Raw genomic sequence first — 115,343 nt, forward strand, 5'->3', positions numbered from 1 at the left:
TTTTTCCGCCTTCCGTACCTTCTAGATATCGTTTTACTGCTTTTATTTTATCTTTTGAAGAAAATTTAGCCATAAAAAATGCACCTCCAATTGTTAGTTATGTGTCTAACAATTGGGGTGCACTTCAGTAATGGTGGTCTTTTTTATATTGGTGAGATTGTACTAGTATAATAAAATAGGATTAACTGTTTATTGTGAGTTTGATTGGTTATCCCTTCTTTCCATTTGGAAGGAAAGGGGGTAATATACCTATGGAGTTTTTGTTTGAGCTTCTAAAAGAATTTGTGAAAGCCATTGTACGTGAAGTGTCTGCGTATGTTTTTAGGAAACAAATTTTAGAAAAAGATAACAAAAAACCCACCCTTTTGCTTCCTCGTCGCCGTCGGAAGCAAAAGGGTGGGTTTCGTAAAAAATAAATGATCACGTTATATCCCTAATTGATTGTAAATTGATTTGAATACGTGAATTCACCACGATATTTAATTGCAGCGACATAAGTACCGCTTGTATAGCTATCTGTGATAGGGGTTTGCCAAATTTCTGTTCCAGGAATAAATTCTGGTTCTATTGTTTGGAATCGTTCTAGGGTACCATTTGTGTGGATTTTAAAAATTTTCATTTGCGCACCAAAATGTTCTCTACCAAAGTGCTGTGTTAAGTAAAATGTATCACCAGTTATTAAATTCCCAATCTTCCAATCTGGTTGATATGTACTTTCCTCTGAATTTTGTAAATCCACAATGGTTTTAAATCCCCAATCATCATTAAGTGGATCTGAGTAAGCTGCAGCTGCTTGTGAGGTAGGTTTACTCATTTCTATTGCAGTAAAACCGCTAAAAGTTAATGCCCCAATTAATGCTAATTTTCCTAACTTCATTATTGTTTCCCCCCTATTAATTTTTGTAATTTTTAAAACCAGAAATCATACACACATAATAATATAATCTACTGTATTATATTTCAAATATTTTCTAATAAACTCCATAAATAAAAAGGCACCCCAAAGGTTCCTTCCTCCGATTTGAATCACTTTAATTCTAAGAATATGTATTGGACTCCCATTCAAGTATTATTTTTCCCAATGAACAATTGGAATATTTTAGGTTTTTCACTATTTTTATGTTAAGATATTTTGGTTGATATTCATCTTATTTTAGGAGGTTGGAAGATCTGTTACATGCTTTTCATATGGATTTTAGCTTCTATACAGAAAATATAAAAGTTTTAGGGTTATTAGGGAATTCTACTCGCTTATCAATTGTTTGTAAATTGATTACATATAGATCGTTGTCAGTTTTTGATTTAAGTAAGCAAACAAGAATTACAGAGGATTTGATTGTACAACATTTGCGTAAATTAGCCTTTGGAAATATTGTAATTAGTGAACGTATAGGGAAAAGACTTCATTTTAAAATAAAAGATAATAAAACAATGGAGATTATTAGGGTTACAAAGTTAATTTTAATTACTTTCGATATAAATGCTTTTGCTATAACTTAATTGTGTAAAATCACAAGTAGTTCACCTACGGAAATAGGTGGGCTTGAAATTCATAAAAAAAGACACCTAAAGGTGCCTTCTGCCGACTTGAACTATCTTAATTTTAATAATATGTATTGGATTCTGTCCCAAATATTATTGTGCCATGTTAAGTTATTGTATTTTATTTTTGCACCAGAACTGTTTTCTTTTCATAGGGTAATTTGTCCAATTAAAAACTACTTCCACTACAAAGATCAACTCTTTAATAGAGTTGATCTTTTTTAATTTTGAATATTTTAATTTTTAATAACAATACAATCCTATATTATGTTAACATATAAGTATATCCCAATATTACCAATAATTATTAAATTTTCCACAGTAATATTTGTTACTAGAAACTTCTATTTCACTGCTTTTTTCGCTGTTGTTCTCTCATAAAATAATAATAAAACCTCTTAACTTATTTGAAAGGCGTTATTATTTCAACTAACATTTAAATCTTAAAATACCCTTTCTTGATCCCGCAAAAATAATAAAGATGAATATATGAACAATGAATTAAAAACAATTATTATAAACTGAAAATTTACTTTTTATTTACAAAAAAATGAGGATATGGTAAATTTAAATTGTAAGATTTTCCATTAGTGTAAAATCTTAACAAAATATAAACTGATAGAAATGGGGAATTAGTATGAAAAAAGCTATTATCGGTGCAATTGCTGCAGGTGTTTTAGTAGTTCCAGCTTCAATGAATGTATTTGCCGCAGAAAAAACAGTTGGAAAGTCCGAAATTGTGACAGCGGATAGCACAATAACTGAAGGATTTGTAGCAGATGAAAACAATTCTGGCAATAAACCTCAGTTATACGCAGGTGTAACGTCTGGTAAAGCAGACGGTGGGTATTGGATTAGAGGAAAAAGAGATGGAAACGTCATTTCCGAATATAAACATTATACAAAACAAGGTAGAGCAACAGTTACAAATGGAAAAGGCGTCTACAATGATGGAAAATGGCAGAAGAAAGATGTATTTAGCAAAGCAAAAGCTACATGGACATCTAGTGGTACAAATAAAGCGAATTACGATAATAAATAATATTCAAAAACAAGAGAAGTTTAAAAACTTCTCTTGTTTTTGAATATAGATAATTAGTGATATTAGATTTTTCTAAGAGGTGTTTGCATGAAAAAAATCATTTTTATTTTAATGGCAGCAACGCTGGCATTAACTGCATTTTTATCTTTAAATATTTTTAAAGAATATAAAACACAACAGTTATTCTATAAAAATACAACTAGTATTACTTTAAATTTTGAAGAAGAGAAAAGTTACACTAAGAATTACATTGAATTTTTACAAAGTTTAGCAAAGAAATATAATGTGAATATTTCAAAATACATATACCCGGGAGAAAATGATTTACATATTTTTACAACTGATACTGGTTTAAATAACCATATCAAGTTAAAATCAGGGAAGTTTCCAGAAGTAAATTCAAACAAATTTATAAGTACTTCTGAAATTGAGAGCACAGATCAAATTGGTATTATAAAAAGAATAGATTCGAAAACTAAAATAACTATCCAACCTTTAAGTGCAGATGAAAATTTTGATGGAAGTGGTATGTACTATATCTCGACTCAAGATAAAGAAAAAATAAATGCCATGTTAAAAGAACTAAATGAAAATGTAGCTAAAACAGAAATTTTTGGCGAAAATAAAGCCAATTTTATATATTTACTTGAGAGCAATGGGTTTCAAATATTTTGTATATTTTTGATTGTATTATGCATCTTTGTTGCGATTATTCACTATATCATTCGTAGATTGAAAGATATAGCTATCATGCAAACATTGGGCTATACAAGAAAAAAAATAGTTAGCTTCTTTATCTTTAATTTAGGGAAAATCATGATACTATCAAGTCTTATGATTTATGTATTATTTATTATGTATTGTATATTTACAGATAGTACAGATTTTTATTTTGAATTATCATGTATTTTTTGGATTATAGCAATTACATTGAGTTTTATTTTAATTATACCTATCACAATAATTACGATAGTAGCCTTTACTAGAAATATAAATGTTTCAAAAATAAAAGGTAACAAGCCATATATATTAGTTAGCACATTAAATTTCACTTTAAAATTTCTATTTATAGTCGTAATGTTATTGTCCACGTATCATTGGAAAATCCTATCGAATGAACTCAATCAAAAGATAGATAATTTATCTAATTGGTCAAAAACTAAACATATTTATAAAACTCAAGTTACTTTCGCTAAGGGCGACGATTTAGGTGCGGAAGAAAAAATTAGCAAAAAAATGAAAGACCTTTACTTGGATATGGAAAAACAACATGGTGGCTTTCTAATTAGTACGTCAAATTATGACAAAATAGATGGAAAGTATATCTATGATTTAAATAATGAAAATGGGGATCCGAAGTTAGAACCTTCCGGAAATAGTGTTACTATAAATTCAAACTATTTATCTTATAATCCTATTAAATCAGTTAAAAAAACAATCAAAGAGCAAATTATTCATGATTCGAATACTATGAATATATTAGTGCCTGAAAAATTAAAGGAATATGAGAAGGAAATATATAAGAATTATAGAAAACATTTTTATTTCCAAAAAGTTGAAGTTGATAACATTTATAATGAGGAACTAGGAAGAGAGAAAAATAATACTAAAGAACAAGAGTTAAATATAAATATTATATATGTAAAAAATAATCAAGATTATTTTACTTATGATTCAACTATAAAAGCGGAAGATAAAAATCTCATTAGAGATCCTATTGCAATTATTGATACAGGTATCTTCAATCAATCCTTTTATTTGTCATATGTTGCATCTGAATTTTATTTTAAAACTAATAGTGAGCAACCATACGATAGTATAAGGGCTACTATTACTAAAAATGAGGCTCAATCAACTATACAAAATATCACCTCAGTATATGATCGTTTAGCGTTTGAAATTCAAAACCTAAAAACAGAAAAAGAAAATTTATTGATCGCAATGATCATATTAATCGTCTCGAATTTTCTAATAACTTATAACACTATTTCTAGTTACTATGAAAAAAACAAGTTCAATTTGTATATTAAACAATTATTTGGATTTAGCGCTATAAAGCGCAATAAAATTATGATTACTTTATTGTTATTAGTAAATATTATACCTATTATATCTGTATCTATATATGTTATTGATACTTATGTGATTTCTATAGGTATTTTGATCCTAATCTTAGAAATTTTAATAAGCTATTTCTTTGATAAGAAATTAAGCAATCAAACATTCAATGCTATCATAAAAGGAGAACATTAGTAATGATTGAATTAGTGAATATAAATAAGAAATTTGGTAATAAAGTTGTATTAAAAGACTTCTCATTGAAGATTGAAGATACAGACTTCATCGCAATCGTTGGGGAAAGTGGAAAAGGAAAAACGACGTTATTAAATATTATTGGTTTATTAGAACAAAGCGACTCTGGAGATATAATTATAGAAGAACAAATGAATCCAAACAAAAAGCAAACCTTACTATTGCAACGTGAAAAATTAGCTTATCTATTTCAAAATTACGCTTTAATGGAAAACGAAACGGTAGAGAAAAATTTATTAATAGCCCTAGAATATCAAAAAAATATCGATAAAAGAAAAATAATAAAAGAAGCTTTACAAAAAGTGAATTTGCCTAATTATGAGAAGAAAAAAATTTTTGAGCTTAGTGGTGGAGAACAACAAAGAATCGCTTTAGCAAGAATACTTATTAAAAAATGCGACTACATTTTAGCTGATGAGCCAACTGGTAATTTAGATAACAATAATCGAGATTTAGTGTTTAATATATTAAAAGACCTTAATGAAGATGGAAAAACGATAATATTTGTTACACATGATATGGAATTGGCCTCTAGAGCAAAAAAAATTATAACAATTTAGCGTAGGTTAAAAAGAAACTATTTTTACCCCTACCATTAAAATAGTATGAGACTGATATTAATGCATCATTTGCAAAACGAAAGGACGATTTTTATGTATTTATAGAATCGTCTCTTCGTTACTATACGTATCCTTATTAAAGTCATTAAAATGGGGCCTGTTGCAAAAAATCGAGAAGCTGATATTGTTGTATGAAATATTGTATAAAAGAAGCTTATAAGGATTTAATAGTGATGAATTATTAAATCAGTTGAAATCTGTTCGTAAAAAAGTAAGGTATGTAGAAAACAGCGCTAGTAATTGGGCTAGGATTAATCCCACTCTGTTCTTAATTTAAGGAATTCCAAAACGTTCTAACTTCAATGGAAGACCGCCTGCACCACAAGCTTAATTGTTCTGCAAAGAAAGTCATACTACTTGTATGGCTTTTTCTTTATTTTAGTTACTTAAGCCCTACATTTTTATCTGATTTGCTTCTGCTGGTGTAGAAGAGGGAAAAGATATAGAAACATAAAGTGAAACTTTAATCAGCCCTCACCAATTGGGCTTTTACGGGCAGCCCGCCCCCCCACCTAATTTCTTTGCTTCCGCTGAATTTTGAAATGGGGATCTTACCGCCCGTTAATGCGGGATAAAAGAAAACCGCCTGAAATGATATGTACTTGAATAGTAGTACATAAAAAAATACAAATAACAATAAATTAAATATCATTAAAACAAAAAGGAGATGTCCCAGGCATGGTACTAGGACATCTCCTTTACTTATCTAAATTTCTAAACTCTATACAGCACTATCATTTAAACAATTATTAAATATATCTTCTAACTAAAACATCGTATTATCATTAGCTGCTTCACTTGGAATCTCTTGAATTACATCCCAGTGTTCGACAATCTTTCCATCCTTGATACGAAATATATCCACTATAGCAACTCCCTTATCTTGAGAATTAGTACGAGAATGTACATGAAGAGCAACTGTATCCCCTTCAGCTACTACACGTTTAATCTCTGCAGAGGAATTAGGATTTTTAACAAAATCCTCCTTAAAGAAATCCATGAAGGCTTTTCGTCCATCAGCAACAAAAGGATTATGTTGCTTATAATCTTCACTAACATATTTAGGGATAGTATCGATATTATGTTTGTTAAAAACTTCATTATAGAAATCAACTACCATCTTTTTATTCTTTTCATTTTCTTTTACTTCTTTTGATACAGAAGCGACATTTTCGCTCTTTATTGAGTTCCCTTTGTTATTACCGGTGGAAGCTTGAAATATCAAAGTCGATACAATTCCTAAAATAAACACAGAAATAATTATTACTATTAAACTTTTCTCTAATTTCATATATACCTACCTCTTCTACTTAAATAAGTTTTCTTCTATAAAAAGCTTGAAGAAGGAGAAACCTTCCCCAAAATGTAATGTCAGGGGTAATGTTAGGAATTTCATTTATCCTAACCTCCCCCTATACAAGGCATATTAGAAACGATTAACTCTAACTTAATACCTCATTAACAGTTGCACTGTCCACAATTTGAATAAACTTCTTAACATTATCGTTCTCATCAAACTTATAAAGATGACAAAAATCTGCTACAAATGACTTCCCTGTAGCTTTATATGTTCCACTATATTTTCCATACACGATAACAGTATCGTTATTAAAAGTATAAATTTCATCTTTAGCACTATAGTCATCCCATTCCGTGCCAAGACGTTCATGTACGTTTTTCACTACTTCATCTGGACCTATATAAGTACCTGCATATGGAAACCCAGCAGCTTCTGTCCAAGATACATTTTCACTTAAATACGTTTTGAACGCATCCAATTTCCCTTCGCCAGTTAACACATACGTTTCATGTAATAGTTTTTGATATTTATTCATATCATTAACCCCAAGGCATTTCTTTTGTTACAACTTTTGCACTTAATTCTAATACACCTTTATTTGCATAGCCTGGATATGCTGCTTCAAGTTTTGCCACAAAATCTTTTGAAGTTCCACTTTCCTCAGAAGCTTGAACCGCCGTTCTTAGATAATCCATTGTCGCAGTAAGTGCTTGATTATTTAGGGATTTTTCGATTGATCCATGGCTAGGCACAATTATGTCAGCATGTAATGCTTGTAATACTTTCAAGTTCTCAATCCATGCCTCCATAGCCGCTTTTGAGTTAGTATCCGCTAAGAATACATGTATTTCGTTAAATACATCAATACCACCAATTAATACTTTTAGTTCTTTATTAAATAGGCTAGTTCTGTAATGATCTAAGCCTACTAGTTCAAATGTTAACCCCTGAAAATCAATCGCTTTTTCTTTAAATACTTGAGGTAATACCACGTTACTTGGTGCATTTTCTCCAAGGGCGTCTTTCCAAACTTTTAATTTCCCTAAGACAGAATGAACGATATGTTCAACAGTAGACTCCGTAGCATACGCTATAGCTTCTGGGTAAACGGCTTTAATGCTCTCTAATCCAAAGTAGTAGTCTGGATCCCCATGAATAATAAAGATTTTATCTAGAGATAAGTTGTTTTTTTTCAAATACTCTACAATTTCTTTCGAATCAAACTGCGTAAATTTTGAGTTTATTAAAAATGCATGTCCTGCTTTCTCAACTAATGTTGCTGTGACCATAAAGCTTTTTTCGTCCGAACTAAACACCGTTAATTTCACATCTTTTTGATTTGTATCGATTGTTTTAAACATAGTATGTTATTCTCCTTTTGTTAAAGTTATTAACTAATTATCATATTTTTATCATGTTCCGATAAAGTGAAACTTTAATCAGTGGGGGTTTTGTTCATCCCCCACTGATTATTAGTTGAACCAATCGGACTTTTACGGACAGTTGATCCCCCACCTAACTTCTTTGCTTCCACTGAATTTTGAGGTGGGGGTCTTACTGCCCGTTAAAGCGGGATAAAATCTCCCACTCCCATTTATCTCAAAGTGTAATAGTACTGGCGAATATTCCGGAGATGAATGTCAGGTGGCCTAAGATAACATGTTTGCTACCATATCCTAAATTTTCTTAATATAAATTTTTAAAACGCGCTTCAATTTTATCCGGCGTCATTACACCACCACCAATAGGAATAATTTGATTATCCTTTTGTAAAAGTAATGAAGGATAGCTATTAACACCAAGCTGTCGAACTTTATTGAAATCATTTTGGACATCTATTATTGTTTCTTGAGCGTTTAAACGTTCTAATACTTGTTCAGGGTCTAAACCATGCTCGATTGCAATCTTGCGATATGTTTCAGGATCACTCAGACTTTGGCCCTCATAATAAAACGCTTTTTGCATAGCCGAAGTGAATTCTAATAAACGGTCTGGCGCTAATGAGCGTAAAGCTGAAAAGCCAATTGCAGCATCTTTCGAATTCATTTTAAAAGTCCCTTCCTCCACTAATTTTTGATATGAAGGACCAAATTCAGCACCTGTAAGTTGATTAATTCTTTTATTTCCTTCTTCTATATATGAGAAGTTTTTCATTGGTAAATTATCTAAAAATAACCCTCCACATAAAACCGTTAATGGCACTTCAGTGTGGTTTTTGTAAAACCCTTTAATACTTTCTGAAAAACCATAGCACCATCCACAATATGCATCCCATACGTAAATAAGATTATCTTGTTTCGTCTCCATTTAAATCTCCTACCTTTTTTTATTATCCAGCTCAACTAAATTTTTGGTTTATATAGGTACATCTTTTTATACCTTATTCTTTTTTAGATACCTTACTATATTTCCCCAAAACTAATATTTCCAAAGAAAGACCCACCAAGATTTTTAACAAAAGATAACATTGCACTTTATTGCCCCGTAACAGAAAATACTAAAGCTTGGAATATGCATTGATTTGAATGTGTTAGTAACTTTCTACACCGGGTGGCAACGTATGGACCACCATCCTTAATTAAATATATAAATCATATTTTTAGCAGATATTAGTTGTAACTAAATTAATTACATCATTATGTAACCATTTTAGTTACAACTAATATAGAAGTCAATTCTTTTTTTCGAAAACATTAAATTTCTACATTATAACGAAATTCTGTGTTAACTTGTAACAAAAAAAGAGGAGCCATCTCCTCTTAATAAATAAACACTATTTAATTTGTTCCTTGTACTCACGGTTAACAACTACATACCATTTTCCTGTATCAAATTTTTCTTTATTAATCACATAAACTTTACTTTCTCTCATTACCTCCCCTGGTTTTAATCCCTTAGTAATAGTAGATGTCTCGCCTTTTTCAACCGCATAACTACTAGCTGCCAACACATCACTTTGGTAAGCATTATCATTTTCATCTACTAAATCCACTGATGGTAAAACGGCTAATTTCATCGGTTCGTTTGTGATATTTTTCCCTTCTGCTTCTACAACAATAAAGACATGTCCATCTTCAGGTTTTTGGAATCCTATACTCTCTTTACCAACCTTATCTCTTTCTACAACTCTTTTTACAGTTACATCAAATTTAGGTGTATGAAAATCCTTGTTTACAGCATACTCTTTTTCTTTTATTTTTGATTTCTCTTTTGCTTGTTCTGTATTTTTCTGCTTTGTATTCTCTTTCGTTTTCGTCTCATCAGTCGTTTGCACTTTCTTTTCTTCTTGTTTAGAATTGGTTTCTTTAGATTCTGAAGAAGTTTTGTCGGATGTATTGCCGCAACCAGATAAATTGAATACTAAAGCGCCACCTAAAATACATGTAGTAAATTTTTTCAACATCTCTTTTTATCCCCCAATAACACGATATGTAAATTTCTTACTTATCATAGCAAAAAACACCACATTAAATTGTTGCATCTTGTCGAATGATTAAGAATAATCAAGTTACTCCACGTCCTCTTTTATTATAAAGGTAAATATAACGTCTATAAAACCTGCTATAATAGGTTTTTACACCGTTAGCATACAATTTTTTACTTTCGGTAATGTGCCCCCCATTTGAAGGATAATTGAAATATTAAGACCAACTGATAGAGGTGTTTATGTGGAATTATTTGAGTATTATAAAAAGAAAGGGAAGTTTAAATTTTTTATTGGAATTGGTGTTTTTATTTTGGCACTATGTGCTGTATATGAAAAGTGGGGACATATTAATTGGGGACAGGTTATTTTTATTGTTATAGTTTCGTTTGTTTTTTTAGGAATTGGTTTTTTGCAATTAAGAAAAGGGAAGTTATTAGAAAAAAATATTGTTAAAAATAGTATAACACTTTGGGATACTAATACTTTTGTATTATTAGAATTACCAGAAGGTAATAAACATTTTGGATTATATACTCCTGATGGAGCTTATGTAGCAGGAACAAAGCTAATTTCAACTGATATGATGACAGTATCTTCTTTAAAAAATAATCACGTTGTTGGATTGGAAGCAAGTGATGGAGAAATTCTTGCATATTTTCAAAGTGAAGTTGAAAATTATGATTGGGCTATTTATGATTCGAATTATAATTGTGTAGGTATGTTTAAAGAAAATATGATACAAGGATTTGGAATGGTACGTGGTTCTTTGATGAATGAAAAAGAGATAAAAATTTCTGAGATAGAAGTGGAATTTGATTTTTTCGAAACGTCTTTTCGTACAATGGATGATCGTATATTAATAAACTGCAAGAGGGGATATATGCCTTTAGAATGGAGTGAAAGATTTGGCTTAAATGTACCGATTATTAAATTAGGTAATAATATTTCTAATGCTGAAAAAATATTTGGTTTAGGTATTCTTCTTTATATTTTAGAAACAATTAAAGTAAGAAAAAGTAGGATTTTTAATGATTAGAATTAATTATTTATATTATGAAATTTATTGAATCTTTTATTAGAGATTACATCGCCGAAAGTGAAATATTGTATATTTTAGAATTACTTTACGTTTACTTTTTAAAATTGATGAGCATTTGTTATGCCAGAACCAACTGGAAATGGAAACGGCAAGCGAGTATACTCCGCTTGCCGTTTTTTCATAGCTTCGTATGTATTTGAATCCCTTTCGCTTTCTCTTCTTCACCCTTCACGCGTACAATTAAATCATATGACCCAGGTTTTGGCGCTTCAAAAGAAAGCAAACCTTCTTTTTGAGAAGTGACTTCTTCTTCATAAATGACCTTATCATCTTTTGTGACTTGCAATAAAATCGTACCTTCTTCAACTGCTGCCTCATAAGGAATTTCCACATTTCCTTTTTCAGCTTTAAGCGTTTGTAAATCGTAATACCCCTGCAAAGAAAAAAGCACCAGGTCCCCCCTAGTGCTCTCCCTCTAAAACAAATGACAAGCCACCTCATGCCCCTTCGCAATCTCCACCATCTTCGGTACTTCCTGTGCGCATTTTTCAGTGGCGAATTTGCAGCGCGTTCTGAATTTGCAGCCGGACGGTGAGTTGAGTGGGCTTGGTACTTCTCCTTGCAAAATGATCCGTTCTTTGCCTATGTTTGTTGGATCTGGTTCTGGCATGGATGAGAGTAGTGCTTGTGTGTATGGATGTGCCGGTTTTGTGTATAGGTCTTCGCTGTCGGCAATTTCTACTATGTTTCCTAAGTACATGACTCCGATTCGATCTGATATGTGTCTTACCATGGATAGGTCATGTGCGATGAATAAGTATGTGACGCCTGTTTCTTCTTGGATGTCTTGCAGCATGTTTACGACTTGTGCTTGGACGGAAACATCTAGTGCTGAGATTGGTTCGTCACATAGGATGAAATCTGGTTTTACAGATAGTGCGCGCGCAATGCTGATGCGCTGTCTTTGGCCTCCGCTAAATTCGTGCGGGTAGCGATATAAGTGTTCTTCTTTTAATCCTACCTTTTTCAGAAGGTCTAAAATGATTTCTTTTTGTTCTTCTTTTTCGTAAGAGCCGTGAATGTTCATTGGCTCGCTAATAATTTGGAATACATTCATTGCCGGGTTTAATGATGCGTATGGATCTTGGAAAATGATTTGCATTCGTTTTCGATATTCTTTTAGTTCACTTTCCTTTAAACTTGCGATGTCTTTTCCGTCGAATAAAACGTTACCTGAAGTGACATCGTGTAAGCGAATGATACTTCTTCCTGTCGTTGATTTTCCGCAGCCCGATTCTCCTACTAATCCGAATGTTTCACCCTTTTTAATGGTGAAGCTTAGGTCGTCGACTGCTTTTAATTGCTCTGTTTTTCTGCCGAATAGTCCTTTTTTAATAGGAAAATACTTTTTTAAGTTCCGAACTTCAATTAAGTTTTCTTCATGCATGAAAATCACCTACCGCCCTATCGTTTAGCCAGCACATGGAACGTCTTTCGTTTCCGATTTCAAAATATGGTGGACGTTCTTTTTCACAAATGTCCATCGCATGCGGGCAACGCTCTGCGAACGGGCAACCTTGTGGCGGGTTTAATAAGTTTGGCGTTACACCTTGAATGGGAGCAAGTCTTTCTTTTACGCCGTTTGCGATTTTTGGCAGAGAGTTTAATAACCCTTTCGTATATGGATGATTCGGCGATTGGAAAATATCAAGTACAGGTCCTTCTTCCATAATAAGTCCGCCATACATAACGATGACACGCGTACAGTTTTGCGCGACAATTCCTAAGTCGTGCGTAATAAGAAGTAACGCCATGTTCGTTTCGTTTTTTAAGTTTTTCATTAAATCTAGTATTTGTGCTTGTATCGTTACATCAAGTGCTGTCGTCGGTTCGTCCGCAATGAGAAGGTCAGGGTTACAAGACATCGCCATTGCGATCATAACTCGCTGCTTCATACCTCCGCTTAGTTCATGCGGATATTGTTTCACCCTTTCTTCTGGTGAAGAAAGACCGACTTGTTTTAACAAGTTGACCGCGATTTGCTCTGCTTCTTTCTTTTTCACTTTTTGATGACGTATAATTACTTCCATCATTTGTTTCCCAATTTTCACGACCGGATTTAGCGCTGACATTGGGTCTTGAGAGATAAGTGAAATTTGATTTCCTCTAATAGAACGTAATTCTTTCTCAGATTTAGAAAGGATATTTTCATTATGAAAAAGAATTTCCCCTTCTTTCACTTTCCCTGGTGACGTAACGAGAGACATAACAGACTTCGCCATCACACTCTTTCCGCTTCCAGACTCCCCAACGATACCAACTACTTCTCCTTTATTTAAACGAAATGTAACGCCGCGAACTGCTTCAACTTCGCCACTTTCTATGAAAAAAGAAGTCTTTAAATTTTTCACTTCTAATAGTTTTTCAGACACGCTTCTCACTCCTTTCACGTAACACTTTAGTTTTCATTTCCAGCTCCTTTTGGCGCGAAAGCTTTCTTCAATGCTTCACCAATTACGTTAAAACTAAGTACCGTTAAAAGGATAAGGAATCCTGGGAAGAGTGTTAAATACCAAGCTTCGCCAATATATCCTTGCGCATTGTTTAGCATGCTACCCCAAGAAGAATCTGGCTCTCTAATACCTAAACCTAAAAAGCTAAGTGATGATTCCATTAAAATCGATGTCGCAATTGTTAATGTCGCAGCGATAATAATGGTTGATAAAATGTTAGGAATGATATGTCTTACAATAATTGTGAGTGATTTCTGTCCTGATACTTTTGCGTATAAAACGTACTCACGCTCTTTTACAGATAGCGTTTCTGCCCTTACAATACGAGCGGTGTCCATCCATGTTAGTAATCCAATAATAAGAACTAACGTCGTAATCCCTGGTTTTAAATAAGCATTTAATAACAGCATTAAGAAGAATGATGGGATTGACATAAGTACTTCCACAATTCGCATTAAGAAGTTGTCTAACTTTCCGCCAAAATATCCGCTAATTGTTCCGACTGCGGTTCCGATTGTAATAGAAACAACCATCGCAAGGAAACCGACCGCAAGTGAAACTCTTCCGCCATATAATGCCCTCGTTAAGTAATCCCTTCCGTAATCATCCGTGCCGAAAGGATGACTCATACTCGGTTCTTGTAAACGATCTGGAATCGACATTTTACTAGGATCGTACGGTGATACGAATGCAAATATCGATGCAATTGTTAAAACCGCAAGTATAATAACTCCTATTAGTACAAACTTATTTTTCGTAAAACTACTTTTTAACGTTTGAAATCTCCTATTATTCATTCCAAATCACCCCCTCATTCGAATGCGCGGATCTACTACGCCATATAAAATATCAGCAATTAAATTACCGAGAATTAACATGAACGATGATAATAATGTAATTGCCATGATAATCGGATAATCAAATCTAAAAATAGCATTTACCCCAAGTGAACCAAGACCCGGCCATGAAAATACTGTTTCCGTAATAAATGCTCCGCCTACTAAACTTGGAATCGATAATCCGAAAATTGTAATGATCGGTATTAATACATTTCGAAGTACGTGATTAAATAACACCGTTTTCTTTGAAGCGCCGTACGCATATTGAATTTGTACATATTCTTCTTCTAATTGCTGAATCGTACTTGAACGAATATATCTCATATAAACAGATACGTTTTGGAACGCTAGCACCATGCAAGGTAAAATGCCGTGTTGCACAATATCCCAAACAGAATCTTTACCTACGGTGCGCATACCCATACTCGGAAGTAGGTCCAATTTTAAAGAGAATAAGTAGACTAATAGTAGTGCAAACCAGAAAACCGGCATAGAAATACCAACGTATGAAATAAAGTTTACAATGCGGTCAAAGAATGAATTCTTTTTCACACCTGTAAATAGTCCAAGTGGTATTGCGATTACGAATGAGACGAGTAAAGATGATCCCATTAACCCAATTGTTGCGGGTAATCTTTCTGCGATAAGATCTAAAACAGGACGATGATTTTGAAGTGAGTAACCAAAGTTCCCTGTTAAAATGTTTTTTAACCATAAAAAATACTGCACGTAAATTGGTTGATCTAGTCCTAAACTTTTGCGAATACGCTCCACATCAATTGGACTCATATTTGGCGTTACAAAGTTTCGAACAGGATCCCCCGGCGCTAGCTTTATTAATAGAAAAGAAATAATAGAAATAACAAATAAAAGCGGAATTGCATTTAAAAGCCTCTTCGCAATTACTTTATACACAAACTTCCCCCCTCAAGCTAAAGAAGCTGATTTCCACCAGCTTCTTTATTGTTTCTTATTTCACTTCATAAATCTTAGATAGATCTTCAAACATTGTGACAGGAATTGCTTTTGCTTCTTTTAATCCATCAAACTTTTTATCTACTGCAATAACTGCTTTCGGATACGCAATTGGTAGATAAGGTACATCTTCTCTAGCTGTTTCTTGAATTTTATGGTATAGCTCTGCACGTTTTGTTTTATCTGTTTCAACTGCAGCTTCTTCCCATAACTTATCGAAATCAGCGTTTTTATAACGTGCATAGTTGTATTCAGCATTGCTTAAGAATAAGCTCTTATATGAATCTGGCTCAGGTCCCATTATGTAACCACCAAATGTAATGTCATATTCTTTATTCTCTTTATCTAAGCCTTTTTCACTTGCCGCACTAGCATCTAATGCATTTAGTTCAACTTCTAAGCCAACTTCTTTTAATTTTTGTTGTGTATAAAGCGCTAAGCTTTCCATGATTTTATTATTCGTTACATACATCACACGTACTTTTTCTTTATCTTTCACGCCAGCTTTTGCTAATAAATCTTTCGCTTCTTTTTTATCATACTTATAGTCTTTAATATCTTTCGCATAATACATAGCGTCTGGCGTTAAGATTGAATTTGCTGGTTCTGCAAATTCACCTGAAACGAATGCTGAGTTAATCATTTCTTTCTTATCTAACGCATGCGCAATTGCTTGGCGCACTTCTTTTTTCTTCATAAGATCAGTATTCATGTTATAAGATAAATAGAATAGTCTACCTTCAGGGAATGTCATCATTGAGAAGTTCCCAGTGCTATCTAGCTTCTTAAAGTCTTGCGGCTCAATCATCTTCATGTTGATTTGACCATTTTGCAGTGAAACATTGGCTGTATTACGGTCTTTTACAACGCGATATACGATAGAGTCTAATTTCGCTTTACCGCCGACATAATCATCGAATCGATCTAATGCAACGTACTCATCTGATTTATATTCTTTAAACTTAAACGGACCTGACCCTACAGGCTGTAAGTTTTTCTTACTCTTCGCTAAATCTGCTTCCCCTTCAAATACATGTTTCGGAATTGGGAAGAAATCATTCATCACACCTTCGAAAGATGCGCTTACTTGCGGTAAAACGAATTGAGTTGTTAACTCATCTACCTTTTTCACCTCAAGCGGCTTTCCTTTAAAAATAAAGTTTTCACGACTTGAGCTATTTTGCTTCTCATCCAAAATAGATTGGAATGTAAATGCTATATCGTCGGATGTAATTTTCTTACCATCATGCCATTTCAAATTATCTTTTAACTTCAGTGTCCACGTTAATTGATCTTCTGAAGGCGTAAAGCTCTCAGCAAGAACAAACTTTTTCTTACCGTCTTCCATATGATATAGCGGCGCATATAAAGCTTGCTGCACAGTTAATGACACACGATCATTCGCATAAAGCGGATTCATCGTATCTGGATTATCGCTAACGCCAATCGTTAACGCTCCTCCATCTTTCGGAGTCCCTGATTTGCTAGTGCCCGCTTGCTTCGAATCTTTTTCCCCTGAACAAGCAGCTAATGCAATAAATAATAGTAGGACAAATGGTAATACAAACAACTTCTTCTTCATATTTCGACCCCTCTCGACTATTTACACCTATAAGAAAACTCGGAATTAATACCGAGTTTTCTTATAGGTTTTAAATTACCACTACCCTTATATAAAGTCAAACTTTTTCGCAAAGGTAGAAAGTTTAAAATCTATTAATGCGTTCTTGCGATAAAATATATTTATGCGGAAGATAAAATAAGAAGACCACGAATAAGTAACCTCGTAAAATGAGTAAAAAAACTAGCAGCTTACAGAAAATCCCTCTAAAATGATTGTTATATATACTCGGAACTGTAGAATGGGATTAAAGACAAAAAACACATTTAGGAGGTTATCATGACATTTGATGAATTGAAAAAAAACAAACCAACAACCCAATGGATTGAGAATGATGAAGATGGGGAATTTTTCACTGAAGAAAATATAAGTGCAACAAATAAAGTTCTTGATACTTACATAAATAATTTAGAGCAATTGGGAAAAAATCCAACTGAAGTTGAAATAATGCATGTTGTTAAAGAGGTTGTTCTTAACATAAATGAATTAAATGACGAACATGACTATTTTATCGAAACAATGGAAAGAGAAGATCTCTATGAATTTATCGATACAGCAGCACGAATAGCTGGTCTAGAATCTGAAGAAGACATAACAGAAGAATGGCGTGAATGGTAAAAAGTTGCATCTCTAATAATTAGAGGTGCAACTTTTTTCATACACCAATTGAATGAATGATGTGATGTCTGCGCAGAATTCATATATTTCAACATAATATTAAAAGGCTTCAATTATAAATACTAGCACACCCATCCTGACAAAAAGACCACCAAAAGTCAGTCTCAAAACTCAATCTTATTCCCTACTCCTTGCTCCACCGCTCTCTCATACAAATACTTCGCAACAATAATATCTACTACTGCCAAACCAACCGATTTAAAAACAGTAATCTCTTCATCATTTTCGCGTCCAGCTTTTTCTTTGCTTATAATTTGACCAAGTTCAGCGTGAATGGCGTTTGCTTTGAATAGCCCTTCTTTTATTGGAACTTGAAGGTCTCCTGTTTCGTCTAGTGCTGCTTCTTTTGATTCGACTACTACTTTGTTTGCTTTAGCTATGGCATGTGAGGGTAGTTCTTGCATGCCCGGTTTGAATGAGCCGACGGCGTTTACGTGGACGCCTTTTTGTAGTTTTTCTGAGAAGACTGGTGTGGATGCGTTCGTAGTTGTGACGATGATGTCTGCTTCGCTTATTGCTTCATTTGCATTTGTGTGAACATATGCAGGTTTGTTGAATCTCTCTTGTATATACTCCGCAAATACATACGCCTTTTCTTCTGTTCGATTGTATAAAATGACTTTTTCGATAGCTCTTACCGCAAATACAGCTTCAGCAATTCCTTTCGCTTGTTCACCCGTGCCGATAATGCATAAAGTTTTTGCGTTATGACGAGCTAAATATTTTGTCGCTACTCCTGATAAGGCGCCTGTTCGAATCATCGTTAAGTAGGATCCTTCTAAAAGTGCGAGCGGTTCTCCCGTTTGAAAGTCTGATAGCATCACAATCCCGTTTATCGTTTTCTTTCCTACCTTTTTGTTCTCGGGGACTACTGTTACTACTTTTAAGCCAAGTGCCTCAAGCCCTTCAGCTACTGAAGGCATAATTAATGCCGTATTTTTCTCGTTCGCAAATGGTAATGAACCTCGAATTGGCGTGATTGTTCTTTCTGCGGAAAATTCTTTTAAAGCAAGCGCCGCGTATGCAATAACTTCGTTCATATTTACTAAGTTTCGTTGTTCGTTCGCGCTTATGACTAACATATCTTTCCACCTCCTTCTTCTATCCTAACAAAAATCCCCAGTTCAAATCATCTCTCGGGTCTACAACGAACTGATGAAATCCTGTAATAAATGCATGCCCCGTTACTTTCGGAACGACAGCTTCATATGTATGTACCGTGGTTACCGACAATACTTCCCCCTCGAATTTCCCGTCAGTAATGCATTCGTGGACGAAATTTTCTCCCTTCTGTAAGGCACCTTTCTCAAAAAGAGTTGCGATTCTTGCGGAAGTTCCTGTACCGCAAGGAGAACGGTCTACTTGCCCATCAGCAAAGATTGTTACATTTCGTAAAGTTGCGTCTTCCCCTTTCGGTTCATCTGAGAAAATAACGCCGTATATTCCTTTTAAATCTTCTTCAAGTGGATGCTTCACTTCCATCTGGCTCTCAATGTAGTGCTTAATTTTACCGCCCCACTTTTGAATAGCAGATAAGTCTTTGAAATCGACTTTCAAGCCAAATTCTTTACAGTCTACTACTGCATAAAAAGCTCCGCCAAACGCGATATCTACTTGAAATTCATAGTCATCTATTTTAATAGGAACGTCTTTCTTATATACAAAAGAAGGAACATTTTCAAATGATACGGACTCTACTTCGCTCCCGTTATATGTTGCATACGCAATGACTTCCCCAGCCGGGCTATCAATAATAAACTTTTGTTTTTCCCCCTTTACTTCAAACATACCCGTTTCAATTCCAACTGTAATAACAGCGATAATACCGTGCCCACACATCGTACTCCAGCCTTCATTGTGCATAAATAATACGCCAAAATCAGCGTGAGCACTTGCAGGCGGGGTAATAATACAACCATACATCCCGTGATGCCCCCTCGGTTCATACATAAGAATTTCGCGAAGATGATCCAAATGTTCCATGCAGTATGCGCGTCTTTCTAGCTGCGTGTCTCCTTTTATTTCTGGCACGCCGCCTGTAATAATTCGAAGCGGTTCCCCAGCTACGTGAGCATCAATTGTCGTGTACACTTTACTAACCTTCATTTCTATCTCTCCCCTATATGTTGATACTCTTTTTATTGCAAATATCATGCCAACGCATAGGATATAAATTTGTATACATTGTGTAAAAAAGCATACAGTACTGTCTATTTTTTTATACAATGTCCGTAAATTATTTTATGGAACACCTTGATACAGCCAGGCTTATTATTTTCAATGGAAAGTTACTTCCACCCCCAACATATACTGTTCAAAAGCAAAAAGGAAGTGATCCAATGTACTACGGAACAAAAGGCTGGTACGTAGCTGAATTAAAAAAATTAGGTGTGCGCTATCATGAAGGACGAAAACTAGAAAGTTACCGCGGACACATCTTGCGCAATTTACTACTTGCACAACAAGAGAAATTAAAAGAACAGTAACATTCTAATGTAACAATATCGGCGATTCGACATGCAATATCGACTTACCGACAAATTTCGCTAATTCATCTACCTAAACCACCAACCAATTACACATCAATACAAACAAAAAAGGTCATCCAAACGGGTGACCTTTCTTTCTTATTCACAAACAAGAATCTGTCTAGTAAATGACCCTTTTCTTGTAATACAGCGATCTGTAATTTCAAATCCTGCTTCATGGATCATGTCGTCCATTGTTTCCATCGTGACAACGACTACTTTTTTCGCGATGCGGCGTGCACTTGAGAGAATTGATAGTTGATCTTCTGGTGTGGCGTGCGTAAATAGGTCGTACGGCATATCGATAATGGCAACGTCGTAGTTCTCAGTAATTTCCTCGATCGGCCCTTTTGTTACTGTTCCTTCAAATCCGAAATGTGCGATGTTTTTTCTCGTTCCAAGAACTACAAGTGGATTTATATCTCTACCAACGATGTTAATCCCCATAGAAAGTGCTTCTACTACTACTGTTCCAATACCGCAGCACGGGTCAATTGCTCGTACTCCCTCTGGATTTGGCACAGCGATATTTGCAACTGATCTCGCAACACGTGTGCTAAGAGATGTCGAATAACTATGCGGTTTTTTTATGTGATGATACCAAACGGGTTCGCTTTCTACATAGTGCCCGAAGTACCAGCGTCCTCCAAGAGGAACAATCCCGAATACACGCTCTGGATTACGAACATCCGCTTCTCCTTCAATATGCATGCCGAGGTCTCGTTCAATAAGACGTCTTTCTCCATATTCAATTTTATTCTCTCCAACGAGGTCATTGATTTTAACGAAGATAACTTTAAATGTCGCTCCCGCCAAATCAATTTGTTCCACTTGTTTTAAGATACTTTCTAAGTCGTCCCCTTCATACATAACCTCAACGCGCTCTTTTATAAACGCACTTCTACTCGGGTCAATTTTGACATCACTTTTTAAAATATTAACGTGGGACTCCATTCCAAAGAACGAGCGCATTTCCAAGTAACATAAAGCACGCTCCTCCTCACGAAATGCATACGTATATATACAGGCAGGTGTTTTACTATGATTATTCAATCTATTATCATCCTCTATCGTTTAAAATTGTTCTGATTACAATTACTCAAATACTTTTCTTTTGTATATAAAATTAAATGATATCATATGCCGGAAATAAAGAGAAACGTTAATAAATAAAAGAGACTGCCAATGGCAATCTCTTATTATTTATTAACGGAAAGAAGACACGTTGTTACCCATTTCTTCATAGTAATCTAAAATACCTTGATAAATCGCTTCCGCTGCACTTTGTCTCTGCGCTGGTGTAGCTATTTTATCTGCATCACTTTTATTATCTACAAATGCTAATTCTGCTAATACAGCTGGCATTGTATTTTCTCTAATTACGTATAAATCGCCTTTTTTCACACCACGATCTTTTGTTCCCAGTGCATCTACAAGACGCTCTTGAATTTTTTCTGCTAGTAAACGACTTTCTGATACGTTAGGATTTGTTCCTCTTGCTGTCGCTGATTCATAGTAAAACGTTTCTGTACCTTGCCCATTTTTACTTTCCGTACCATTACCATGGATACTTACAAAAATATCCCCATTATTTTTTTGAGCAAATTCTACACGTTTCTTTAAAGAATCAGAAGCACTTGTTCCTGGACGTGTATCATCTGTACGAGTGAATAACACAGTAAATGGTGTCTTTTTCTCAAATATCTTCTGTAATCGTAGTGATACATCTAATACAGTTTCACTTTCTTTCTCATAATAACCTGGATTACCTGAATCAACTCCACCATGACCTGGATCAATGATAATCGCTTTGCCCTCTAAGAAGTTACCTTGCTTCACTGGATTTAATTGATTTTTATTAACCCATTGGAAACCAGCGCCCATGCGGATACGAATCCAGCTACCGTTCTCTTCAATAACAGTTACTTGCTGTGCGTTATGTGTTCCCATTACTTTTGAAGAAGAAGAAGCTTCTGCATAAGTAGTGAATCCTTCATTAATAACTTCTGTTTTCTCTACTAAAGGTGTCCATTTATCACCTTTACTTGTTGCAATTTTGATCCATCCATCTCGCTCTTCTTTAATTTCAACCATTTGTGGATTATGCTGATTTGCACTAATCCCAGAACTTAATGATGGTGCGTGATATGTAATGAATTTTCTATCTATGTACATTTTCTTTGTTTCTACTGGACGATCACTATTCTTGCTAAATTTATCTGTTTGCGCAGTAAGTTGAGCTGCTTGTTCACGCGTAATAGAATCATTCGGTTTCCAGCCATCCTCTGTACCTAAAGAAAGTTTTAATTCTACTAAAATATTAACTTCTTCTTTACCCCAATGATTCTCTAAATCAGCAAATTTTGTAGGAACTGGTCCTGTTACTTTGCTTTTCAGATTATATGCTCTTACAAGCATAGCTGCCATTTCAGCACGAGTTACTTTTCCTTCAGGATCAAATACTCCTGGTTCTCGCCCTTTAATAATATTCTCTTTTTCCATGGCTGCAATAAATGAAGCTGCCCAACTATTTTTTGCATCATTATAAGACGGCTTTGCATTTGGATCTATTTTAGCACCAATTGCTGTTGCGATAATCTTTGCTGCCTGAGCGCGTGTTAAATTTCCGTATGGCATAAAGTTACCATCTGGCATACCGTTAATTACATTTCTCTCTACTAAATAATAAATTGCGTCTTTTGACCACGCACTATCTGAAACATCAGGAAATTTCTTCGTTTCTGCTAAACTACTAATTGGATGTGCTAGTAAATTTGCTGCTAATAAACCTGCGGCTATTGCTTTGTACTTCATGAAAAATAAATCTCCTCTCAAAACTCCATATTCATTCATTTTTTTAATCAAGCTAACTAAAAAATATTAACTATTAATTAATTCCTTTCATAGTGTATAACATTATATATCTATAGTAAATACGTTTCCGGCCGTATAACAAAAATCGCATATATATAACTTATAATGAATGTATATAAAAAACTTTAATCAGCCCTCACCAATCGGGCTTTTACGGGCAGCCCGCCCCCATCTAACTTTTTTGCTTTCGCTGAATTTTGAGGTAGGAGTCTTACTGCCCGGCAAATAGCGGGATAAAAAAGCGATTAGGACATGTCTCCTAATCGCTTTGCCAAATAAAAAGCTGATTAAAAATAATATCTTTAATCAGCTCTCTATTATCTATGAAATTATTCTTCAATTAAATTAGACATTACATATGCATACACTAATGCTTCTGTATGCGCAATAGAACTTTCATGCGTACGTTCAAATGCGTGGGAAGAATCAATACCCGCTCCAATTAACGCATGTTTCACATCAAATCCCGCGCGAATCGCAGCTGATGCATCAGATCCGTAGTACGGATAAATATCTACTTTATATTCAATATGATTCGTTTTCGCAAGCTCTACTAAATGTTTGCGCAGTGCATAATGATACGGGCCGCTAGAGTCTTTTGCACAAATAGATACTGTATATTCATCAGATGCTTGTCCATCACCTAACGCTCCCATATCAACTGCTAAGTATTCAACAGTTTCTTCTGGAATGTTAGAGTTACCACCGTATCCAATCTCTTCATTATTAGAAATTAAGAAATGCGTCGTATATGGTAATGTTACGTTTTCATCTTGTAATCTTTTAATTAATTTTAATAAAATTGCAACACTTACTTTGTCATCTAAATGACGTGATTTTATGTATCCACTCTCTGTAATTTGAACGCGCGGATCAAATGAAACGAAGTCTCCTACTTCAATTCCTAATTCGCGTACTTCATCAGCTGAAAATACGCGCTCATCAATACGAACTTCAATATTTTTCTCATTGCGTTTTGCTTCACCTGCATCTTTATATACATGTACAGATGTTTGATGCATTAAAATCGTTCCTGTATATGTCTTGCCACTTGATGTTTCAATTTCGCAATATTCCCCTTCTACAGAGTTCCAGCGAAATCCACCAATCATAGAAAGACTCAGGCGACCATCAGGCTTAATTTCTTTCACCATCGCACCTAACGTATCAACGTGTGCCGTTAATAAGCGGTGCTGTGCATCATTTTTCCCTTTTACCGTTAAAATAAGAGCTCCCTTATTATTACGTTTCGTTTCTACGTTCCACTCACTGACATAGTTTTCAATGAAATTAATAATTTTTGCTGTATTTCCAGATGGACTTGGAATAGAGACAAGCTCCTTAATCAGTTCCATCGTTTCTTTCGTATGGTGTGCCATTGTCGTTTCCTCCTCATTTTCTCTACTATTCAGTATACAAAATTCGCCAGAAAACCTCTACTTATATGGCCTAATTTTCTAAATTGTAGTAAAATTCTTTTTAGTATACAAAAGGAGCCCTGAAATATGAATATATCAAAAAAATATATACACATTGCACTCATTTGGTTTTTAGCATCATTATTTTGTTTACAAATCTCTTATGCCATTCATACTACTACTTCTATTACAATCGGCTGGATATTAACAGCTATCTTCTTCATTATTAGCTTCATTGCAACAAGAAAGCATAGCGTTACTCAGTAACGCTATGCTTTTCCTATAAAACTATTCTTCTGAAACGTCTAATAAATAAATCCCTCTTTCAAATCCACCGCGCTCTATCTCTTTTTGCTTACGAAGGCGTTCTACATCTTCAATCGATGCACCTTCTGCACGTGCTAATGAGATGATAACTTCTAGCGCATCCGCAAGAGAATCTAGCGCATGTTCTCGTTCTTTCATAGAAGCAAATTCACGAATTTCTTCCGTTCCAATTTTCGCTAAAGCTTGTATGTATGCTTGACCTGTTAATTTTTGTGCTGTATATGTTTTTCCAGACATTAAAATCTTCTCTGGAACACGATCTCTTACTAACTTGTTATATGCTGACATCATTCATCCTCCTATATTTAATAACATCCGAGCTCTGCTTTATAGAAAAACCATTTTTTCTTCACGCACGCACTTAACATATCAATTCCTGATCCATGTGCTCTTACATGCCGAAAGAAATAGTGCTCTAAGTTTTCTTCCTTACCATATAGAGTTTGGTACTCATCTGGAATCGCTTCTTTTTTCACATCTTTTTCTTTCGTCACCCCGTCAGAAAATGCAACACTTGGATGTCCCTCAAAAAATAACGCAGTCCGAACTGCCAAAGATGGTGTACTATGCAAAACAGAATATGTAAGCAGAATAATAGTGATAACACCAATTATTTTCTTCATGTATTACTCCTAAAAAAAAGTGCTAACACAATTATACTAAAATGTGTTAGCACTTTCTCCCCTTTATCCCGAATTAACGAGCTAATAATTAGTGAGGAATGGACAAACTTTATTCCCCTTTAAATGCTGGTAAACGTTTCTCTAAAAACGCAGCAATTCCTTCTTTATGATCCGCTGTTTGTCTCATTGCATATTGACCACGCTTTTCTAATTGCAATGTTTGCTCTAAATTAGAGCGATTTACTTCACATAAAATTTGCTTCGTTTGAATCATTGCTTTAATCGGTTTTTGTGACCATTCATTAATTTTTTGTTTCACAGCCGTTTGGAAATCTTCGCCGATTACTTCATCAATTAAGCCGATATCAAGCGCTTCTGTCGCTGATAACTTCTTACCTTCCCAAATAATTTGCTTCGTCATATTTTCACCGACACGCTTTTGAAGGAAGAAATGACCGCCTCCATCTGGAATTAAAGCGATTCCAATAAAGTTCATTGCAATAACAGATGATATATCCGCCATTACATAATCAGCTGTTAACGCAATACTTAACCCAAGACCTGCAGTCGGTCCATGAATTGCACTAATAACAAGCTTTGGCATCGTATATAATGTCACGACAACTTCAGAAATGGTATTCATAATGCCATCAAACTTACTTTCATCATTACTTGAAAGCATCGATTTAATATCCCCACCCGCAGAAAAACCACGGCCGTTCCCGCATAACACAACGATATGCGCAGAACTTTCCGCTACTTCTTTCAACTTTTGTAATAACTCTTTTAAGGTCGGCTCATCCAACGCATTTAACACCTCTGGGCGATTGACCATAACCGTTGCAACGTGGCCTTCATATTTCACAACGACAGATTCTGTTTTACTTGTTATTTCCATTATATATACCCCTCTTTTCTCCATAAAGATTATACTTATATAATTATAGAAAACCACTGAAAAATCCTTCTTTTTTCTCAATTTTCTGTCTAATAATCTCGCAATTTGTACATTTACCGTATAAAACATACAATTCCGTTGAAAAATATAGAAATTAAAGTCGGTTTATCCATGCTTTTCATCTATTTACCATTACAATGAAATGGTGTATTCTTAAGTTTGATAAAAAACAAATATTGAAATTCATTCGCCTTACTATGTAAAAAAGGCTTTATACCCATCTTTTGGGTGTTGTAATAAAGGAATGAAGAACTGGAGGAACATATGGTTAATAAGTTGAAACAAACGGATAACTACTTCCCACATTTCCTATTGCTATTCATTGTGTTTCAACCAATTTTAGATTTATTAACATCTTTTTCAATCTATATACTACACATGAGCGCAACAGTTGGAGTTGTAGTCCGTTTCGCCTTTATGCTTCTTGCATTAGGGTACCTACTTCTTCATCACAAACAACAAGATGCGAAAAAGTACATCCTCTATTTATGCTTACTCGGAATCGCACTCGCAATTGGTCTTGTAAATAATATGATGGTTAAATCTCCAGTTTCATTTGGAGAAGAAGTTAAATTCATCTTAAAGAGCGTATATCCAATTGTGCTACTGTTTGGATATATTATCGCCTTTAAAGAGCTAAAAAATAAAGAGTATGTATTTCATAAAATCATTACATATTTCTTATATGCAACTTTAATTTTAAGCATTACAATGATTGTCGCAATGCAAACTGGAACGGATTTCCCAAGCTATCCTCACTCAAAAATCGGTTCAAGAGGTTGGTTCTTCGCTGGAAATGATTTAAGTTCTCTTTTCGCCATTATGTTCCCAATCATTGTCTTATATTCGATTCATAAAACAACTTCTTTCTCGAAAATATATTACTGGATTCCAACAATACTTGCGATGTATGCAAGTATTATGGTCGGAACGAAAGTCGGATATGGCGCAATTGTTATTACATTAGGCGTAGCACTTTTCTTCTCATTCATTGAATATATGATAAATCGTAAAAAAGAAGGAAAAGGATTCACACATATTGTAAATACCGTTGTTGTCGCAGTTATACTAGGAGGTTTAATCGCTCTTACACCGCATACTCCTATCGCAAAAAATATGGGCATTCACATGCAAATATACGAATACAAAAAATCAGTGCAAGAAGAGAAAGATCGAAAAGAAGGAAAAGTAATTAAAGCAGATCCAGAAGATGCAAAAAAACATGCAAAAGGTGAACTTACAGATTCTGAAGTAAAAAGTTTAATTTACAGTGATCGCGACAAATTCTTAAAAACATACAAACAATACTATAAAGACGCACCGCTTTCACAAAAACTATTCGGAATGGGTTACGCTGGTAACTACACAGATAAAATTAAATTAATTGAAATGGACTTCCATGACCTATTTTTCGCCTTTGGAATTGTCGGTTTCCTTATTTACTTAATACCTCTTCTATACTTTGGTATTAAATTATTTATCCGCATGATCACAAACTTTAAGAAAATCATGAGCGTAAAGTATATGCTATTAGCAAGCACACTCGTTCTATCACTTGGCATTGGCTTTATGTCTGGCCACGTATTAACAGCGCCATCCGTTAGTATTTTCTTCGTTGTTATACTCGCTTATATCATTGTTGATTTTGAAATTGAATAAAAAGAAGGTGCTACGAAATATTAGTAGCACCTTCTTTTTTATTTAATTAATGTTTTACGTATTCTAAACTTTCTTTTGCAATATACGCTTCTGTTACAGTAGGATTATCTGAAATAACTTTAACCCACGCTTTTCCATTTATTATTTCTTCACCAGTAACTGTAACAACTACATTTGTATTTAAACGATACAGTCGCTCATTTGATATACTAGGATTCTTTTTCACTTCCACGTTATTCATCACACGTGCAAGTTTGTACTTGTTGTATTCTTTTTTACCTAAATAAGAATCAAAACGGTTCATATGCCCCGCTACTTTTTTACCCCAGTTCGCATCAGATGCATATTTCGCATTTAAACCAGCAGCTTTATCACCTGTATATGTTGCTGTATAACGCCAATGTCCTGGATTTAAATATCCTTCATTCATGTATAATTGTGCTGCATGTTCAATACAATCTTCTTTTGAATTGAATGCTTCTCCGTTGCCATATGGACTATCGTCTGTTGCTTTTAAACCAAATAAATTATTTTTGTCTTTTGCAAGAGCGCTTGTTCCATAATAACTTTCATGAATTGCTAATGAATATAAGAATAATGCATTTACATTATACTTGCTTTCTACTTCTTTAAATTTCTTTCCTAAACCAATTAATGGAGAGTCTGGCTTAATCGATTTCACATAACTATCTAGTTGTTCAGCTGTATAATCTGTTTTCGAACGTAATGATAAATAATTGAAATATTGATAGAAAGTTTCGTCTCCGAATGTCTTTCCATCTACACTATACATTTGCTGTCCTTGCTTCATGAAAGAAGGTGCCACACCATATCTAAATTCTGTATATCCAGGTGAACTTGTATTATATGTATAATATTTATGGTATAAATATCCATCTGATTTCACATAATAAGACGACTGTTTCATTTCATTTGTAGGAATTAAAGTGATTTCATTCTTCTTCACATAACCTGTCAAACCAGAAAGTTGAACTTTCACACGATCTTCGCCAACTTCTAACACTTTCAATTCTGTTCCATACTGAATATACGTATATACTGTTGACAAATTCTCATCATAAATATTAATGATGTTTTGCCCAGTTATTCTTTTCGCACTTGCAAAACCATCTTTAATCCATAAAAATTCGTTCTCGTATTTTACCGCATTCATACCTTTATTTTGAGCAGCCGTAACCGCTTCTTTATACGTATTATAGCGCTCTACTTCTTGCTCTGTTCCGTTTTCTCTTACATTTGTCACAACATATTTCTTAGTTTCTACAGGATTGCTATTTCCGTTTTTTTCAATCGTCTGAAGCATACGATCCAACATAGCTGAAGCCATCCCTCTTGTAGCTGATAAATGTGGTCTAAATGTATTATCTTCTGGATACCCTTTAATAATTTGAGTAGCCACCATAACTTGCACATGCTCTTTATAGTTAATACTATCTTTATCAGTAAAGGTAAGCGGACTTACAGCTACTTTAATATTTTTATAGTCTAACGCTCGCTTTACCATTATCGACATTTCTTCACGTGTAATCACATCATTTGGTGAGAATGTCTCGTTCGTACGACCATTAATAATTTTCGCTCCATATGCTCTACTTACACCATCATATAAACCGTAAATCTTCGGCACATCCTCGAAATTCGAATCAGCTTTCGGTAAATTTAAAGCCCTTGCTATGAATGTAGCAAACTCTGCTCTTGTTACTAATTTATCAGGCGCATATACATTGTCTCCATACCCCATTAAAACTCCTTTAGTAATAAGTGAGCGCATATTCGTCTCAAACATATGTCCTGTAATATCATCATTTGCCGCATAACTTGAAATAGGAGTTAAAAGTAATGATCCCGTTAATGCCACTGCTGTTATACCTTTTGAAAAAGTCTTCAAGTTTACCCTCCTCGTAATCTACGAATTTATTATCACAAATTTGATTATATAATAATCGCAATCATTTTAGCATAATAAATAGGAATTAAAATAAAACGTTTTTGTAATTAGAATTTTCATTAAATTCAAAACAAAAATAAAAGACACTTTACTTTTTTAATAAAGTGCCTTTTTCCATATGATCAATGAGTTTCTTTGTTGCCTGTTTGCCTTGCAACCGAAGCTCATCTATTGTCAATTGTAACTCTTGCTGCACAGTTCCTTGTTGCATTAATTGCTTTTTCGCAATTTCATATAAATACTCAGCACTCCATTCGCCATCCACACTCCCTATAACTGGCTGATTCACTTGACTTAAAAACGAATCAATTTTCGGATCGTATGAAATCCCGACCATTGGAGTTTTGGCTACGGCAGAAAAAACAAGTGCATGAAGACGCATACCAATTAGTAATGAACATTGTGATAAAATGAATATTTTCTCGTCGATATCCATTTTATACGGAAGCATATACGTCTCTTCTCCCATTAAGTCTACTACTTCACGCGAAGCTTTTTGATCAAATGGCTCATGCATTGGAACAAATAGAATTTGGTATCCTTCTTGCTTTAATTTTTTTAGTGCCGCAGCTAATTTTTTTATATAATCTTCTTTTGCATTCCAATAACGCACACTAACCGCAATTACTTTTCCATGTATCGAATGCTTTTGCAACCAATCCGATTGTTTTGTCCGTTTCCATGTTAAAACAGGGTCTGGAACAATTTCAATATCGTTTTTTATGCCAAGTTCTTTTAAATATAAAAACGAATCCTCATCTCGAACTGATACATAGGAAGCTTTTGACAAGTTCCATTTTACTAATAGACGATTATATCCTTTTGTAATTGGACCTATTCCTTGTGAATAAATATAATACGGCTTTTTTAATAATCGAGCGAGTCCCATAATACCCGTATAATATAGAATACTCTTCGTACTTGTCTGATCTTGAAGAAGGCTCCCGCCACCGCTAATAACTCCATCACTGTTTTTTATCGCATGATAAACAGCTTTTATATCCCAGCGATCTACCGATTCTACACCATACATTTCCTTTGTATATTTAGAATCATTTGATAGTACTACTAGTTCTATATCCGGGTTCTCTTTACTTAACGATTCAATAATTGATTGTAGAATCGCCTCGTCTCCAACATTATAAAAACCATAATATCCTGATAAGACTAAACGCACCCTAAATCTCCTCCAAAACTAGGTAACCGTTTATTTCATCTAACATAAACTAGTACCCATTCCTTACCTAAACACTTGATACCCTACATAGTTTCCTCTTTATCAGTTCATATGAATTATAATAAAAAATTAAATTTCTATATTTATCTTTTCAAAAATGGTATTTTGTTTATTGATATCCATTTTAATTTCAAAGCACATACACCATACAAAATGGTTGTAATACTTAATGCTATACCACTGAATAATAACGTCATAATTCTTGAAGTTGTAACATCTATCACATTACATAATTCATACAATCCTAGTCCCAAAATACATGCTATTGCTAGCACACCGAAAAAGCTTTTTAAATGAATAGAATAGGCAATATAGCTTCGAATATACAAATGATTTACAATACAAATCAATACGTAAGTAATTAGTGTACTATACGCCGCTCCATCTATGCCAAACTTCTGCACGAACATAATGTTTAACATGACTTTCACACAACTCGCACCAATAACAATCCATGCAGCTTGTGCAGAACGGTTAATGCCCTGTAAAACACCTATTGATAATACCATAACCGCAGTAAAATACGAACTGCCAATCATAACTGTTAACATACTACTGCCTTTTACATCTGTGAACAATCCGACATTTAACGGTACTGTTAATGCCATCAACCATATTGTTAACGGTGCTGTCAAAACATGCGCTAGTCGATTTGTATTTTGAATTGTTATTTTCGCCAAATTTATATCTCTTTTGGCCAATGCGGAAGTTAAGAGTGGTATTAACGGAAATACAATTGCACTTGCAAAAATAACAATTATTTGCGTGAATGCAAAACCGCGACTGTATATTCCAAATTGTTCTTGAATTTCTGTTGATGATCCTTGTAATACATGCGGTATTGTAAGCGAGTCTACTAAATTTAAAAGTGGCATTGATAAAGCTCCGATAGCGATTGGGATCGATACCCGCAATATCTTTTTGCCGTTTTCTCTTAAATCTCGGAGCGAATAGGAATTGCTTTTATTGTAGTATGGACTTCTATTATATTTTATACGCAAATATATAAGCGAACTAATGACTCCAAGAAAAGAGCCAACCATCGCACCACTAGTAATAACAGTATTACTCTTATCCCATGATACTAGTATGTAAGCAATTATTAACATAAAAAACACACGTACAAATTGCTCAATGACCTGTGATACCCCTGTTGGTTTCATATCACCGAAACCTTGAAAATACCCTCTATACACCGCCATGTATGGCGCAATGAATAATGCTAATGAAGTAATAAGCAACGGCATTCTAGTTTCTTGTCCACCGAGCATATTCGCAATTTCAATAGAAAATAATACAATGACTAAACAGCCGAAAACGCCAAATGCTATCCCAATAATTGACGCTGATTTAAATAATTTCGCAATTTCCTTTTGCTTATTTTTTTCGTTCAACTCTGCAATTAGTTTCGAAATTGCAAGTGGAACTCCGGCTACCGATAATGTAAGAGCAATCATATATACAGGAAAAACAAGGCGAAAAATACCGAGTACTTCATCTCCTGCAATATTTTGTAATGGAATTTGAAAAAAACTACCAAGCAATTTTGACAAAAAAGTTGTAATGGTTAAAATTGCTGCTCCTTTTACAAATGTTTTATTCATATTTTTTCTCTTTTCTTTTATACATATACTCTCAAACATATTGTTTTAAGCGATAGGGATTCATTTTATCCCATTGGTTATCATAACAAATTTATTATAGGTTGAATACTTGGTTTTTTTTTCAAAATAGAAAAGCGAACCCATTTAAGCCTGTCTCTTCACAATATTTTTCTAATTCCTTCCATTATATATGTACACACTATAAGCGTTTCTGTTACGCCAAAAGAGCCCTTCCTCTCTGTCACTGCGATACATATTACTAAAAACATTATAAAAACATCCCACAACTCTACATTATAATTTATGTAAAATTGTGAGATATTCTAATTACTATCTAAACACTTAAGATTTTCAATTGCTCTTTCTGTTCATCGCTTGCCATTACTGCGATTGTTTTTTCAATACTCGGATGTACTTGCTCAAGCTTTACACTTGCTCCTACTTTATTTGATTGCTCAACAAAATTTAATAATGCCATAGCTCCTGATACATCCATATAACGCACATCTTTCATACGTAAAACAACCGGTGACTTCACATCTTGTAAAGTAGAGAAAATACGATCTACTGATAGGAAAGAGAGCGGCCCTTGAATTGTGTACGTTTCTTCTTTTTCTTTTACGATAGAAGTTTTACGTTCTTTACATTTCACCATATATATGATGAACGAAAGAATAATACCAAAGGCAACAGCAATCATTAAATCGAACTTCACCGTTACAATCATCGTTACGAGCATAACAACGACATCACCTTTAGGAGCGACATGCATCTTTTTCATGCTTCCCCAATCGAACATTCCAATACCAGTTAAAATTAAAATACCTGATAATACAGCAAGTGGAATATATTGTACGACCGAACCAAGACCCATAATAAAAATAAATAAGATAACACTATGCATACATGCCGAAAGTGCCGTTTTACCGCCACTTCTTATATTCACGATAGACCTTACAGTCGCACCTGCACCTGCTAATCCGCCAAACAATCCGCTCATCATATTACCGATACCTTGTCCAACGAGCTCTTTATTACTTTTATGACGTGTACCTGTCACATTATCCATTACGACCGATGTTAACAACGAGTCAATCGACCCTAACAAAGCAATACTAAGCGCTGGTAAAATAAGTGCTGCTATTCCTGTTCCACTTAAAGATGGAATATGAAGCGTAGGTATCGCTTCTGGAATAGTTCCAATCTTTTCAATTACTTTATTTAGTGAAAGATTTCCGATAATCGGTAACTTTACTGTAAGTCCTTCGAGTAGAGAAGAAAATAAAGGAAGCAAAGCTGTCACACCGACTAGTGCTACTAAACTAGACGGAATCGCCTTAATCCATTTACCAGAAACAATCATTACAATAATCGTTAACACAACAAGTAGAAAACTATTTTGTACGTGTTTTATTTCGCCTAAAATAATGATTAATGCAATACCATTCATAAATCCTGAAACGACAGGATACGGAATATATCGAACGTAAGAACCGAGCTTACATACACCGAATAAAATTTGAAATAATCCTGCCATCATAAAGGCAATAAAACTTGCCTCTAACCCGTGCGTCGCAATAACTCCTGTTGCAATAACGGTAATCGGTCCAGTTGGCCCTGTTACTTGCCCAGGTGTCCCGCCAAATAACGCTGCGAATAAACCTGCAAAAATTGCACCATACAATCCAACAAGCGCTCCCTCAGACGTTCCTGTCGCAGCAATACCAAACGCAATCGCAAGTGGTAACGCAACAATCGCAACAGTAAATCCTGCTAAACATTCCTTTGCTATTTTTTGAAACATAAAAAAACCACCTTTGTATAAAGTCCATGTTCCATTGTACACCTAAAAAGATACATTCGTTAGCTCACTTTTTACATTCTCGTGACGTAAACGTATTCAACGAAAAGTTTTCCCCTTATCTTTGGAAACAATTGCAACTATGCTATAATGAACAAATTAAATCTTTTACTATATACTTGGAGGCACTATGCTAACTTTTGAAGAAAAATTATCGATTATTGAATCTTTCCCAGAACTAGAAAGAAAGAACGTATCATTAAAACGTGTAAACTTCCACTTTGAAGAAAGTCGTTTAGATAAAAAGAACGTTGTATTTCATTTACACCCAAATGGAAATGGATTTGTATATGCAAGCGGTATTAAAGGTTATAAAACAGATGATAAAGGTATGGTTAACATCCGTGAGTTTTCAGCAGAGGAGTTACGTTCAGTAATTGAGAAATCAATTGACCTTCTATCACAAGAAGAGGTAGTAGCACCTGTAGAACCTGCGAAAGAAGAAGAATGGCAGAACGAAGATGGTCATATTCTTACTCTTATTTCAGAGGATGACATGTGGAACGTGTACGCTGGTGTAAACTTAGACGGTACATTCAACTCTTATCCAGAAGCTGCGGAATACCTTGATGAAGAAGGCTTTTCACGCAAATAAAAATAGAAACCTATTTCATTCAACGACTTTTATAGTAATCAAAGAAGACACTTAAGGTGTCTTTTTTTGTTATATAAACTCCTTTCTCACACTATCTCTACTAATTTTCATAAAATGATTCAGAGGAGGTTTATATGAATACAACTGCTAAATTAATAAATTGGAAAGAACATGGCGATATGATTATTCTAGAATGTGAATTAAATGGAAAAAGCTTCGAGATATCAACATATAAACAAAGAATATATAATGCACACCTTTTATCAGATGACGTTTATATTCGTTTAGACTCATCTGATAATATAATTGGAATAAATATTTATAAAAAGTAAGAAAAGCCCCCTATTCCGTAGGCGGGCTTTATCTTTATCACACAATATCAGAGTATACTCTCTTTTTTTCATACAGTTTATGTAATTATACATATTCATCAAAAATACACTAAATGAATATTACATGTAGTAAAATATAACTTGTGGGCACGTTCTATAAAGCAGATTCTTTTAAAAGGCGTAACATATCAATTATTATAGGGGATGTGGCGTCACTTCAATATTGATCTCAAATCTCTTGTCTTTTGTGAACTAACAATCTAGTGTATATAGACGATTCTGCTTTATAGTATGTGTTTACACTCATAACAAAGGGGTAATGGTAATACGGATAGATTCGTATGAAATGAAATGGTTCAAGTCGAAGAGAGGCACCTTAGGGTGCCTTTTCTTTTTGTATTACATCCACTTTGTTTTTCCACCTTATTTCAAATGCGCTAATTAACCTTCACCAAGAAGAAATGAGAATTAACAAAGATATTGTTTCTTCTGTTTAATATAGAAAAATGAAGGATACCCCATAGATATGGGGCATCCTTCATTTTCTATTTTTTCGCACCTTTCAACGACTCCCTCAGTACAAACTTCTGCAACTTCCCGCTCGCATTACGAGGGAGTTCATCTACAAATAAATAATGACGCGGACGTTTATAATCTGCTAGTTCATCACTTTCTTTGCAATACGTTTCTAAATCAGCTTCTGTTATTGTTTCATCTTTCTTCACAATAACTGCCACAACACGCTCTCCCCATAATTCGTCTGGCTCACCAAGTACCGCCACATCTAATATACCAGGATGACTATGAAGGAAATCTTCAATTTCACGAGGATAAATATTTACGCCACCGCTAATTACCATATCATCAACGCGATCAGCAACGAATAAATAACCGTCTTTATCAAAATAGCCTAGATCACCAGAATGATACCATCCTTTATACATCGATTTTTTATTCGCTTCTTCACGATTATGATAGCCAGCCATCATAGTTGGGCCGCGCAAAATAATTTCTCCCACTTCATAAGGAGGTAATACATCCTCTGGTTCTGCCGGTTCATCCTCGTTCGGTTTCACAATACGAACTTCATGGCTAAAGCATGGCGTGCCTGCTGAACCAGCTTTCGTAATTTGATCCTCCTCTACGAGAAACGCAACAACTGGTCCCATTTCTGTCATTCCGTATATTTGAACAAGATCAATATAAAGGCGTTCTTTACATTCCTTCACTAACGCCGGTGCCATTGCTGCTCCGCCGTATATACCAATCTTCATCGAAGTTAAATCATACTGAGCTAAATCTTTTTGCAACAACATATTCCACATCGTCGGCGCTGCAAAGAACGTCGTAATCTTTTCTTCTTGAATCGTATGTAATACTGTTTCTGTATCAAAATGATGCAAAATAACATTCTTTCCACCAACTTGAATGCGTGGTATGATTCCGGCATTTAATTCACCACAGTGATATAAAGGCGCCACAACAAGCCCTACACTATCTCTATTATATTTAAGGAAATACGTACAAATCATACTATGCTCAGTCATTTCACGATGACGATGTAATACGCCTTTCGGATGACCTGTCGTACCGCTCGTATAAAGCATTGAACAATAATCCATTTCATCAATTTCGATATTTACTTTCTCAGAAGATGCTTCATTCACTTTTTCATGGTAGGAACTTGCATAGGAAGGTTTATCGTTTTCTATAGACCAAAAAGATGTATTTGGAAAATCTCTTTCAATTATAGCAACAGTTGACTCAACTGCTTTTTCAAAGACAACGACTTTCGAGGATGCGTCCTGAAGAATATAAGATACTTCTTTTGCTTTTAAGCGGAAATTAATCGGGTTAAAGATCGCTCCAATTTTCGCACAGGCTAAGTAAACGTTTACAAATTCACGGCAATTATATAAGTAAACAGATACAGTATCTCCCTTTCTTACCCCTTCTTCTAATAGAGCATGCGCCGTTTTATTTATTTGTTCATCCCACTGTTTATACGTCCAGCGAATATTCTTTTCAGGTTCCACTAACGCCTCTTTATTCGGATACTTACCAACTGATAAATCAAAAATTCTCCCTATCGTCATGTACATGCCAACAATTTCCCCCTTTTCTCTTTCATAAATCTATCATTTCGTCCATAAGTAGACATTGTCCTTTAATGATTTGACTAATTTTTCTGATTATTATCGACATAGTTTTACATACGGTGCCGCTAAACGGTAAATGAAATTATATCAGCGTTTTTCCAGATATATCGACCGTAACTTGAAATATATCAGCGTTTTTCAAAATATATCAGCGCAACTCGAATTATATCAGCGATTTTTCGAATATATCGACTTACCGACAAAAACTGACAAGATATAATCGGACCGCCCGTTACTGCAGGATAAAAAGAGGTTGTTCCGACTCGGAACACCCTCTTTCTTCTTATGCAAATAGCTCTTCTAAAATTTTCAGTTTATCTTCTGTATATTTTACGAAGCCATCGTTATATGATTTTGGATCTTTCGGATTTGCGAAGTGAGTAATTGCTCCCGTCTTCGGATGAACAAATTTACTTGATGCACCACAGCCAAGTCCGATAATTGATTGTACTTCTTCCATAATGACAATGTTGTAAATACTTTCTTGCGTCGGCATTGCATAACCAACGTTCTCTAAGTTACCTAAAATATTCTTTTGACGATATAGGTAATATGGTACGTAATTATGCTTTTGCGTCCACTCTTCTGCTTCGTGCATCATCGCTGTAATTTCTTCGCGACCTGCTACTTTATATTTACGTTTGTTTTGCGTCATTTCAGAAGCACGTTTAAATGATAACGTATGAACTGTTAATGATTCTGGCATTAACTTTTCTGTTTCATCTAACGTATGCTTGAAGATATCTAACCCTTCACCAGGAAGACCAATAATTAAGTCCATATTAATATTGTTCATTCCCATTTCACGAGCTAAATGGTATTTCTCAATTGTTTCTTCTACAGTATGATGACGTCCAATTGCTTTTAGTGTCTCTTGATGGTATGACTGTGGATTAATACTAATACGGTCAATATTCCATTTATTTAACACTTCTAGCTTTGCTGGCGTGATCGTATCTGGGCGACCTGCCTCAACTGTTACTTCACGCACATTTTTCACATCTGGGAACGCTTCATACATTTCTTCATACAGCATATCCATCTCTTCTGCTGTAATACTTGTAGGTGTACCGCCGCCGTAATAAATCGTCGTAACTTTTACACCTTTTTCTTTTAAAAACTTACCAATTTCACGAACTTCATAATGTAAACCACCCAAGAACGAATCAACAGAGCCTTGGCGTCCATTAATCGCATAAGCCGGGAATGTACAATATGCACATTTCGTTGGGCAGAACGGAATACCGATATAAATACTTACTTCTTCTTTCAAACGGTATAAATCCGGAACAACTGCTAATTGGCAATCAACAATGCGCTGAAGAAGTTCAATTTTCTCTTCATGAATTAAATAACTTTCACGAAGCTCTTGATGCGCTTCTTCTTTTGACATACCATTTTGAAGCATTTTATGAAGAAGTTTCGTCGGACGTACTCCCGTTAAAATACCCCAGCTTTGTTCAATACCAGTTAACTGCTGAAGAACAGAAAGATATACATAAGAAACAACGTGCTTCACTTGCTTCATACGCTCTTTTTCATCTGTGAAAGCAGATAAATCTTTCGAGAATGTTTCTTCATACACATTTCCTGTGCTAACATCCGTTAATCGAGCGGATGCTTTCACATTATCCTCAATGTGTATATCAACGATAAGATTCGCTTCCTCTTGTTCAAATCCAATCGTACTATCTTCAAAAAATAAGCCGCCAATATTTTGTAGCGGACGTAAAAAACGATCATCTTGTAACGTTTTAATTGAAATTAACAACATTATCACCTTTTCATTTGCAAACTCTCTTTAGTTTACTTGAAGGGCGTTTACAGGTCAATACAGAAGGTTTTACCTGTTTCTCTTACATTTTTTCAAATAATTCTTTTTATGAATATCGCTCATGTATATAGACATCATCATTTTCTCTTGTTAAAATTTATTAGTACTAAAATCGATACATAGTGAAAATACAATATAAAAAGGAGGAATGTTAACACTAGATTCCATAATCTAATGTGTTAAAAAAAATATGAAAAAGAAATTTTATAGTGTTTTAACTCTCTCTCTTGCATTACAAACTGTTCTTGCACCTACTTATTCATTTGCAGAGAGTGCTGAAAAATCCGCTGAAGTATATACGGAAGATCAAGTTTTTAAAAGTATTAAAGAGCATGTTAATGAGCATAGTACTCATGAAGAAGATATCGAGGTTACTGGCCAGTTCCTACTATACACTTCAAAAAAACATTCATTATATACCGCGAATGATTTAAAAAACAAATCGAATATCGAGATTACAGAACAAGTCGTAACGGCGACAAAGAAAAAAGGAAATGCTTATTACATAACGACGCCAACTGGCGCTGGATGGATAGATAACAATGATAATAGCTTAGAAGTTCAAGAGATTCATAAACTATCTAATCAAAAATTAATCGTAAAAGAAGAAGCTTCCATACATGCCCTTCCGTTCCAATCATTTAAAGAAGAAGGGAAACTACAGCCACAAGTCATAACTCCTACTGAACAAGCTGGAAATTGGTTTAAAGTCCAAATAAATGAAACAACAAAATGGATTTATGCACCTTCTGCTACATTTGAAGGTACAAAAGCTTCATTATTAAAAAACAGTCGTACTGCTAAAAATAGTTTATTGAGATCGCCAGAAGCTCTACAAACAAACAATATTTATGGCGTTACATTTAAAGAAATGATTGTCCCAAAAGGAAATGACGATATTCGCCCTGGCTACCCGATGGTGCCTAAATATATTACGATTCACGAAACGGCTAATACAGCGAAAGGTGCCAATGCTCTAAATCATGCAAAATTCTTAGATAATCAAGCACGCGGAACAGCTGATCGTGCCGCATCTTGGCATTTCACAGTAGATGATAAAGAAATTTATCAACATCTTCCAGTAAATGAAGTTGGATGGCATGCTGGAAATAAAACTGGAAACTATGAATCTATCGGAATTGAAATTGCCGTTAATCAAGATGGAAACTATGAAAAAGCGGTAGAAAATGCCCGTAAATTGGCAGCTTATTTAATGAACGACTTAAATATTTCTCTAGATAAGGTCCAAAAACATCAATTTTGGTCAGGAAAAAACTGCCCTGCGTTTATGATTCAACGCGGACAATGGGATGCTTTCTTAAAAGGAACTGAAACATACTATAAGGAAAACCAAAAAAATCCCGTAACTGATGACATTACAGGTGGATGGTATGAACAAGACATTCGTCAATTAGCAGCTAGAGGCATTATGCAAGGAGAAGGGAACGGCAAGTACTTCCCAGAACGTCTTGTAACGCGTGCTGAATTTGCTACACTAATTACTCGTGCTTTACAATTACCAAGTGGAAATGCTAATTTCACAGACTTAGAACAAGTACACCCATCGTTAAGAGACGGTATTAATCGTGCAGCAAGCGCAGGCATAATCCGCGGACGTGGTGATAATACATTTGATCCAAATACTACAATTACACGCGAAGAAGCTGTTATTATGATCGATCGTTCTCTAAAACACGCTGGTATTTTTGCAAAACAAGTTGAACTACCATTCGTAGACCAAAACTTAATTTACGCTAAAGAAGAAGTACAAAGAGTGTATGGATATGGAATTGTAAAAGGTAATGAATTTAATCAATTCGTACCAAAAGGACCATCACAACGTGCACACGCAGCTGCATTTATAAACAGAATGCTTAGCGTAATTGAAGCTTAACATATTTATCATTCCATATAGATATTTTCATTTTATCTGTATTCACTTAAAAGGCATCAGAGATTATATATCTCTGATGCCTTTTATACATCTTTTAACTATTTTTAGCCATGAATCTTAAACGTATTCCTAATAACAGAAGCATAAAACCGATGAATGGAACGTAATTCGTATTGTGTCCTGTAGCTGGAAGTTGTTGATTATTAGAAGAACCTTGTCCTTTTTCTGGTAAATTAGGTTTTTCTACTCCCTCACCTGGTTTTTCTGTTCCTTCACCCGGCTTCTCTGTTCCTTCACCTGGCTTTTCTGTTCCTTCACCTGGCTTCTCTGTTCCTTCACCTGGCTTCTCTGTTCCTTCACCTGGCTTCTCTGTTCCTTCACCTGGCTTTTCTGTTCCTTCACCTGGCTTCTCTGTTCCTTCACCTGGCTTCTCTGTTCCTTCACCTGGCTTTTCTGTTCCTTCACCTGGCTTCTCTGTTCCTTCACCCGGCTTTTCTGTTCCTTCACCCGGCTTTTCTGTTCCTTCACCTGGTTTTTCTGTTCCTTCACCTGGTTTTTCCGGACCTTTTTCTGTATCTTTTTTATTTGTAATTTGAAGCCTTACAACTTCAATTTTTTCATTAGAAATCGTAAATTTCATTTCCTTATCGGATAAAGTATATCCTTCTGGCGCTTGGATTTCTTTTAAAGTATAATCTCCTGGTTCTAACTTCTTAGAAGTCGCTTTACCGCTCTTGTTTGTTGTTAATGTGTCGATTTTTGTTCCGTCTTTCCAAATTTCAAACACTGCGCCTGCTAATATTTTATTTGTATTATTGGCGTCTACCTTTGTAATTTCTAATTGACCTGTAATTTCTTCTTTCACTTTTTCATTCATAACTTCTTGTTTTACTACTTCGTTCGCTACAACTTTTACTTCTACTGTCACTTCTAGCGCCTTATAACCTTCCGGTGCTTTCGTTTCTTCTAACGTGTACTTTCCTGGCACTAAGTTTTCGAATTTCACAACGCCGTCTTTATTCGTTGTTTTCGCTTCTCCAACTACTTGACCAGCTTCGTTCTTTAATTTAAATTCCGCACCTGCTAGAACTTTTCCACTCTCCGAATCCTTTTTGATTACTTGTAAGCTTCCTAGTTCTTTTGCGTTTTTTACTTGTACTTCTACTACTTTGTCTGCTTCCACAACGACTTCAATTTCTTCTTTTAACAACTTATATCCTTGTGGTGCTTTCGTTTCTTTTAATGTGTACTTTCCTGGCTCTAATTTCTGTGAAACTACTTTACCAGTTTTATCTGTTCGTAACGTATCTACTTTTTTACCATCTTTATACACTTCGAATTCTGCATCTGATAATACTTTCGTTTTATCTTCCGCATCTACTTTCACGATTTCGAATTGACCCGTTACTTTTTCGGGGATCTTTTTATTCACCACATCTACAGTCACTACTTTATTAGCCTCTACATCAACAGAAACTGAACTAGATGATAATTCATATCCTTTCGGTGCTTCTACTTCTTTTAATGTATAGCTTCCAACTGGAAGTTGTTTCGATAAGGCTTCACCTTTATCATCTGTAACAATTGTTTCCACAACTTTCCCATCTTTATCGATAACATCAAATTTTGCACCTGGTAGAAGTTGACCAGATTCACTATCTTTTTTCAATAATTTAAATTGGCCATTCTCTACTTTTCTCGTATTCTTCATAACAAGTTCAATTACGTTTGTATTATCAATTGTTACTTTGACTGGTGTATCAACTTTTATATATCCTTCTGGTGCATTTATTTCTTTTACAAAATAGTCACCAAGTGGTAAATCTTTAACTTCCGCAATACCCTTTTCGTTTGTTGTAACAGTAGCCACAACGTTATTATCTTTGTCTATAACATCAAATTTTGCGTCTTTTAAAACAATATTTTCATCTTTTTCATCAACTTTTTTAATTTGTAAATGTCCTTTTTCAGCTGCTGGTTTATTCCACTTTGGCCAGTTAAATTTAAAGTTATGAACCTCAAAACCATCTCTTTGGTGTAATCCTCCAACATAGGCTTGTCCATTAATAGAACCACCTTTTGTTTCTACAACTGCATTAGGTGCAAACACACTACCTACTACACCATAACCTTTAGTTGTTATCTTTGTAGCATTAGGAAATACCCAAATTACCTTACTAGCTAACTCAGTAAAAGATGAATTAGGATCGTATGCTTGAGATGTATTAATTAAATCCGTCGCCATCCCAGTATTTCTTGTATCATACAAAATTGCACCGCCACCAAAACTCACTTCTTCTGCATCTGAATAAATAACAATAAAGTCTTTATTCTCTACATTCGGAAGAAAAACGTCTTTTACATCAAATGTTTTCTTTCCAGTTTGGCCTGAAGAGACATAAATATTAGGGTTATTTAAATCTTCACCGATGCCAAAGCTCATATTAGGTTTTGGCTTATCAGTCTGTAGTTTACTTGCATCCCCGATTACACCATCAACGTCTTTTCTAAATTCTTTAAACTTAGCATCAATCTCCGCTTGCTCTTTATAAGAGATACGGTCATATGATGTTTTCATTGCGCCATCTGGGTCACCGTCTTTTGTCATCGCCACTGTTCCATCTTGAATAATTACTTGTCCTGCTCCCGCTTTCGTAAATTGACCGCCTAGTAATAATGATGGATATCCTTCATCTACCCAAGTTGCTCCAGCTAAGTTATTTGCTCCAGTTGCAGCCGCTACGACTGTATAACTTGATGCGTTCATATTTTTCTGAACAGCCATCGCACCTTCAATATCCGCACTCGTTGCACTATGATCTCCAAAAATGATGGCATTGTAATAAGATACATCACCTAAACCTTTTAATTCTGTTGTAGCTGCCTCTGCTTTAAATGGTAAGTGGATTAAAAAATTCATACATATTAGTAATACAACTATTAAACTACTACTTAACTTTTTAATTTTTTGATTAAATGATTTCCTCAAGAAATTCATTCCCCCTTTTAAACTTCCTAAAACCACAAAAAGAAGTACATATCATATGTACCAAACCTTACTCACATTAACTTAAAATAATCCATTTAAATAAAACAAAGAAACACTACAACTACTTAATAAGATTGCTACAATTCATTTTTGAAATAATACGTGAACTAAACTGTCATGCGGAAATACTTTTACGTATGGGAGCCCAATAAAATTAATCTGAAGAATATTTCATGTGGTGTAACTATTTTGGCAACATCATTCACTTTACATTAGTTTTCTAAAGGATTCAAGTGAATTGTATAGATTTCATACACAATTCATATTTTAAAACGCTTTCACTGTTTTTAATAAGATAAACAAAAAAACGTAGCCAAAAAGCTACGTTTTTCTTTCATCGTTTCGGTGTATTTTTATGATTCTTCAAAAACGGAAGCGGGAATTGCTTACGGAAATGCTCTTTAATCATATACTCTACACCGTTTTCGCTATTTGAACGTGTAATCCAATCTGCTGCTTGCTTTAATTCTACAGGCGAGTTCCCCATCGCTACCCCAAGTCCCACGTTTTCAATAACCTCTAAATCTTCCATACTATCTCCAATCGCAACCATTTCATTTAGCGAAATATTTAAATGCTCTCCAAGCAATTGTAATCCACGTAACTTTGATACATTTTGCGGCAAAATTTCTATTCGTTTTGAATCACATTCAACATACTCTACATCTTGGAATGCTTTTCTTAATGTGTTCAGTCCTCTTTCTTTTTCACCTTTACTTTGGAAAAGAACATCAATTTTTGGCGCCGCTACGGGATGGTCCCGAAGCGCATCACCTAACGAATCTACAAATTGAACTGGATAAAATAACGGATCTGCGCTTGATAATACAGTGCGCGCAATTAAGTTTGGTGTATTTCTCTCACGATTTCCTATCGAAAACCGTTCATGAGAAATACGTACGTTACAATCAAAGTGCTCTAACACTTGCACAATGTTAAAAGTCTTCTCTTCAGACAATCTTCTTTGAACGTACGGCTTATCTAACGTTGCTGAAACGAAAGCACCACCATGTGTCACTAATATAGAATCTAATTTTAACGCCTTTGCTACTTTATGAGCGGATTGAAAATTACGACTCGTAAATAACGTAACGTATACATCTTTTCTTTTCACAAATTCAATTGTTTCTCTTAATCCTTTTGCAATTTTTCCATTGTTGTATAGTAGTGTCCCATCTATATTAAGAGCTAGTAAGCGATAAATCATGTCGCACTCCCCCTCTTCGCTGTTGTACTCTATCCATAATTTATGAAATAAACCCGATAAATAGAACGAGTTAGAATTACTACTGAAAATTTGGTTTACTATATACATATACACTTAGTAAAGGAGATAGTACAATGCAGGCACCTCCTTCCTTTTATGAAGGCGATACGTTAGAAGTCGCAAAAAAATTACTCGGGCAAAAACTTGTTCATATTGTAGACGGAATAAAGCGAAGCGGAATCATTGTAGAAGTAGAAGCATATAAAGGCCCAGATGATAAGGCCGCACATAGTTACGGAGGCAGACGGACAGATCGCACAGAAGTTATGTTTGGTGCACCAGGGCATGCTTACGTATATTTAATTTACGGTATGTATCATTGCTTTAACGTTATTACAGCGCCAGTGGGCACCCCGCAAGGTGTTCTCATTCGAGCTCTTGAGCCGGTAGATGGAATAGAAGAAATAAAACTAGCGCGCTACAATAAGACAGAAATTACAAAAGCGCAGTACAAAAATTTAACGAACGGTCCTGGCAAACTATGCCGTGCACTTGGCATCACTTTAAAAGAACGCGGTGTATCGTTACAAAGTGATACGTTACATATTGAATTAGTTCCAAAAGAAGAACACATATCATCACAATATAAAATAACAGCAGGACCTCGTATTAATATCGACTATGCAGAAGAAGCTGTACATTATCCGTGGCGTTTTTATTATGAGGGGCATCCGTTTGTTTCAAAGAAATAAACGATATCGACTTACCGACAAATAAAAGAAGACTGTTCCAAAATGGAACAGTCTTCTCCTTTTACTCCGCACCTTCCGCAGTTGCAATATTATCCTCTAAATTTTCTCTTGATAATTCAGCCGCCATAAAATCTGCTGTTTCTGGAAGTGCTAAATGCATATGAGCTTTTTGACAAATTTGGATCGTGCAGTTTTCTACAACATAGTCGAAAACATGTCCGCCTCCGCTTCTTTCATCATCAATGTAATGTAAGTGGAATCCAGCTACCCCAATACCTTGTGCGTAATCTGGTGTCCAAAATCCAGCAAGCGTACCTTCTGTATTCTCAAACGAAAAGATTGGTTGCGATTTCGTCACTTCAACGAGTGGTGTATACGGTTTTTCTTGTCTTGGAACAGTTCTCGTTCTTACTTCACGGAACGTACCGTCCATTCGAATAGCGTAAAATAAGTTTTTACTTGGCATTAATTCATGTAATAACGCTTCAACTTCTTCACGATTCATCGGACGCTCTACCGTATAACTCATTTCTTTTTCAAAAAACGTTACAGTTGCAAATGGCGTTGTTTCTTCTGGCTCTACTTTTTCCGCTGAACCGTCTGAACGTAAATGATAAAATCCATTATCAAATGCAATCATTTCACCGTCTAATTGATCAAATGTGCCGATGCCGAAATCACCATGTTTTTTCAAATCTTCAAAGCTAATCACACCATCATATATACCATCTAATAGCGCAAGCATTGTAGATGTTTGATATACTTCATTACTCATTTTCGTTTTTTTTGCATCAATATCAATTAATTGCGCAACAGTCATCTCAAATCTGCCTCCATTAGTTTAATTGGTTTGGTAATAATTTTTCGCTTAATTTAATGTTGTCACGATAATCGATTGGAATATCAATAATGACAGGGCCGTCTGCTGCTAGTGCTTCTTTTAATACCCCTTCTAATTCATCAGGCGTGTTAACACGAAGACCTAACGCCCCGAAACTTTCCGCATATTTAACAAGATCAACATCGCCAAACTCTGTAGCTGATGTTCTGCCGTATTTCATCATTTGTTGGAATGCAACCATATCATATGTGCCGTCTCTCCAAACAAGATGGACGATTGGAGAATTTAAACGTACCGCCGTTTCTAACTCCATCGCTGAGAATAAGAAACCACCGTCACCTGATACGGAAACTACTTTTTTACCTGGTTCTACTAAAGTAGCTGCGATTGCCCAAGGAAGTGCAACACCTAACGTTTGCATACCGTTACTAAATAATAATCTACGTGGTTCATAAGAACGGAAACATCTCGCCATCCAAATAGAATGGGAACCGATGTCACATGTAACAGTTGTATCGTCACTAATTAAAGAACGAAGTGTACGAATCACTTGAAGTGGATGCGTAACACCTTCTGCAGGACGATTTGGAACTTCTGCTTGTTCTGATAATTTCGCACGTAATCGTTCTAACACTGCTTCTGATTTCGTACTTAATACTAGTTTCGGTAATTTCTCCGCGATGCTATTTACCGTTAAGGCAATATCACCAATTAATTCACGCTCTGGTTGGTAATCATGGTCGATATCTGCTTGATGGTCGTCAAGATGAATAATCGTTCTGTCGCCAAGTTTATTCCAGAACTTTGGATCATACTCGATTGGATCATAACCGATAGAAATAACAAGGTCTGCTTCTTCTAGTAAAATATCACCTGGTTGGTTACGGAATAATCCAACGCGGCCGAAGAAATGATCTTCTAACTCACGTGAAATGGCACCAGCCGCTTGATATGTTTCAACGACAGGAAGTTCTGTATCCGCGATTAATTCACGAACGGCTTTCGTCACTTCATTTGTGCTCGCTCTCATACCGAGTAAAATAACTGGTAATTTCGCTGATTTTATTTTTTCTACTACATATGTAATATCATTTGTGGGAGCGATTCCAAGCTGTGGCTTAGAAAGCGCACCGATAGACTCTACAGTCGTTTCCGCAGTCATAACGTCTTGCGGAAGACTTACTAAAGTAGCTCCCGGATTTGTGGAAGTCGCACTTCGAAATGCATTACTAAGTGCTTCTGGCACATTATCAGGATGCTCTACTTCTACGCTATATTTTGTGATTGGTTCGAATAGTGCAGCATTATCCATAGATTGATGCGTGCGTTTTAATCGATCCGTACGCGGTACTGCACCAGCTAAAGCAACAACGGGATCACTCTCCGCATTCGCAGTAACAAGACCTGTCGCTAAATTTGATGTCCCTGGTCCTGAAGTTACAAGACATACGCCCGGTTTCCCTGTTAATCTACCAATAGCAGCTGCCATAAATGCTGCATTTTGTTCATGACGACAAACGATTAACTCTGGTCCTCTTTCTTGCAATACATCAAATACAGAGTCAATCTTTGCTCCTGGAATACCGAAAACATGTGTAACACCTTGTTTAATTAAACAATCAACAACAAGATCTGCTCCTTTTGTTTTTGTCTTCACGTCGTTTGCTTTTACACCTGTACTCAAACTAATCATTCCTTTGTTTCATAATTTGTGTAATAAAGATTTTTAATTTCACCTAGTTAATTAATGTGGTGAAGTATCATTTATCATTATATTACAAATTCATTATTTTTCCAACAATATGAATTCGACATTATTTTGACAAGATTAAAAGAATGCGCTTACAACCTTTTGTTTATCTTAAAATAACATTTTTATATCTCTTCTAAAAATGCGCAAAAATATTTCCACCCATTTACATTATTAAAAATTTTATAGTACCTTGCAAAGAACAATAGCGAATGATATATTTGTAAATAATGGAATAACCATTATTTGGAATTCTATTTACAATTTATATATACCCTTCAAAAGGTAGATATAGATTGTGCTGTTTAGAAAGAAGATAGGATTCTCAACTGTAATTCATCATTCTATAAAGGAAAGTGATTGTTATGAACAAAAATGAATTTTTGGAACAACTTAGTTCCTCTCTGTAGAATATGCCTAATTCAGAAAAGGAGGATATTATCTCGGAGTACGAAACTCATTTTATTAGTGGTAAACAAGATGGAATATCTGAAGAGGAAATTTCTAAAAAGCTAGGAAACCCTAAAACTATCGCTAAAGAACTTAACGTTTCATATGCAATAAGCAACGCTGACAATAGGCGCAGCCTAAAAAACATTATGAAAGCACTGTTTTCTGTTATGAGCTTAAGTCTTTTAAACTTTATATTTATCATTATCGCCTTTTTCGTATTACTCTTTCTATTACCGCTTCTTCTAGCACTTATAATTGCTACACCGTTATTAATTATTTCACCTATATTATTAATAGGGTTAGGATTCTTTAAAGGGTTTCATCAAATCAGTTATTCCGATGTTTACAATGTATTCATAGCTTTTTGCATCGGCTTACTAATATCAGTCATATGTTATCAAATGATAAAACATATATACGTAGCTTTAGTTAAGTATTTGAAATGGAATGTAGCTATTTTGCAACGACACTAATGCAAAAGGAGATTAAGATGAAAAATTATATTTTATACCCATTCATGTTACTTACAATGTTATTTCTATCAGCTTGTTCAAACAGTGTACAGCCTAAGGAAAAAAATGATGTACAATCTATCAAAGATGTTGCTATTAAAGTTCCAGAAAATATATTTAGTTCCTCAAAGAAAAATGAAACTATTAGTGAAGACGAAATGAAACAAAATATAAAAAATTATATAGATTATAGTTGGGAGTTAGCTGAAAATATAATTCCTCTCGCTTCAACAAATTCTGATAAGAATTTCACTGAATCTGACCGAGAAAAATTACAAAAACTAATAGAGTTAGCGAAGCAAAATGATGCAAACTTCCATAATTTTATTAGTAACAATACAATCCCTGATGATTACAAAAAGCTTTCAAAAGAAATATATGAATTTATTTCATCGTCTACAGCACTTTCAGTAGAACTAGATCAAGAGTTAGACAAACTCGCCCAAGATGGTAACTTATTCAAGGCGAATTTTTCTTTTACGAAACGCCTTGAGAAAATAAATGGGAGGAAACAAAAAGAGATTGAAAAGTTTTTGAACGAAAAAAATATTAAAACTTCAATTAACAGCAATAAAAAAATTTAACCGATGTGTTACATATCCCTTTCAAAATAATCAATAAGAAATGGCTATTTTGAAACGGAGTTTTTGTGATATAACTATTAAATTCCCTAAACAAAAAAGACGCTCCCCTAGGAGCGTCTTCCACTATTACGCTTGTTGTTGCGCGCTATATAATTCTTCAAGTGGCTTCATGATAATTTTGTTAACGTCACCGATTACAACGTTTAGGCGTTGCTCAGTTTCCATTAATTTTGTAATTTTAGCATCTTGTTGAATGCGAGCTACAACTTCTTGTGCTTGTTGGTTGTCTTCTTCAGTGATTTCTTGGCCTTGCATCATTTTTTGTTGTAGGCTAAGTTGCATTGTACGGAACTCATCGAATAAATTCTTTGAAGCTGTGTCAGCTTGAACTGCTGCGTAGCTCTCTTTTAAAGTTTTGAAGTCATCGTTTTCAGCGATTGCTTTTTGTAATTCATATGCAACATCATGAATGTTCTTTGTCATTTTATTTTTCCTCCTTTAGAGGCTAGCGCTTTTCATACGCACTGCCTTTTCAGTGCATTTACATACGCACCTCTTCTTACCATATCAAACTATGCAAGAGATGTGAAGAAATTTCACTTTTATTTCTATGTACTCACCTTATTATCTAAGAAACAATAGTAACAATCCTTGTACGAGCCCGATCATTCCGCCTAATAACGCTCCTAAATACGTAATCATTTTTAATTCGTTTTTCGTAATAGACAGAACTAAGTCTTCTAATCTTTCTGTTGAGAATGTAGACACTTCTTGCTGGACAATTTCCGCAAGGTGTAGATTATTTAGTATACTCTCTACGTTTTCTGTTCCCCACTTTAAGCCTTTCGTTACTGCACTTGGAACCACTTTTTCAATAATTGTTTCTCGAACTGGTTCACATACTTGCTGAACCGATTGATTTAAAAACTTACTCACTGTTTCCTCTACTTTAACTGCTGACAGCACGGAGCTTACAATCATTTCTTTCTCTACAAATGCTTCTAATTCTTTTACATCTCTTCCTTTTAACTTTTCCCACTCTTTTTGCAGTACATCAGTTAAAAGCTGCTTTGTAGCATCTTGCCCTAAAAACTTAATAACTTCTGGCTGCACACGATCCACAACACTTACATTTCCTAAAAACATCCCAACTAAGTTAAGTAGCGTTCCACGAGAAGCAAAGAAATCATCAATCATTTTTGAAAGACGCGCTTTCCCTTCTTCACTTTCAAAAAAGCTAATTCCTCGCTCTAAAATAAACGCCGAGGCATTCGGAATCGCATTCTCTATCTTTTCATGTACAGAATGAGGTAAAGCCTGTTCCCATGTATATGTATAATACTCTGCTAAAAATGCATGAATTTTTTCTGTAATCACATGTTCGATTTTTCGAGTCGCTTCTTCTTCTACATGTGCTACATTCCATTTTTCTAACATATATCGCAGTGATTGTTCATTCGTAATTACTTTATCCACTTCCACTTGCGCCCAGTGAATTAAACCTTTTTGAAACTCTTCATTTGTTAGCTTTTTTCCGATTCCTTCTGGTGTTAACAAATGTTCTACAACCATTTTTCCTAATTGAACAGCAAGTTCATCACGCCGCTTCGGAATTAACCCTGGTGTAAATGGAACTTGAAACTTTCCGATATAAATAGGACGATGAGGACGAAATAACATTTTTATCGCTAAATGATTCGTATATCCTCCAATAATTGCTCCGAGTCCTGTCGTCGTTAACATATTTAACCATATATTCATTACAATCAACCTTTCACTTCTCCAAAACTATAGCATATCATCATACGGACAAAAGTATAATGGTATAAAAACGTATTTGCAATATATAGCTTCGCCTATTATGCAAATAGTAGTAAAGGAGTGATTTCGTTGGTTCTCGGCCTTTTAACTTCTAAACTTCATTATGAGCAAACGTATTACACCGAAATCGCTAAACGCGCTCGGCTTTATCATAATGTCGTTGCCCAGTTTACGCCATTTTGTATTGATCCTAAAACAGACCTTGTTTCTGGTCTTATTTACGATACAGATACAGGAAAATGGAAAAAGCAAACATTCCCTATTCCTTCTTATATATATGATCGTTATTCTTTTCAAGAGGAAACAGACTTTGAAAAAGCAAAATCAATTATTCACTCTTTGCACAATCGTCCTTCCACTACCTTTTTAAATAACACACTTATTAATTCAAGTGAACTACATGATTTATTTCTCACTAATAAAAAACTGTCTCCTTATATACCAAAATTTGAAATTGCGACGATACAAAACATTTTCAAACTGTTGTTAAAAACTAAAGATATTATTATACGCCCCACTAATATACATTCTAAAGATAACTTATATCGAGTCGCTTACAAAAATAAAACGTTTCAGATCGATACAGTAAATGAAAAATACCATACTTCTATTCCAATCAAACGCACAGACGAATTTATATCTTGGTGTAAATCTAACATACGTTCATCACGTTACATAGCGCACACTATGCTACAACCACCAAATCAATTAACATATCCACTGCACATTCGAACCATTTTGCAAAAAAACAAAGAACAAACTTGGAATGTTATCGGTCAATTTATACAAAAAAGCTCATTTCCTAATCAGCTTTTACCCTCAACAACGGACGATGATTCATTACATTCATTTTCAAAAATTAAATACGTACTATCTAGTACAGGTGTGCAACTATTGCACGACGCTTTACACGACATTATAAATGAAGTATTCCAAACACTAGATCAGTCTTATTCTTCGTTATTTGAACTAGAACTTTCCACAATTATGGATCAAAAAGGTGCAATCTGGCTTATGTATGTCAACACGATCCCTCCTTACGAACAATACATTCGTCATAGTGATTCATTAGCTGAAAAGATATTTCACGGACCACTTAAATTCAGTCGCTTTACACCATAATGAAAGGAGGTAAACCTATTTTGAAAGAACATATATATACATTAAATATTTCAGATGAACATCCAAATAGCATTACTTTACCTTACGTTTTTTCTATTACACCACCTATTACATCCCTCTCCTTCGGCATACGTCATATAGCAAGTGAAGAAGTAAAAATTCATTATTCCTTTACTCGCGAAATTATTATCGGAAAGCATATTGCCGAAAAACTTTTACTGCCTCAATCAACTACTATTCATGCATTCACACAAAACCAAACAATTATTTTCGGACCATTAATCGGCATTTTTACAACTGGCTTTAACGATGATTCTTCTACCCCTTTAGGAAATCGTTCAATTGCTCTCAGTGAGTTGTTAACACCACCATTCTCATTACGACCGTTCGTATTCGTCTTTGGCGTTCAACATATACACTGGGAAGAAGAAACAATTGAAGGATATTTCTTTCGAGAGAAACAATGGATAAAGAAAAAGGTTCCTTTACCAAACGTCATTTACGATCGACTACCGAATCGACAAGCGGAAAATTATAAACCGATTGTCAGGGCAAAAAGAAAATTAGAACAAGACTACTCCATTCCATGGTTTAACCCAGGGTTTTTCAATAAATGGGAAGTTCATCAACTTCTTATGAAAGACGAATCAATTAAACCCTTATTACCAAATACAGAAGCATTTCAGCATTTTGAACAAGTAGAACGGTTTCTTGGCACATATAAATCAGTGTACATGAAACCAATACACGGGAGCTTTGGTAGAAATATTCATCAAATATTTTATTCTCAAACAGAAAATTGCTACTACTGTCGTTATCGCGAAAATGAAGAAAACAAACTGAGAAAGTATCAATCATTAGAAACTCTTCTAAACCATGTACTAAAAGGGCATGATTTAAAAAAGTTTATCGTACAGCAAGGTATTTCGTTACTTCGCTTCGATGGGCAACCTGTTGATTTCCGCATTCATACAAATAAAAATCATTTCGGTAATTGGATAGTTAGTGCAATCGTCGCCAAAATCGCCGGCAAAGGCAGTTTAACAACGCACGTAAATAGTGGCGGTAATACAAAATTGCTACAAGAGCTTTTTCCAGATTCAACGAAACAAGTTCAAATTGAAAATAAATTAAAACATACTGCCTTACAAATAAGTTACGCGCTCGATGAACAAGTAACCGGAAATATTGGAGAAATCGGTTTTGATATCGGTTTAGACACAAAGGAAAATCCGTGGTTATTTGAAGCCAACTCTAAACCTGGGCGAACTGTATTCCAAGATGAAAAATTAAAAGAACAAAGTGAACTGACGCGCCAGTTATTTTACGAATATGCCATCTACTTAACTGAACATTCTTTACGTGATACAAAAGAAAAAATGTCTCAAATAAAATCAGGGGCTTCATCAAACACCGAACATATCCCTTCTCCTATGATTCACTCACAAATACAAAAACAAAAACTTCCACCTAGATAATAAGGTGGAAGTTTTCTATTTACACAAGTTTTACTACAACCTCAGTTTCCACGTTACATACTCCGCAATAAAAAATATGATTGCAATATTCATTTGAATTATTATGCGTTAAACCATCTACTGCACTTAATAATTCTTGATCCATATAGGCACTATAATCGTCTATGTAATCTACAGACTTCCCATAATCTTGGAGTATACTTTGGCAATTTTGACAAGAATATGTTTGTGATTCTAATGCGTTGCAAAGCGGGCAAATTCCCATCATGATTCCTCCATACGTTATCGTTTAAAGCCTCTCTTTTTTAGAGTGAAGAGAGCAACCTATCCAAACATAGGAGCGCCCACTCCATCCCTACTTAAAAATAGAACTATAAAGTTGCTACCGATTTCATTTTTATTTCAATAAATCCTATATAAGAAGCTAATAATTAGCCTACAAGTAGCAGGCTACAATGAGAAAATTATATTTAATATCCTCCTTAGTTTGGCCTGTTTTCTTAAAAATACAACGATTACTCTTATTTCATAATTTACGAAATCAATAAGTTTTTTTACAAAATTTACAAATTATTATTTTGTATATCTTTCTAGGTAACATCCATACTATGAGTACAAACTTAATTACCGATGGATTAGCGCCAATCGGGGCGATAATCTGGTTCAACTCCAGCTAGTCCAACCAAAAAAACTTTTATAACTCTAAGGAGGATATATTCCTATGGCAAACCAAAATTCTTCAAATCAATTAGTAGTACCAGGTGCAACAGCTGCAATCGATCAAATGAAGTACGAAATCGCTCAAGAATTTGGTGTACAATTAGGAGCAGATTCTACGGCTCGCGCTAACGGTTCAGTTGGTGGAGAAATCACAAAACGTCTAGTTGCAATGGCTGAGCAAAGCCTTGGCGGATTCCACAAATAAATATATATGGCAAAAAGGTCTCAAGGCATATGCCTTGAGACCTTCCTTAATTTATTGCAACATTTGTAAAAACTTCTTCGTACGTTCTTCTTTTGGATTTGTAAATACTTCTTCTGGTGTACCTTGTTCGACAACGACACCACCATCCATGAAAATAACACGGTTCGCAATTTGATGTGCAAAACGCATTTCGTGCGTTACAATAACCATCGTCATGCCTTCTTTAGCAAGTTCTTTCATTACTTTCAGAACTTCTTGAACGAGTTCAGGATCAAGCGCTGACGTCGGCTCATCAAATAGTAACACTTCCGGCTCCATCGCAAGCGCGCGCGCAATTCCAACGCGCTGTTGCTGTCCGCCTGATAATTGGAACGGATATAAATCCACTTTATCTGCTAAACCAACTTTTTCAAGGAAATAGCTTGCTTTTTTCTTCGCTTCTTCTTTCCCCATCTTTTTCACTGTAACGAGCCCTTCCATTACATTTTGAAGTGCTGTTAAATGCGGGAATAAATTATGGTGCTGGAATACCATACCTGTTTGCGTACGAAGATTAACAATATCTTTCTTCGTTACTTTTTGAGAGAAGTTAAGCTCTTTATTACCGATACGAATATTACCAGCGTTTGGTGTTTCTAATACATTGAGACAACGTAAGAATGTCGTTTTACCAGATCCAGACGGCCCAATAATAACAACAACCTCGCCCTTCTCAACTGTTAAATCTATATGCTTTAGTACGGTATTATCTCCGAAACTTTTTTGTAAGTGCTGAATTGAAATCATAAAAACAAAAACTCCTTTTGTAAAAGGATTATTTTAATGTGTAGCGTTCTGAACGCTTTTCTAACATCTGTTGTACGATTGATAATAAGAAACAAATAACCCAATAAATAAGACCTGCTTCAAAATAAACAATTAAAAACTCGTAGTTCATCGCCGCAATTTCCTGCGCTTTTCGGAACATTTCTGTTACTAAAATTAACGATGCTAACGAAGTATCTTTCACTAAGCTAATAAATGTATTCGAAAGCGGCGGGATTGATACGCGCGTTGCTTGTGGTAAAATAACACGTTTTAATGCTTGTGGATATGTCATCCCAATTGTATAAGCTGCTTCCCACTGCCCTTTCGGAATGGAAAGGATAGAAGCACGAATAATTTCAGATGCATATGCACCGACATTTAATGAAAATCCAACAACTGCTGCTGTATATGGCTCAACTTCAATATTAAGAGTTGGAAGTCCATAGAAAATAATAAATAATTGTACAAGAAGTGGCGTTCCGCGAATGATAGATACATAGATACGAGCAATCCATTGTAAAATACGACTACCAGAAATACGTGCGAGCGCTGTTAACGTTGCCAGTATAATCCCGATAATAAATGTAATAAGCGTTAATGGAATTGTTGTAAAAACAGCTTCCTTCAGCATAGGCATGAAGGAAGTCTGCATAATATCTATCCAAGTAGACAATCGATCTGAAACCAATGCACTACTTAGATACATTTTCACCGAACCATTTTTTCGTTATTTTGTCATACGTACCGTCTTTTTTCATATCTTCTAACGCTTTATCTACTTCTTGTACAAGCTTAGTGCTACCTTTACGGAATAAGAATCCACTTTCTGAAGCTTCTTTTTCAGTATCTACAATTTTAATTTTTGCATCTTTTTTCGTTTCTAAATAATTTAATACTGATAACTTATCATTAATTGTAAAATCAACGCGTCCTGAAGCTAATAATTCTGCCGCTTGGCTAAATCCTTCTACACCAATAATTTCCGCACCGTTTTTCTTAGCAATATCTGCATAGTTACTCGTTAAAGATTGTGCTCCTTTTAAACCTTTTACATCAGCAAATGTAGCAGGCTTATCTTTATCTTTTGCAATAACTAATGCCGCTGAAGATGAAACGTATGGCTTAGAGAAATCGTATTTCTTTTGACGATCTTCACGAATACCAACTTCGTTTGCAACCATATCGAAACGTTTTGCGTCTAGGCCAGCAAGTAAGCTATCCCATTGTGTTTCTTTAAATACAGGTTTTACACCTAAACGTTTTGCAACTTCTTCCGATAGTTCAACGTCAAATCCAGTTAATTTATTGCTTGAATCGTGGAACGTAAATGGTGGATATGTACCTTCTGTACCAATTACAAGTTCACCGCTTTGTTTAATCTTTTGTAACGCGTCTTGACTAGCTGTATCTTTTTTCTCTTCTTTACCGCAGCCGGCTACAATCCCGATCGCTAATGTAGTTACTGCAAGCACTGAAAATAATTTCTTCATGATTGTAATCCTCCAAGTATTCTGATAGGAATTTAAAAACTATATTGATTGTATGCAATCTTGAACAATTTTTCAATGAAAATGTTCTTATTTAGTTTATCCTTTTTCTTCATAATCAAACAAAAGGGAAAAATAACGCTACATACAAAAAATAAGTAACATTTTTTAATATAGCATTTATGGAGAAAAAGGTAAAACAATACTTCTTATTTAACTGTCGTAATTCGCTAAAGAGTCGACATGTTCATCAATAAAAAAGAACTTGTGAAAATCACAAGTTCTCCTCCATGCATATTAAGCACTCTGATTGCCTTCCATTTGCGTTTTATACATATCGTAATAACGCCCGCGCTTTTTCATGAGTTCATCATGAGAGCCTTTTTCTAAAATGGTTCCTCTATCGAGCACAATAATTTGATCTGCGCTTTTAATCGTTGAAAGGCGGTGAGCGATAATAAATGTCGTTCTTCCTTTTTTTACAACTTCTAGTGCTTGTTGAATCATCGCCTCTGTTTCTGTATCAATACTAGACGTTGCTTCATCTAAAATTAAAATAGCCGGATCAAAAGCGAGCGCCCTAGCAAACGAAATAAGCTGACGTTCTCCAGTGGAAAGCGTACTTCCCTTTTCTGTAATTTCTTCATTTATATTGTTCGCAAATCTTTCAGCACCAACATCACGTAACGCCTTTACAATGCGCTCTTTTGAAATTTTTTCGTTCTCTAAGCTTACATTGGAAGCGACCGTCCCACTAAAAAGAAACGGGTCTTGCAGTACGATTCCCATATGTTCACGGGTTGCTTGTTTCGGCATCTCTTTTACATCGTGACCATCAATCGTAAGCTTTCCTTTTTCAAACTCATAAAATTGAAAGAGTACATTCATGATAGAACTTTTTCCTGATCCAGTATGACCGACAAGTGCCACTGTCTCGCCTTGTTTCGCTTCAAAAGAAATATTTTTTAACACTTCATCTTTTCCATTATAAGAAAATGATACATTATCAAATTTTACATTTCCTTTTAAACGAGGCATACGTTCTTCTTCTACCGCTTCCCCTTTTTCCTCTAACAATTCAAAGACACGTTCTGATGCAACGCGCGCTTGCTCTAAGTTTGCAAGCTGGTTCACCATATTCGTAATTGGCGAGAATAATCGTGTTAAATAATCGACGAATGCATACAGTACCCCAAGTGAAATAATACCTGTAGCACTTAATGACGCACCGCCGAAATACCAAATTACTCCTGTGAAAGCGATATTTCTTAATACGGCTACTAAGTTATGCGAAGTTGCTGCATTTAAATTCAAAATTTTATTTTGATACTTAAAATAATCGCCATTTAATTCTTCAAATTCTTTTTTCGTTTCACGCTCTTGACGGAACGCTTGAATAATTGGCATCCCTTGAATGGATTCATTCACTGTTCCGTTAATATCAGATAAACGAGAGCGCATTTTATGATTGTATACAGACGCGTATTTTCTATAAAGAATCGCCCAAACAATTAAAATTGGGATAATTAATAAACATAATGAAGCGAGCTTCACATCTAATAAAAATAACGCAGCGAATATCCCAATAATATAGATGATACTAGAAACGAATGTTGCCAGCACCGTTACATATAAATCACGAATGGCCTCTGTATCATTCGTCACACGCGAAACAATTTTCCCCGCCGGTAAATGATCAAAGTAACGAATTGGCAACGTTTGAATATGAGAAAACACATCTTCCCTCATAATTTGAATAATTTTGTTCGCTGCCTTTTGCAAGAAGAACTGCTTTCCGTATGCAAATAATGACACGACTACTAATAAAGCGAAATAGCCACCACCAAGTAATAATAGACGGTTTATTTCTGGCTTATAAAATGCAAACACTTCTTCCTTTGTTAATGCTTTCGCTTTATACACTTGCACCGCCTTACCATTTTGAACGGTAATCATATCCCCTTTTACAGTACGTGACCCTTCCGCATTTACTTTATTCGGTACAAAATAATATTGAAAACCGACTTGCATCACGCGTACTTCTTTTCCTTTTTTCTCACCTTCCTGGAAGCGATCGCTTCGCTTATAAAAGGTGCCATTATACGAAACAGCCTCTTCACTCTGTTCTGTTTCATACCAAGGTTTCTCTATCCCGACGATATGATCGTCAATCATCGTTTTAGCGACGAAAGGACCAGCAAGCTCTGCGATGACGAAAATAAATAACATTAACATCGCAGCAAAAATCGTCCCTTTCACTTTCATCGCGTATTGAAACAATCGTTTTGAAACGCTCATATTTTCACCCCACTATCCGCACTTTCACTTTCACCTTGTTGTCTTTCAAACTGCTCAGCATACCAGCCTCCCTTTTGGATAAGCTGAGCATGCGTACCTTCTTCTATAACTGCACCTTCATCCATAACGAGAATCCAATCCGCATGTTGCACTGCAGATAAACGATGCGTCGTAATAATCGTCGTCTTTCCGCTTCTTTCCGTTCTTATATTTTCAATGATCGCTGCTTCCGTACGAGCATCTACAGCTGATAAAGAATCATCCAAAATTAATATTTCCGGATTTTGAATAACAGCTCGCGCAATTGAAATCCTTTGTTTTTGCCCTCCTGATAAAGAAACACCCTTCTCTCCAACGAGCGTTTCTAACCCTTCTGGCAAAAACTCTAAATCCTTTTTAAACGCAGCAATTTCAATTGCTTTCTCTAGTTCTTCTTCAGTCGCTTCCCTATTTCCGAATAAAATATTTTCTCGCGCTGTTTTTGAGAATAAAATATGCTCCTGCGGTACATAACCAATCCAGCCGAGTACATTTTCATTCGTCATTTTATCTAATGTCACATCAGAAACTGCAATATCCCCATCTCCAAGTGGATATTGACGAAGAAGCTGACGGACAAGCGTCGTTTTTCCACTTCCTGTTTTCCCGACAACCCCAAGCGTTTCCCCTTGTTTTAATGTAAATGAAACCTTCTTTAAATTTGTTTCAGTTGATGAAGGATATGAAAAGGTAACGTCATCAAACTGAATATAATCCGGCTCTTGCACAAGCTTTGGATGTTTCGGATTCTTTACATCTGGCTCATACGCTAACGTTTCATTCACACGGTCAAGCGAAGCATTTCCTCTTTGCATAACATTAATTAATTCACCAATTGCAAACATCGGCCAAATCATCATCCCTAAATACACGTTAAAAGAAACGAGTTCACCAAGCGTCACCTTTGACTGGAACACAAGGTATGCACCGTACACTAAGCCGATTAAATAACTAAGACCGACAAGCATTTTCACAGTTGGTTGGAATAATGCATCAATCTTTGCTACCTTCATATTTTTTTCGTAGACGTCATCTCCTAAATGATGAAATCTTTCCTCGTCTGCATTCTCTTGTACGTATGCACGAATAACGCGTACGCCAGCGATTGATTCAAGCACTTTATCGTTCATATCACCAAACGCATCTTGCGCAACTGTAAATCTTTCATGCAATTTCTTTCCATATATATTCATCGCATACGCCATAATTGGAAGCGGAATAAGCGCTGCAAATGTAAGCTCCCAACTAATTGTAAATCCCATCATAAAGACAATCGTAAGCATATATAAACTAGAATCCACAAGCGTTAATATACCAAAACCAGCTGTCATAGCGATTGCTTTTAAATCATTCGTTGCCCTCGCCATTAAGTCGCCAGTACGATTTTTTTGATAAAAAGTCGGCGTCATCTTAAGTAAATGCCCCATAAATTTAGAGCGCATCGTTTTCTCAAGTACAAATGCACCTCCAAACAATTGATGTTGCCATACAAAAGTAAGACCATACCCAACGATTGTAACCCCTATTAAAATAAGAATAGACTGTATAATAGCTTCGTTTGATAACGTTCCTGTTTTTATATTATCAATCGTAACCCCTAACACTTTCGGGGGAATAACTTCAACTATATTCACAATTAAAAGAGCTCCAATGGCGATACTATATCTCTTCCAATGCTCTTTAAAAAACCATTTTAACTTTAGTAATACTGATAACAATGTAACCTCTCCCTTCTCGTTCTCGTTTACCTCTCATTTCTTTATCCACTATCCAGACCCATCACATTTACATTTCGTAACCCATACAATCTCATCACATTTTTCCACCTTCCAAAGTTTTATATAGTAGCATGGAAAATAAACAAAAAAAAGCATACCGCCGCTTGACGATATGCACAAAAATGCATAAAAAGCGTACGTTACGATATACGCAACGTACGCTTTTTATAAGACAAAGATGCCCTATATATCCGTACGGGTTGCGTAATGATATGAATGTTTTCTGCCATTTAACAGAGCTAAGCCCATTACATTTACGATTACAATCATTACGCACACCCCCTTCATTTATTTTCCATTTATAATCTTAAAACTTTATTGAGTATTCTGTCAATTGTTTTTTCACACTTCAAATAAAAATATATGATACACCATTTTGAAATAAGAGAATGTTCTGTAAGAAAGGGCATACAAAATAAAAAAGGAATAAGAAATCGTTTTCACAAACATTTCATTTGAAAAATGTTATCAAACCCCCTACAATCACCTTATACTCACTCTTACAAGTTGCTATTTTAGGAGGACTAATCATGACAACTAGCAATACGTACAAATTTTATTTAAACGGAGAATGGAGAGAAAGCTCTTCAGAAGAAACAATCGAAATTCCATCTCCATACTTACACGAAGTAATTGGACAAGTACAAGCAATTACTCGCGGAGAAGTAGATGAAGCAATTGCATCTGCAAAAGAAGCTCAAAAATCATGGGCTGAAGCTTCCCTACAAGATCGCGCAAAATACTTATATAAATGGGCTGATGAGCTCGTAAATATGCAGGATGAAATTGCCGATATCATTATGAAAGAAGTCGGTAAAGGATATAAAGATGCGAAGAAAGAAGTTGTTCGTACAGCTGACTTCATTCGTTACACGATCGAAGAAGCTTTACATATGCACGGAGAAAGCATGATGGGCGATAGCTTCCCGGGCGGTACAAAATCGAAACTTGCGATTATCCAACGCGCACCACTTGGTGTTGTATTAGCAATCGCACCATTTAACTACCCAGTAAACTTATCTGCTGCAAAACTTGCACCAGCATTAATTATGGGTAACGCTGTTATTTTCAAACCAGCAACTCAAGGTGCAATTAGTGGTATTAAAATGGTTGAAGCACTTCATAAAGCTGGCCTTCCAAAAGGACTTGTAAACGTAGCGACAGGACGCGGTTCTGTAATTGGTGACTACTTAGTAGAACACGAAGGCATCAATATGGTATCGTTCACAGGTGGTACAAACACAGGTAAACATTTAGCGAAAAAAGCTTCAATGATTCCACTTGTATTAGAACTTGGTGGTAAAGACCCTGGTATCGTTCGTGAAGATGCTGATTTACAAGATGCTGCAAACCATATCGTAAGCGGTGCATTCTCTTACTCTGGTCAACGTTGTACAGCTATTAAACGTGTACTTGTACACGAAAACGTAGCGGACGAGCTTGTTAGCTTATTAAAAGCGCAAGTAGCTGAACTATCAGTTGGATCTCCAGAACAAGATAGCACAATCGTTCCATTAATTGACGACAAGTCTGCTGACTTCGTTCAAGGTTTAGTTGACGACGCTGTAGAAAAAGGTGCTACAATCGTTATCGGTAACAAACGTGAGCGTAACTTAATTTACCCAACATTAATCGATCACGTAACAGAAGAGATGAAAGTTGCTTGGGAAGAGCCATTCGGCCCAATCCTTCCAATCATTCGTGTTTCTTCAGATGAACAAGCAATTGAAATTGCTAACAAATCAGAGTTCGGTCTGCAAGCAAGTGTCTTCACTAAAGACATTAACAAAGCATTTGCAATTGCTAACAAAATCGAAACTGGTTCTGTACAAATTAACGGACGCACAGAGCGCGGCCCTGATCACTTCCCATTCATCGGTGTAAAAGGTTCAGGTATGGGTGCACAAGGTATTCGTAAGAGCCTTGAGTCTATGACACGTGAAAAAGTAACTGTATTAAACTTAGTTTAATCTTATAAAAAGAAGCTGATCTATTTATAGATCAGCTTCTTTTCTATATAAATACTTCCAAAAAACGGAGTATTTCGTTCTACTTCCGATTTGGTTTTCCAAATCGAACTAAAACATGCCATAATAATTTTAATTCCTGAAGCACCTCTTCATACGTTCCGCGATCACTCCAGGATAGTGGATTCCTTTTCAAATCCACTACAGCTGAGCCAATTATATGTGCATCGATACAATTATTTCGTGCAATGCGTTTTGCCAAAGATGGCATTTTTGAACCTCTAAAATCCATCGGAACTTCATCCACCGTAAGTACAAAACCGATGTGCCAATACAAATCTATAGCATACTTCAGGCAAATTTCTTCTAAAACTTTCCCTACATCCGTACCCTTAAATGAAGGATCTGCAACAAGCGCCTCCACGTCTTCTTTAAGAGAAATCTCTCCATGAATTTGCGCTTCAATATAATGATTAAGATTACGGGCTGGCTCTTTGCTTACTAAATCTATAAACGGCCTTTTCAGGTTAGCTAGTAAATGATTAATTAATATTGTTGGCGTCAAATTCCCTTCACCAATTGCAAAATCTCTTACGAATGTCTCTTCCAAAAGAGCAGCTAAAATCATATCAAACTCCTCATAAGTCCCCTTTTCTTTCGGATCTTGATGCGAATCTAAATATGTATATGTAGAGCGCGAAGAAACTTTTGGAGATAAGAGAAAATAACATGAACCAAAACGCGGAGCCGGCCCATCTGGATGTAACATTAAATTTAGCGCTCCGTATTTTGGCCGTTGATCATTCGTTACGCCTTCTAATTGATATGCCCCTCCAAATATTCTCTTTTCCCAAAGGTCACGTTCACCACCAGGATAAGCAGATACGCTTCCATTAGATAGCAATGTTTCAAACTGACTTTTATATACTCCTTGCTCAAACAGTGCTTCAGCAACACTTTTCATATTCGAATCTAGTCTGTCTGGATGAAAGTGTAAAGCAATCCTTGCATGAGATTTTAAATTAGCGACAGCTTCTTCAAATATTTCATCTGTAATATTAGACATTTTAAGTATATGATTAATCGTTGCTTTAGCCCCACGTTTTTCGTTCTCTGCATATTTTGAAATATACTCTAAAGCAAATAATTGAGATCTTAATAATTCCATAATCCAATCTCCCCTTTAATTGAACTGCCCTTAAACACTTCAATTAAAAGCTTATTCTTTCCTTCTTATGAAACGAACCTCATTTATTAAAAAAAGTAATTTACTAAATCTTAATTATGTATACACGCATTTTTCATAGGCAAATGTACACATTCTACAGAAATTTGATACCCTAGCCATCGCTCAGCGATATGTTCAAATGATAAAACAGATCCCGTTGTAAAAAAGCGATGCTTCGGATTCAGATTGTCAGACAAAATTCCTTTGTGCTGTAAAATGGTACTTAACTCTATCGCTGTTTCTTCTGCCGAACTAATAATCGTTACAGCCTCTCCTAACTCACTTTTAATCACAAACTCTTCTCTATAATCTGATTATTACTATATCCATTGACGTATAAAAATTCATTTGTTACTCTTAAAGACGTTAATTTAATATTTAAATCCTCATTCGTATCTCGGTGAGGTAGAGGTTGCAATCATTAAGAGTATCATTTCAGGAGATGTAGTGGCATTGATGAAGGAATGAGAAAGGAATGTTTGCCGAAGTAAGTCGTGTCCACCATGCACGCTTGCTGGGTCTGCATTTAATAAGTGCAGAACTGTCACAAACGTTTCGTTTGTGGAGAGCTATCGAGAGGTATGTCGTGGGTTTCTTATAAGATAGAAAGCATGTAGCGGCAAATTACGTGCTTTTTTTGTTTTGTTTGGGACTTCTCTTCCTGACTTAGGAAGACATACATATCTCCTCGCTTGACTTGGTTATACTAACTTTGGAGGTATTTTCTATGCAACAAAAAAAATGGGGCTTTTGGGTACTAACAGCTTTCGTTGTCGGTAACATGGTTGGCGCTGGTATTTTCATGGTGCCAAGTACGTTGGCACAAACAGCAAGCCCACTCGGTGTCACTTTAGCTTGGTTAACTACAGGGTTTGGTGTTTTAATGCTAGCTCTTGTTTTCGGTAATTTAGCAATTCGTCGTCCTGATTTAACGACAGGACCACAAAGTCATGCATATGCTTTATTCTCAACACCAAAAAAGAAAAAAATGGCTGGATTCAGTATGGTATGGGGATATTGGGTTGCAAACTGGGCAAGTAACGTTGCCATCATTACATCATTTGCGGGATATTTATCACTCTTCTTCCCAATTATGAAAGATACGCGACTACTATTTTCAATCGGCTCGTTTAACGTAGAAGTCGGAAAACTAATTACATTTACGATTTGTTCCATCTTACTTTGGGGAACTCATATTATATTAACGAACGGTGTAAGCGGAGCTGGAAAACTAAACTTCTTAGCAACAACAACGAAAGTAACTGGATTCCTTTTATTCATCGTCGTTACGTTATTTGCATTCGAAGCTTCTAAGTTTGGACAATGGTACACACCGATGATTGATAAATCAGGTGCATCACACGGTCTTCTTTCACAAGTAAATTTAGCTGCTCTTACAACGCTTTGGGCGTTTATCGGAATTGAATCAGCCGTTCTTTTATCAAACCGTGCTGTTTCTCCAAAAACGGTAAAACGTGCAACAGTTGCGGGATTACTTATTACAGTTGCGATTTACTTAGGAATCACAATTTTAACAATGGGTGTACTTCACGTTGATAAATTACAAGCTTCTGAACGTCCATTAGCAGATGCACTAAATGCTGCAATGGGTCATGGCGGCGGGAAACTGATGGCATTACTTGCTCTTACTTCCCTGTTCGGTTCCATCTTAGGTTGGATCTTATTAAGCTCAGAAGTACCGTATCAAGCAGCAAAAGAAGGTTTCTTCCCTTCCTTCTTCACGAAAACAAATAAAAAAGGAAGTCCAATTTACTCATTACGATTAACAAACATTATGTCGCAAGTGTTCTTATTCTCAACATTATCAGGAACAATTGCGGAAGCTTATACATTCGTTATTACCGTATCAACACTAGCCTACCTCATTCCATATCTCGTTTCGCCAATCTTCCAGTTAAAACTAGTCGCAACTGGTGAAACATATAAAAATGAAATGCGGGCAAGAATTACAGATGGTATAGTCGCAGTGATTGCACTTTGCTACGCACTATGGGTTATTAAAACGGGCGCATCCGATATAAAAACGTTCCTTCTCGGAATTGGTTTATTCGTAATCGGCTTTGCCTTCTATCCATTAATGAATCGTGATCAGAAAAAAAATAACGAAAAGAAAAACGGGCAAGTTGCATAACGCAATTTGCTCGTTTTTTCTTTTATAAAACATATATAATAGAACAAAGAGGTGAAAAACATGTCAATTGAATCACTATGGAGCAGTCGCTTCCAACAACATATGCAAAATATCATTACATACTTTGCACGTATGATTAACGGTTTACTATATAGCTTTATCTTTATTTCATGCGTTGGTGCATATTATTATGCTCAGTTTCTAAAAGCATCTCCTTCTAAAGGAATATCTTTAATAATTATAACGATTGTACTTACGTTCATTATAACGAGATGCCCTATCCGTACATTTATTCAGAAACCTGACGCTGTCTATTTACTAGCACTAGAAGAGAAATTAACATCTTATTTCAAAAAATCTCTTCTATATAATTACATCATTCAGCTTTTTCCATTATTATTTACGTTCCTTATTCTCGTACCACTTGCACTGCAATCATTGCAATTAACGGTTCCTTTCTTATGTACAATCTTTATCGTTTTAATGGTTACGAAAGCTTGGAACATGTACATACATTGGATGTGGCGCGATAGTCATGAAAAAAATATATGGCTGATCATCCGTATTACTTGTAACGCCCTAATCATTTACATGCTGTTTTATTCCGCAAATGTTCTCATATTGGGCGGACTACTCTTACTACTTGCTTTCCTACTTCTATACACGAAAAAACAGCCTACAAAACGAATACCGTGGGATTACATAATCGAGCAAGAAGAAAAAATGAACGTTCGTTTTTATCAATTTGCTAGCATTTTTACCGATGTTCCGCAACTGAATAAACAAGTAAATAAAAGAAAATGGCTTACAAATTGGATTGAACCTTTATTACATAAAAAACAAGCAACTTTCTTCTATTTACATACACTCGCATTTTTACGTGGGAATGATTATTTCGGTATATATATTCGCTTAGGATTAATTGGTGCCTTCGCATTATATTTTATACCAAATATATACGTAAAAGGCGCTATCGCTTACATCGTTCTATATATGATTTCTATGCAGCTCCGTTCACTGTGGAAATATTTTTCGGGAAATATTATTGCAACATTATATCCGATTGGTACTGCAGAAAGAATGAAGCAATTTCTTAGCTTAATCTTTATATTTCTAAGCATTCAACTCATTGTATTTTCGATTGTTATACTCATTGCTACAGGTCAATTTTTACATAGCCTTATCATTATGATTGTCGGGTTACTCTGGATCAAATTTATTATTGTATCAAAAACGAAGCAACGCGTTTCTTCGTTTTAACGAAAAGAAATATCTTAAACGCCAAGGAGAAAATAAATTATCCTTGGCGTTTTTATTTTGCTTCCTCAAACAAGAATCACTGAAACAACCGATATTTTATGATTTTTACATACAAAAACGATAATACATGTTTACGACCTAATAAAAAGGGTATCTATTAATTAACAGAGTAAAGGAGGGGCCTATATTGTGAATAAAAAAACGGAACAATTGAAGCATCACGTTACTGACAATCAATGCAAACATGCTTTAACAACAAATCAAGGGGTAAAAATAGCTGAAGATGAATTTTCTTTAAAGATGGGCTTAAGAGGCCCAACCTTAATGGAGGATTTCCACTTTCGCGAGAAAATGACCCATTTTGATCACGAACGAATTCCCGAAAGGATTGTTCATGCACGCGGGGTTGGCGCTCATGGTTATTTTCAGCTTTATGAATCTTTAGAAACATATACGAAAGCAGATTTTCTTACTAATCCTTCAAAGAAAACACCTGTATTTGTACGGTTCTCAACCGTTCAAGGTTCTAAAGGATCCAACGACACAGTAAGAGATGTACGCGGATTCGCCACAAAATTTTATACAGATGAAGGAAACTATGATTTAGTGGGTAATAATATGCCAGTATTCTTTATCCAAGATGCTATTAAATTTCCTGATTTTGTCCATGCAGTTAAACCAGAACCACATAATGATATTCCTCAAGGAGCTAGCGCTCATGATACCTTTTGGGACTTTGTTGCGCATAATCCTGAGTCCACTCATATGGTCATGTGGCAAATGAGCGACCGAGCTATTCCGCGTAGTTTACGAATGATGGAAGGTTTTGGAGTTCACACATTTCGACTCATTAACGCAGAAGGAAAAGCCCATTTCGTAAAGTTTCACTGGAAACCTACCCTCGGGGTTCATTCATTAGTATGGGATGAAGCTCAAAAGATTGCCGGGAAAAATCCTGATTTTCATCGTCAAGATTTATACGAAGCAATTGAAAAAGGGGATTATCCTGAATGGGAGCTTGGATTACAGCTAATTCCAGAAGAAGATGAACATAAATTTGATTTTGATATTTTAGATCCAACGAAATTATGGCCAGAAGAAGAAGTTCCTGTAAAATTAGTTGGTAAAATGACACTCAATAAAAATGTTGATAACTTCTTTGCTGAAACAGAGCAGGTAGCTTTTCACCCTGGTCATGTCGTACCAGGTATTGATTTTTCAAATGACCCTCTTCTGCAAGGAAGATTATTCTCCTATACAGATACACAATTATCTCGTTTAGGGGGCCCTAATTTCCATCAAATTCCTATTAATCAGCCTGTATGTCCTTTTCATAATAATCAACGTGATGGTATGCATCAAATGCAGATTCATCGCGGTCAAACAAGCTATCATCCTAATGGATTAAATAACAATCAACCTGCAACCGTCCAAGCCGAACAAGGAGGATATGAACATTATCAAGAAAAGATTGATGGGCATAAAATTAGAGGTCGCAGTAAAAGCTTTCTTAACTTTTATTCTCAGGCTAAACTTTTCTACAATAGTATGAGCCCTATTGAAAAGCAGCACATAAAAGAAGCTTTTTGCTTTGAAGTTGGGAAGTGTAAATCAGACATGGTGAAGGCAAATGTAATTGCTCTTCTAAACCACGTCGATCGTCAATTAGCACAAAAAGTCGCTAACATTATTGGAGCTCCTTTACCTAAGGAAAATCACGAAGTAAATTCAGATGCAAAATCACCTGCACTAAGTATGTCCAATACTATTTTTAAATCTGATTCCAAAAATGTTGCAATTCTATTAAATGGTGACCCAAGCGTCTCACTTCTGTCCGAATGGATTCAAGCTTTTGTACAACACCGAATTAACTATAGCATCATAGATAATAAAATTTATCAGTTCAATGATTCCATTAAAGTAACTGATACTTATACAACAACAGACTCCTCCCTTTTTGATGCAGTATTAGTGTTTAGTAGTGAGTCTGTCATTCAACCCCCTGTTTTAGAATTTGCAGAAACTACTTTTAAACATTTTAAACCGATAGCTCATGTCCTTAGTAATCCTCATGCTTTGGACCATAGTAAGATTAAACTGGATGGAGCAGGAGTTTACAACTTAACAAATACTTCAATTGAATCATTTATAGAAGGCATTGCCCAAGGAAGATTCTGGAGCCGATAATATAATATAATATAATATAATATAATATAATATAAGGAGCGGATTAGAATGAGTAAAAAAATTGCTATTTTAATAACGGATTATTTCGAGGATACAGAATACACAGAGCCAGTAGAAGCTTTTAAACAAAAGGGATATGAATTAACAACTATTGAAACGGAAAAAGGTAAAACGGTACACGGTAAGCAAGGAAAAAGTGAAGTCGTGATTGATAAAAGTATTGATGATGTTTCTCCAGAGAACTTTGATGCCCTCTTCATACCGGGTGGATTTTCTCCAGATATACTTCGTGCCGATGAACGTTTTGTTCGCTTTAGTAAAGCATTTATGGATGCGGAAAAACCTGTTTTCGCTATTTGTCACGGACCTCAGCTACTCATCACTGCACAAACACTTGAAGGACGCGATGTAACTGGATATAAATCTATTGAAGTCGATTTAAAAAATGCCGGCGGGAACTTTCATGACAAAGAGGTTGTCGTATGTCAAAATCAGCTAGTAACAAGTAGACAGCCAGAGGACATCCCAGCGTTTATTGAAGAATCGTTGCGTATATTGGGATAGTTATTATAGGTTAGCCAAAATAGCTGTTTAGCTACTTTGGTTAACCTTTTGATTTGTATAAAAAACAAAAAGAATCTCATTTTCAATAATCTTTTGAGACCCCCTCTTTTCTTGCCCCCAAATTTCTAATCACTTTTCATAGGCATTTCTCATATAGTGAAAATGACTATACGATTCCTATCCATAAGTTAAATAATGATTTTACACATATATAAATAAAAAAAGATGGGAGCCTTATTTATGAATAACAATCCACCTTCAACGCCCCCAAATCCAACAGAAACGAATAATAATGAAGTGAGCTTACAAACGTTACGCATCATTGGGCTTATTGTACTGATTAGTGGCTACATATTAGTAGCGCTTTCTGAAGTAGGCACATTAAAAAATCTTTTACTACAGCCTAGTACTACTCCAAATTTAGCTGAAGTTGATCCGTTCTAAAAATTATATAAAAAGCGAGTCCCAGTATAACTGGTTCGCTTTTATATAGTTTCATCCAATTTGAGAAACATTTCTCTCATCCTCATACTGCTCTTTCCCTATCGCCTTCATAAATAATAAAATACTGCTCATACCAACGATAAAGTACAGAGCACTCATACCCCAAGATGCAATAAATGAACCTAGCATAACACCTAATGCCCCGTTCATTTTTGCCACTTGAAAGACCATTCCGTTAATCGCCATATAAGAACCTCTTGCCTCATTTGGCACCATATCTGCCATAATAGATTGACGCACTGGCACATACATCATCTCGCCTACTGTTTGGAAAAGCCCTGCAATTAATAAAATCCATAAGCTATTGCTCGTTCCGAGTATTGTAAATCCAATCGTGTAAATAAATAAGCCTACATATAAGATTTTCAAATCGTTGAAGCTTTTCAGCATTTTAATAAGAAGTGCTGAACATAACACAACTAAAATTGTATTCTCTGCAGAAATCCAGCTCAGCATGCGAATACCTGTTAAATCAAACGTAAAACCATTCCCGAATAAAAAGTGCACCGTTTCAAATTCCTTCTGCAAACGTACCCCTAAATAATTATTAATTTGAAACTCTAACGATAATGTACATATACTCGCTGCACAAAAAATTAAAAATGCTTTATCTTTCATCACGACTTTATAACTATCTGCCATATCTTTTAATACATTTTTCTTCTCCATCGTTTTTCGTGCTACATACACTTCTTCCATATACACAGCCATCACATATAAAGTCATAATGGCAACAAGCGTTAATACGATAAACAATTGTAGTCTATAGTTTTCAAATAGTAATCCTCCAAATATCGCTCCAATCGCAATCGATAAATTAATAGCCCAGTAATTAATGCTGTACATCACTTTTCGATTTTCAGGTGTACTCACATCAATTAACATCGCTTCTGTCGCAGGATTCATAAGTCCCGATCCTAAACTATTCACTAACATAAACACAAATGTTAACCACGGTGAGTCAACGTAATCCGAATTCGCAACTCCCATACAAGCAATGGAAATGACTTGTATACTTTGACCGATAATCATAACCTTTTTACGCCCAAGCCGGTCTCCAACATATCCACCGTATAAACCAATTACTAATGAAGCTATGACATTAATAAGTAGTAACGCACCAGCAATCGCACTACCTAACTTTATGGAAAAATAAATCGCCATAAATGGAAAAATCATCGTAGACACAGTACGTGTTAAAAACGATGTTATAATTCTAATTTTTATATTTCGATGCATACTCCAAAATCCCATTGTTTCCCCTCCTTATGCTTACTTATTTTACTTTGAAAAAAAGGAAGAAAAAGGTTAGAATATTCTAAAGAGTTTCCCCTTTTATGATAGAAGGAAGTGTATATATGAAAATTATGGACTATTACATTAGACTAAGACTACATGCACAAGATCAACAACATATGCGAAATAGCTTACAAGAATTAGCGGATGTTTTATATTGCAGTACGAAAAACGTAAAGATTTTATTAAAGAAAATGAGCGAGGAGCAATTAATTAGCTGGACTCCAGGGCGAGGCCGCGGACATAAAACGGAAATTCTATTTATACATAATTTCGTAGAAGCGATTGAGTCCTATACAGATGAACTGTTAGCACAAGAAAAATTAAAAGATATCTTTCTTCTTTTAAAAGAACCCCTACCCCTTGCACTTCAAAAAAAGATAGAAAATAAACTACATCATCATTTTGGATACGAACCTTCAAATGATATGTACGACGTATTAAAGATTCCTATATCGAGAAAGATATTCCCATTAGATCCGGCTTTTGTGGCTGTAACTACAGAGAGTCATCTTACGAGTCAAATTTTTGATACGTTAGTCGTCTATAACGATGTTACTGAAAAAATGGAGCCTCACATTGCGCATACATGGGAATTAAGTGAAGATGGACTTACGTGGACCTTTTATTTACGAAAAAATATATATTTTCACAATGAATCAATTTTAACTTCTAAAGATGTACAGTTTTCATTTGAAAGACTAAAGCAAGTTCAATCCCCTTTCGAATGGTTAACAGAAGAAATTGTTCAAATTGAAACACCATCACCACTGCAAATTCGATTCCATTTAGCAAAACCAAATTTATTTTTCTTACACTATGTAAGTTCAATGCAGCTCGCAATTTTACCGCGTGATACGAGTATTCAAAATCATCATTATATAGGTACTGGACCTTTCAAACTTGCTCATTACTCTGAAGATAATATCGTACTCGAAGCGTTCACCCATTATTTTAAAGAGCGTGCGTTATTAGACCGTATTGAATTTTGGGGTATTCCTGACCATGTGCAAATAGATGCTGATTATGAACTACCAAACGAAGAGGAAAATGAAAGGCATGATATACAAATAGAAGAAATAGGTTGTATTTATGCTAGCTTCAACTTTACAAAACCTGGTCCTCATCACGACATTTACTTTCGAAAAGCTTGGAGAGAACTATATGATGTTGAAATGATACTTCGTAACATAGAGGGTAGACGGACAATTGCTGCATCAAGCTTTTTCCCTGATAGAAGCCGCCTTGCAACAAGAAGATCCTACTCTTTAGAAAAGGCAAAAGAGTATTTGAAAAAGAGTACATATAATGGAGAAACGATACATATTTACTTCTTCGCATTTAAAGATAGTGCAAATGATGCATATTTCTTAAAAGAACGATGTGAAAGTTTAGGTATACAAGTAGAGCTTCACCCATTTCCCGTTTCAGATTATATGAATCGCTCTATTGATAAACATGCTGATATTATTTTCATGGGAGAAGTCTTTGCTGCCAATCATGAAATTGCATTCTTAAATGTATTTAAAAATAAAAGTTGCTTCGTAAATCGGTTCATGGACCCGCACTACGAAAAACAAATTAACTGTTTACTAGATATATTTTTACTAGAAGAAAATAAAGAAAAGCGCTATGAACTCATGTATGAGATTGAAGAGTTTTTACAAGCAGAATATATCATTTTATTTAACTATCACGTTTTAAAAAGAAAAACATACCCTTCTTCTTTAAAAAACGTAACAATTGATTCATTCGGTTGGGCAAATTTTGCGAAGTTATGGATACAGCCATCCATGTCTTAAAATATGAGTCATTATAAAAGGAGAAGGTACTACATCCTTAGTAGTACCTTCTTCACATACTATTATTTAATTACTCCATCTAAGTGATCTTTCAAGTTCAATAAATACTTCTCTATATCCGGATTCTTCACCACATCATAACAAGCAAAACTCTTTAACGGACTCATACCGAGAAACTTCTGCACGCGATGTAAATGACTAAGCGCTGATTCTAAACTTTCTCCTTCAAAGAACTTCGTCTTATCTCCAAATGCTTTTTCAGGTGCATTCCAAGTTGTAGAGAACATATACTCTTTCTCTTTTAATAAACCACCTGTTCCATATTCATCAGCACCTTTAAAGAACAAACCGTATTCATATACTTCATCCATATACGTTTTAAATAAGCCTGGTACACTAAACCAGTAAATTGGCGTTTGATAAATCACAACATCGGCCCATAAAAACTTCTCTTGTTCTTCTTTAATACTATAACCATCTTGAATCGTTGTTGTTTTCACATGATGCTTCTCACTTAATACCGTTACCATATAATCTACTAACGTTTTATTTAATCGTCCTTCCTTTGTACCGTATTTTTCATGTCCATTTATAATAAATATATTTTTCATCGTTTTTCTCTCCCCTATATGATCTACTCTTCAGCTATTAAGCCGAGTTGCTGCTGTAGTGTAAGATTATCTTCTAAATGCCAATCGTCTGTTATCTTTCCGTCTTTCACATGTAAAATATCAATTGCAAAAAAATTAATTTTCTTACCATTATGCGTTCCTGTAAAAGAAAGACGGGCCGTTACTTTATCACCAACAACTAATAAGTCTTCAATCTCGCAATGTATATCAGGCACAACTTTACGAAAATTTTGCGCTGCAAACTTTAATCCTTCAATGCCTTGTGGTCGCCCTTTCGGCAATGTATTATCGAAGAAATCTTTAGTAACAGTCTGCGGAATAAGTTCCTCCTTACCTGTATCCCAAAATGCATAAAAACGCTGCGCCGCATGAACCATTTCTGTCGCTTCTTTTTTACTTAGTGAGGGATCAATTGTCATTGCTTTTGGCTTTGGCAGTTCTTTTAATAACTGAACTTCAGTTTTTTGTTCCACACCACATGCTACAAGCACAATACAAATAACAAACAAACTAAGAAATCCAAGTAACTTTTTTAACCCCATGGAAATCACCACCTCCTTATATAAATCCTTTTTGTTTCGTATTGCTATTGTATATGCACTAACTTCCTTTATGGAAGTAGTGATATTTTTTTCATATAGTTACCAAAAGTATAGTTTTGTGATACTATAAAGCAAATTCATCTAAAAAAATTTTATGGAGGCTAGTTCCATGAGCAATATAGATTCAGTTGAATTAACGAAAGGTTTACCGGGCATACCTTGTCCTATCGCTAAAACGCTTGATGTAATTAGTACAAAATGGACGTTTTTAATCATTCGTGATCTTCTTATCGAAGGAACATTACGCTTTAGTGATTTACAAAAATCAATGGATGGTATTAGTCCAAAAACATTATCGCTTCGACTAAAAGAATTAGAGTCTCAAGGCATTATAACGAGAAAAGTATATCCAGAAGTTCCGCCTCGTGTAGAGTACACATTAACGGATAAAGGAAAGCAATTAGAGGGGATTTTTATTGAATTAAAACGGTTTGGATTAAGTCTATAAAATGAAACTTTAATTGGGATTTTACAGGATAAAACAAAAACCCCTTACCGTCGTAAGGGGTTTTATTACTTCGCAAAACTCTCAGCCAACTGTTTCTCTCTCCACATAAATGTAATGCCGAGACCAACTATTAAAACAACTCCTGAAAATGCATATGGATAATGAATATTCATATCAAATAATATTCCGCCCATCGCTGGCCCTGCGATATTTCCTAAACTCGTATAAGTCGAGTTCATACCAGCAACGAATCCCTGCTCTTTTCCAGCTGCTTTTGATAAAAACGTTGTTAAAGCTGGACGAAGTAAATCAAATGCTAAGAAAATGAAGCAAGTAACGAGAAGTACAATCCAATAATTAAAGACTACAGTTGAGACGAATGCTAATACTGCACCTACAATTAAACATATTTGGATTAATACTTTCTCACCGAACATGTCTACCAATTTGCCAAACATAAATACTTGTACAACTACCCCAAAGATTGAACTAATTGTAATAATTGCTGCAATATCTTTCGGCGAGAAACCAAATTTATGATCAGAGAATAAGCTAAACACCGTTTCATACGCTGATAATCCAAATGCGAGTACAAATACGATAATAAATGCAATTGCATACATTGGATGTAATGATTTCTTTAAATCCCCAATAAAACTTGATTCTTTCGTATTAGAAGAAATCTCTGCAAGTTCTTCTTTTGTTAACGGTTCTTTTAAAATAAAGATTGAAATCACACATGCTATAAAGGCAATTGCTGCTGCAACGAAAAACGGCACACGTATACCGTATTCTGCAATAAATCCGCCGATTCCAGGACCTATAATGAATCCAGTACTAATAGCCGCAGATAAGTATCCCATCGCCTTTGGACGTTCCTGAATAGATGTAATATCCGCAACATATGCCGTAACACCAGGCATAATAAAAGCAGCACTAATTCCGCCTAACACCCTTGCTACATAAAGCATCCATACATCTTTTCCTAATCCAAAAAGAAGTTCTGAAACACCAAAAATAAATAATCCAATGATGATCATTTTCTTCCTACCGTAAAGGTCAACCCATCGGCCTGTAATAGGTGAAGTAATGAGCTGAGCCATTGCAAACACTGCAACGAGATATCCCATCGTCTTCCCTGTTAAATGCATGTCATTCATAAAGGACGGCATAACCGGAATGATTAATCCAATCCCTAAAAAAGCGATAAATATATTACTCAAAAGAATGACCAATACCATCTTTTGTTCTTTTATCGGTTTCTTCACTTTTAACACCTCTTCCCGTAAGCTCCTCCCCAAAAATAATGCCCAAGAAGCTTTTTCTTTATCCTGCTATTTGTGGGCTAGTAATGAGTGAAGATGCCTCCACTCATTAGAATTTCACTCTATCCTTCCACACATACATAAATATCAGATGAATGACTATCATTCAGTTTTCCTCAAAAATGAACCTACCTTTTCAGACAGGTTCATCTCACTATTTCTTTATATGTAGTGCATGTGTTAAAAAATCTAGTACTTCTGCCTTTTGCAAATCCACTTGCTCATCATCTTTATGATCATATAAATACACTTGTTCCGCTGCTGATTCAACTAGAGCGATAAATAACTTCGCTGTTCGCTCTGCGTGAACCGAATCACGAATTTCACCGGCTTCTTTTGCCTCATTTAAAAATTCACTTAGCCACATATAAAGAGGCTCATACACAGCTTCCCATTCTTTTATATGTTCTGTAGATGCAAGACCAGCATACATTAAAGCTTGTATTTCACGATATTCAGCTATAAAGTGAAACACCGCATCTATTACTTGCGTCACTTTACTTGAGAAAGGCGCATCGTTTTGCACTTTTTCTTTCACTGCAAGTATCATCTTTTCAACCATCACTTCTGCTATTGCAGGCATAACAGATAACTTAGAAGGAAAATATAAATAGAAAGTTCCTTGCGCAATGCCAGCTAATTTCACGATATCAGAAATCTTCGTTTTTTCGACGCCCTTTTCCTGAAACACTTCAATAGCTGCATAGACAATTTTCTCTTTTTTATTCATCATCTAAACCCTTTCACACGCATATTGAATGACTGTCACTCATTTTATAAGATAATCGATTGTACTGTCAATGATAGTGAACTCTAAGAGGAAATCATTTTTTTATAATAAAATCTCCTAATAAACAATTAGGAGATAAAAATACAATATATCTTTAAGAAAGTGCCTTTAATCCTGTCACTCCACATACAATAAGAAACACACTAATGATACGCGCTTTACTTTTCGACTCACCAAACAAGAACATGTTTAACAAAACTGCACCTGCTGTTCCGATACCAATCCAAACCGCATACGCGACACTTACTTGTAAAAATAAGAAGGAAGTATACAAAAATGCGAAGGATGTAGCAAACCCACCTATATAAATCGCACCATTGGCTAATGTCTTATCTTTACTATACATTTTAAGTCCTATCACACCGACTATTTCACTAATTGCAGCACAAAATACGAAAAACCAACCCATTTTTAAGCAACTCCTTCCACAGTTTCTTCTTTATTGTCAGCTAACTTTAAACCGATAACGCCGGCTACTACCATAAGAATGAAGAATAGTTTGCCTGCGCTGAAACTTCCACCGAAAAGAAATACATCCATTAAGAAAGTACCTACCGTACCAGCTCCAGCGAAAATAGCATATACAGTTCCTGTTGCAAGATGTTCACACGCTTTAGAAAGGAAGTGAAAATCAACAGCGATAACTCCTAAAATAATAATCCAATGCCACCAAGTATTAGCCGTATTAAAACCAAACACCCAAAAAATTTCAAAGATACATGTTAATATGACATATAACCAAGCTCTATTTTTCATACCTCTCACCTCTCATGACTGACTATCAGTCATTTTTTTGTTTTAAAAAAATATACTCTTTCATCAATACTATATAAAAACAAATATCATCCTCATTTACCATTTATATTTGTTCCGTTTCCAAGTAAACTGCATCCTGTCATACAAAATGACTGAATGTCATTCATATATATTGTACATGAACATTTTAAAAACTGTCAATGCCGAAAGTTTATTTAAAATTTCTTTCATCTGATTTGTATATTTCCTAATAATCTGTCAATAATGCTAGTAACATAATATTTTCTCCACTCCCCCTTGGAGAGATCCCTTGAATGGAGCAGTTAGCTTTTGCTAGTTGCTCTTTTTTATTTGCCAACACACTATGAGATCAAATCCATGTTTATCCTATAACTAAGGAGCGGATTTTGTTTTCTATTTATTTTCCAAAGAGGCCTTGTATGCAATAATTTTATTCTCAAGCATCTTCTCTGTAACCTCTAAGTTTTCTCTTTGAATCTGAATAGATTTCCTATGATCTTCTAGGAGCTGTAAACGAGCTTCTGTTGTATGCGCCCCTTCTGTATATAATCTAGCGTATTCTCTTATTTTCGCTATTGGCATTTGCGTTTGTTTTAATTTCATTACAAACTGCAACCACTTTATATGTGACTCTTCGTAAAGTCGATTTCCATTTGTATCACGATTTGCAATTAATATATTTTCCTTTTCATAATAACGTAGTGTATGTGTGCTCACGCCTAATAATTTTGCTACCTCACTAATTGTGTACATACTAAAACTCCCTCCACATGCTTACCCTCATATATTTTATGACCGTATCAAATTTATAAAAAACATTTGACTTAGAGTATACTCTAACAAATACAATCTAACCATAAATGAATTTGAATTTAGGGGGATTTTATATGAAATATACGGTTATTACTGGTGCAAGTTCCGGAATTGGTTATGAAGCAGCTTTAGCATTTGCATCTCGCGGGAAAAATTTAGTACTTGTAGCTCGAAGACAAGAAGAATTAGATGGATTAAAATTGAAAATTAACGAAATGCATCCAGAGTTGGATGTTGTCATTCGACGAACTGATTTATCTGTTACTGAAGATGTTTATAAACTTTATGAAAGCCTACAAGCTTTTCAAATTGAAACGTGGATTAATAACGCAGGTTTTGGTAATTTCGCCTCAATTGCCGAACAAAATTTAAATAAAATCGAGACGATGTTGCATGTCAATATAGAAGCACTAACAATACTCTCTTCTCTTTTCGTTCGAGATTATTCAATGGTTGATGGAACACAGCTTATTAACGTTTCATCGGGCGGCGGATACACGATTGTTGCTGATGCTGTTACGTATTGCGCTACGAAATTCTATGTAAGTGCATTTACAGAAGGGCTGTCTCACGAACTGAAAGAACAAGGCGCAAAACTGCAAACAAAAGTTTTAGCTCCTGCTGCAACTGAAACAGAATTTGCGAAACGTTCATTTGATATTGATGAATTCCAATACGATAATGTTGTACCAAAATTCCACACTGCAAAACAAATGGCACAATTTATGCTCGATCTTTATGATAATGATAAAGTTGTAGGAATTGTCGACGGTTTAACGTATAACTATGAACTTAAAGATCCACTTTATAATTTTGCCGTGAGACAAAAGAATTCAAATTCTTAATAACCTGTCCATTTCTTATGGAAATATATATTCCCACTATATATGTAAATAATAGTGGGAACTTTTTCCCTATAAATTTTTCATCCAACATACCGCACCATCGCCACTTCATCACAATAATCCACCTTTGGACAATGTCTACAATCAATCCATACTTTCTCTGGCAACGCTTCTTTATTTATAAAATCAAATCCACACTTTTGAAAAAATACTGTTTCATATGTTAAGGAAATTACTCTTCTTACATTTATTTTCGTAGCTTCCTCCATTACATGATTTACGAGCATACGCCCTATCCCTTTCCCTGCATATGTATGCGAAACTACTAACGATCGTATTTCTGCAAGATCTTCTCCTAATACATGCAATCCAGCAACTCCAACAATTCTCTCGTCTTCTTTCATAACATATAAACATTGCAAATATTGATAAAGAGACAAAAGAGAACGTGGTAAAACAACTCCCTCTTTTGCATAAACCTCAATAAGACTATAAATTTCTTTCACATCACTCGTCACCGCATTACAGATTTTCATATTACATCCCCTTGCCCTCGATATTAATATTTATAACTTTAAATGAATTTTAATTCATAATTTTATATAATAATACAGCTCTCTTTTCTCCTCGTCAATCACTTTATACAAACAAAAAACCAAGCAATCTAATCGATGCTCGGTTCCTCATCTCGTATCGGCAATACTGTTGAATATTTAATTTCACGAAGTGCCAAACTCGTCTGTATACGTGTAATACCAAGCTTATTCAGCTTTCTAATAAACTGCTCTAGTTCTTTACGATCACGATTTGCAACCTTTAATAAATAATCGTACTCTCCTGTTAAACAGTGACATTCTAACACTTCCGGCATTGATTCTAATTCTTTCTCCAACACTTCCAACTTGTCAAATTGATGAATATTCGTACTCATAAAAATAAAGCATAATAAATCAAACCCAAGCTTTTCTTGATTTAAAATCGCAACTTGCTTATCGATGAAACCTTCCCCATCTAACCTTTTTATTCTTGCATGCATCGCAGCCGGTGATAAATTAACGCGACGTGCCAGCTCTGCATTACTTACTTGTGAATCCTTCTGCAATATATCTAAAATTTGTACATCCAAATCATCCAACACTTTAATAACAGACGACTCCATTACAATTCCTCCTTTTTTCTTACCGATGATTATTCGAAAAAACAACTTATAATTTATATAAAACTGAATATTTTTCTGTAAATATCATTTTAAACTAAATATTTTATCGAGTTTTCACCATTATACAAAAGAATATATTACATAATAAAGAAAAATGCTAAAATTATTTACAATTAGTATTGATTACAAAAAAGGGGATTTTATCATGCCTTATTTTTACGTCTTTTTACTATTACTAACGAGCTTATTATGGGGAGGAAATTTCGTCGTTGGAAAATCACTCGTCGATCATGCATCACCGATGACACTGACAAGTTTAAGGTGGCTGATTGCGATTGTTTGTTTATTACCAATGGTATGGTTTAAAGAAAAGAAAATCCTTCCACCACGTACCGCAATACTTCCGTTAATATTGATGGGAATTTCAGGAGTCGCTCTTTTTAACATCTTTCAATTTTTAGCATTAGAAAAAACATCCGCTACGAATGTAGGTCTTATCTCTACATTGAATGCAATTTCAATCGCATTATTTTCAGTATTATTTCTAAAAGAAAAAGTAAATACACTTCAAATCCTATCCATGATTCTTTCATTCTTCGGGGTCATCCTCGTCCTATTAAAAGGTGATTTCTCGCTTTTATTTTCACTATATTTTAATAGCGGTGATTTATGGATGATTGCAGCAGTTTGTATTTGGGGAATCTATTCTGTTTGTAGTAAATGGGCAACAAAAACAACTACACCACTTATGGCAACGTTGTACTCTGGTATTTTCGGCGTTATTTTATTACTACCGTTTAACATAGGTAGCTTCACTGTTTCAAATATAAATACTTCTTTCATCACATCACTTTTATATACTGGGCTTATTTCGACAGTTCTTTGTATGGTATTTTGGAATATTGGTGTACAAAAATTAGGCGCAACTACATCAGGTATTTTTCTAAACTTCAATCCAATTTTCACAGCCATTTTAGCATTCATATTCCTCGGAGAAGAATTAACGTGGATACAAATTTTAGGGACAATTGTCGTTGTAACAGGATGTTATTTATTTTCTCATTTCAAAACTGTTGCCGTTCAGCCAACTAGACCTTTAATGCGAAAACATTCTTAATGAAAAAACATCGTCATCTGGGGTGGCGATGTTTTTATTTTCTCTTCATTTCTTTTATATACTGCTTTTCCTCTTCTGGCGATAAACGTTCCGTCGCCTTGCCAGTATCTCCACCTTGAAGGCTCCATAAAAAGTTATGCTCCTCAACAGTTTGAGAAAAATCTCCTTTTTCCCATCTATTTATAATAGAAAATAACTTCATTTTATATTGAAAACCTGTACCATTTTCAATATCTCTTTTTACATTAGAAATTTCCTTTTTTGTCATCTCTACAAATCCCCATTTTTCAGAGGATTTTACCTTTTGGTGCACCATTTTATGCATAGTAGAAATAATTTCACCTTCACTAATTTGCGGAGCTTCTTCTGCAGCTTTTTTCTCTTTTTCGTTTGTCGCTCGCTCGGTTTGAATATTTTTATTTTCTTTTTCTACATATGCAAGCAATTTCATTCCGCCAACTATAGACGAGAAAATTACTATAATTGTAATGCATATACCTACGATCCATTTAAAAAGCATTAGCTCTTCATTGCTTCCCTAACAATATAACTATCTACATACTGCTTAAACTTCACGATTTTTCCGTTCTCCAGTTGCCATACATGGACAAATTCTGCTTCAAATGATTTTCCCGTTTCTTTATAAACTCCTGAATACATACCTTCAGCAATAATTACATCTTTTCCGCTTACTTCATGATATGTATTTACACTTGCTTTATAATCATCCCATTCTGATCCTAAACGGCTAAATACATTTTCCATTATAGCTTCTACGCCTTTATATGTTCCGCCGTACGGGAAACCTTCTGCCTCTGTCCATTCCACTTTTTCAGAGAGGGCTTCTGCTAAATGCTTTGCATTTGAAGAAGCTGATCCTTCATACGTGCTTTTAATAATTTCTAAATTTGATTTAGGCATATTACTTCCTCCCGTTTATTTATTTTTACACAAGATGTAACTTGTATAGTTACATCTTGTGTAAAAAATATTTAAATTGTTTTACTCTTAATCCACTCGTTGTAATCATTATAGTTACATTAATTCTTCAAGTCAACAATTTATAAATAAATTTACTTCGTTTTCATTACTTTCTCTTTTAAGAAACGATCTACATATCCTTCTGCTTTTACTACGAATAAATACGTACCCATTGATAATAATGCAAGATCTAATTCATATCCTGGATTCTTTCCATCTCCTAATAAACCTGCTGCTCCATTTACCTTTACGATAGCTCCAGCTAAAATAAGAGCGAATAACAATCCTACATATCGTACACCTAAACCGATAATTAATAATATACCACCAACTAATTCAACTGTTGCTACGCCGTATGCAAGGCCACCTGGTAAACCGATGCTTGTAAACCATCCTGCTACGTTATCGATACCTGATTGAAACTTTGCTAAACCGTGTGCAAAGAACGTAACTCCTAACACGATACGAATAATTAAATTCCCAATATATTGATTCATTTTGAACTCTCCTTTTTGTTTTGTTATGGTGAACTTTTATTTACAAGTCAAAACAATACGGTATTTTATTTCATTCGTCAAATACTTTTTTAAAGAAAACAAAAAACATTATCCGTTTTACGGATAATGTTTTCTTACAAAATAGCGCTAATTCAAGCTTTTATTCTATCGCATAAAAAAGTTGAAACATTTTTCCAGCGCCAATATAAGGCAGTAAAGACACGTCCTCTTCCACAACCATTCCAATAACGTTCACTTTCTCATCTACAGGTAAATCATATATGGCAACTTGCATCTCCCCTGCATATCTACCGTACAATTCATTATCAATTGTAATACTCCCTTTCTTTCTTACAATTGTATGCATCGGCTTTATCACCACTCTATTTCCTTCCCTTGATTCTACAGATCGAATAACATCACGAGCCGGATCTAGTCTATTTGTATGCACTTGCTCTACCACTTTTAATACTTCTTTATCAGTTATAAATGATTTGTAACGCAATGGAATAATCCCTCTACTTGCACTAGCTACTTCTTGCATACTTTCTAAACTTGCGCTTATATCTCCAATCAATACTTTATCAACACCACAATCTTGAACAAGTTCTAAGTACACTTCAAGCGGGCGCATATTGCGATGTTTTTCTAACGTTGGTAACCCTTCATATAACGGACCACGTTTTTCCGCATCTCCTGAAATAAATGCCATCGTCTTTATTCCGCACTTCTGTAAATATTGATTTTGTTTTTGTAAGAAAGACTTTGCTAGTCCTGTCTCTGGGCGCGGGTAAAAATTATGCCATGCTTCTACATTCTCTACTCTTATATGTTCTGCAAGTAATTCTTTCCAAAATGACTTTGTAATCGTACTCGCATTTAAAGCTACTTTCATCTTATGAGATACGCTTGTAATTTCTTTTGGCGCAATGCCGTAATCCATTCTTAAACCGGTAATGCCCCAGTCCAATAGCTCTTCCACATTTTCATATGTTAGCCCTAAATGGTGTAACGATTTTGGAGAAACATCAACCATTAGCTCCATCTCATGTGCAAGAGCTTTTTTCCCTAATATTTGAATTAACTCTTTATACGTATTTGGATCATCTTCTGGAATGTGCAGTGATGTAAAAATAGATGTAAACCCATTTTCCTTCGCTACTTTTAGCCACTCTTCTTGTTTCTCTACTCGTTCTTTTGAAAGATAAATGGAAACTCCGATCATATAAATCTCCCTCTCTATTAATAGAAAAAGAGAAAGGAATCCCTTTCTCTATATGTTTTCTGCCATTTCTTCTTTAAATCCGAAGAAGTACGTAAAGATAAATCCGAAAGCATATGCAATTACTAAACCTAAGAAATATAGTAAATATTTATTGTCAGCAATTAACGGAATTAAAGATAGCCCTGATACGCCAATTCCAAGAGAAGCTGTTTGCATAACTGCTTGGAATGCACCACCGACAGCCGCTCCTAAACAAGCAGTAATAAACGGTTTCCCAAGTGGTAATGTAACCCCGTATAATAACGGCTCACCAATTCCTAAAAAGCCAACTGGCAATCCACCTTTAATTACATTTCGAAGTCGTTTGTTTTTTGTTTTCACATAAATCGCAATTGCTGCGCCCACTTGGCCAGCACCAGCCATTGCGAGTACTGGTAATAAAGGTGTTACGTGTGTTTGATTAATGAATTCCATATGAATTGGTGTTAAACCGTGATGCAATCCGACCATAACGAGAGGTAAAAATGTTCCCGCAAGTACTGCGCCAGCAAATGCTCCGCCAATATTTAAAATAGCATTAATTCCGCTCGTAATACCATCTGATAAGAAACCTGCTAATGGCTGAATGGCTAACATCGTTACAATACTTACAACTAATACAGTAATGAGTGGTGTCACGATAATATCAACTGCATTCGGCACTGCTTTTCGAACTTGTCTTTCCACTACAACCATAAGCCATGCTGCAAAAATAACTGCGAATAATCCGCCCCGTCCGGGCACTAATGCTTCACCAAACAATTTTACGTTTGCCATCGCCGGGTTGAAAATTAAAATACCAGCAATTGCCCCAAGAACCGGTGTCCCGCCGAACTCTTTCGCTGTATTCCAACCAACTAAAATTCCTAAGAATGTAAAGATACCGCCGCCAATGAGTAGTAACATTTGTAACCACGTTGCATTTGGATCAGCACCAGCGTTTTTCGCAAAGTTAGCAACCCCGTTTATAATTCCTGACGCAACAAGTCCTGGAATTAACGGAATGAAAATACTTCCTATTTTTCGTAAAAAGTTTTTCACCGGTGTATTATTTTTCTTCTTAATCTCTGATTTCATCTCTTGCCCAATATCTTCAAGGTGATGATCTGCTACCTCACCAATTCGTAGTCCTGTTAAGCCTTCCATTTTAGCTGCTACTTTATTTACTGTTCCTGGACCAACGACAACTTGAAGCGTCTCATCTTCTATAACACCCATAACACCTTCAACCTTTTTCAAAAGGTCCGTGCTTACTTTACTTTCATCATGAAGCGTTAATCGTAGTCTCGTCATACAATGAGCAATACTACGAATATTTTTTATTCCTCCAAGTTGCTCCGAAATTTCCTTGGCCATTCTCTCTTCTTTCTTCATAATAGAATCCCCCTCCCTATTATTTTATAGTGCTTTCTTCACAAACCCTTTTGCGCATTTTAGTTTCTCCAGTGCTTCCCCATATTCGCACTGCAACAACACCATAACAATGGCAGCTTTTACGTTACGTTCTGCCTTTTCATAATACTCTGCCGCTACTTCATAACTAGCGCCTGTTGCTTCCACAATAATTCGTTTTGACCGTTCTACTAACTTTTCATTTGTGGATTGAACATCTACCATTAAGTTTTTATATACTTTTCCTACACCAATCATCGAAGCTGTTGAAATCATATTCAACACTAATTTTTGTGCTGTACCAGCTTTTAAACGTGTTGATCCTGTTAATATTTCTGCACCTGTCTCTACTTCCACATTTAACTTTGCATATTTACTTATTTCAGCATTTTTATTACAAGAAATACTCGCTGTACTCGCTCCTACGCTCTGTGCGTATTTCAAGCCGCCAATTACGTAAGGAGTTCTGCCACTTGCAGCAATTCCAATCACTGTATCTTTCTCATTTAATCCAATACTTTTTAAATCTTCTTCTGCTAACTCTTCGCGATCTTCAGCACCTTCCACCGCTTTAGTAAACGCTTTCAATCCACCGGCTATAAATCCTTGCACCATTTTATCATCCGTGCCAAATGTCGGCGGACATTCCACTGCATCTAGAATACCTAAACGACCACTCGTACCAGCACCAATGTAAATTAAACGTCCCTCTTCTTCAAAAGATTTAATAACAGTCTGTACAACCTTTTCAATTTGTTCTATCTCTTTTTCAACTGCTAACGCAACAGTTCGATCTTCTTCATTCATACTTTGCAACACTTCTTTTATGCTCATCTCATCCAAATTCATTGTTTTCTCATTACGATGTTCTGTCGATAAATTTTCTAACATATTGCCACCCTCTTTGAAATTATATTTCACACTTTTATTATAACTTTAAGAAACTAAAAATCAATGACTCTTTCTTATTTTATGAAATAAAATTTCACGACATGACATATTTTTGTCAAAGATCATAAAGTGAAACTTTAATCAGTGGGGGTTTTGTTCATCCCCACTGATTATTAGCCCGCACCAATCGGGCATTAACGGGTAGTTGATCCCCACCTAACTTTCTTTGGTTCCGCTGAATTTTGAAGTGAGGGTCTTACTGCACGGCAAATAGCGGGATAAAAAAAGATGAGTCTCCTCATCTTTTCTTCTACTTTAACTTCCGTAACCGCAACGCTTCTTCTCGCGTCTCCATAAATTGATTCAATACTTTATTACCAATTCGATTGAAAGTAATCACATATAAAGCATCGATCATATTCAATTGCGTCATTCTCGAAGCAATACTGGCAATACGATGATCTTGTTCTACATCTGGCATACAAAGGCGAATATCCGCTTCTTTATATAACGGTGATGATTGATCTAGTTTCGTAATTCCAATAACAGTTGCACCTTGTCTCTTTGCATACTGCGCCATTTCAAGCACATCTTTCGTTCGACCAGATGTTGAAATCGCAACAAATATATCGCCTTCTTTTAAATTCGTCACAAGCGGCAACATCATATGAAAATCGGATAGCATCATCGCTGTAAATCCGAGCCTTGTAAATTTATAAGCTCCGTCCATCGCCGGAGTAGCTGATCCGCCTACTCCATAAAAGATAATTTTATCGGCATTTACAATACGATCTGCAGCTTTTTCAAGTTCTTTTTTATCTATCGCCGTCACGCTCGCCTCAATTGCAGCTTTATTCACATAAGTAACTTTATTAAATAAATCATACGGTCCATCTTCTGTATTCATCACTGAAAAATCGTTAATATTATAATCAGCAATCGTTAATTCACGAACGAGTGCTATCTTAAATGCTTTAAAACTTCCGATTCCAATCGATTTACAAAAGCGAACGACACTCGCTTCACTTGCGCCTGCATTCGTTGACACTTCTTTCGTCGTTAAATTCGGTACAATCTCTGCATTCTCCATTATGTACATGGCAACCTTCTTCTCAGCTGGTGAAAATTGATCCATATTACTTTCAATTTTAAATAGTAATGTTGAAGCTTTCACTATTTAACCTCCACTTCTTACGGTTGCGTTCACTTATTTTCTCTTGCTTCAAGAAGGTAATAACCATCATCGCCAGGAGGATGAAACACATTTACAATGCGATTCCCTTTTTGATAAACAGTTCTTTCCCCTTCTGTCCACTTCTTTTCCCAACCGTTCATCCAAATCGCAACATCAGGTAAAAAAGCAGTATATTTCAGCTTCTGACCGTACTCACCATCTGCTTCTTCCGAAAAAATAGAAACCGGAAAATCTTTCACTTTTGATTCTTTCCATGCAGTAAATGGTATACATACTGCAATAAGTACGATTACACCGATAACCTTCTCCTTCGTAATCTTCACACTTCCCTCTCCTTGTCATATCACATACATAGATTTTACCATAATTACAAACCCTTCATGCTATATGATCGTTGCTTTTAGGAATAAAAAAAGAGCTTACCTACATCAGATAAGCTCTTCCTCTCTATACAAAATATTTCTTCAAAAGTGGCGGTGTAATAATCGTCGTCAATATAACAACAATAACAATCGCTGTGAAATTTTCTTTCGCTAATAAATTCGCCGTAAGTCCATTTGCAGCGATGATAAGCGCTACTTCACCACGTGATACCATCCCCGCGCCAATACTAATAGAAGATTGGAGGTTAAACCCTGTCAGCCTTGCTCCTAAACCTGATCCGATTAACTTTGTGAAAATCGCAATGAGAGTCATAATAATAATGAACCAAAGCTGGCTTCCAATGCCTTGAAATGTAATTTCCATTCCGATACTTACGAAGAATACTGGAACAAATATTGCATAAGCGATCGGTTCAATTTTATGTTCCACTTCATGCTTATACTCTGTTTGAGAAATAGCAATTCCCGCCGCAAACGCTCCAATAATACCTGCAATTCCCATCATTTCACTGTAATAAGAAAAAGAAAAGCAAATAATAAGAGCCGCGCTAATTAACGCTTCTGTTACACGAAGCGGGACAAGCATTTTCATAATCCAAGGAACGACTTTCCAAGCAATAAAAACAATACTTACAAAGAAAATAATTTTCTTTACAATGACAAGTGTTATATTCACATCTTGTGTTCCTAAAAAACTCATTACAAATGCTAATAAAATAACGACAATGACATCATCAAATACGGCAGCACCTAAAATTGTTGTACTTTCTCTCGTATTCATTTTTCCTAGATCACGTAGCGTCTGCACCGTAATACTAACCGATGTCGCGCAAAGTAATAACCCTAAAAAAATGGCATGGGATTGTATTAATCCAAACAGCAATCCTGTTACATAACCACCGATGAAAGGAAAAATAATTCCACCAGCCGCTACTGCAAATGAAGATTTCAAATTCCGATTTAACTCTTCTAAATCCGTTTCAAGTCCCGCCATAAACATAAGTAACAAAACACCAATCTCACTCAGTTCATCAATCAGTTCAGAACTATTAATAATACCGAGTACAGCCGGACCAATAATAATACCAACAATTAACTTACCAAGTACAGAAGGCTGACCAAGTCTCACACTAATATCACCAGCTAATTTCGTACAAAGTAAAATGACGACAAGTTCAAAATAAAATAACATAGCATCTGCTCCTACTTTAACTTTAATCAGTGGGGCGTTAACCCCGTCCATTTCTGCAAGTAGTTTCCCCTATTGATCCGCATTTTATTTGTCATATTTTTATTTGACAAAATATTCTGAATTATATTAAGATTAATCCACCAATTTTAAAAAACTACATACCATAACTGCACCTCCACTTACTTACTCTTTTTTAATGGGCTCATACTATAGTCGCAGTTATGGAAATGAAAAAACGGGGGGAGAGAGTCCAAAGTGAAGTCATTATTACGAAAAAAAGCGCTTAGTACTGAGTCACCAAAGCAACTAGATAGAACATTAACTGCACTCGATTTAACTTTTTTAGGAATCGGCGCCGTAATTGGGACAGGGATCTTTGTATTAACAGGTATTGTTGCAGCAAAACATTCTGGTCCTGGTATTATGCTATCATTCCTTATTGCTGCATTTACTTGTGCTTGTGTAGCCTTTTGTTATGCTGAATTTGCTTCTTCTATTCCTGTCTCAGGAAGTGTGTATACTTACGCATACATGACAGTCGGAGAAGTCGTCGCCTTCATCGTCGGATGGTGTTTAATGCTCGAATATTTACTTGCCGTTGCAGCAGTAGCTGTCGGTTGGTCTGGTTATTTACAATCATTACTACAAGGTTTCAATATACACCTGCCCGCCATAATCGCCTCGGCCCCTGGCGTAGGAAAAGGTGGCCTCATCGATTTACCCGCTGTTTGTATTTTACTAATCATTACTGGTCTTTTAAGCTTCGGTATACGCGAAAGCGCTCGCATTAATAATATTATGGTTCTTATCAAGCTAGCAGTTATTATCGCTTTTATCGTAGCAGGCGCAAAATATGTAAAACCTGAAAACTGGACACCGTTCATTCCATTCGGATACGACGGTATTATTACTGGCGCTGCCACTGTGTTTTTCGCCTTTTTAGGTTTTGATGCAATCGCAACCGCTGCGGAAGAAACGAAAAAACCACAGCGTGATTTACCAATTGGTATTATTGGTTCCCTTCTTATTTGTACTATTTTATATATGATTGTATCTTTCGTTTTAACAGGTATGGTTCCTTATACACAATTAGACGTTTCTGATCCAGTTGCATTTGCATTGCACTTCGTTGGTGAAGATGCAATTGCAGGACTACTCGCTGTTGGAGCGATGACTGGAATGACGACCGTCCTCCTAGTCGTGATGTATGGACAAGTTCGCGTTTCGTATGCGATGAGCCGTGACGGTCTACTTCCAAAAGCGTTAGCACGTGTAAATAAAAGAGTAAAAATCCCTTTATTAAATACATGGATTACTGGCGTCGTTGCCGCTTTATTAGCAGGCCTTTTAGACTTACATTTGCTAGCGAATTTAGTAAATATCGGTACATTAACAGCCTTTACATTCGTTTGCTGCGCTGTACTTATTTTACGAAAAACACATCCTGACTTAAAACGTGGATTCCGTACACCTTTCGTACCTGTATTACCAGTTGTTGCGATTCTTTGCTGCTTATATTTAATGATCAATTTGTCTAAAACAACATGGATTAGCTTTGCAGTTTGGCTTATAGTTGGCTTATGCTTCTATTTCTTCTACTCTAGGAAACATAGTCATTTAGCTACCGAAAAAACAGATGATGAACAGAAAAAAGCATAACAAAATAGCTCGCCGATAAAACGGCGAGCTATCTTTCTGTACTATTATATTTTTTCGTTAACGATTGTAAAATGAAAAATATGCCGATGCAAGCTGTAAACCATGCCCAATTTCCTATTGGTGTCGAGTATTTGACCATTCCAATACCCACAAGCACTAAGAAAATAATCACCTGATATATGAGCTTCCACTTTTGCATATATTCCCTCCTTTACTTCGTCCCCTTCTTTTTCTTCTTCCAGGCATTCAAACTATCAAAGAAGAAGTTAATAAATAACGTTCCTAATCCTGCTAATAAAAACGTCATTAAGAATAAAACCCAAATACTTTTATCTTTTAATAAATAATATCCTACAAGGAGCACAACCGCGATCCATACATATTCAAGAATTCTTTTTAGCTTTTTCTGTTCCAAATTATTCGCTCCTTCTTTCTATGCTACTTTTAGTATAACAAAAAAGAAGCCTATCATGATAAGCTTCTTTTCTTCTCTCTTATTTGTTCATACTTTTTTCAACAAGTGAAATCGCATACTCTAATGTACGATTCATCGTTTCTACCTGTGCATCTTTTACTTGCACATCTTGTAATACAGCTTCTGCAACTGTAATTTTTTGTTGCAATGATTTCACTGAACCATCTGTTACATTTACAGCTTGCGCTTTCTTCACTACTGCTTTTGCAGATTCAATATTGATCTGTAATTTTTCTTTCGTTGTTTTTGGTTGTTCTTCTGCCACTTTTGATTGTACGAATGTTACATTAGCTGATTTTAATTCGTTATATGTTTGAATAATTTGTTCCCCAGTACTTCCTACATTTTCAAATGCTTGCTTTGCAATGTTATAGCTTTTCTCTAATTCTTGAAAGGCTTCCTTTGAATATTGACCTGGCTTATCACCAAATTCATACGTACTAACTAACACTTCTTTTACTTTTCCAAGCTCTTCAAATAACGCATTTACTTGCTCTAACTTCGTACGGTTAGAAAACTCATTGTATGATGCTAATACTTCTGAAGAACTTAAAGCTTTACTATATAATTTTGCTAACGCGATTTGTCCATTTAACGGAATACCACCATTTCCGTTACTATCAGGATCCGCTCCAAATGCAAATGGTACGTTCGGGTTATAAACTTTTCCTTGAGCTGACTGACTGTTTACTTTTTTACCATCTACGTAAATTGCCACTTCGCTTCCGTTATATGTCCCTGTTAAATGATACGTTTTGTTCGCTTCTAATTGAACGCCAACACGTTTGTAGCTACCGCCAATGTGAGCCCATAATTCAACATATCCACTTCCTGTAGACTCAAAACCAATTCCGCCGCTCTCTGTATTTTGCAAAATACCTTGTCCGCGAATTTCATTCATTGAAAATACAGTTTCTAACGTAAACGTATTTGCTATTTTCTCTTTTTGTGCTGCTGAAAATGGAAGGTATCCAAATGTATTTGCTTTTCCGTTTAACTTCATAGCATTCTTCTTCAATGCTTTATCATATTCAATAACCACATTGCCCTTCACATCACCTTTTGTACCAAATGGTGAATTGTCTTTAAATGTACCATCTCCAAAGTTTACATCAAAAACATCCGCTTTCGGTACTTTCACATTCGGGTCAATATTATCTTTTTTTGTAGTAATTTCTGCTGTTAACGGCTGAGCGGTTTCATTGCCGAATGAATCAATGGCCACTATTTCAAGTGTATATGTTTTCCCACCATCTAACCCAGCAAGCGTAAACGTAAGATCTTTTGGCACTGGATCACGATAAAATTCTGAGAATGCTAATAACTTGTTTTTAATCTCTCCCGTTTGTTTATCCTTCGCTTGTACGCGATACGAATGAACAAGAAGGTTGTCCAATGCTTGCGGGAATGTTACTGTTGCCGCATTTTCTGTTACATTTGATACAGCAAGCTTTGCATCTTTAGCAAAGTAAGGCTTTTCTTTATCACGATCTTCTACATGTGTAAATGTTTCTTTCTTTGCTGGTAATTTAATTTTCCAAGGCTCGCCTGTCCAAGAATTCGTATGGAAATCACGGCGATTAATCGTCACTTCTTCTTCATCTACTTCTACTAATAAACCTTGGCTTAACGTACTAGCTCCTGGCGGGATATTCCCTTGTACTTTACCACCTTCAACTTCCATATAACTTACTGAAGATGTACCAACTGATGTAAAGTCTTTTTGATGTATCGATCTCGGATCATCTAACGGATAATGTGAATGACCTGAAAACGTAATAACTTGTGGATATTCTTTTAACACTGCATTAATTTTTACGCTATCTTGTGTTCCCCATTCCTGACTACCGTACACTGTATCTTTAATATGTTGATGTAAAAATACAAAAATCGGTTTTTCTGGATCATCTTTTTGTGCTTTTGCCATTTCTTCTTTTAACCAATTAATTTGCTTGTCCGAATAATAACCATGTGTTGTTCCATTCTCTGGAGACATAACAAGGAAGTGATAACCTTTTACCACTTTATGATAATAAATTGATTCCATACCTGTTTTTTCTAAGAAACGCTTCTGTGCACCCTCTACGGATAAACCGTTCCAATAATCATGGTTACCGAGAGAATTCATTCGCACGGCATCTTTATTTGCATTTTCATTATACACTTGCATGAAACGATCATATTGCTGCACTGATCCTGTATCTGTGAAATCGCCTACAATAACAAACGCATCTTGCTTTGGTGCTAATGTATTAAACTGTTCAATCGCTCTTTTCCAGCGAAACGTATCATCCGTTCCACTATTTTTAATATGCACATCACTTACAACTGGAAAAACTATCTTCTTCTCACTTGATGCCTTTTCTTGCTTTTTCTCTTCCGCCTTGACTGATGTACTCCACGGAAATGATACGAATGCTAATACAAAAACCATTAATAATCCAATAAGGCCTTTTACTTTTCTTAAAGCATTTCTGTCCACGTGAATCCTCCTCATAATAATTGATTCATTACAAGGGCTATTTTATCTAATATATGTTAATGTCGTTTAAATAACAAATGAACTTTATTAGATTTTTGTAAATATACAGTTAATTATAAATTAAGTCCAACATTCCTCGTACTATGGTATACAACCACCTTTTGTCTAAAAGAGTCTAATCATTCTTTTCCTATGACCATTTACATATAATCTTTTCTATAACACTAATGATAAGTTAAGGTTTAAGCCTATTAGACAATCTTAATTTTTAATATTTCCTTCTTTTTTTAACACACCGGCCATGCTTCTACATTTAATAATAGTAAAAGATAACTTAAAAGGAGGGGTTGTATTGAAGAAACAAAAAAATATTGGCTGTTTCGCTCCTTTATCTATTATTTGCCCAAATCCCTGTCCACCGCCCTCTCCTCCAAATCCAAATTGTGAACGAGTAACAAATGAATTTGCTGGAAATTTCCTTATAACGAATAACATTATTTCCTCTGCCAAACATAAATCACAGCCAATAATACTGTGGCAAAGTGATGCAATACTACTTATATCAGGTACCGTCTCGGTTTATAATAGTACTAGCAGCACAGAAGCGGTTACAATTCAAATCGTTGGAACAGTAACTAATATTTTCACTGTTTTTCCTGGTAATACAATATCTTACACAGGAAAAGACTTACAATCTGTCAGTATTATTAATATAGAAAGTAGTCCTTCATTATATTTAGAAGGTAAGTACTGTTGCGAATTTACACGTCGCTTCTAAAATACCAATTTCATAAAAAAAGCATACCAGAAATGGTATGCTTTTTTTATGAAATCGGATAACGTACAGTAATACAAAACTCTCCTTGATTAACAGTTGTGCCTGTCGTAGTAATTCGAACAGTCGTAAAATATCGTACAGTGAAAGTACCACTACTTTGCGGTTGAACAGTAACAGTATCAACTACTGTAGCGCCTACTAAAAAATCAACTGTAATTGGAGCCGCCCCTACATCATATTTCACGTAACCTGAACCATATACTTCTTGTGTAATATTATTCGTATATACAATTTGAGTACCAGCACCTGTAATAGACCAGTCTGTACATACTTGATCTTGCACAAGTGTTTTATTAGAACAACAAGACAAACTGGAACTTCTCATTCCCATTTTGATCCTCTCCTATTCTGCTATGAAAGTGGATAACGTGTTGTAATACAAAATTCTCCCTGATACGTTCCAGCAGGTGTTGCAGGTAACACGACTTGTATAATATCGAAACGACGATACGTAAACCCGATACTCGTTCCTGGATTTAATGTTTGTGTATCTATTACAGTACCAGCTGAATCAAGCACCTCTACAGTAATTGGGCCTGGTCCAACATCATATTTAACAAAACCAGTACCAACTACGTTTTGGTTAATATTATTTGTATAGAGAACATTATCAATTGCTGTTGCAACTACAGTAGCAGACCACGGACTACACACTTTATCTTGCACATAATTTTTATCTGGACAACAAGTTAATGCTGACCCTGAGCATTCACAAGACATAGTTGTTTCCCCTCTCTCTTTTATATTCCCTATATGTGTATGTCCCCCAGAGTCTTTTGCCTGTACGATTCATCTATTTTCAAAAAATATTCATATGACTAGATAGATTCCGTTTTGTTTCTTTTTTTCATATATTTATAGACAAAGATGCTAGCCACGATAAGAATAACGCCACCTAATATCGGTAGCATATATTGTCCAACAACGTCCGCTGCTTTTTCCCAATGCGGACCTAATTTCATTCCAAAATAAACATACAAAGTCGTTAACGGGAACATTGCTACAAATGTATATATACTAAATTTCCATATGTTCATTTTCGCCATACCACACGGAACAGAAATAAGCGTTCGAACCCCTGGTACAAAGCGTCCAACAAATGCTACAACTGGTCCATATTTCTCAAAGAAATCATCTGCTTTTTGAATTTGTTCTTCTTTAATAAAGAAGTATTTTCCGTATTTTATTAATAGCGGACGACCACCATAATAACCAAGTGCGTATAACGTTAACGGTCCTGTCGTTCCGCCAAGTGTTCCAGCTAATACAGCTAGCCAAAAATTCATATCTCCCTCGTATACCCAATACCCAACCATAGGCAAAACAACTTCTGCCGGAATAAATTCGAACGTTAAAGCCAATACAACTCCAAAATAAGAAAACTGCTTTAAAAACTCGATTATATCTAAAATCATTTGCTCCATATTTTAACTCCTATCCTACGTTTACGTTATGCTTTTCTTGTAATTGAACTGGCGCCATTTTTACAATTCGGTTCAAAATAAATAACACAATTCCAATATCATCTAAAATACCGATAAACGGTAGGAAGTCTGGAATTAAATCAAGCGGCATCGCAACATAACCAACTAAAAAAGCAACAGATAAAATTTTCTTCTTTATTGAAACCTCTTTTGAAGTAAAAAAGTCAAATAGGAATGGAACAAATCGGCGAACATGAAATACAACTCTTAATCTACTAATAAGTTTTTTCATTTTTATATCTCCTCTCTTTGTATACGAAAAGGACCCTACCAAATATGGTAAGGGTCCTCAAAAAGACAGAAAGGGGCCTTTACCATTGCTGGTAAAGGTCTCACTAACAACGAAACGTTGCCAATAAAGCCGAGGGTTTCTCCCTGTAATGACGACTTTACTGTAATAAGTTACTCCCCTTTATACACAATTTTATACACTCACATTAAAATATTTCAGAGGGCTTGTCAATATATTTTATATCCCAATCCCTTTCGTAAAAAACAAAAAACGTATAGGAAATTTCTTACTATCTCATAATATACATAATCATTTTTGAACGAAAGGAGATGTTTCATTTGCATACTGTATGGAAAGGTGCACTTTCACTTGGACTATTAAATATAGGCATCAAACTATATAGTGCCGTAGAAGAAAACGACATAAAATTTTTAAGTCTCCATAAAGAATGCTTAACACCTATTAAATATAAAAAGTTCGCTCCCGATTGTACGGATGAAGAAATTGATGATAACGATATTGTAAAAGCCTATGAATACGCACCTCATAAATATATTATTATGGATGAAAAAGAATTAGCTGAATTACAACAAGCTCATGAACCACGATCCATTCGTATTATATCTTTTGTCCAAAATAACGAAATTGATTCTGTTCTCTATGATCGCTCTTATTTTATAGGCCCTACCCCAGGATATGAAAAATCATATTTATTATTAAAAGAAGCTCTTGAACGTACAAATAAACTTGGTCTTATCCATATTTCCATTAGAAAAAAACAACATTTAGCTATTATCCGCAACTTTGAAGATGGTCTTATGTTGCAAACTATTCACTACCCTAATGAAATTCGCGCTATAACAAATACACCTAACTTACCAAGTAACGAAAATTATCCGATTCAAAAACAAGAACTCACAGCAGCAATCAATTTAATCCACCATCTTACAAATCCTTTTGAACAAGAGATGTATACAGATGAGTATAAAGAAGCCCTTACCGAACTAATCGAAAACAAAATTGAACAACAGGAAAAAACCGAAACAATCTCTCCAGCTCCGAACATCATTAATATTATGGAGACATTACAAGCAAGTATTGAACAAGCAAAAATAAAAAGAGAGAATAAAACAGAAAAAGAGGCCAAATAAAATTGACCTCTTTTTCTTTAAAGCGGATTACATTTCGGCATTTCAAGTCCAGACGATTGAGCTAGTTTTAATAAGTAGTAACATTCTTCTCTTGCCATATGATCTGCCATTCTAGCTGATAGTGCACTTAATACTTCATGAGATAACTCGAGCTCTTCCACTTCATGTAAAAAATGCGAAAATAATTTCAATTCAAGTGAAACATCTTTCGTAAACTTCTTTAATGCAGGAAAATGATGCAGCTCTGTCCGTAAATACCCTGTCATTTCAACTGCCTTTAAGTAAAATTGTTCAAAATGCTTCGTAAATTCTTCGCTTTTCTCTTTCAATCTTTTTTCAACAAGATCTAATCCACCAGAAATAGAGCCTGCATGACCAGCCGCATCCGTTAACCAAACGAGATGATAATGTAATTCATGAAAAACAGGCGGAACTTCCCCTTTCTTCAAAAACTCTAAAACTGTTATATACTCTTCCACTTCGTTTACCATATGATTAATAAAAGTTGGCGTAAAATGAATAGTAATTTTCCCTTCCAGCTGTTTCTGTATAATATTTAATTTAAACGCCCGAATCTCCTTAGCGGCTTGTTCTGCCTCTTTTGAAAATGCCATCAGATTCACATTCCGAACTTTATTTAACAAATTCGTAAGTGTTTCAACAAAGTAAGTAGCTTTTTTTATATCCTCTTTTTCCTTCTGAGCTAATGCATCCAGTAAAAATTGTGCATGATCAGTAAGTACCTTTAACCAAAATTGATGCTCAAACAACGCACTTTCTTCATAATTTCTCTCCACTAAATCCCCTCCGTCTATTCATCCTTCTCTATCACTTGAAGTTTATATCCATCCGGGTCTTGTACCACAATACTCTTCTCACTTTTGTTTTCTGTATATGCGATTTTATAAAATACTAACCTCTTCTTTACATTCTCTATGTTAGAAATTGAAAACGTTAGAACATCAACTGAGTCCGTAACACTCTTCTCACGCCCGCCCAAACTGCGATTCATCACAAAACTAATTCTCGTTGAATCAGTATCATACCAAACCCCTGCAATATCTAATTGCGGCCTTTCTGAACTAGGTGTTATCCCTAAAATCCCTTCATAAAAATACAGAGTTTCCTTTAAGTTCTTTACTTCCAATACAATGAATTGTTTCACAGTCTCCACATTCATTCCCCCCGTACCTATTACTTTTTTATATGTGTCATAAATGCTCATTATGTCTGAATACAATACGTAGTAATGAACATGTAAGGAGGTTTATTCGTGAATAAATATATGAGATCATTCGTGCCCTATCATAGCCCTCTCGATCCTTGTCCTCCTATCGGAAAAAAATATTATTCTACTCCTCCTAATTTATTTTTAGGCTTTCAACCGCCAAACTTGCCGCAATTCACACCAAAAGAAGCACTACAAAAAGGGACTTTATGGCCTGTTTTTTATGACTATTATGAAAATCCTTATAAAAAAGGGCGGTGACTACTGACGTGAATCAATCGCTACCAGAAGAATACTATCAGCTTTTACTGGAGCTTCAAGAATTAGACTTTGTACTAGTTGAACTCACTCTTTATTTAGATACACATCCAGATGACACCGCTGCGATTAATCAATTTAATGATTTTTCCTATAAACGGAGAGTATTAAAACAAAAGATGGAAGAAAAATACGGACCACTCCAACAGTTTGGAAATAGCTATTCTAATGCCCCTTGGGAATGGAGCAAAGGTCCTTGGCCATGGCAAATATAAAGGAGAGAAACTATGTGGATTTATGAAAAGAAATTACAATACCCAGTTAAAGTGGGAACTTGCAATCCCGCACTTGCAAAATTATTAATCGAGCAATACGGTGGTGCAGATGGAGAATTAGCTGCTGCACTACGTTACTTAAATCAACGTTATACAATTCCTGATAAAGTCATTGGCCTACTTACTGATATTGGTACAGAAGAATTTGCTCACCTTGAAATGATTGCTACGATGGTTTATAAGCTGACGAAAGATGCGACCCCTGAACAAATGAAAGCTGCTGGTCTTGACCCTCATTACGCTGATCATGACAGTGCTCTTCATTACCATAACGCTGCTGGTGTTCCATTTACTGCAACCTATATACAGGCTAAAGGTGATCCAATTGCCGATCTATACGAGGATATTGCAGCTGAAGAAAAAGCACGCGCAACATATCAATGGCTCATTAACTTATCAGATGATCCAGATATAAATGACAGCCTACGCTTCTTACGTGAACGAGAAATTGTCCATTCACAACGTTTCCGAGAAGCAGTTGAAATTTTAAAAGAAGAACGCGATAAAAAAATATTTTTTTAAAACACGTATCCTAGCGATATGTGTTTTTTTATGTTAAAAGTTAAATCCTTCCTATTAAACATATAAATAGTATATTTATTCGATTTAATGCATTATTTTTTAATATTTTCAAAATTCCCTATTGCTTTCTAGTCATCAGACCTTTAAAATAATAACAGTTACTCGACAAATTATTTGAATTTTCGACAAAAACACTCATTAGGAGGATTTTCTTTATATGCATACAACTTTAAAACCAGCGCAAATACTTTCGATTAGTTTATTACTATTCGCAGTTTTCTTCGGTGCTGGTAATATGATTTTCCCGCCCCTTCTCGGTCTTTCTTCCGGAGAAAATATGTGGGTTTCCATTACAGGGTTTATTATTACAGACGTCGGTTTATCTTTACTTGCTATCGTTGCTGTTGCCCTTGCTGGTGGTAGTTTTAACACTTTAGCGAGCCGTGTTCATCCAAAATTCGCAGCAGTATTCGCTATCATTATTTATCTTTCAATCGGCCCACTATTTGTTATTCCACGAACTGGATCTGTATCTTATGAAATCGGGATTGCACCACTTTTCCCAGATCAATGGTATTCTATGTTAGTTTTTAGTGCGATTTTCTTTACAGTCGTTTACTTCTTATCATTAAATCCATCCAAGCTAGTAGATCATATCGGTAAAATATTAACGCCAATTTTACTTGTAATTATTGCAATTATGGCAACAAAAGCGATTCTTTCACCAGGAACGTTTGCAGAGCCTATCGGTGACTATAAAGACATCCCGTTTTTCAAAGGATTTCTTGAAGGATTTTTAACGTTAGATGCAATTGGCGCTCTCGTACTATCAACAATTGTTGTAAATGCAATTCGTCAAAACGGTATACAAGAGAAGAAATCTATCGCGAAATATACAATCATTTGCGGAAGTATCGCTGCTCTATTCTTAACAATTGTTTACTTCTTACTCGGTTATATCGGAGCTTCAAACGGAAACTTAGGGCAATTCGAAAACGGTGGTCAACTATTAGCTACTGTTATGTATCAATTCTTTGGGACAAGCGGTAATATTTTATTAAGTATCGCCATTATCTTCGCTTGTTTAACAACGGCAATTGGCGTTGTAAGTGCATTTGCAAATTACTTCACAACAGTGCTAACAAATGTTTCATACAAAAAGCTTGTGCTATACGTTTGTATCTTTAGTTTCGTTATTTCAAACTTAGGATTAAGCTTATTAATTAAAATCACACTACCTGTATTAATTATTTTGTACCCAATTACAATCATTTTAATTTTCGTATCATTTATCGATAAATATACGAAACGCAAACCTTCTGTCTACATCGGAGCGATGATCGCAGCATTTATTATTAGCTGTATTCACGCACTTGATAATGTGGAAATGATACCAGATTTTATCGCTAATATCGTACACACCATTCCTTTTTATAACTTAGGAATTGGCTGGATCATTCCAGCAATAATCGGTGGTATAATTGGATACTTTATTCCGCAAACAGAAGCTGCAGGTGAAGTTTCTACAAAATAAAGAAAAGAAGCAAGCATGAAATCCATGCTTGCTTCTTTTTTCTCTTCACATCGTATGTTTAAAAGTAAATAACTCTTCTTTTGACTGCAAAGCAGATTGTTCCTCTTCTACATGTTTCCTCTTTCTCTCTCCTCCTAACCTTACTTTCAACATCGCCTCTTCTATACTTTTTACAATCATATTTCCTGAAAAAATAGTAAGCCCGAAAAATGTAATTGGGACGAGAGGAATCCATGGATGCACTGTTAATGATCTAAAGTATACTCCAATTAAACCTGACCATTCATGCGTATAAGATTCCACCTCTTTTATAGGTCCACCAAACGTAACAGTCCCACCAAAGAACACTTCAAGTAATCCTAAGTGCAGTAAAATAGTAAGAGTCTGCGTAAACTGTTGAAGAAATACGAGTATAAAAGTCATATAGAGATGCGGAAAAAGATGTTTTATAACAATACGTCTTCTCGAGCCGCCTAATATGCGCGCGGCATCAACAAATTCTTCTGTTTGTAATTTACGAACTTCCTTCGCAACATACAGTGCAATAACTGGCATTACAAGCATTACAAGTAATACCACTTGAAACGAAGCTCTTTCAAAAAAGCTTGTTGTTTCCTCTCCGCTTCCAAATAGATTTGCAAATTGAAGAAAAAAATACGCAATCATAACTGTTGGAATAACTGTGAAACTATCAAAAAAAGCCTCAATCTTTGAAAAACCTCTTCTTACATATGTTCCAAGTACAACACCAAAGAACACACCTATTACCATTCTAAGTGCCGCAATTAAAATAGATATACCAATCGTCCACTTCGCGCCTTCAATAACTAAATGTAAAAGGTCGTATCCTTTCCGATCTGTCCCGAGTAAAAATTGGAATGAAGGTGAAAACGGTGGCACTTGTGGATTTTCATCCGCATCATATTGCAATGTAACTTGTCTAATGTGTCCATCATTCCATAACGTATTTCCGATGCTCAAAAGAACTAATATGAGAAGAAATCCAATACTTATCCAAAATCTTTTATCGCGTTTTATATACATCCACATATTATAATCTCTCCTTCATCGCAGCTGGAATGAAATAATGAAACAGCTTGAATAAAATAAATATCGGGATATATATAAGTAGCATACTAACGATGAAAACCTCAACTCTAATACCCTCATACGATTTCAAAAACATAAAAATACCACCCGTATTAAAAATCCATTCTATAATATATAAATTAGATAACATAAAAAAGATATTCGTTTTCGCAAAGAATAGTGTACTAAGCAACACATTTCGTAAAATATGACGATTTAAAATATGAAAACGCCCTAAACCCTTCGCCTTAGCAAATAGTACATAATCTTTTTCTAGTTCATTTTCAAAACGAAGCACTACTATTTTTACAAACATAATCGTAGTCGGGATGCTCAAACACAATATTGGCAACCCTCTAATCGACTCGCCTCCAATTGACGCAATTTGAAAAGGTAAAAAACCTGTTTGTTTAAAAAACCATACAACTAAAATTTGTGATACTAAAATAAGAAGAATATCTGGAATGGATTCTAGGAAGATAAGAAATGATTTAATTCGATGTTGTATACGCGTTGAACTACTCATAATGACATAAACAATGCAAAATGCTATAAATAATGAAATGAAAAAAGCAGCCAAAAAAATAATAATCGTTTCTTTATAATGGACGAACAACTGTGGAAATAAAAATTTACCTTTCACATATTGCAAATTGGAAATATCCATTAAGTTCACAAACACTTCTTTTAAACTCTGTATGTACTTTGATACATCCACCTTAAATCCATAAAATAATTTCGGCAAAGCCCCTAAAATAATAATCCCCAAAATCGAAATAAGAAATTGAATCGTCACTTCCATTCCATTTAGAAAAACTTTTTTGACCACGTTTTCCCTTCTCTCTATATATAATTTATCCTCTAATTTTATTCTTAATTTTCTGAATTGTAAATATTCATATAAAAAATCACTAGGTCATGATCCTAGTGATTCTTTATGCGCATGCCCTTCTCTTTTCGCAAATGGCATATATAAAATAAAACATCCAATAAGCGCAGCTATTTCTAATGAAATAATATAGTAAGGATGCGGCCCTAACATATCGAGTAATGAAGCAGTTTCTGGCTTATGAGCTAAAAACATATAATTACCACCTGTTTTGTAATTCACAAACGAAACAAGCGGAATCAATATGTTTAAAAATATCATCGTACGCTTAATAGATTGCAAGGTCGGTCTATAGCCTTCCACCCAAGTCATGAAGAGTGGTGCCCAAATGAGCAATACATGCGCGCTAAAATATTCAATGAAACGAAAATGAGGAAAAGCATATTGCAAATTTGGTGTTAAAATGGCTTGTGATGCACCAATAATTCCCGTAAAAAATACAATCTCATATATACGATAACTTTTCGTTACGATCATAATCGACGCTAATAATAAACTAATCGTACATAATTCAAACGGTAATGAAGTAGCTAACTCAAAAATCCCTGCTTTCCATTCCCACATATGAAGCCCAATTTCACTCCCTATAAATAAAAATGCAATCGCATATCGAACTGTTATATTCCACTCACTTTGACGTAATAAATCTTGGTATTGATACAGAAAAAATATCCCCACCAACATAATAAATAATATAAGGGCGTGTTGCCTTGAGTATGGAATAAATGGTTTTAATGGGTGCGCGCTAAAATAAGCTTCCATCTTCCTTCCTCCTTTCCTCCATACAATATTATTGTAAGAAAGAAACGACGAGTCAATTCATTTGCTTACACTAGGACAACCTCTACCTTACATTTGCATATTCATACCTTACAAAACTGTAAGGTTATTGTAAGCTAAAACGATTTGTCAGATTCTTCACCTCTTCTATACTTAATGTAGATACTAAAACGAACGAAAAGGTGATAAATAGATGAAGAAGAAAAATAAAGTGTTAATTACTAGTGTAGTAGCAATCGGAATTGCAGCTGGGTCATACTTTGCATTTGCTGGTGGCGGTTCAGAAGTAGCAATGGCATATAGCGGATATAAAGTAACTGAAAAACAAATCCAAAACGCGCAAAAATTTGGTGGCGAAGTTATTCCAAATGGAATTGAAACTATTTCATTCGATCCAACAAAAGGAACATATGAATTAGCTGTTAAAAAAGGCGATGAAGTGAAAAAGGGTCAGCTTCTATTTAAGTACAATGATCCGACTGCGAAACAAGGTGTAACAGAAGCAGAAATGCAAAAGAAAATCGCACAAAAAGAAGTAACGTTGTTCCAAAAACAAATTGATGCGGCGAAACAAAAATTACAAAAAGATAAAAATGCAGGCCTTCCTGCTGAAGCATTAAAAGCATCAGAAGTTGAAGTTGGGCAATTAGAATCACAACTTGAAATGAAAAAGTTTGAAGTTGAAAAAGCTGATGAAATGATTAAAGCAGCAAAAGAGAAAGTAAACACTCTTTCTGTAACAAGTCCTGCTGATGGCGTAATTGATGATATCGTAAAAACTGCTGACGAAAAAACAGGTATGAGCGGAATTACTCTTCGTCACGCTGGTCAATTTAAAGTAAAAGGTCAACTTTCTGAATATGAGCTTGCTAGTATGAAAGTTGGGCAAGAAGTAACTGTTTCATCAAAAACTGTCGCTGGTAAGACTTGGACAGGAAAAGTAACAGAAATCGGTTCTACACCATTAAAGAGCATGGATGAAAATAAAACTGTTTCTAACTATCAATTCACTGTCACATTAGATAATAGTGACGAATTACAAAACGGCTTCCACGTTTACGTAACAAGTAAATCTGGCGAAGCAACTGGTATAATTGTTCCGAAAAGCAGTATCGTGAAAAAAGGTGACAAAAATGTTGTCTTCGTTGTAAAAGACGGTAAGGCGAAAGAACAAGCAGTTACTGTTGAATTCGAGACTGATAGCGAAGCAAAAGTTTCTGGAGTGAAAAAAGGAGAGGAAATTATCTCTAAACCTGAAAAAGACTTAAAAGATGGTATGGAGGTTGTCGCCCAGTGATTAACTTAAAAGGCATCACGAAATCCTTCCAAAATGGTGCAGAATCCGTTCAAATATTACACGGAATTGACGTAACACTGAACCAAGGAGAATTCACTTCTATTATGGGACCTTCTGGTTCTGGTAAATCAACATTAATGAACATTATCGGTTGCTTAGATAAACCGACGACAGGTACGTACGAACTAGCCGGTCAAAATATTTCAAACATGACTGAAACAGAACTTGCACACGTACGTAATAAAGAGATCGGATTCGTATTCCAAAACTTCATGTTATTACCGAGACTTACAGCGCTTCAAAATGTAGAACTACCTCTTATTTACGCTGGAGTCGATAAAAAAGAAAGACGCGAGCGCTCATTAGCTGCTTTAACAAAAGTCGGTTTAGCTGATCGCGCTACTCACTTACCCAACGAATTATCAGGTGGACAAAAGCAGCGTGTCGCTGTTGCACGTGCAATCGTAAATAACCCAAAGTTCATTTTAGCCGATGAACCGACGGGGGCACTTGATACGAAAACGAGCACACAAATTATGGACCTCTTTTACGAATTAAATAAACAAGGCTCAACAATTATTATGATTACCCATGACCGTGAAATCGGGGAAGCTGCAGCACGTCAAATTGTAATTCGTGACGGAAATATCGTCCAAGATTGGAGAGGTTAATTTTGAATACGAGTGAAAATATACGCATGGCCCTTTCCTCTATCTTTGCTCATAAAATGCGTTCTATTTTAACGATGTTAGGTATTATTATCGGTATTAGTGCCATTATTACTATCATTTCAATGGGTGATGGTACAAACGCAAAGTTTAAAAAAGAATTAGGCCAAGGAAAAGATAACGAAGTAACGATTTACTACAACAATCCTGATTACGGAACAGATAGTGCCAAAATCACACCTGATATGCTAAACCGTCTGCAAACTGTACCAGGCGTTAAAGATGTGTATCCAGACGTAAGTATGAAAGTAAAAGCATCTGCTGGTTCAAAAGATGTAAATCTTGATTTAAAAGGTGGAACAGGCGCCTTTATGACAGATTCGAAAATAAAATTAGTTCACGGTCGTGAATTAAATGACAGTGAACTAAACCAAGCAATCCCTGCTGTTATATTAAATGAAGAAGCTTTCAACAAATTATTTAGTAGTGGTTGGGAATCAAATCAATACACAGATATAAAAGGAAAGCCGTATAAAATAGTTGGTGTATACGAAACGAAAAACGACTTTGGAATGCCTATGCCTGAAGGTTATACATCACTTGAAAATGCGCCTGTCATTTCAGGAGTAAATGAGTATGACTCTGTAAGATTAACAATGACCTCTCCGACAGAACGTAAAAGTGTAGAAAAACAAGCCGTTTCTGTCTTAAACGAAATGAAAGCTCCTAAATTTGAGCACAAATTCGAAGCGCAAGACTTAGGTGAATTTACGAAACAACTAGACGAATCAATTGGTATGATGAAAATGGTATTTGGTGGTATTGCTGCTATCTCCTTACTTGTTGGTGGTATCGGTGTAATGAACATCATGCTCGTATCTGTAACAGAACGTACACGTGAGATTGGTATTCGTAAAGCACTTGGTGCAACACGTGGTAAAGTATTAACACAATTCTTAATCGAATCTTGTATTTTAACAGGACTTGGTGGTTTCATCGGATTCATGCTCGGTATTTTCTTCGCTTGGATTGTCTCAATCTTTGCTGGATGGCCACTCGTTGTCTCAAAAGAACTTGGACTTCTTGCAGTAGGTATCTCAATGTTAATCGGTATTATATTCGGTTTACTACCAGCTAACAAAGCTGCCAAACTGGATCCAATTGAATGTTTACGATATGAATAAACAAAAACGTAGGAGTTTACACTCCTGCGTTTTTTATTTATCTACTAAATTGAGTTTCTTCTATTATATATGTTTCACGTTACAACTATCATTCTCATACTCTTCATTATTTATAGGTAATAAGGCTATTATCTAATTCTATTATTGCAAAAATACTATGTAACAGACGAAAATCAAGGCGTAATTTTTTCCATACTTCGACTGATTTTGTAACAATTATATCGATATTTTATTAAATTTCACCTCATTTATATATTTTCATGCCTAAAAAGATTATCGTTTTATAACTAAATTTCCATTCAAACAGTAAAATACGCTACTTTCGTAACACTATAGATATCACCTAGAAATATTACTGTAATATTATTAACGTTACAGTAATTGAAATACTACTCATTTTGTGTTTCATATGCCCTGATACGCCAAAAAACAACAAGGAAGCGCTATCAGGATATTTATGGAATTGTTACAGAATATTAATGCCCCGTTACGAAAGCTTTGTAATTTTATGTTTTTCGCAAATAAGAAAATAATGGTTGCTATAATGAGGTCAACGAAAACAAATGCAATGGAGGCTATTATGAAAAAATTTATGGGTATAGCAACAGCAGCGGTTTTTGGTCTTGGGATTTTCACAACATCTGCTAAAGCAGAAACAATCGTAACGACTGACGTACTAAACGTACGAGAAAACCCAACTACTGAATCAAAAGTTGTAGGAAAATTATTAGATGGATATAAAGTAAATGTTTTACATACAGAAAATGGTTGGTCAAAAGTTCAATTGAATAGCGGTAAAGAAGCTTTCATAAGCGCTGACTATACAAAAGACACTTACTACGTAACAGCAAACGTATTAAACGTACGTGCTGGAGCAAACACAGACTCAGAGATTCTTGGTAAGTTGAAAAAAGATGATGTAATTGAAACAACACACCAAGTACAGAATGATTGGATTCAATTTGAATATAACGGAAAAACAGCTTATGTTCATGTTCCTTACTTAACGGGTAAAGCACCAGTTAAAGTTCAACCAGTAGCTAAAGTTGAAAAAACGACTACAGTTCAAGATACAGCTAAAGTTCGTGAAGCGGCTAAAGCTCAGGAAGTAGCTGAAACTCAAGCAAAAGCTAAAGCTCAAGAAGCAACTAAAGCTCGCGAAGCAGCTGAAGCTCAAGCAGAAGTTAAAGCTCAAGAAGCGGCTAAAGCTCGTGAAGCTGCTAAGGCTCAAGAAGCAGCTAAAGCTCAGGCAGATGCTGAAGCTCAAGCAGAAGTTAAAGCTCAAGAGGCGGCTAAAGCTCGTGAAGCGGCTAAAGCTCAAGAAGATGCTGAAGCTCAAGCAGCGGCTAAGGCTCAAGAAGCAGCCAAAGCTCGTGAAGCGGCTAAGGCTCAAGAAGCAGCTGAAGCTCGTGAAGCGGCTAAAGCTCAAGAAGCAGCTAAAGCTCGTGAAGCGGCTAAAGCTCAAAAACCAGCTACACAACAACCTGTTGCAAAAGAAACTGAAACAAGTGCACCATCATCTTCTCGTGAGTTACGTGTTGTAGCAACAGCTTACACAGCAGATCCACTTGAAAATGGTTATAAAGCAGGCGACCAAGTAAAATCAGCTTTAGGTCATAACTTAACAGCTAATCCAAACATGAAACTTATTGCAGTTGATCCAAGTGTAATTCCATTAGGTTCAAAAGTATGGGTTGAAGGTTACGGAGTAGCAATCGCTGGTGATACTGGTGGAGCTATTAAAGGTAATAAAATCGACGTTTTAATGCCAGATAAAGGTACATCAAGTAGCTGGGGACATAAAACAGTTACAGTTAAAGTATTAAACTAGTTAGTAAAAAAGAGTCAGTCTCATCGTTGAGGCTGGCTCTTTTTTTATGATTCTTACATTCTTTCTTTCTCTTGAAAGTAAGTAATATTGTCTCGAAGCCACTTCCTCTCCGACATAAACAAGTTTCCACGTTTTTTATACACTTTATCAAATATCTTTAAAACTTCTTCATGATTAGCAAACTTATGTAAGAAACGAAGAGCAATGATAATCTCTGCTTCATCCGTAGGCTCTGCTTCATTTTTCCGTCTTCTAGCAACAATTTTATTCACACGTTCGCAAATTGGTCTCATTGCCATTTCGTCGCCATACGTATAAATAGCTCGAACAGCTTCATTTTTCACCATCACATTTCTATCCTGTAAAGCTTCAATATAAACTATTTGTAAGTCCGATCCCCCTATTTTTGCTAACACCTCAATAACAGTTGAACGAACATAGGCACTATTACTATATAAAAGCTTTGTTAACGGCAGAATCGATTGCTTCGTTCCAATCTCAAACAATGTATAACAAATATGTGTAATCTCATCTTTATTTTCTTGAGTATCCAGCAACTTTAGTAAAGCACTCTCCGCTTCTAATGATTTACATAACTTTAAGGAAGAAATAGCCCAATAACGAACACTATCGTTTTTATGGTAAATATACGGAATAATTTTATTTGTATCACTTACTTCTGGCAATGTATAAATATTACTAAGCAGTTCACTTAACAAAGTCGGGTTTTGTTCACATTCCAAACAATCTATAAGATAATCAGCAATACTGATCTCTTTCGTATTAATAGCAAGTTTCGTCATTACATAATACATATCTTTCTTCATAGATATTTTTTTTGCTTTGGTTACCTTCTGCTGTAAATAAGGAAACGTTAATAGGTCATCTAGCTCTTTTGCTTCATCATAAGCACGATGTCTAACCTCTGTATCCTCATCAGCCATCCGCCTTAATAAACTATCTATATACCCTTCCATCTCCTTCTCTCCCGTCCAAATTAAATCTATCTCTTTGCATTCTATATATGATAGACTTTCATTTCAACAGAAAAAAGAGGATGCCACAGCACCCTCTCCTTCTCTTCTCTATTCTACACAAGTAAACTGCGTCCAAGCTCCTACATAATCTAGTAAGAATAACTCCTCTTCCGCAATTGTACCGACAATATTTTTCCGTTCATCTATCGGCATTTCTTTCAGAATGATTTGCAGTTCACCTTTATACTTACCAAATGAATTGTTTCCAATTACAACTTGCCCTCTTTCCTGCAGCACACTTTCACGCACTGGGAAGTCATAATCTTTGTACTTTTTACGTACTTCTGTAGAACGTACCATATACTCTGTTATGTCGCCGCGCCTTACGTGTAATTCTTGCAGCGTAGCTCTCTTCTCTACTTCAGTCGCTTCGTCTACAAAGTGCACTTTTAGCTGTAACATGTAGCGATTTAAGTTTCCTAGTTTTTCTAACTCTTCCTCACTCGCATAAGCATTTCCGATAATGACATCATCGATTAGCCCTGTTGCCCATAAATGCTTCGCTTGTACTTCAATTGGTAAATTACGATGCTCTTCTAACGTACATAATCCGTCGTTAATATCCCATGGACCGATGTTTGCAGCATGTGATGTAATAAAAGCTGCACTGCGAATACCATGCTTTTTAAAGCGTTCACTGCAGCGAATGAAATAATCGTACGGAAGACCAGTGAATTTTTGCGGATAAAAATTATGGCAACCAATTAAAGCTGATTTATTCGCTTGATGCGAAAGAATATTTTCTAAGTACGCAATATCGTTACTTACATTTAACTCAATGTTTAAACCGTACGGATTATTCGTCATTTTCGCTTCAGTTAACCCGTCGAAGCCTACATCTAAACGAATACCGTCTGCGCCTAACTCCGCGAAGAATGATAAATCGCTATAACTAATACCAAGCTGATCAAACACAGCCGGAGCTACATCTAAAATAACTTCCATATTGTTATCTTTTGCGTGATTGATAATCTCTTTAAATTCAGCTACAATTTCTTCTTTCGGACGATTCACAGATAACAAACAAGTAAATATTCTTGAAAAACCGTGTCGTGCCGCTGCGGAAATATAAGCCATATCTTTTTCTTTCGTTGAATGTTCTGGGTAAAGTGAAATTCCTAATTTACGCTCCATGCTTTTGCATCTCCTTCACACGTTGTATTAATGCCATGCTCGTAAATCTATATTTTGCAGATAAACACGTTGCACATAAAATTGTCGGTACAATAATTACGTACGGTGATTGCAATCCTAACATTACATATGCACCCATTGAACAACCGATAAATAAAACTGATACTAGTAGTAACACTAATAAAGATTTACTTTGTACCCATTTCGAATAATGAGCAATACACTGTCCGACCACGAATGTAATTAAGATGATAATTGCTCCGAGCATTCTGTTTTCTCCTCTCCTGCTAATTGTTGTTTCTCATACATTTTGAAGAATGGATAGTAAATAACGAACGAGATAACAAAGTTAACAAGTACAAGTACACCAGCCATAATTGTCCAGTCCGTACTAATCACCGCTGCAATTGGTGCTAACATCGTAAATGGCAGTTTCGCCATCATAAGTGGAATCATACCTGAAACAACTGCGAAATATGATACCGTCGTTGTCACTAACGGTGTAATAACGAATGGAATAATTAAGATTGGGTTCATTACAATTGGTGCACCGAAAATAATTGGTTCGTTAATATTGAATAAGCCTGGCACGAATGATAATCTACCTAACTCTTTTAAGAACTTAGATTTAGAGAACATAAACATAATAACTAAAGCTAACGTTGATCCTGATCCACCAATCCATACGAACCATTGAATGAACTGCTCTGTAAATAAGTTTGGTAACTGATGTGCATTTCCTGTAGCCGTGAATACTTCCATATTTTCAAGAATTGCTGAATCCCACATCGGACGAATAATTGGTCCTAAAATCGCTGGTCCATGTATACCGAATGACCAGAAAAACACGATTAAGAATACTGTTAATAAACCACCGAATAAATTATTTCCTACTAATACTGATTTTAATGGTGCGATTAAATATGTGATCGTTGTATTCACATCAAATTTCAAACCGTAGCGAATGCCCCAGAATAAAAGAATAACTGCTAATGTTGGAATTAATGCTGCAAACGAATTTGAAACTGCTGGTGGTACACTATCTGGTAATTTAATCGAGATATTATGCTTAATCATAAAATGATAAATTTCTACTGCAATTAATGCTGTAACAATTGCGCCAAATAAAGACGTTGCACTTAATGTTCCTACTGAAATATATCTACCTGCATCAATAACACCTGGTACAGCTTTCGTAATTTGAATTGGTTCAACTGATGCTAGTAAAAAGGCGAGTACAGATAATAACCCTGCACTTAACTGATTGAGCTGATAAAAGTTTGCGAGTG

General features: G+C 35.4%; 114 protein-coding genes, 2 pseudogenes and 1 riboswitch (1 of these 117 running past the window's edge). Of the genes and pseudogenes, 40 read left to right on the forward strand and 76 right to left on the reverse strand.

Going from position 1 to position 115,343, the window contains the following annotated elements; all coding sequences use genetic code 11:
• Nucleotides 1–251 precede the first annotated feature (251 nt).
• Nucleotides 252–416 (forward strand): hypothetical protein, encoded by a 165-nt coding sequence (locus tag EBQ15_RS31300; protein ID WP_000394761.1) that lies wholly within the window; start codon nt 252–254, stop codon nt 414–416.
• A gap of 17 nt (nt 417–433) precedes the next feature.
• Here the strand turns inward: EBQ15_RS31300 and EBQ15_RS25180 are convergent, their stop codons facing one another.
• On the reverse strand, nt 434–877 hold the full coding sequence (locus EBQ15_RS25180; protein WP_000765890.1) for a DUF5065 family protein: 444 nt from the start codon (nt 875–877) through the stop codon (nt 434–436).
• Nucleotides 878–1,188: 311 nt separating this feature from the next.
• Here EBQ15_RS25180 and EBQ15_RS25185 point away from each other — a divergent pair, with 311 nt between their 5' ends.
• The 4 genes from EBQ15_RS25185 (at nt 1,189) to EBQ15_RS25200 (ending at nt 5,457) form a co-directional block, all read left to right on the forward strand.
• A complete protein-coding gene (locus tag EBQ15_RS25185) occupies nt 1,189–1,500 on the forward strand; it encodes an ArsR/SmtB family transcription factor (protein WP_000347620.1) in 312 nt (103 codons plus the stop codon).
• 679 nt (nt 1,501–2,179) lie between these two features.
• Nucleotides 2,180–2,584 carry a lactococcin 972 family bacteriocin gene (locus EBQ15_RS25190; RefSeq protein ID WP_000709112.1) on the forward strand — a complete coding sequence of 135 codons (405 nt, stop codon included), beginning with the start codon at nt 2,180–2,182 and terminating at the stop codon, nt 2,582–2,584.
• Nucleotides 2,585–2,671: 87 nt separating this feature from the next.
• Nucleotides 2,672–4,837 carry a DUF1430 domain-containing protein gene (locus EBQ15_RS25195; RefSeq protein WP_000720041.1) on the forward strand — a complete coding sequence of 722 codons (2,166 nt, stop codon included), beginning with the start codon at nt 2,672–2,674 and terminating at the stop codon, nt 4,835–4,837.
• A 2-nt stretch (nt 4,838–4,839) separates the two neighbouring features.
• Nucleotides 4,840–5,457, forward strand: a complete 618-nt coding sequence (locus EBQ15_RS25200; RefSeq protein ID WP_000571715.1) for a putative bacteriocin export ABC transporter — start codon at nt 4,840–4,842, stop codon at nt 5,455–5,457.
• An 826-nt stretch (nt 5,458–6,283) separates the two neighbouring features.
• On the opposite strand, the gene EBQ15_RS25205 is transcribed toward EBQ15_RS25200, so the two are convergent.
• The 5 genes from EBQ15_RS25205 to EBQ15_RS25225 all read right to left on the reverse strand — a co-directional run bounded on the left by EBQ15_RS25205 (nt 6,284) and on the right by EBQ15_RS25225 (nt 10,220).
• Nucleotides 6,284–6,808: a nuclear transport factor 2 family protein gene (locus EBQ15_RS25205; RefSeq protein ID WP_000764220.1), complete on the reverse strand. Its 525-nt coding sequence runs from the start codon at nt 6,806–6,808 to the stop codon at nt 6,284–6,286.
• 151 nt (nt 6,809–6,959) lie between these two features.
• Nucleotides 6,960–7,352, reverse strand: coding sequence for a nuclear transport factor 2 family protein (locus tag EBQ15_RS25210; RefSeq protein WP_001046365.1), 393 nt, complete (start codon nt 7,350–7,352; stop codon nt 6,960–6,962).
• 4 nt (nt 7,353–7,356) lie between these two features.
• On the reverse strand, nt 7,357–8,178 hold the full coding sequence (locus EBQ15_RS25215) for an MBL fold metallo-hydrolase (protein ID WP_000477257.1): 822 nt from the start codon (nt 8,176–8,178) through the stop codon (nt 7,357–7,359).
• 325 nt (nt 8,179–8,503) lie between these two features.
• A complete protein-coding gene (locus tag EBQ15_RS25220) occupies nt 8,504–9,124 on the reverse strand; it encodes a DsbA family protein (protein WP_000448622.1) in 621 nt (206 codons plus the stop codon).
• Between the two features lie 466 nt (nt 9,125–9,590).
• The gene (locus EBQ15_RS25225; RefSeq protein ID WP_000913412.1) at nt 9,591–10,220 is read right to left on the reverse strand and encodes a hypothetical protein; all 630 of its coding nucleotides are present in this window, start codon (nt 10,218–10,220) and stop codon (nt 9,591–9,593) included.
• A gap of 265 nt (nt 10,221–10,485) precedes the next feature.
• Between EBQ15_RS25225 and EBQ15_RS25230 the strand changes: the two genes are divergently transcribed.
• Nucleotides 10,486–11,280, forward strand: coding sequence for a hypothetical protein (locus tag EBQ15_RS25230; protein ID WP_000418491.1), 795 nt, complete (start codon nt 10,486–10,488; stop codon nt 11,278–11,280).
• Nucleotides 11,281–11,461: 181 nt separating this feature from the next.
• Here EBQ15_RS25230 and EBQ15_RS25235 read toward each other — a convergent pair.
• From EBQ15_RS25235 to EBQ15_RS25260, 6 genes and pseudogenes are all read right to left on the reverse strand, one after another.
• Nucleotides 11,462–11,737, reverse strand: a pseudogene (locus EBQ15_RS25235) (BA_1872 family lipoprotein); the annotation flags it as partial.
• A 21-nt stretch (nt 11,738–11,758) separates the two neighbouring features.
• Nucleotides 11,759–12,730, reverse strand: a complete 972-nt coding sequence (locus EBQ15_RS25240; protein ID WP_000544132.1) for an ABC transporter ATP-binding protein — start codon at nt 12,728–12,730, stop codon at nt 11,759–11,761.
• Nucleotides 12,723–13,715 (reverse strand): ABC transporter ATP-binding protein, encoded by a 993-nt coding sequence (locus EBQ15_RS25245; protein WP_001291149.1) that lies wholly within the window; start codon nt 13,713–13,715, stop codon nt 12,723–12,725. Before EBQ15_RS25245 ends, EBQ15_RS25240 begins: the two co-directional genes overlap by 8 nt.
• A gap of 26 nt (nt 13,716–13,741) precedes the next feature.
• Complete coding sequence (locus tag EBQ15_RS25250) at nt 13,742–14,593, reverse strand: ABC transporter permease (RefSeq protein WP_001065317.1); 852 nt, start codon at nt 14,591–14,593, stop codon at nt 13,742–13,744.
• A gap of 6 nt (nt 14,594–14,599) precedes the next feature.
• Nucleotides 14,600–15,550: an ABC transporter permease gene (locus EBQ15_RS25255; RefSeq protein ID WP_000278770.1), complete on the reverse strand. Its 951-nt coding sequence runs from the start codon at nt 15,548–15,550 to the stop codon at nt 14,600–14,602.
• A gap of 55 nt (nt 15,551–15,605) precedes the next feature.
• Complete coding sequence (locus EBQ15_RS25260; RefSeq protein WP_033693070.1) at nt 15,606–17,192, reverse strand: ABC transporter substrate-binding protein; 1,587 nt, start codon at nt 17,190–17,192, stop codon at nt 15,606–15,608.
• A gap of 318 nt (nt 17,193–17,510) precedes the next feature.
• Between EBQ15_RS25260 and EBQ15_RS25265 the strand changes: the two genes are divergently transcribed.
• Nucleotides 17,511–17,849 (forward strand): hypothetical protein, encoded by a 339-nt coding sequence (locus EBQ15_RS25265; RefSeq protein ID WP_000141768.1) that lies wholly within the window; start codon nt 17,511–17,513, stop codon nt 17,847–17,849.
• Between the two features lie 164 nt (nt 17,850–18,013).
• Here EBQ15_RS25265 and EBQ15_RS25270 read toward each other — a convergent pair whose 3' ends face one another.
• Nucleotides 18,014–18,991 (reverse strand): ornithine cyclodeaminase family protein, encoded by a 978-nt coding sequence (locus EBQ15_RS25270; protein WP_000960295.1) that lies wholly within the window; start codon nt 18,989–18,991, stop codon nt 18,014–18,016.
• 19 nt (nt 18,992–19,010) lie between these two features.
• Nucleotides 19,011–20,063: a proline racemase family protein gene (locus EBQ15_RS25275; protein WP_001999170.1), complete on the reverse strand. Its 1,053-nt coding sequence runs from the start codon at nt 20,061–20,063 to the stop codon at nt 19,011–19,013.
• Nucleotides 20,064–20,152: 89 nt separating this feature from the next.
• On the opposite strand from EBQ15_RS25275, the gene EBQ15_RS25280 reads away from it, so the two are divergent.
• The gene (locus EBQ15_RS25280; protein WP_001999171.1) at nt 20,153–20,395 is read left to right on the forward strand and encodes a YflJ family protein; all 243 of its coding nucleotides are present in this window, start codon (nt 20,153–20,155) and stop codon (nt 20,393–20,395) included.
• A 141-nt stretch (nt 20,396–20,536) separates the two neighbouring features.
• On the opposite strand, the gene EBQ15_RS25285 is transcribed toward EBQ15_RS25280, so the two are convergent.
• From EBQ15_RS25285 to EBQ15_RS25295, 3 genes are all read right to left on the reverse strand, one after another.
• Entirely contained in the window at nt 20,537–21,490 is a 954-nt protein-coding gene (locus EBQ15_RS25285; RefSeq protein WP_001059316.1) for a TRM11 family SAM-dependent methyltransferase, read from the reverse strand.
• A gap of 153 nt (nt 21,491–21,643) precedes the next feature.
• Entirely contained in the window at nt 21,644–23,251 is a 1,608-nt protein-coding gene (locus EBQ15_RS25290) for an N-acetylmuramoyl-L-alanine amidase (RefSeq protein WP_000875324.1), read from the reverse strand.
• 389 nt (nt 23,252–23,640) lie between these two features.
• On the reverse strand, nt 23,641–24,690 hold the full coding sequence (locus tag EBQ15_RS25295; RefSeq protein WP_000930087.1) for a M42 family metallopeptidase: 1,050 nt from the start codon (nt 24,688–24,690) through the stop codon (nt 23,641–23,643).
• Nucleotides 24,691–24,816: 126 nt separating this feature from the next.
• Between EBQ15_RS25295 and EBQ15_RS25300 the strand changes: the two genes are divergently transcribed.
• Nucleotides 24,817–24,996, forward strand: a complete 180-nt coding sequence (locus EBQ15_RS25300) for a hypothetical protein (RefSeq protein WP_001027085.1) — start codon at nt 24,817–24,819, stop codon at nt 24,994–24,996.
• A gap of 21 nt (nt 24,997–25,017) precedes the next feature.
• Here EBQ15_RS25300 and EBQ15_RS25305 read toward each other — a convergent pair whose 3' ends face one another.
• From EBQ15_RS25305 to EBQ15_RS25315, 3 genes are all read right to left on the reverse strand, one after another.
• Nucleotides 25,018–25,344, reverse strand: coding sequence for a nucleoside triphosphate pyrophosphohydrolase (locus EBQ15_RS25305; RefSeq protein ID WP_001277350.1), 327 nt, complete (start codon nt 25,342–25,344; stop codon nt 25,018–25,020).
• Between the two features lie 17 nt (nt 25,345–25,361).
• Nucleotides 25,362–25,679 (reverse strand): hypothetical protein, encoded by a 318-nt coding sequence (locus tag EBQ15_RS25310; RefSeq protein WP_000720152.1) that lies wholly within the window; start codon nt 25,677–25,679, stop codon nt 25,362–25,364.
• A gap of 109 nt (nt 25,680–25,788) precedes the next feature.
• Complete coding sequence (locus tag EBQ15_RS25315) at nt 25,789–26,601, reverse strand: enoyl-CoA hydratase (RefSeq protein WP_001999174.1); 813 nt, start codon at nt 26,599–26,601, stop codon at nt 25,789–25,791.
• 300 nt (nt 26,602–26,901) lie between these two features.
• Here EBQ15_RS25315 and EBQ15_RS25320 point away from each other — a divergent pair, with 300 nt between their 5' ends.
• The gene (locus EBQ15_RS25320) at nt 26,902–28,296 is read left to right on the forward strand and encodes an O-antigen ligase family protein (protein WP_000247536.1); all 1,395 of its coding nucleotides are present in this window, start codon (nt 26,902–26,904) and stop codon (nt 28,294–28,296) included.
• A 46-nt stretch (nt 28,297–28,342) separates the two neighbouring features.
• Here EBQ15_RS25320 and EBQ15_RS25325 read toward each other — a convergent pair whose 3' ends face one another.
• From EBQ15_RS25325 to EBQ15_RS25340, 4 genes are all read right to left on the reverse strand, one after another.
• Complete coding sequence (locus EBQ15_RS25325) at nt 28,343–30,205, reverse strand: S-layer homology domain-containing protein (protein ID WP_000847502.1); 1,863 nt, start codon at nt 30,203–30,205, stop codon at nt 28,343–28,345.
• 148 nt (nt 30,206–30,353) lie between these two features.
• Nucleotides 30,354–31,442, reverse strand: a complete 1,089-nt coding sequence (gene csaB / locus EBQ15_RS25330) for a polysaccharide pyruvyl transferase CsaB (RefSeq protein ID WP_001241591.1) — start codon at nt 31,440–31,442, stop codon at nt 30,354–30,356.
• Nucleotides 31,443–31,585: 143 nt separating this feature from the next.
• Nucleotides 31,586–33,106, reverse strand: a complete 1,521-nt coding sequence (locus EBQ15_RS25335; RefSeq protein WP_001043993.1) for a putative polysaccharide biosynthesis protein — start codon at nt 33,104–33,106, stop codon at nt 31,586–31,588.
• A gap of 334 nt (nt 33,107–33,440) precedes the next feature.
• Nucleotides 33,441–34,910, reverse strand: coding sequence for a SulP family inorganic anion transporter (locus tag EBQ15_RS25340; RefSeq protein ID WP_000486650.1), 1,470 nt, complete (start codon nt 34,908–34,910; stop codon nt 33,441–33,443).
• Nucleotides 34,911–35,097: 187 nt separating this feature from the next.
• On the opposite strand from EBQ15_RS25340, the gene EBQ15_RS25345 reads away from it, so the two are divergent.
• Both EBQ15_RS25345 and EBQ15_RS25350 read left to right on the forward strand, forming a co-directional pair.
• A complete protein-coding gene (locus EBQ15_RS25345) occupies nt 35,098–35,562 on the forward strand; it encodes a hypothetical protein (protein WP_000954998.1) in 465 nt (154 codons plus the stop codon).
• 134 nt (nt 35,563–35,696) lie between these two features.
• A complete protein-coding gene (locus tag EBQ15_RS25350; RefSeq protein WP_001098261.1) occupies nt 35,697–35,894 on the forward strand; it encodes a hypothetical protein in 198 nt (65 codons plus the stop codon).
• 545 nt (nt 35,895–36,439) lie between these two features.
• Here the strand turns inward: EBQ15_RS25350 and EBQ15_RS25355 are convergent.
• Nucleotides 36,440–37,996, reverse strand: coding sequence for a fatty acid--CoA ligase (locus EBQ15_RS25355; protein ID WP_000282002.1), 1,557 nt, complete (start codon nt 37,994–37,996; stop codon nt 36,440–36,442).
• A gap of 340 nt (nt 37,997–38,336) precedes the next feature.
• Nucleotides 38,337–39,827, reverse strand: a complete 1,491-nt coding sequence (locus EBQ15_RS25360; RefSeq protein WP_001999181.1) for a coproporphyrinogen III oxidase — start codon at nt 39,825–39,827, stop codon at nt 38,337–38,339.
• A 250-nt stretch (nt 39,828–40,077) separates the two neighbouring features.
• Between EBQ15_RS25360 and EBQ15_RS25365 the strand changes: the two genes are divergently transcribed.
• Entirely contained in the window at nt 40,078–41,781 is a 1,704-nt protein-coding gene (locus EBQ15_RS25365) for an S-layer homology domain-containing protein (protein WP_000726531.1), read from the forward strand.
• A 94-nt stretch (nt 41,782–41,875) separates the two neighbouring features.
• Here the strand turns inward: EBQ15_RS25365 and EBQ15_RS25370 are convergent, their stop codons facing one another.
• Together EBQ15_RS25370 and EBQ15_RS25375 are read right to left on the reverse strand one after the other, a co-directional pair.
• A complete protein-coding gene (locus tag EBQ15_RS25370; protein WP_125653122.1) occupies nt 41,876–44,770 on the reverse strand; it encodes a SpaA isopeptide-forming pilin-related protein in 2,895 nt (964 codons plus the stop codon).
• A gap of 394 nt (nt 44,771–45,164) precedes the next feature.
• The gene (locus EBQ15_RS25375; protein ID WP_000640420.1) at nt 45,165–46,037 is read right to left on the reverse strand and encodes a Cof-type HAD-IIB family hydrolase; all 873 of its coding nucleotides are present in this window, start codon (nt 46,035–46,037) and stop codon (nt 45,165–45,167) included.
• A gap of 134 nt (nt 46,038–46,171) precedes the next feature.
• Between EBQ15_RS25375 and EBQ15_RS25380 the strand changes: the two genes are divergently transcribed.
• The gene (locus EBQ15_RS25380; protein ID WP_001148797.1) at nt 46,172–46,789 is read left to right on the forward strand and encodes a DNA-3-methyladenine glycosylase; all 618 of its coding nucleotides are present in this window, start codon (nt 46,172–46,174) and stop codon (nt 46,787–46,789) included.
• A gap of 61 nt (nt 46,790–46,850) precedes the next feature.
• Here the strand turns inward: EBQ15_RS25380 and alsD are convergent, their stop codons facing one another.
• Entirely contained in the window at nt 46,851–47,609 is a 759-nt protein-coding gene (alsD, locus tag EBQ15_RS25385; RefSeq protein ID WP_000215008.1) for an alpha-acetolactate decarboxylase, read from the reverse strand.
• A gap of 16 nt (nt 47,610–47,625) precedes the next feature.
• Nucleotides 47,626–49,314, reverse strand: a complete 1,689-nt coding sequence (gene alsS / locus EBQ15_RS25390; protein WP_000103530.1) for an acetolactate synthase AlsS — start codon at nt 49,312–49,314, stop codon at nt 47,626–47,628.
• A gap of 479 nt (nt 49,315–49,793) precedes the next feature.
• Between alsS and EBQ15_RS25395 the strand changes: the two genes are divergently transcribed.
• Both EBQ15_RS25395 and EBQ15_RS25400 read left to right on the forward strand, forming a co-directional pair.
• The gene (locus EBQ15_RS25395) at nt 49,794–50,306 is read left to right on the forward strand and encodes an HAAS signaling domain-containing protein (protein ID WP_001133827.1); all 513 of its coding nucleotides are present in this window, start codon (nt 49,794–49,796) and stop codon (nt 50,304–50,306) included.
• A gap of 17 nt (nt 50,307–50,323) precedes the next feature.
• On the forward strand, nt 50,324–50,929 hold the full coding sequence (locus EBQ15_RS25400) for an NDxxF motif lipoprotein (RefSeq protein WP_000800754.1): 606 nt from the start codon (nt 50,324–50,326) through the stop codon (nt 50,927–50,929).
• A 126-nt stretch (nt 50,930–51,055) separates the two neighbouring features.
• Here EBQ15_RS25400 and EBQ15_RS25405 read toward each other — a convergent pair whose 3' ends face one another.
• Both EBQ15_RS25405 and EBQ15_RS25410 read right to left on the reverse strand, forming a co-directional pair.
• Complete coding sequence (locus EBQ15_RS25405) at nt 51,056–51,412, reverse strand: YlbF/YmcA family competence regulator (RefSeq protein WP_000164610.1); 357 nt, start codon at nt 51,410–51,412, stop codon at nt 51,056–51,058.
• A 141-nt stretch (nt 51,413–51,553) separates the two neighbouring features.
• Nucleotides 51,554–52,690 carry a DUF445 domain-containing protein gene (locus EBQ15_RS25410; RefSeq protein WP_001985918.1) on the reverse strand — a complete coding sequence of 379 codons (1,137 nt, stop codon included), beginning with the start codon at nt 52,688–52,690 and terminating at the stop codon, nt 51,554–51,556.
• Between the two features lie 129 nt (nt 52,691–52,819).
• Between EBQ15_RS25410 and EBQ15_RS25415 the strand changes: the two genes are divergently transcribed.
• Complete coding sequence (locus EBQ15_RS25415) at nt 52,820–53,872, forward strand: YheC/YheD family endospore coat-associated protein (RefSeq protein WP_000242811.1); 1,053 nt, start codon at nt 52,820–52,822, stop codon at nt 53,870–53,872.
• A 20-nt stretch (nt 53,873–53,892) separates the two neighbouring features.
• Complete coding sequence (locus EBQ15_RS25420) at nt 53,893–55,350, forward strand: YheC/YheD family endospore coat-associated protein (protein ID WP_000658104.1); 1,458 nt, start codon at nt 53,893–53,895, stop codon at nt 55,348–55,350.
• Nucleotides 55,351–55,369: 19 nt separating this feature from the next.
• Here the strand turns inward: EBQ15_RS25420 and EBQ15_RS25425 are convergent, their stop codons facing one another.
• Entirely contained in the window at nt 55,370–55,615 is a 246-nt protein-coding gene (locus tag EBQ15_RS25425; protein ID WP_000510474.1) for a hypothetical protein, read from the reverse strand.
• Nucleotides 55,616–56,071: 456 nt separating this feature from the next.
• Between EBQ15_RS25425 and sasP the strand changes: the two genes are divergently transcribed.
• On the forward strand, nt 56,072–56,275 hold the full coding sequence (gene sasP / locus EBQ15_RS25430; RefSeq protein ID WP_000013338.1) for a small acid-soluble spore protein, SasP family: 204 nt from the start codon (nt 56,072–56,074) through the stop codon (nt 56,273–56,275).
• A 51-nt stretch (nt 56,276–56,326) separates the two neighbouring features.
• Here sasP and EBQ15_RS25435 read toward each other — a convergent pair whose 3' ends face one another.
• The 5 genes from EBQ15_RS25435 to EBQ15_RS25460 form a co-directional block, all read right to left on the reverse strand.
• Complete coding sequence (locus EBQ15_RS25435; protein ID WP_000623611.1) at nt 56,327–57,061, reverse strand: amino acid ABC transporter ATP-binding protein; 735 nt, start codon at nt 57,059–57,061, stop codon at nt 56,327–56,329.
• Nucleotides 57,062–57,089: 28 nt separating this feature from the next.
• On the reverse strand, nt 57,090–57,788 hold the full coding sequence (locus tag EBQ15_RS25440) for an amino acid ABC transporter permease (protein WP_000281499.1): 699 nt from the start codon (nt 57,786–57,788) through the stop codon (nt 57,090–57,092).
• Nucleotides 57,775–58,572: an amino acid ABC transporter substrate-binding protein gene (locus EBQ15_RS25445; protein WP_000732857.1), complete on the reverse strand. Its 798-nt coding sequence runs from the start codon at nt 58,570–58,572 to the stop codon at nt 57,775–57,777. The genes EBQ15_RS25440 and EBQ15_RS25445 overlap by 14 nt, the downstream gene beginning before the upstream one ends.
• Nucleotides 58,573–58,866: 294 nt before the next feature.
• Nucleotides 58,867–60,867 carry an ABC transporter ATP-binding protein gene (locus EBQ15_RS25455; RefSeq protein WP_000116657.1) on the reverse strand — a complete coding sequence of 667 codons (2,001 nt, stop codon included), beginning with the start codon at nt 60,865–60,867 and terminating at the stop codon, nt 58,867–58,869.
• The gene (locus tag EBQ15_RS25460; protein WP_000953765.1) at nt 60,864–62,624 is read right to left on the reverse strand and encodes an ABC transporter ATP-binding protein; all 1,761 of its coding nucleotides are present in this window, start codon (nt 62,622–62,624) and stop codon (nt 60,864–60,866) included. The genes EBQ15_RS25455 and EBQ15_RS25460 overlap by 4 nt, the downstream gene beginning before the upstream one ends.
• Nucleotides 62,625–63,214: 590 nt before the next feature.
• On the opposite strand from EBQ15_RS25460, the gene gapN reads away from it, so the two are divergent.
• Nucleotides 63,215–64,654 (forward strand): NADP-dependent glyceraldehyde-3-phosphate dehydrogenase, encoded by a 1,440-nt coding sequence (gapN, locus tag EBQ15_RS25475; RefSeq protein ID WP_000213617.1) that lies wholly within the window; start codon nt 63,215–63,217, stop codon nt 64,652–64,654.
• 79 nt (nt 64,655–64,733) lie between these two features.
• Here gapN and EBQ15_RS25480 read toward each other — a convergent pair whose 3' ends face one another.
• Both EBQ15_RS25480 and EBQ15_RS25485 read right to left on the reverse strand, forming a co-directional pair.
• The gene (locus tag EBQ15_RS25480) at nt 64,734–65,819 is read right to left on the reverse strand and encodes a DUF3626 domain-containing protein (protein WP_000422023.1); all 1,086 of its coding nucleotides are present in this window, start codon (nt 65,817–65,819) and stop codon (nt 64,734–64,736) included.
• A 110-nt stretch (nt 65,820–65,929) separates the two neighbouring features.
• Nucleotides 65,930–66,178, reverse strand: a pseudogene (locus tag EBQ15_RS25485) (glutamate racemase); the annotation flags it as partial.
• A 99-nt stretch (nt 66,179–66,277) separates the two neighbouring features.
• Nucleotides 66,278–66,459, forward strand: a riboswitch (Lysine riboswitch).
• A gap of 147 nt (nt 66,460–66,606) precedes the next feature.
• Between EBQ15_RS25485 and EBQ15_RS25490 the strand changes: the two are divergent.
• The 5 genes from EBQ15_RS25490 (at nt 66,607) to EBQ15_RS25510 (ending at nt 72,486) form a co-directional block, all read left to right on the forward strand.
• Complete coding sequence (locus EBQ15_RS25490) at nt 66,607–68,031, forward strand: amino acid permease (RefSeq protein ID WP_001186301.1); 1,425 nt, start codon at nt 66,607–66,609, stop codon at nt 68,029–68,031.
• 60 nt (nt 68,032–68,091) lie between these two features.
• Nucleotides 68,092–69,291: an ABC transporter permease gene (locus EBQ15_RS25495; RefSeq protein ID WP_000021400.1), complete on the forward strand. Its 1,200-nt coding sequence runs from the start codon at nt 68,092–68,094 to the stop codon at nt 69,289–69,291.
• 189 nt (nt 69,292–69,480) lie between these two features.
• Nucleotides 69,481–71,478 (forward strand): catalase, encoded by a 1,998-nt coding sequence (locus EBQ15_RS25500; protein ID WP_001036538.1) that lies wholly within the window; start codon nt 69,481–69,483, stop codon nt 71,476–71,478.
• A gap of 48 nt (nt 71,479–71,526) precedes the next feature.
• Nucleotides 71,527–72,042: a type 1 glutamine amidotransferase domain-containing protein gene (locus EBQ15_RS25505; RefSeq protein WP_000037541.1), complete on the forward strand. Its 516-nt coding sequence runs from the start codon at nt 71,527–71,529 to the stop codon at nt 72,040–72,042.
• 240 nt (nt 72,043–72,282) lie between these two features.
• Nucleotides 72,283–72,486 carry a hypothetical protein gene (locus EBQ15_RS25510; RefSeq protein WP_001063862.1) on the forward strand — a complete coding sequence of 68 codons (204 nt, stop codon included), beginning with the start codon at nt 72,283–72,285 and terminating at the stop codon, nt 72,484–72,486.
• Nucleotides 72,487–72,537: 51 nt separating this feature from the next.
• Here the strand turns inward: EBQ15_RS25510 and EBQ15_RS25515 are convergent, their stop codons facing one another.
• Nucleotides 72,538–73,800, reverse strand: coding sequence for an MDR family MFS transporter (locus EBQ15_RS25515; RefSeq protein ID WP_000508215.1), 1,263 nt, complete (start codon nt 73,798–73,800; stop codon nt 72,538–72,540).
• 83 nt (nt 73,801–73,883) lie between these two features.
• Between EBQ15_RS25515 and EBQ15_RS25520 the strand changes: the two genes are divergently transcribed.
• Nucleotides 73,884–75,644, forward strand: coding sequence for an SgrR family transcriptional regulator (locus EBQ15_RS25520; protein WP_000569511.1), 1,761 nt, complete (start codon nt 73,884–73,886; stop codon nt 75,642–75,644).
• 62 nt (nt 75,645–75,706) lie between these two features.
• On the opposite strand, the gene EBQ15_RS25525 is transcribed toward EBQ15_RS25520, so the two are convergent.
• A complete protein-coding gene (locus EBQ15_RS25525) occupies nt 75,707–76,255 on the reverse strand; it encodes an NAD(P)H-dependent oxidoreductase (RefSeq protein WP_000789187.1) in 549 nt (182 codons plus the stop codon).
• 23 nt (nt 76,256–76,278) lie between these two features.
• Nucleotides 76,279–76,818, reverse strand: a complete 540-nt coding sequence (locus EBQ15_RS25530) for an ester cyclase (protein WP_000523323.1) — start codon at nt 76,816–76,818, stop codon at nt 76,279–76,281.
• A 169-nt stretch (nt 76,819–76,987) separates the two neighbouring features.
• On the opposite strand from EBQ15_RS25530, the gene EBQ15_RS25535 reads away from it, so the two are divergent.
• A complete protein-coding gene (locus EBQ15_RS25535; RefSeq protein ID WP_000065120.1) occupies nt 76,988–77,326 on the forward strand; it encodes a winged helix-turn-helix transcriptional regulator in 339 nt (112 codons plus the stop codon).
• A gap of 65 nt (nt 77,327–77,391) precedes the next feature.
• Here EBQ15_RS25535 and EBQ15_RS25540 read toward each other — a convergent pair whose 3' ends face one another.
• The 5 genes from EBQ15_RS25540 to EBQ15_RS25560 all read right to left on the reverse strand — a co-directional run bounded on the left by EBQ15_RS25540 (nt 77,392) and on the right by EBQ15_RS25560 (nt 80,971).
• The gene (locus EBQ15_RS25540; protein WP_000742953.1) at nt 77,392–78,594 is read right to left on the reverse strand and encodes an MFS transporter; all 1,203 of its coding nucleotides are present in this window, start codon (nt 78,592–78,594) and stop codon (nt 77,392–77,394) included.
• A gap of 211 nt (nt 78,595–78,805) precedes the next feature.
• Entirely contained in the window at nt 78,806–79,384 is a 579-nt protein-coding gene (locus EBQ15_RS25545) for a TetR/AcrR family transcriptional regulator (RefSeq protein ID WP_001999151.1), read from the reverse strand.
• A gap of 151 nt (nt 79,385–79,535) precedes the next feature.
• Nucleotides 79,536–79,850: a DMT family transporter gene (locus tag EBQ15_RS25550; protein ID WP_000539671.1), complete on the reverse strand. Its 315-nt coding sequence runs from the start codon at nt 79,848–79,850 to the stop codon at nt 79,536–79,538.
• 2 nt (nt 79,851–79,852) lie between these two features.
• Nucleotides 79,853–80,197, reverse strand: a complete 345-nt coding sequence (locus tag EBQ15_RS25555) for a DMT family transporter (RefSeq protein WP_000796019.1) — start codon at nt 80,195–80,197, stop codon at nt 79,853–79,855.
• Nucleotides 80,198–80,611: 414 nt separating this feature from the next.
• Entirely contained in the window at nt 80,612–80,971 is a 360-nt protein-coding gene (locus EBQ15_RS25560) for a MerR family transcriptional regulator (protein WP_000288064.1), read from the reverse strand.
• A gap of 134 nt (nt 80,972–81,105) precedes the next feature.
• On the opposite strand from EBQ15_RS25560, the gene EBQ15_RS25565 reads away from it, so the two are divergent.
• The gene (locus EBQ15_RS25565) at nt 81,106–81,876 is read left to right on the forward strand and encodes an SDR family NAD(P)-dependent oxidoreductase (RefSeq protein ID WP_000878074.1); all 771 of its coding nucleotides are present in this window, start codon (nt 81,106–81,108) and stop codon (nt 81,874–81,876) included.
• A gap of 80 nt (nt 81,877–81,956) precedes the next feature.
• Here EBQ15_RS25565 and EBQ15_RS25570 read toward each other — a convergent pair whose 3' ends face one another.
• Complete coding sequence (locus EBQ15_RS25570) at nt 81,957–82,412, reverse strand: N-acetyltransferase (protein ID WP_000686663.1); 456 nt, start codon at nt 82,410–82,412, stop codon at nt 81,957–81,959.
• A 128-nt stretch (nt 82,413–82,540) separates the two neighbouring features.
• On the reverse strand, nt 82,541–83,035 hold the full coding sequence (locus EBQ15_RS25575) for an Lrp/AsnC family transcriptional regulator (protein ID WP_000446088.1): 495 nt from the start codon (nt 83,033–83,035) through the stop codon (nt 82,541–82,543).
• A gap of 205 nt (nt 83,036–83,240) precedes the next feature.
• Between EBQ15_RS25575 and EBQ15_RS25580 the strand changes: the two genes are divergently transcribed.
• Nucleotides 83,241–84,152 (forward strand): DMT family transporter, encoded by a 912-nt coding sequence (locus EBQ15_RS25580; RefSeq protein ID WP_001146266.1) that lies wholly within the window; start codon nt 83,241–83,243, stop codon nt 84,150–84,152.
• A 34-nt stretch (nt 84,153–84,186) separates the two neighbouring features.
• Here EBQ15_RS25580 and EBQ15_RS25585 read toward each other — a convergent pair whose 3' ends face one another.
• The 9 genes from EBQ15_RS25585 to EBQ15_RS25625 all read right to left on the reverse strand — a co-directional run bounded on the left by EBQ15_RS25585 (nt 84,187) and on the right by EBQ15_RS25625 (nt 91,998).
• The gene (locus tag EBQ15_RS25585; RefSeq protein WP_000897984.1) at nt 84,187–84,672 is read right to left on the reverse strand and encodes a PRK06770 family protein; all 486 of its coding nucleotides are present in this window, start codon (nt 84,670–84,672) and stop codon (nt 84,187–84,189) included.
• Nucleotides 84,672–85,073 carry a nuclear transport factor 2 family protein gene (locus EBQ15_RS25590; protein ID WP_001126690.1) on the reverse strand — a complete coding sequence of 134 codons (402 nt, stop codon included), beginning with the start codon at nt 85,071–85,073 and terminating at the stop codon, nt 84,672–84,674. The genes EBQ15_RS25585 and EBQ15_RS25590 overlap by 1 nt, the downstream gene beginning before the upstream one ends.
• Nucleotides 85,074–85,225: 152 nt before the next feature.
• A complete protein-coding gene (locus EBQ15_RS25595; protein WP_001077752.1) occupies nt 85,226–85,630 on the reverse strand; it encodes a DoxX family protein in 405 nt (134 codons plus the stop codon).
• A 160-nt stretch (nt 85,631–85,790) separates the two neighbouring features.
• A complete protein-coding gene (locus EBQ15_RS25600; protein ID WP_000580619.1) occupies nt 85,791–86,855 on the reverse strand; it encodes a DUF871 domain-containing protein in 1,065 nt (354 codons plus the stop codon).
• 48 nt (nt 86,856–86,903) lie between these two features.
• Nucleotides 86,904–88,268: a PTS transporter subunit EIIC gene (locus tag EBQ15_RS25605; protein WP_000711303.1), complete on the reverse strand. Its 1,365-nt coding sequence runs from the start codon at nt 88,266–88,268 to the stop codon at nt 86,904–86,906.
• Nucleotides 88,269–88,292: 24 nt separating this feature from the next.
• Nucleotides 88,293–89,177 (reverse strand): N-acetylmuramic acid 6-phosphate etherase, encoded by an 885-nt coding sequence (gene murQ / locus EBQ15_RS25610; RefSeq protein WP_000892344.1) that lies wholly within the window; start codon nt 89,175–89,177, stop codon nt 88,293–88,295.
• 310 nt (nt 89,178–89,487) lie between these two features.
• Nucleotides 89,488–90,351 carry a MurR/RpiR family transcriptional regulator gene (locus EBQ15_RS25615; RefSeq protein WP_000648164.1) on the reverse strand — a complete coding sequence of 288 codons (864 nt, stop codon included), beginning with the start codon at nt 90,349–90,351 and terminating at the stop codon, nt 89,488–89,490.
• Between the two features lie 29 nt (nt 90,352–90,380).
• The gene (locus EBQ15_RS25620) at nt 90,381–90,695 is read right to left on the reverse strand and encodes a hypothetical protein (RefSeq protein ID WP_000704958.1); all 315 of its coding nucleotides are present in this window, start codon (nt 90,693–90,695) and stop codon (nt 90,381–90,383) included.
• Nucleotides 90,696–90,819: 124 nt separating this feature from the next.
• Nucleotides 90,820–91,998 carry a cation:proton antiporter gene (locus EBQ15_RS25625; RefSeq protein ID WP_000349228.1) on the reverse strand — a complete coding sequence of 393 codons (1,179 nt, stop codon included), beginning with the start codon at nt 91,996–91,998 and terminating at the stop codon, nt 90,820–90,822.
• Between the two features lie 204 nt (nt 91,999–92,202).
• On the opposite strand from EBQ15_RS25625, the gene bcaP reads away from it, so the two are divergent.
• Entirely contained in the window at nt 92,203–93,606 is a 1,404-nt protein-coding gene (bcaP, locus tag EBQ15_RS25630) for a branched-chain amino acid transporter BcaP (protein ID WP_000838710.1), read from the forward strand.
• A 28-nt stretch (nt 93,607–93,634) separates the two neighbouring features.
• Here bcaP and EBQ15_RS31305 read toward each other — a convergent pair whose 3' ends face one another.
• From EBQ15_RS31305 to EBQ15_RS31925, 4 genes are all read right to left on the reverse strand, one after another.
• Nucleotides 93,635–93,805: a hypothetical protein gene (locus EBQ15_RS31305; protein WP_001174854.1), complete on the reverse strand. Its 171-nt coding sequence runs from the start codon at nt 93,803–93,805 to the stop codon at nt 93,635–93,637.
• Between the two features lie 12 nt (nt 93,806–93,817).
• Nucleotides 93,818–94,021: a hypothetical protein gene (locus EBQ15_RS25635; RefSeq protein ID WP_000435800.1), complete on the reverse strand. Its 204-nt coding sequence runs from the start codon at nt 94,019–94,021 to the stop codon at nt 93,818–93,820.
• A gap of 79 nt (nt 94,022–94,100) precedes the next feature.
• Nucleotides 94,101–96,563 carry a LamG-like jellyroll fold domain-containing protein gene (locus EBQ15_RS25640; RefSeq protein ID WP_000375667.1) on the reverse strand — a complete coding sequence of 821 codons (2,463 nt, stop codon included), beginning with the start codon at nt 96,561–96,563 and terminating at the stop codon, nt 94,101–94,103.
• 261 nt (nt 96,564–96,824) lie between these two features.
• The gene (locus tag EBQ15_RS31925) at nt 96,825–97,058 is read right to left on the reverse strand and encodes a hypothetical protein (RefSeq protein WP_000899739.1); all 234 of its coding nucleotides are present in this window, start codon (nt 97,056–97,058) and stop codon (nt 96,825–96,827) included.
• Between EBQ15_RS31925 and EBQ15_RS25645 the strand changes: the two genes are divergently transcribed.
• Complete coding sequence (locus tag EBQ15_RS25645; protein ID WP_307864407.1) at nt 96,961–97,341, forward strand: S-Ena type endospore appendage; 381 nt, start codon at nt 96,961–96,963, stop codon at nt 97,339–97,341. The genes EBQ15_RS31925 and EBQ15_RS25645 overlap by 98 nt on opposite strands.
• Before the next feature lie 46 nt (nt 97,342–97,387).
• Here EBQ15_RS25645 and EBQ15_RS25650 read toward each other — a convergent pair whose 3' ends face one another.
• From EBQ15_RS25650 to EBQ15_RS25665, 4 genes are all read right to left on the reverse strand, one after another.
• A complete protein-coding gene (locus EBQ15_RS25650) occupies nt 97,388–97,732 on the reverse strand; it encodes a DUF3992 domain-containing protein (protein WP_000525813.1) in 345 nt (114 codons plus the stop codon).
• Nucleotides 97,733–97,752: 20 nt separating this feature from the next.
• On the reverse strand, nt 97,753–98,121 hold the full coding sequence (locus EBQ15_RS25655) for a DUF3992 domain-containing protein (RefSeq protein ID WP_001277543.1): 369 nt from the start codon (nt 98,119–98,121) through the stop codon (nt 97,753–97,755).
• A 98-nt stretch (nt 98,122–98,219) separates the two neighbouring features.
• Entirely contained in the window at nt 98,220–98,825 is a 606-nt protein-coding gene (locus EBQ15_RS25660; RefSeq protein ID WP_000437066.1) for a DedA family protein, read from the reverse strand.
• A 10-nt stretch (nt 98,826–98,835) separates the two neighbouring features.
• Nucleotides 98,836–99,117, reverse strand: coding sequence for a YkvA family protein (locus EBQ15_RS25665; protein ID WP_000733852.1), 282 nt, complete (start codon nt 99,115–99,117; stop codon nt 98,836–98,838).
• Nucleotides 99,118–99,455: 338 nt separating this feature from the next.
• Here EBQ15_RS25665 and ku point away from each other — a divergent pair, with 338 nt between their 5' ends.
• Nucleotides 99,456–100,268, forward strand: coding sequence for a non-homologous end joining protein Ku (gene ku, locus EBQ15_RS25670; protein WP_000557747.1), 813 nt, complete (start codon nt 99,456–99,458; stop codon nt 100,266–100,268).
• Between the two features lie 17 nt (nt 100,269–100,285).
• On the opposite strand, the gene EBQ15_RS25675 is transcribed toward ku, so the two are convergent.
• Together EBQ15_RS25675 and EBQ15_RS25680 are read right to left on the reverse strand one after the other, a co-directional pair.
• Nucleotides 100,286–101,065 (reverse strand): DUF2935 domain-containing protein, encoded by a 780-nt coding sequence (locus tag EBQ15_RS25675; protein ID WP_000440982.1) that lies wholly within the window; start codon nt 101,063–101,065, stop codon nt 100,286–100,288.
• A gap of 14 nt (nt 101,066–101,079) precedes the next feature.
• Entirely contained in the window at nt 101,080–101,493 is a 414-nt protein-coding gene (locus tag EBQ15_RS25680; RefSeq protein ID WP_001999135.1) for a VOC family protein, read from the reverse strand.
• Between the two features lie 48 nt (nt 101,494–101,541).
• Here EBQ15_RS25680 and EBQ15_RS25685 point away from each other — a divergent pair, with 48 nt between their 5' ends.
• From EBQ15_RS25685 to brnQ2, 4 genes are all read left to right on the forward strand, one after another.
• On the forward strand, nt 101,542–101,757 hold the full coding sequence (locus EBQ15_RS25685) for a spore coat associated protein CotJA (RefSeq protein WP_001046257.1): 216 nt from the start codon (nt 101,542–101,544) through the stop codon (nt 101,755–101,757).
• A gap of 8 nt (nt 101,758–101,765) precedes the next feature.
• Nucleotides 101,766–102,029: a spore coat protein CotJB gene (locus EBQ15_RS25690; RefSeq protein WP_001076510.1), complete on the forward strand. Its 264-nt coding sequence runs from the start codon at nt 101,766–101,768 to the stop codon at nt 102,027–102,029.
• Nucleotides 102,030–102,041: 12 nt separating this feature from the next.
• Nucleotides 102,042–102,611: a spore coat protein CotJC gene (gene cotJC / locus EBQ15_RS25695; RefSeq protein WP_000265273.1), complete on the forward strand. Its 570-nt coding sequence runs from the start codon at nt 102,042–102,044 to the stop codon at nt 102,609–102,611.
• 217 nt (nt 102,612–102,828) lie between these two features.
• The gene (brnQ2, locus tag EBQ15_RS25700) at nt 102,829–104,145 is read left to right on the forward strand and encodes a branched-chain amino acid transport system II carrier protein BrnQ2 (RefSeq protein WP_000557552.1); all 1,317 of its coding nucleotides are present in this window, start codon (nt 102,829–102,831) and stop codon (nt 104,143–104,145) included.
• A 45-nt stretch (nt 104,146–104,190) separates the two neighbouring features.
• Here brnQ2 and EBQ15_RS25705 read toward each other — a convergent pair whose 3' ends face one another.
• The 3 genes from EBQ15_RS25705 to EBQ15_RS25715 form a co-directional block, all read right to left on the reverse strand.
• Complete coding sequence (locus EBQ15_RS25705; RefSeq protein WP_000266970.1) at nt 104,191–105,195, reverse strand: ABC transporter permease; 1,005 nt, start codon at nt 105,193–105,195, stop codon at nt 104,191–104,193.
• A 1-nt stretch (nt 105,196) separates the two neighbouring features.
• Entirely contained in the window at nt 105,197–106,063 is an 867-nt protein-coding gene (locus EBQ15_RS25710) for an ABC transporter permease subunit (protein WP_000239684.1), read from the reverse strand.
• An 87-nt stretch (nt 106,064–106,150) separates the two neighbouring features.
• Entirely contained in the window at nt 106,151–106,885 is a 735-nt protein-coding gene (locus tag EBQ15_RS25715) for a YwaF family protein (RefSeq protein ID WP_000388696.1), read from the reverse strand.
• Between the two features lie 211 nt (nt 106,886–107,096).
• Here EBQ15_RS25715 and EBQ15_RS25720 point away from each other — a divergent pair, with 211 nt between their 5' ends.
• The 4 genes from EBQ15_RS25720 to entC all read left to right on the forward strand — a co-directional run bounded on the left by EBQ15_RS25720 (nt 107,097) and on the right by entC (nt 111,883).
• Entirely contained in the window at nt 107,097–108,200 is a 1,104-nt protein-coding gene (locus tag EBQ15_RS25720; RefSeq protein WP_000728832.1) for an efflux RND transporter periplasmic adaptor subunit, read from the forward strand.
• On the forward strand, nt 108,197–108,871 hold the full coding sequence (locus EBQ15_RS25725; protein ID WP_000609104.1) for an ABC transporter ATP-binding protein: 675 nt from the start codon (nt 108,197–108,199) through the stop codon (nt 108,869–108,871). Before EBQ15_RS25720 ends, EBQ15_RS25725 begins: the two co-directional genes overlap by 4 nt.
• Before the next feature lie 26 nt (nt 108,872–108,897).
• Nucleotides 108,898–110,052: an ABC transporter permease gene (locus tag EBQ15_RS25730; RefSeq protein ID WP_001986269.1), complete on the forward strand. Its 1,155-nt coding sequence runs from the start codon at nt 108,898–108,900 to the stop codon at nt 110,050–110,052.
• Nucleotides 110,053–110,509: 457 nt separating this feature from the next.
• Nucleotides 110,510–111,883 carry a cell wall-binding protein EntC gene (gene entC / locus EBQ15_RS25735; RefSeq protein ID WP_000421964.1) on the forward strand — a complete coding sequence of 458 codons (1,374 nt, stop codon included), beginning with the start codon at nt 110,510–110,512 and terminating at the stop codon, nt 111,881–111,883.
• A gap of 53 nt (nt 111,884–111,936) precedes the next feature.
• On the opposite strand, the gene EBQ15_RS25745 is transcribed toward entC, so the two are convergent.
• The 4 genes from EBQ15_RS25745 to EBQ15_RS25760 form a co-directional block, all read right to left on the reverse strand.
• Nucleotides 111,937–112,860: a HEAT repeat domain-containing protein gene (locus EBQ15_RS25745; protein WP_000399416.1), complete on the reverse strand. Its 924-nt coding sequence runs from the start codon at nt 112,858–112,860 to the stop codon at nt 111,937–111,939.
• A 108-nt stretch (nt 112,861–112,968) separates the two neighbouring features.
• On the reverse strand, nt 112,969–114,054 hold the full coding sequence (locus EBQ15_RS25750; protein ID WP_000440061.1) for a DUF871 domain-containing protein: 1,086 nt from the start codon (nt 114,052–114,054) through the stop codon (nt 112,969–112,971).
• Nucleotides 114,044–114,322: a hypothetical protein gene (locus EBQ15_RS25755; protein WP_000900048.1), complete on the reverse strand. Its 279-nt coding sequence runs from the start codon at nt 114,320–114,322 to the stop codon at nt 114,044–114,046. The genes EBQ15_RS25750 and EBQ15_RS25755 overlap by 11 nt, the downstream gene beginning before the upstream one ends.
• A protein-coding gene (locus tag EBQ15_RS25760; protein ID WP_001013053.1) for a PTS sugar transporter subunit IIC crosses the window boundary here: on the reverse strand, nt 114,298–115,343 show its 3' portion. The gene runs 265 nt beyond the window's last position; only the last 1,046 of its 1,311 coding nucleotides appear in the window; its start codon lies off the right edge, out of view; it ends in the stop codon at nt 114,298–114,300. Before EBQ15_RS25760 ends, EBQ15_RS25755 begins: the two co-directional genes overlap by 25 nt.

It is taken from the genome of Bacillus sp. 2D03, assembly GCF_003946765.1.
GTDB lineage: Bacteria > Bacillota > Bacilli > Bacillales > Bacillaceae_G > Bacillus_A > Bacillus_A cereus.

Bases quoted from the DNA above. Each gene is read 5' to 3' on its own strand.
- EBQ15_RS25220 (WP_000448622.1), bottom strand. From the start codon at position 9,124: ATGGAGACGAAACAAGATAATCTTATTTACGTATGGGATGCATATTGT.
- EBQ15_RS31305 (WP_001174854.1), bottom strand. From the start codon at position 93,805: ATGCAAAAGTGGAAGCTCATATATCAGGTGATTATTTTCTTAGTGCTT.
- EBQ15_RS25560 (WP_000288064.1), bottom strand. From the start codon at position 80,971: ATGTACACAATTAGTGAGGTAGCAAAATTATTAGGCGTGAGCACACAT.
- EBQ15_RS25355 (WP_000282002.1), bottom strand. From the start codon at position 37,996: ATGTACATGACGATAGGGAGAATTTTTGATTTATCAGTTGGTAAGTAT.
- EBQ15_RS25395 (WP_001133827.1), top strand. From the start codon at position 49,794: ATGCCTAATTCAGAAAAGGAGGATATTATCTCGGAGTACGAAACTCAT.
- EBQ15_RS25660 (WP_000437066.1), bottom strand. From the start codon at position 98,825: ATGGAGCAAATGATTTTAGATATAATCGAGTTTTTAAAGCAGTTTTCT.
- EBQ15_RS25535 (WP_000065120.1), top strand. From the start codon at position 76,988: ATGAGCAATATAGATTCAGTTGAATTAACGAAAGGTTTACCGGGCATA.
- EBQ15_RS25195 (WP_000720041.1), top strand. From the start codon at position 2,672: ATGAAAAAAATCATTTTTATTTTAATGGCAGCAACGCTGGCATTAACT.
- EBQ15_RS25705 (WP_000266970.1), bottom strand. From the start codon at position 105,195: ATGTGGATGTATATAAAACGCGATAAAAGATTTTGGATAAGTATTGGA.
- EBQ15_RS25320 (WP_000247536.1), top strand. From the start codon at position 26,902: ATGGTTAATAAGTTGAAACAAACGGATAACTACTTCCCACATTTCCTA.
- EBQ15_RS25490 (WP_001186301.1), top strand. From the start codon at position 66,607: ATGCAACAAAAAAAATGGGGCTTTTGGGTACTAACAGCTTTCGTTGTC.
- EBQ15_RS25755 (WP_000900048.1), bottom strand. From the start codon at position 114,322: ATGCTCGGAGCAATTATCATCTTAATTACATTCGTGGTCGGACAGTGT.
- EBQ15_RS25600 (WP_000580619.1), bottom strand. From the start codon at position 86,855: ATGATCGGAGTTTCCATTTATCTTTCAAAAGAACGAGTAGAGAAACAA.
- EBQ15_RS25565 (WP_000878074.1), top strand. From the start codon at position 81,106: ATGAAATATACGGTTATTACTGGTGCAAGTTCCGGAATTGGTTATGAA.
- EBQ15_RS25455 (WP_000116657.1), bottom strand. From the start codon at position 60,867: ATGAGCGTTTCAAAACGATTGTTTCAATACGCGATGAAAGTGAAAGGG.
- EBQ15_RS25495 (WP_000021400.1), top strand. From the start codon at position 68,092: ATGTCAATTGAATCACTATGGAGCAGTCGCTTCCAACAACATATGCAA.
- EBQ15_RS25520 (WP_000569511.1), top strand. From the start codon at position 73,884: ATGATAGAAGGAAGTGTATATATGAAAATTATGGACTATTACATTAGA.
- EBQ15_RS25745 (WP_000399416.1), bottom strand. From the start codon at position 112,860: ATGGAAGGGTATATAGATAGTTTATTAAGGCGGATGGCTGATGAGGAT.
- EBQ15_RS25240 (WP_000544132.1), bottom strand. From the start codon at position 12,730: ATGCATGAAGAAAACTTAATTGAAGTTCGGAACTTAAAAAAGTATTTT.
- EBQ15_RS25350 (WP_001098261.1), top strand. From the start codon at position 35,697: ATGAATACAACTGCTAAATTAATAAATTGGAAAGAACATGGCGATATG.
- brnQ2 (WP_000557552.1), top strand. From the start codon at position 102,829: ATGCATACAACTTTAAAACCAGCGCAAATACTTTCGATTAGTTTATTA.
- EBQ15_RS25365 (WP_000726531.1), top strand. From the start codon at position 40,078: ATGAAAAAGAAATTTTATAGTGTTTTAACTCTCTCTCTTGCATTACAA.
- EBQ15_RS25530 (WP_000523323.1), bottom strand. From the start codon at position 76,818: ATGGGGTTAAAAAAGTTACTTGGATTTCTTAGTTTGTTTGTTATTTGT.
- EBQ15_RS25225 (WP_000913412.1), bottom strand. From the start codon at position 10,220: ATGTTGAAAAAATTTACTACATGTATTTTAGGTGGCGCTTTAGTATTC.
- EBQ15_RS25405 (WP_000164610.1), bottom strand. From the start codon at position 51,412: ATGACAAAGAACATTCATGATGTTGCATATGAATTACAAAAAGCAATC.
- EBQ15_RS25400 (WP_000800754.1), top strand. From the start codon at position 50,324: ATGAAAAATTATATTTTATACCCATTCATGTTACTTACAATGTTATTT.
- EBQ15_RS25215 (WP_000477257.1), bottom strand. From the start codon at position 8,178: ATGTTTAAAACAATCGATACAAATCAAAAAGATGTGAAATTAACGGTG.
- EBQ15_RS25550 (WP_000539671.1), bottom strand. From the start codon at position 79,850: ATGGGTTGGTTTTTCGTATTTTGTGCTGCAATTAGTGAAATAGTCGGT.
- EBQ15_RS25310 (WP_000720152.1), bottom strand. From the start codon at position 25,679: ATGAAGAAAATAATTGGTGTTATCACTATTATTCTGCTTACATATTCT.
- EBQ15_RS25185 (WP_000347620.1), top strand. From the start codon at position 1,189: ATGGATTTTAGCTTCTATACAGAAAATATAAAAGTTTTAGGGTTATTA.
- EBQ15_RS25205 (WP_000764220.1), bottom strand. From the start codon at position 6,808: ATGAAATTAGAGAAAAGTTTAATAGTAATAATTATTTCTGTGTTTATT.
- EBQ15_RS25720 (WP_000728832.1), top strand. From the start codon at position 107,097: ATGAAGAAGAAAAATAAAGTGTTAATTACTAGTGTAGTAGCAATCGGA.
- EBQ15_RS25625 (WP_000349228.1), bottom strand. From the start codon at position 91,998: ATGGACGGGGTTAACGCCCCACTGATTAAAGTTAAAGTAGGAGCAGAT.
- EBQ15_RS25375 (WP_000640420.1), bottom strand. From the start codon at position 46,037: ATGATTTATCGCTTACTAGCTCTTAATATAGATGGGACACTACTATAC.
- EBQ15_RS25265 (WP_000141768.1), top strand. From the start codon at position 17,511: ATGACATTTGATGAATTGAAAAAAAACAAACCAACAACCCAATGGATT.
- EBQ15_RS25750 (WP_000440061.1), bottom strand. From the start codon at position 114,054: ATGGAGCGTAAATTAGGAATTTCACTTTACCCAGAACATTCAACGAAA.
- EBQ15_RS25555 (WP_000796019.1), bottom strand. From the start codon at position 80,197: ATGAAAAATAGAGCTTGGTTATATGTCATATTAACATGTATCTTTGAA.
- EBQ15_RS25510 (WP_001063862.1), top strand. From the start codon at position 72,283: ATGAATAACAATCCACCTTCAACGCCCCCAAATCCAACAGAAACGAAT.
- EBQ15_RS25730 (WP_001986269.1), top strand. From the start codon at position 108,898: ATGGCCCTTTCCTCTATCTTTGCTCATAAAATGCGTTCTATTTTAACG.
- EBQ15_RS25445 (WP_000732857.1), bottom strand. From the start codon at position 58,572: ATGAAGAAATTATTTTCAGTGCTTGCAGTAACTACATTAGCGATCGGG.
- EBQ15_RS25190 (WP_000709112.1), top strand. From the start codon at position 2,180: ATGAAAAAAGCTATTATCGGTGCAATTGCTGCAGGTGTTTTAGTAGTT.
- EBQ15_RS25280 (WP_001999171.1), top strand. From the start codon at position 20,153: ATGGAACACCTTGATACAGCCAGGCTTATTATTTTCAATGGAAAGTTA.
- EBQ15_RS31300 (WP_000394761.1), top strand. From the start codon at position 252: ATGGAGTTTTTGTTTGAGCTTCTAAAAGAATTTGTGAAAGCCATTGTA.
- EBQ15_RS25250 (WP_001065317.1), bottom strand. From the start codon at position 14,593: ATGAATAATAGGAGATTTCAAACGTTAAAAAGTAGTTTTACGAAAAAT.
- EBQ15_RS25435 (WP_000623611.1), bottom strand. From the start codon at position 57,061: ATGATTTCAATTCAGCACTTACAAAAAAGTTTCGGAGATAATACCGTA.
- EBQ15_RS25650 (WP_000525813.1), bottom strand. From the start codon at position 97,732: ATGGGAATGAGAAGTTCCAGTTTGTCTTGTTGTTCTAATAAAACACTT.
- EBQ15_RS25180 (WP_000765890.1), bottom strand. From the start codon at position 877: ATGAAGTTAGGAAAATTAGCATTAATTGGGGCATTAACTTTTAGCGGT.
- alsD (WP_000215008.1), bottom strand. From the start codon at position 47,609: ATGACTGTTGCGCAATTAATTGATATTGATGCAAAAAAAACGAAAATG.
- EBQ15_RS25440 (WP_000281499.1), bottom strand. From the start codon at position 57,788: ATGTATCTAAGTAGTGCATTGGTTTCAGATCGATTGTCTACTTGGATA.
- EBQ15_RS25260 (WP_033693070.1), bottom strand. From the start codon at position 17,192: ATGAAGAAGAAGTTGTTTGTATTACCATTTGTCCTACTATTATTTATT.
- EBQ15_RS25425 (WP_000510474.1), bottom strand. From the start codon at position 55,615: ATGGGAATTTGCCCGCTTTGCAACGCATTAGAATCACAAACATATTCT.
- EBQ15_RS25300 (WP_001027085.1), top strand. From the start codon at position 24,817: ATGAATATATCAAAAAAATATATACACATTGCACTCATTTGGTTTTTA.
- EBQ15_RS25680 (WP_001999135.1), bottom strand. From the start codon at position 101,493: ATGAGCATTTATGACACATATAAAAAAGTAATAGGTACGGGGGGAATG.
- EBQ15_RS25335 (WP_001043993.1), bottom strand. From the start codon at position 33,106: ATGAATAAAACATTTGTAAAAGGAGCAGCAATTTTAACCATTACAACT.
- EBQ15_RS25345 (WP_000954998.1), top strand. From the start codon at position 35,098: ATGCTAACTTTTGAAGAAAAATTATCGATTATTGAATCTTTCCCAGAA.
- EBQ15_RS25290 (WP_000875324.1), bottom strand. From the start codon at position 23,251: ATGAAGTACAAAGCAATAGCCGCAGGTTTATTAGCAGCAAATTTACTA.
- EBQ15_RS25580 (WP_001146266.1), top strand. From the start codon at position 83,241: ATGCCTTATTTTTACGTCTTTTTACTATTACTAACGAGCTTATTATGG.
- EBQ15_RS25545 (WP_001999151.1), bottom strand. From the start codon at position 79,384: ATGATGAATAAAAAAGAGAAAATTGTCTATGCAGCTATTGAAGTGTTT.
- sasP (WP_000013338.1), top strand. From the start codon at position 56,072: ATGGCAAACCAAAATTCTTCAAATCAATTAGTAGTACCAGGTGCAACA.
- EBQ15_RS25665 (WP_000733852.1), bottom strand. From the start codon at position 99,117: ATGAAAAAACTTATTAGTAGATTAAGAGTTGTATTTCATGTTCGCCGA.
- EBQ15_RS25505 (WP_000037541.1), top strand. From the start codon at position 71,527: ATGAGTAAAAAAATTGCTATTTTAATAACGGATTATTTCGAGGATACA.
- EBQ15_RS25340 (WP_000486650.1), bottom strand. From the start codon at position 34,910: ATGTTTCAAAAAATAGCAAAGGAATGTTTAGCAGGATTTACTGTTGCG.
- EBQ15_RS25515 (WP_000508215.1), bottom strand. From the start codon at position 73,800: ATGGGATTTTGGAGTATGCATCGAAATATAAAAATTAGAATTATAACA.
- EBQ15_RS25595 (WP_001077752.1), bottom strand. From the start codon at position 85,630: ATGAATCAATATATTGGGAATTTAATTATTCGTATCGTGTTAGGAGTT.
- EBQ15_RS25575 (WP_000446088.1), bottom strand. From the start codon at position 83,035: ATGGAGTCGTCTGTTATTAAAGTGTTGGATGATTTGGATGTACAAATT.
- EBQ15_RS25590 (WP_001126690.1), bottom strand. From the start codon at position 85,073: ATGCCTAAATCAAATTTAGAAATTATTAAAAGCACGTATGAAGGATCA.
- EBQ15_RS25380 (WP_001148797.1), top strand. From the start codon at position 46,172: ATGCAGGCACCTCCTTCCTTTTATGAAGGCGATACGTTAGAAGTCGCA.
- EBQ15_RS25410 (WP_001985918.1), bottom strand. From the start codon at position 52,690: ATGAATATATGGTTAAATATGTTAACGACGACAGGACTCGGAGCAATT.
- entC (WP_000421964.1), top strand. From the start codon at position 110,510: ATGGAATTGTTACAGAATATTAATGCCCCGTTACGAAAGCTTTGTAAT.
- cotJC (WP_000265273.1), top strand. From the start codon at position 102,042: ATGTGGATTTATGAAAAGAAATTACAATACCCAGTTAAAGTGGGAACT.
- EBQ15_RS25295 (WP_000930087.1), bottom strand. From the start codon at position 24,690: ATGGCACACCATACGAAAGAAACGATGGAACTGATTAAGGAGCTTGTC.
- EBQ15_RS25655 (WP_001277543.1), bottom strand. From the start codon at position 98,121: ATGTCTTGTGAATGCTCAGGGTCAGCATTAACTTGTTGTCCAGATAAA.
- EBQ15_RS25525 (WP_000789187.1), bottom strand. From the start codon at position 76,255: ATGAAAAATATATTTATTATAAATGGACATGAAAAATACGGTACAAAG.
- EBQ15_RS25210 (WP_001046365.1), bottom strand. From the start codon at position 7,352: ATGAATAAATATCAAAAACTATTACATGAAACGTATGTGTTAACTGGC.
- gapN (WP_000213617.1), top strand. From the start codon at position 63,215: ATGACAACTAGCAATACGTACAAATTTTATTTAAACGGAGAATGGAGA.
- EBQ15_RS25480 (WP_000422023.1), bottom strand. From the start codon at position 65,819: ATGGAATTATTAAGATCTCAATTATTTGCTTTAGAGTATATTTCAAAA.
- EBQ15_RS25270 (WP_000960295.1), bottom strand. From the start codon at position 18,991: ATGTTAGTCATAAGCGCGAACGAACAACGAAACTTAGTAAATATGAAC.
- EBQ15_RS25305 (WP_001277350.1), bottom strand. From the start codon at position 25,344: ATGTCAGCATATAACAAGTTAGTAAGAGATCGTGTTCCAGAGAAGATT.
- EBQ15_RS25315 (WP_001999174.1), bottom strand. From the start codon at position 26,601: ATGGAGAAAAGAGGGGTATATATAATGGAAATAACAAGTAAAACAGAA.
- EBQ15_RS25200 (WP_000571715.1), top strand. From the start codon at position 4,840: ATGATTGAATTAGTGAATATAAATAAGAAATTTGGTAATAAAGTTGTA.
- murQ (WP_000892344.1), bottom strand. From the start codon at position 89,177: ATGTTAGAAAATTTATCGACAGAACATCGTAATGAGAAAACAATGAAT.
- EBQ15_RS25275 (WP_001999170.1), bottom strand. From the start codon at position 20,063: ATGATATTTGCAATAAAAAGAGTATCAACATATAGGGGAGAGATAGAA.
- EBQ15_RS25360 (WP_001999181.1), bottom strand. From the start codon at position 39,827: ATGTTGTTAATTTCAATTAAAACGTTACAAGATGATCGTTTTTTACGT.
- EBQ15_RS25715 (WP_000388696.1), bottom strand. From the start codon at position 106,885: ATGGAAGCTTATTTTAGCGCGCACCCATTAAAACCATTTATTCCATAC.
- EBQ15_RS31925 (WP_000899739.1), bottom strand. From the start codon at position 97,058: ATGTTATTCGTTATAAGGAAATTTCCAGCAAATTCATTTGTTACTCGT.
- EBQ15_RS25585 (WP_000897984.1), bottom strand. From the start codon at position 84,672: ATGCTTTTTAAATGGATCGTAGGTATATGCATTACAATTATAGTAATT.
- EBQ15_RS25570 (WP_000686663.1), bottom strand. From the start codon at position 82,412: ATGAAAATCTGTAATGCGGTGACGAGTGATGTGAAAGAAATTTATAGT.
- EBQ15_RS25605 (WP_000711303.1), bottom strand. From the start codon at position 88,268: ATGAAGAAAGAAGAGAGAATGGCCAAGGAAATTTCGGAGCAACTTGGA.